The following is a 112,935-nucleotide window of genomic DNA, read 5'->3' on the forward strand; positions in this document are numbered from 1 at the left end:
CGCGCGCCGCGATCGTGCGCGCGCCGGACGGCGTCGAGCACGGCGGGGCGGCGGGGCACCTCGATGTCCGGGCGGTTGGGGACGATCAAGGTGTCCGCCTCGTCGGCCGCTTCCAGACCGGCGACTCCCGTGAGGGTGAAGAAGGCGTCGCGCATCAGGGTGCGGGGCTCGGGCGAGCAGAGCCGGAAATCGTAGAGGTCGCGGCCGATCTCCGGCCGGCGCAGGCCGAAGACCTCGGTGGCACAGCCGAGTTCGAAGGGGTTGGAGTTCTCGTCCACGACCACCACGACCCGGTGCGTACCCGCGGCCCGCCCGTGCGAGGATTCTTTCGCCATGTGCAATTCCTAGCACTCACCGCGGCCGTCCGGGGCGGCCCAGGATGGCTCCGTGAACAGCGAACCCATCCCCCTCGGCAAGGCCCTGGCCTCCTTCGACGCCCTGTGGAGCCCCCGTATCGTCACCCGCGTCAACGACTACGACGTGCGCGTCGCCAAGGTCGCGGGCGAACACGTCTGGCACGTCCACGAGGACACCGACGAGTTCTTCCTCGTCCTCGACGGAGAGCTGCGGATCTCCCTGCGCGAGCCCGAGGGCGAGCGCACCGTCCTGCTCCCGAAGGGGGCGGTCTTCACCGTCCCGCAGGGCACCGAGCACAGGCCGTACGCCCCGTCCGGCGCCGCGATCCTCATGTTCGAGCCCACCGGCACACCGACCGTGGGCGACCGGCACGAGGAGATCCCCGACCACGTCGACGCGACGACCGGGCACGCGCTCGGCACCTGACCGGCCGCGGCACGGCCGTGCCGGAGCCGGGATGTGCGCGACATCTCACCTGCCCGAAACGGAACCGCCATTCCTGATCACTTATCCTGGACACATAGCGGAATAACAGTTCCGCTTCACTGGTTGTGCGCTTCGTGACCGAGCGGCCTCGCCGTCACCGAAGCACTGTCCCGTATGTCCTTGTTAAGGAGATCCATGGCGTCCGAGACCCGGCGCACCGGCCATCAGGTGACCTTCGTGGTCCTGGCGGCGAGTGTCACCGCGTACGCGCTGCTCCAGTCCCTGGTCACGCCGGTGCTGCCGACGATCCAGCAGGCGCTGCACACCTCGCAGAACACGGTCACCTGGGTGCTGACCGCGTATCTGCTGTCGGCCTCGATATTCACCCCGATCATGGGGCGGATCGGGGACATGGTCGGCAAGCGGCCGGTCTTCGTGGCGACGCTCGCCGCCCTGGCCGCCGGCTCGCTGCTGGCCGCGCTCGCCACGAACGTGACGGTGATGATCATCGCCCGTGTCGTGCAGGGCATCGGTGGCGGCGTGCTGCCGCTGGCCTTCGGCATCGTGCGCGACGAGTTCCCGCGCGAGAAGCTCAGCGGCGCGGTCGGCGCCATCGCCTCGCTCGTGGCCGTCGGCGGCGGTCTGGGCATCGTGCTGGCGGGCCCGATCGTCAACGCCCTCGACTACCACTGGCTGTTCTGGCTGCCCATGATCGTCACGATCCTGGCGGCCGTGGCCACCTTCCTCTTCGTGCCGCAGTCGCCGGTGCGCACCCCGGGCCGGATCAGCTGGTCGCCGGCGGTGCTGCTGTCGGCGTGGCTGGTCGCGCTGCTGGTCGCGCTGAGCCAGGCCCCAGTGTGGGGCTGGGGCTCGGGCAAGGTGATCGGCCTGTTCGCCGCGGCCGTGGTTCTCGCGGTGGCCTGGGTCGAGACCGAGCGGCGCGCCGCCACCCCGCTGATCGACATGAAGATGATGGCCCGCCCGGCGGTGTGGACGAACAACACGGTCGCGCTGCTGTTCGGCGTCGGCATGTACGCCGTCTTCGCCTTCCTGCCGGAGTTCGTGCAGACCCCGAAGTCCACCGGGTACGGGTTCGGCGTGTCCGTCACGCAGTCCGGGCTCATCCTGGCGCCGATGGCCGTGATGATGTTCCTGGTCGGCATGGGTGCCAACGGGCTGGCGGCGCGGATCGGCGGCAAGATCGTGGTGCTGCTCGGCGCGCTCATCGGCGCCGCCTCCATGGCGCTGCTCGCCTTCGCGCACACCCACACCTGGGAGTTGTACATCGCCACCGCGGTGATGGGTGTCGGCTTCGGCCTGGCCTTCGCGGCCATGTCCAGCCTGATCGTGGCCGCCGTGCCGCCCGCGCAGACCGGTGTGGCCAGCGGCATGAACGCCAACATCCGCACCATCGGCGGCTCCATCGGCGCCGCGCTCATGGCGAGCGTCGTGACCGCGCATCCCGCGGCCGACGGACTGCCGCGCGAGTCCGGCTACACCGGCGGGTTCGCGATGCTGGGCGGGGCGCTGCTGGTGGCCGCGCTGGCCGCGGTGCTGATCCCGGTGAGTCGCCGCGGGAACGTGGTGTCCGTCGAGGGCGCCGAGGACGAGGCCGCCGCAGCAGAGAGCGGCGCCGGGCAGGAGCTCGCGGCCGTCCCCGCGGGTAACGTCGAAGGCGACGCGTCGCACTGACACCGCCCGCCCTCACCTTGTGCACTGCGGCCGGTTCGGAACGGGAGTCGCTCATGGCAACGCAGGAGACGCGGCAGCGGCCGATGCGCCGCGACGCGGCCCGCAACCAGCAGTTGGTGCTCGCCGCCGCCCGTGAAGTGCTCAGCGAGCACGGCACCGACGCCAGCATGGAGCAGATCGCCTCACGGGCCGGCGTCGGCGTCGGCACGCTCTACCGGCGCTTCCCCAACAAGGAGGCGCTGGTGGAGGAGATCGCCGCGCAGGTGCTCGGCGAGCTGGTGGGCGAGGCGCGGCGCGCACTGCAGGCGCCCGACGGCACCGGCCTGGAGACGTACATCCAGGTGCTGGGCCAGTGGCTGGTCGAGTACCGCGGGTACGCGGACAAGCTGGTCGGCGCCACCAAGGCGGCCTGCGTGGAGATCCTGCGCGACCTGACCGGGCAGCTGCTCCGGCAGGGCCAGCAGGCCGGCCGGATCGCCCCCGAGATCGAACTCGGCGACGTGCAGGCGCTGGTGTGGGGGCTGCGCGGGGTCGTGGAGGTCAGCGGCGAGGTGGCACCCGACGCGTGGCGCCGCTTCGCGGCGGTCCAGCTGGCCGGGATGCGCGCGCCGGGCAGCCTGGAGGGCCTGCCGCCGGTGGGCAGCAAGGAGCTGGCCGAGATCACGGCGGGCGCGCACAAGGCGCACCGGGCGGCGCAGCAGCAGCCGGGCCGGCGTGCGGGTGACTGCCGGTAGCGATCGGTGGCCGCCGCCGGATCGGCGGCGAACGGACGAAAGCGCGGGCCCTGGTGTACGGGCCCGCGCTTCGTCGTGTGGCGCGCGCTTCGTCGGTGTGCTGGAGCGTCGGTGCGACTTGGCCGTTGGTGAGTGCCGCCAGGCGCCGCTCGTCGGCAGCCCCGCTCTGTTCGCTGGTACGGCCGCCGTACGGCCCCGCTCGTGCGCCTCGCTTCGTCGCCCGCCGTCGGCCGGACGGCTCAGCGGCGGGTGCCGCAGCTCGGGCAGAAGGCGGCGCCGGCGGGGACCTGGGCGTTGCAGGAGGTGCAGGCGTCCGGCTGGGCCAGGCGGTGGCCGCAGTTGGGGCAGAAGGCCGAGCCGTGGGTCTCGCCGTGGCACTGCGGGCAGACCAACTGCCGCTGGGCGGCGATGTCGTAGCCGTCGGCGGCGTTCTGCCCCGCGGAGTAGGCGCGCTCCGAGACGCCGTCGTTCAGCCCGCGCTGACGGGCCGCGACCGCTTCGGCCGCGGTGTCGGGCGCGCAGGTCAGGCAGATGCCCTGGCCGGCGTTCCAGCAGCGGTGGCAGACGTACGAGGTGCACCGCGGGCAGCGGTTGAAGTGGCCCTGGGCGGTGGCTATCGCGCGCTGGAAGGCGGCGTCGCGGGCGCTGCCGTAGCCCGCGCCCGCCAGGCCGTCGGCCGCGGTGGACACCCCGGAGCCGGTCCGGCCGAGCAGTCCCCAGGCCGCGTTGACGCCCTTGCCGACCCAACTGGCCATCCGGCCGCCGGCGTACGCCTCGAACGGCGAACGCCAGGTGTCCTGACAGCGGTTGCAGTGGAACTCGAACTGGAATCCCGCGCCTGTGCCGTGCTCCTCGCACAGATCACGGTAGTTGTTGCTGAAGTAGATTTCCGCGGTCACCGCCACGCCTCCCCGAGCGCTCAACGGCCGGCCCCTGCCGGCCGGTGTCCCCACGGAAGGTGACGCCCCGCGTACCCCTTCCGGTTCTGCCCGCCGACAGCGCCGGCAGACCGCACTCACTGTGGCACACAGCACCCCCCGCGCGTGCCATGACCTCGCATCCCGCGCCCCCGCCGACACCGCGAGGGCTCCGTGCCCCCGCAGCACCACCGGCGATTCCGCATCCCCGCCCCGCCGGCCTCTCTGACCCCTCCGTCAAGCCGAGCAACGAGCGCCCCACTCTGCGCACGACGGCACACCGGACACTGCGACCGTCCGGCACGTTGCCTTGCGCGCCGCCGGGTTGACCAGAGGGCGGTTCAGGGCTCGCCGAAGGCGTGGACGGCGTAGTCGGGAATATCCAATACACGGCTGATCGGTCCCGTCGCGTCAGACGGCGGTGAAGCCGCCGTCTGCGGGTACCACGGCTCCGGTGATGAAGCTGGAGCGTGGTGAGGCGAGGAAGCAGAGAACCTCGGCGATCTCTTCGGGCTGTGCGACCCGGCCCAGGGGCTGGGCGTCGGCGAACGATGCGAGGTAGGCGCGGCTGTCGGGGCGGATCGTGTCGAGGAAGTCGGTCTCGATGACGCCTGCGGCGACCAGGTTGGCGCGGATGCCCCATGGTCCGCCCTCGACGGCGAGCACCTTGGTCAGTTGGGCCAGGGCGCCTTTGGACGCGCTGTAGGCGGCGCCTTCGGGCAGGGCGACCGTGCCGGCGTAGGACCCGGTGCTGACGATGCTCCCGCCGCCCCGGCTCCGCATGGCCCGGAAGGCTTCCCGGGCGCAGAGGAAGGATCCGCGAGCGTTGACGGCCATCACGGTGTCCCAGTCCTCGGCGGTGGTTTCGGTGACGGGTTTGTTCAGGGTGCGTCCGGCGTTGTTCACCAGGATGTCCAGTCCTCCGAAGGCGTCCAGCGCCGAGCGGACCGCGTGGACGGCGGTCTCCTCCCGTGCGATGTCGCCCCGCATCGCGAGTACGCCGGGGAATTCGTCCCCCAGGGTCGTGACGTCGGGACGCAGGTCGACGGCGACGACGCGGGCGCCACGGGCATGGAGCAGCGCCACGGTCTCCTTGCCCACGCCGCGCGCGGCCCCGGTGACCAGGGCGGTCTTCCCGGCGAACTCGGATACTTCGGCGGACGCGGCGGTGGGCGTCATGATGAGGTCCTCTCGTAAGGATCAGGGTCGCGCGCGGTTTCCCGCGCCGGCGGCACGGGCTGCCGTACGGTCACGCACTCACGAGGCGGACGGCACAGGGGATGAGCGCGCGTGACGTGCGTGTGCGCGCGGGAGGCGTCGTGGACGCCCGGGCGGGTCGTTCAGTGCGCGGTGAGGCCGCCGTCGACGACGAGTTCCGAGCCGGTGACGAAGGAGGAGTCGTCGCAGGCGAGGAAGAGGATCGCGGGGGCGACCTCATCGGCGCGGCCGGCTCGGCGCATGGGGGTGCGCCGGATGTCCGGTTGCTGGTCGCCCTGCTCGTCCAGGAGGTCCTGGATCATCGGTGTGGCGACCACTCCGGGATGGATCGAGTTGACCCGTACGCCCTGCCGTGCGTACTCGACCGCGGCCGTCTTGCTCAGCAGGCGCACCGCGCCCTTCGACGCCTGGTAGGCCGCGGCCGCGCCGCTGCCCACCAATCCGAGCACGGACGAGGTGTTGATCACCGACGCGTTGCCGCTCGCTCGCAGCAGCGGTATCGCCGCCCTCATACCGAGCCAGGTGCCTTTCTGGTTCACCTCGATCACGCGGTCCCACATCTCCTCCCGCGTGTCCTCGATACCCGGCCAGTCCAGGATTCCGGCGAGGTTCACCAGCACGTCCAGCACACCGAAACGACCGCGTACGAGGGCCGTCACCTCCTCCCATTCCCGGGCTGAGGAGACATCGAGGAGGGCGGTCGCCACCTCCGCGCCACTCGCCTCGATGCGCTGCGCCAGCTCCTGGAGGGGTTCGCGGGCCACATCGGTGACCACCAGCCGGGCGCCCTCCTGGGCGAAGAGTTCGGCGGTCGCCGTGCCGATCCCCCCGGTCGCGCCCGTGATCAGGGCCACCTTGCCCTCAAGACGTCCTCCGGTCATGAATACGGTCCTTCCCTTGCGTGTGATACGTCCGTCAGCGACTGCTGCCTGCCCCGGCAGTCGGTCCGCTCCACCGAGTCTGCGCAGGTCAGCGACGCCCGACCAGGACGCGTGCTGCCTGGGTGCACCACACCCAGGCAGCCCACCGGTGCGCCGCCTAGCCTGAAGACATGGACGAAAACCGCCTGGGGGACTTCCTGCGGGCACGCCGCGCCGCCCTGAGCCCGCACGAGGTCGGGATGCCGAGCCACGGGACCCGCAGAGTCGCCGGGCTGCGCCGCGAGGAGGTCGCCGTCCTGGCCGGAGTGAACGCCGACTACTACGCCCGCCTGGAACAGGGCCGCGAACGCAACCCCTCACCCCAGGTGATCGACGCCCTCGGCCACGCTCTGCACCTCGACGAGGACGCCAGGACGCACCTGTACCGGCTGGCCGGGGCCGCCCCCGCCGGCCGGCCGGCGCCTCGCCGCACCGAGGGCGTCAGCCCCGCCCTGCGACAGCTGATGGACGGCTACCCCAACACCCCGGCGTTCGTCATGAACAGGACCCTCGACCTCCTCGCGGTCAACGCGCTGGCCCAAGCCCTCTACTCGGCGTTCACCCCGGCGGACAATCTCGCCCGCATGACCTTCCTCGACCCGATCGGGCCCACCTTCTACACGGACTGGAACCGGGCGGCACAAGCCACCGTCGCCAACCTCCGCGAGGCGACCGGCTTGGAACCGGACAACCCGCGGCTGCGCGAACTCGTCGGCACCCTCACCGAGGGCAGCGCGGACTTCGCGCGCCTGTGGCAATCCCACACCGTGCGAGGCAAGACGCGGGACGCCAAACACTTCCACCACCCGGATGTCGGCCCGCTCACGCTCACCTACCAGGCGTTCGACGTACGCGAGGCACCCGGCCAGCAGCTCGTCATCTACCACGCCGAACCGGGCAGCCCAAGCGCCCACTCCCTCCACCTGCTCGGCTCCCTCCACGCCACCCGGCGCCGAGCCCACGCACAGCACACAGCTGATCAGCCCACACACCCCGGAGACCCGCACCAATAGTGCGACCCCGCCCTCGGCGCGCTTCATGGTGAGATCGGTGAAGGTCCGCAGGGTGAGGGCGGGCGCGGTCATCGGGCGCTCATCCGGGCCGTCAGCTGGCGAGGGCTTCAGTGAGGTGGGGGCGGGCGGCTTCCGGGAGGGCGTGGTGGAGGGCTTCGGCGCGGGTGCGGACGAGGCCGTTGCGGTAGGCGTGCGGGAGGTGCTGCCAGACGGCGGCGGCCTTGCCGGCTGCCGCCGAGGGGTCGCCGTCTACGTTGAGGCAGGTGGCCGCGTCCATTTCGAGGAGGGCACGGGTCATCACCGAGGGGGTGCGGGTGAGGGCGAGGGCGGCTTCCTGTTCGGCGTATGCCTCGCGGGTGCGGCCCAGCAGGGTGAACGCCTGGGAGAGGTGGACGTGGTGCTTCTGCGGTGGGTAGCCGAACCAGGTGTCGGCGGCCTGCGTGCGGTCCAGGTGCTTGGCGATGGTGCGGGCGTCGGCGACGGAGCGGAGCGCGCTGTCGTGGTCGCCGAGCGAGGCCGCGGCCCGGGCGTGGACGGCTGCGGCCAGGGCGGCGGCAGCGGAGGGCTTCGACCCGGCCTCGCCGCGGGCACGGGTGGCGAGGTCGGCCGCGGCCTTCGGGGCGCCGTAGTTGAGGGGCACCATGGCGTGCCGGGCCAGCGCCCACGCCAGCATCTCCCGGTCGCCCGACTCGCGCGCCGCCCCCTCGGCGGTGGCGAACCAGCCGTGCGCGTCGCGCTGGTCGCTGCGGTCGTGCTGGATGATCGCCACAAGTCCGGTGATCCCCGCGGCCGTACGAGCCAGGTCGGCCCGCACCCCGGCGGCATGCGGCCGAGTCAGCACGTCCCGCAGCAGATCCAGATCCCCCCGCATCTCCGCGAGCACTTCCCCCGGAGAACGCCCCCGATACCCACCGCGATGCCGCTCGAACGCTCCCTCCAGATACGCCAGATCACCCGCGTCCGAACCGGACAGCGCGGCATCGATCCCCCGCCGCACCTCCGCAATACCGGGCAGCGCAACCGCCCCGCTGGCAGCAACAGCCGCCGCCCCCAAGAACCTCCGCCGATCCACCTCCGCGCCCTCCTCCTACGGTCGACGCCAACCCTCCCGCTGCGGCAGGCGCCCCGTCCCGCCGACTGGTTGCCGCTTCAGTTCCCTTGCCGCGCCTTCGGGCCAGAGGACTTCGGGCCAGAGGACGGAGTACGGCACCTCCGTGCGCTCGGCGTACGCGACGAGCGATCACCCAGCAATTCCCCCTCCGTACGGGACCGTCGTGCTGTCGGAACAGGACGGAGCCCAACGTGCCTGGTCCCGCCGGGGACTTCGATTGCGTCGATCTGCCGATCGTCCGGCCGGGACCGCATCGCGCTGTACGACGGCCCCGGCTCGGTGATCAGCTTGTTTCGTCCAGGAAGTCGGCGACCGGTGGCAGGCGGCGGTGGCGGGTGAGGGCGGTGTGGAGGTCGGCAAGCGTGCCGGTGGTGCGGGCGGATTGGACACCGCCCATCAGGGCCACCGCTTGCCGGGCGGTCTCGACGGCGCCTTCGATGTTCCCGGCCGCCAGGTACGCCTCCGCGCGACGGGCCTCGTAGATGGCGGCACCGCGGGGTTCGGCGGTGGCGTTGTACGGGTCGGGGTGCGTGGTCGCGGTGGTGAAGAAGTCCAGCGCGCGGGTGGGTTCGCCCAGCGTCAGCGCCGCCGAGCCCGCGGCCTGGAAGATCTCGCCGGCCGTCATCCAGTACATGACCCCGTTGTCGTCCTGCGGGCGCCCGCCGCGCTCGTACGACGCCAGCGCGGCATCGACAGCCCGGTACGCCTCGGTGGGGTTGCCCGCGATCGAGTAGGCGCGGGCCCGCCGGATGTGCAGCAGCGTCACGACGCGGGGCGAGTCGATCCCGGCCCGTTGGCCGAGGGCCGTGTTCAGCATCGCCAACGCGCCGGCGGGGTCGGGCCGCGGCTTGCCGTTGTAGCGGACGATGGACCAGAAGGCCGCGGCCACCGCGCCCACCGTGGCGTCCCCGGCGCTGCCCGCGGCCCGAAGAGCCTGGGCGTAGTGGAATTCGGCGGTGTCGGTCCGGCCGCTGTCGTAGGCGCACCACCCGGCGAGCCGCGCGGCCTCGGCTGCGCTGGCGAACAGGCGCCGACCGACCTCCTCGGTGTAGGAGAACTCCGTCAGGAGCCTGCGGGCGAGGCGCATTTCGGCGACCGCCGAGTCGTAGACCACGTCGGAGCCGAGGTCGTCGTCCAGGTGCCGCAGCGCGGTCAGCCGCGCGTCGATCCGATCGGCGGCCGCGGCGTCGATCCGTCGGCCGGACGCCTGCGCGGCAGCCGGCAGGGCAGTCGCCCACTGGGCGACGACGGCTGCGACCACGCCGGTCGACGCCGTCATGAATCCGCGTCGGTCCACAGGGCCTCCCACCTCCAGTGCTTCCATCGTTCCCGCCGTCGTCCACGGCAACTCCCACACAGCATCGCCGTGTTGCAGCCCGCACAGCAGCCAGCCGGGCCAGCCCCGGGCCTGCACCTCCCGAGCGGGGATACCGAAGACGGCGGCCATGGCCATCTGAGTGGTGACGGTGGGCACTTGTGGCCGCTCGGGCTGCGTCCACCGCGAGACCTTCTCCTTGCGGGTGGCGAACTGCCCGTATCCGCGGCGGACATACTCGTCACGTACCCGGCGCAGGTACGACTCGTTGGTCCACCCCCGCCGAGTGATCAACTCGGTGAGCGGATGACGAGCCTCGGGCATCTTCGACCTCCGTAACGCCGGCACTGCCAGTGTGGGCCACCAGATGCCCGAATGGGCCCGAGAAAGCAACCGAAGCAACCAGCGGCACCCGGCAGCAACGGTCGAAGCCTTCCGCCGCCGAACGTGCTCAGGCTCTTATGAGTACGCCGTCACCCGCAAAGGAAGCAGCGCGGGAAATCCGTATCGGATGGCAGGACCGTTACGTAGTAAGGGGTGGACGCATGGCTGGGCGTGGCCCGTCGGAGGGTGGGGTTGGACTGCGGCCCAATGGGGCCGCGATGCGGGCGTTGCGGACCGCGCTGAAGGTGAGTCTGCGGGACATGCAGCAGCGCACCGGGCTCGACCCCGGCTACCTCTCACGCCTGGAGCGCGGGCTCGCCGGAGCGGGGGCCGAGACCATCCGCCGCTGCGCCGACGCACTCGACGTACCCGCCGGCGCCATCACCCACGACCGATGAACGCACGCCGGCACCAGCACAAGCCACGCCCCCAAGACCTGGACGCAGGGCCCTACTTGCAAACATTCGCGAGGAATTCACCGATGGAAGGTGCACGGCACATGGGAACGGCATGGAGCGGGCGGCTGCCCGACTGCTCCTGGCTGCGGTTCTTCGGCGAGGAGTTGCGCACCGTACGCGAACAACTCGGCCTGACCCTGAGGGAGGTCGCCGCCGGAACCACCTACAGCTTCCAGCAGATCTCCAACGTCGAGGCCGCCCGCCGAACCCCCTCCCAAGCCCTCGCCCGCGAACTCGACCGCACCCTGGGCACCGGCGACCGCTTCCAGCGCATCCTCACACGCGTCCTCGCCGACACCTTCCCCACCTGGTTCACCTCCATGGCCGACGAAGAAGCACAAGCCACCCAGATCCGCATCTGGGAACCCCGCATCATCCCCGGCCTGTTCCAAACCGAGGACTACACCCGACAACGCCTCCGCTGGGCCAACCCCCACCTGTCATCGGACGAGTTGGACGAAGCCGTCGCCGCACGCGCCGCACGCCGGCACATCCTCACCCGCGACCAACCCCCCTACATCTGGCTCATCCTCGACGAATCGGTCCTCCTGCGCCCCATCGGCGGCCCCACCGTCATGACCCGCCAACTCCACCACCTCACCCAAGCCGCAGAAACCCCCCACCTCACCCTCCAAATCGTCCCCCTCACCGCCACTCCCCACCCCGGCCTCGACGGCCCCCTCACCATCTGGACCTACCCCGACCGCCCCGACATCGCCTACATCGACCACCCCCACACCCCCCACCTCATCGAAACCCCCCACGACGTCAGCGACACCACCCTCACCCACAACCTCCTCGCCGCCACCGCCCTCGACCCCACCACCTCACTCGACCACATCCACACCCTCACCAAAACCACCTACGGTGCGTAACCGGCCCAGGACGCACCACGGCCCCGGCAGCCACCGAAGGGCTGCCGGGGCCGGTCGAATGTGCCGCTCAGGCGGCCGCGCGCGTCAGCCCTGGCGGGCCTTGCTGCGCGGGTCCTTGCGGTTGATCACGTACACCTTGCCGCGCCGGCGGACGATCTGGGCGCCCGGACGGTTCTTGAGCGAGCGAAGCGAGTTGCGTACCTTCATCGGAGCGCCTTTCTGCTCGTAACCTGTCTCATACAGCCCGCTCAACAGCGGTGGGGGCGGGTACATTCCCTCCGGCAGGCACGCGGCGGAGGGAGCGGCCATGGGCAGCGTGGGCAGCGACGGCACGGATGCGGAGCGCGAGCGGGACAAGGACGACGAGCCCGATTTCAGCAGCCCCGGATTCTCCAGCCCCGACTTCAGCTCCCCCGATTTCAGCACCCCTGACTTCACGGGCCCCGGCGACTACACCCCGCCCGAGTACGAGGTGCCGCCCTTCCGCGGCCCGGACTACGAGGCCGAGGACGCCGACGACCTGGTCCCCGAAGAGGCGGGTTTCTCCAGCCCGGGCTTCACCAGCCCCGACTTCACGAGCCCGGGCCCCATCGACGACGCGGACGACGCGGACGACGACCGCTGACCCGAACAGCCCGACCCCGGTCCTCGCTCCCCGACCCCGGGCCCCGGTCCGGGACCCGGGCGGAACGGACTCGCCTCAGATGCGGGAGTTGCGCAGCGACTGCATCACCGCGCCGGCCAGTGCCCGCGTCGCCCGCGGGACGGACAGCTCCTCGTGCTCGCGGTACAGCGACCAGTTGTACTTGACCAGGGACATCTTGTTGGAGGACAGCGATCCGGCCTGGTGGGCCCGGTACACCGCGAGCGGCTCGGCCAGCCCCCGGGCGTCGGCGCCGTCCCGCATGATCGACAGCCACAGGGCGTAGTCCTGGCGCTTGCGCATCTCCGGCATCAGCCTCGTGCCCAGGGCGTTGCGGTCGTACATGGCGGTGAGAGCGCCGATGTGGTCCTGGACCAGCATCGCGCGGTAGTCCACGTGCGGCCGCGCGCGGATGACCCGGCCGTTGGGGACCCAGTCGGTGCTCTCGCCGGCGTAGTCGGCGTCCATCTTGTAGTACGAGGTGAACGTCAAGGGCGCGTCGCCTTCCGCGGCGAAGGCGAGCTGCTTCTCCGTCTTCTCCGGCAGCCACATGTCGTCGCTGTCGAGAAAGGCGATGTAGTCCCCGCGGGCCCGCTCGATGGCGAGGTTGCGGGCCCGGCCCGCACCGCCCCGTTCCGGTGCCGACTGCGGCAGGACGCGCTCGTCCTGCGCGGCGAACTCGCGGAGCAGGTCCATGGAGCCGTCGGAGGACTGATCGTCGGTGACCAGTAGCTCCAGGTCACCGTGGGTCTGCGTGAGCACCGACCGGACGGCTGCGCCGAGGGTGGCGGCCGAGTTGTACACGGGCATCACAACGGACACCAAGGGCACGGCACTTCTCCTTGCCAGATCAGGGACGACGGCCCATTCAAGCACCGCGGTCGAGCAGGTGCCGACCCGCGGACGACCATTGCTGGTCAAGGCTACGCAGCCCCGTAGGCGCCGCCGAGCCGGGTCACCGTGTCATGAGCCGGGGCGGGGGCCCGCACCGCGTCCGGCAGTCCGGCAGTTTGCAGCCAGGGCCCCGATCATGCCGGGGCCAGGCTCGCGGACGCCGCGCGGGCGACCGCTCGGGCCACCGCTGCCAGCGCGGGCGAATCGAGTTTCCACTGCTGCCAGTGCAGCAGAACGTCCACGGGGTGGTCCGGGGCGAGTTCGACGAGGGTGCCCGCGGCGAGGTGGGGGGCCGCCTGGCTCTCCGGGATCATGCCCCAGCCGAGCCCGCTCGCGACGGCGGCGGTGAACGCCTCGGAGGAGGGGGTGTGGTGGCGGGCGCGGGTCGGGGTGCGGCCGGGGGCGAAGGCGCGCAGGAAGCCGTCCTGGAGGTCGTCCTTGCGGTCGAAGACGACCATGGGCGCGCCGGGCAGCGCGTCCCGGAGCGGGGTGCCGGCGAGCCAGCGGGCGGCGAAGCGCGGGGTGGCCGCGGCGAGGTAGCGCATCCGGCCGAGCGCCCGTACCGAGCAGCCCTGCACGGCCTGCGGGGAGGAGGTGACGGCCGCCATCACCAAGCCCTGGCGGAGCAGGGCGGCGGTGTGGTCCTCGTCCTCGCGGTGCAGCTCGAAGGTGACGTCGTGGCTGCCGGCGACCTCGACCAGCGCGGGCAGGAACCAGGTGGCCAGCGAGTCGGCGTTCACGGCGATCGGCAGGGCGGTGGGGCCGGCGCCGTCGCCGATGCCGAGGTCGGTGCGCACGTCCTGCTCCAGCCGGGCCAGCTGCCGGCCGAAGCGCACCAGGACCTCGCCGGAGGCGGTGAGCCGCACCGGCTTGGTGCGCAGCAGCAGCACCCGCCCGGTGCGCTGCTCCAGCGCCTTGATCCGCTGGCTGACGGCGGAGGGCGTGACGTGCAGGGACTCCGCGGCCGCCTCGAAGGTGCCCTCGTCCACGGCGGCGAGCAGCGTACGGACCTGGTCCAGCGGAAGGTCGAACACGCGGCGGCTCCTTCTCCGGGCAATGGCGGCCGGCTCCTGAGTGGGGATAATCATAAGCAGTGCTGATGCTGCCTAATAATCATTAGCTGGCTTGAAGCACATGGCGGCTCCTAGCCTGCGGTCATGCATGCCGCTCTTGTCGCCTCCTTGGCGGGCCTTGGTACGGGAATGTCGCTCATCGTGGCGATCGGGGCGCAGAACGCCTTCGTGCTGCGCCAGGGGCTGCGCCGCGAGCACGTCGCGGTGGTCGTCGCCATCTGCGCCGCCTCCGACCTGCTGCTGATCTCGCTGGGCATCGGTGGGGTGGGCTCGCTGATCCGGCGGTGGCCCACCGCGCTGACGGTCACCGCGTGGGCGGGCGCGGCCTTCCTGCTGACGTACGGGGTGCTGGCCGCCCGCCGCGCGCTGCGCCCCAGCGGCCTGGACGCGGGCGGCGGCACCGGCGGCTCTCTGCGTACGGCCGCGCTGACCTGCCTGGCGATGACGTGGCTCAACCCGCACGTCTACCTCGATACGGTGCTGCTCGTCGGCTCGGTCGCCAACAGCTACGGCGGCTCGCGGTGGCCGTTCGGCGTGGGCGCGGGCACGGCGAGCGTCCTGTGGTTCACCGCACTCGGCTTCGGCGCCCGCCTCCTGCGCGGCCCCTTCTCCCGCCCGGCCGCCTGGCGCGTCCTGGACGCGGTGATCGCCTGCATCATGATCACCCTGGCGGTGGCAATGGTTGCCCGCACCTGAAGGCCGGCCTGCCTGCGGCTCCGTGAGCCGGCGGGGTCAGCCGCGGTGGCGGGCGACGATCGAGGCGGTGTCGGTGCCGCGGGGGAAGACGCCGTACTGGTGGGCGCGGGTCTCGCCGAGGCGGGCGGCGACGAACGCCTCGGCCATCGGCGCCGGGGCGTGGCGCAGCATGAGCGAGGACTGCAGGGCCAGCGCCATCGCCTCCACGGTGCCGCGGGCTGCCACCTGCGCGGCCTGCGGGTCGGCCACCAGCTCGGCGAGGCCGGTACGCAGGCGGCGGACGTGCTCGTCCAGCACGGGGTGGGCGCCGGAGGTCGTGGCCAGCTCGGCCCAGAAGGCGTCCAGGGTCTGCGGGGTGCGGGCGATGCCGCGCAGCACGTCGAGCGCCACGACGTTGCCCGAGCCCTCCCACACCGCCATCACCGGCTGCTCGCGGTAGCGGCGGGCCAGCGGCCAGTCCTCGGTGTAGCCGTTGCCGCCCAGGCACTCCAGGGCTTCGTACGCGTGGTGCGGGCCGCGCTTGCAGATCCAGTACTTGGCCGCGGCCGTGGCCAGCCGCCGGAAGAGCACCTCCTGCTCGTCGCTGCCGGCCTCGTAGGCGTGCGCCAGGCGCAGCGCGGTCCAGGTCGCGGCCTCGGTCTCCAGCGCGAGGTCGGCGAGCACAGCGGTCATCGCGGGCTGGTCGACCAGCCGGGCGCCGAAGGCCGAGCGGTGGTCGGCGTGCCACAGCGCCTCGCTCAGCGACTGCCGCATGCCCGCGGCGCTGCCCAGGACACAGTCGAGACGGGTGTGGTTGACCATCTCGATGATGGTGGCCACCCCGCGGCCGGGCTCGCCGACCCGTACCGCCACGGTGCCGTCGAACTCGACCTCGCTGGAGGCGTTGGACTTGTTGCCGAGCTTGTTCTTCAGCCGCTGGATCCGCAGCACGTTGCGGGTGCCGTCGGGCAGCACGCGCGGTACGAGGAAGCAGGTCAGGCCCGCCTCGGCCTGCGCGAGCACCAGGAACGCGTCGGACTGGGGCGCCGAGAAGAACCACTTGTGGCCGGTGAGCAGGTGGGTGCGGCCGCCGTCCGCGCTCTGCGCGAGCGTGGTGTTGGCTCGCACGTCGGAGCCGCCCTGCTTCTCGGTCATCCCCATGCCGAAGGTCAGGCCCGTCTTGCGGGCGGGGGCGATCAGCCGCGGGTCGTAGGAGCGGCTGAGCAGCCCGGGCAGCCAGTCGCGGCCCACCTCCTCGTCGCGCTGGAGCACGGGGACGACCGCGTGCGACATCGAGACGGGGCAGGCGTGGCCCGGCTCGATCTGCGCGAAGAGCATGAAGACGGCCGCGCGCGCGACGGCCGCGCCCGGCTTCGGGTCGGCCCAGCCGCCGGTGTGGGCGCCGTGCCGCACGGCCGCGCCGATCACTTCGTGGTACGCGGGGTGGAAGTCGATCTCGTCGACGCGGTTGCCGTAGCGGTCGTGCGTGCGCAGGCTCGGCGGGAAGGCGTGGGCCTGCTCGGCCCACTCCTGGAACCGCGCGGAGCCGACGAGTTCGCCGACCTCGTGCAGCCCCGCCGCCCGGTCCCCGGCACCGTAATAGGCGACGGCCTCCACGAGGGGGGCGTTGGTGCCGTACTCGTCGATGTCCACCCGGGGCGGGGCCTGGTTGGCGACCTGGTGCGTGAGGTGCGGCGCGGGTGTCGTCATGAAGGGTTCGCCTCCGAGTGCGGCTTCGGCTACGCCGACTCAACCACGCAGGTCGCCTTTTGGCGAGGGCGGCAACTCGCCGACGGGGTTCCCGTCTCGTCGCCGACTGCCGCACGGATTGGGCTTGTCGCGCAGTTCCCCGCGCCCCTGAAGTGATACGCCTCGCCCTCCGCGCCAAGAGCGAGGTGTCGCGGGCTACAGCGGGCGGAAGCCTATGACGGCGGCGTCGTCGCGGCGGTCGTCCACGCTGGCGAGCAGCCGCGCGCAGAGTTCGGTGAGGCCAAGGCCCGCCGCCCTGCACTCCTCCGCGAGAGCGGCCAGCGCGGACATGCCCTCGCCGATGTCGGTGCCCGGCACCTCGATCATGCCGTCGGTGTAGAGCAGAAGGACGTCGCCGGTGCGCAGCTCGTGGTGGCGGGTGGTGCGCGGCATCGCGGGAGCGACGCACAGCGGCAGGTCGGGACCCTCCTCGTCCAGGAAGCGCGGGGCGGCACCGGGGCGCAGGAGCAGCGGCGGCGGGTGCCCGGCGTTGGACCAGGCCGCGTGCCAGCGCCCGTCAGGGCCGGGGGCGAGCCCGGCGTGCACCATCGTGACCAGCGGCGCGATGCCGAGCCCGTCGGCGACCCGGTCCAGCTGGGCCAGCGACTCGGCGGGCGACTGCGGCCGGGAGCGGTCGTAGGCGATCACCCGCAGCATGCTGCGCAGCTGGCTCATGGCGGTGGCCGCGTCCAGGTCGTGGCCGGCGATGTCGCCGATGGTGAGGGTGACGCTGCCGTCGGGCAGCAGCAGCGCGTCGTACCAGTCGCCGCCGATCTCGGCGGTGCGGCTGGCCGGCTGGTAGTGGGCGGCGAGCTCGGCGCCGGGCACCCGCGGGGTGGCGGTGAGCAGGGCCCGCTGGAGGGTGAGCGCGGTGTGCCGGGTGCGCTGCAGCTCGATCGCCTGCCGCAGCGGCTCGCGCACCTCGTGCAGGATCTCGCCGAGCAGGGCGAGGTCGGCCCTGCCGGGCGGCGGGCTGTCGGCGCAGCCGGCCGCGCAGGCGAAGGCCACCACCGAGGAGTCGATGACGATCGGCACGATGGTCAGGCTGGTGGCGCGGGCGGCCCGCAGCCAGCGCCGCGACATCTCCGACAGGGCGCCCTCGGGCGGGTCGCCGGCGGGGAAGACCACCAGTTCGGTCCGCCGGCTCTCGATGACCTGCTGGGCGATGGCGCCCACGGTGTAGGGCCGGTTGGTGATCGGCGGCATGGGCGGCAGCCCGGTACGGGCGGTGGAGGCCACCCGGACGGCGGTGAGCGGGGTGTTCCTGCCGGTCATCCCCGGCGGGGGCAGCAGGAAGACCGCGCAGGCGTCGGTGAGGTCGGGGACGACGGCGGCGGCCACGGCGGCGAAGGCGTCGGGTACGTTGTCGGCCCCGGAGACGGTCGCCACCCGGGCCAGCAGCCGCTCGCGCAGCCGGTTGCGCCACTGGTCCTCGACGTCGGCGGTGGCGCCGATCCACTCCACGACCTCGCCCTCGCGCACCACGGGCACCGCCCGTGACTGCACGTGCCGGTACTGCCCGCTGGTGGTGCGCATCCGGAAGGTGCACACGAACATCGACGGCGTGCCCTCGGCCGCCTCCTGCCAGGTCCGCACCAGCCGGGCCCGGTCGTGCGGGTGCACCCCCTCCAGCCACGCCTCGTCGATCACCGGCCGCCAGGGCCGCCCGGTGAACTCCTCGAAGCCGCCGACCAGCTCGGTGATGCGCCCGTCCGGCGTCATCAGCCAGACGATCTGCGTCACCGCCGCCATCAGCGCCTCGTAGCGCTGCAGCGCCTGCTGCCGCTGCTCCAGCAGGCGCTCGGCGGCCTCGGCGGCGTCGACCTGGGCGGTGGTGTCCACGGCGACGGCGAGCACGCCGGGCCCGTAGCGGGAGACGACCGGGGAACAGCTGTACATGAAGTGCCGGCGGCCGGGCGCGCCGGGGAAGGTGCCCTCGGTGGTGCGCGGCGTGACCACCTGGCGGGCGGTACGGTCGCGGTAGACCTGGTCGAGCATGCTGACGAAGCGGGCCGCGTTGGGTTCGGTGAAGACCTCCGCGCAGGGCGCGCCCTTGGTGCGCGGGCCGAACAGCGCCCTGAAGGCGTCGTTGTAGTAGACGAGACGGTGGTCGGAGCCCGCGGTCAGCGCGACGGCCACGATGGCGCGGTCGAACACCTCGGGTTCGAGCTCGGGCACGCCCACGTCGCTGCCGGTCCGCGTCATCCTCCGATCATCGCGCGGGCGGCGCCGCCAGTCGCGCCGAACACGTCGGCCCGCCGGCACCACGCCGGGCGGCCCTGACCGGTCCGGGCCGCACCCGGACGGCGGAGGGGGGGTGTGCGGGCGGCGGCGGCCGGGCAGGCGCCGGGGAGCCGCGAAAGCCCGCCGCCGCTACCGTGGGGGCGGGGCCACGTACACGCAAGGAAGTCAGGCATATGAGCGCAGCGCCCGTCATTCCCGACATCACCCTCAACAACGGCGTGACCATCCCGCAGCTCGGCTTCGGGGTGTTCCAGATCGAGCCGAAGGACACCAAGGCGGCCGTGCTGGCCGCGCTGGAGACCGGCTACCGGCACATCGACACCGCGGAGATGTACGGCAACGAGAAGCAGGTCGGGCAGGCGGTCGCCGAGTCCGGCCTGAAGCGCTCGGACGTCTTCGTCACCAGCAAGCTGAACAACGGCTACCACGCCCACGCCCAGGCACTCGCCGCGTTCGACCGCACCCTGGACGACCTCGGGATGGAGCAACTGGACCTGTTCCTCGTCCACTGGCCGCTGCCGGGCATCGGGGACTACACCGAGACCTGGCGGGCGATGGAGGAGATCCTCGCCTCCGGGCGGGTCCGGGCGATCGGCGTGTCGAACTTCCAGACCGCCCACCTCGACCGGCTCTTCCAGGAGACCTCGGTGGTGCCCGCGGTCAACCAGATCGAGGTGCACCCCTACCTGGTCCAGGACGAACTGCGCGAGTTCGACGCCCGGCACGGCATCGCCACCCAGGCGTGGTCGCCGATCGCGCAGGGCAAGGTGCTCGACGACCCGGTGATCACCGCCATCGCCGGGCGGCTCGGCCGCAGCCCCGCCCAGGTGGTGCTGCGCTGGCACATCCAGCGCGGCGACATCGTCTTCCCCAAGTCGGTCACACGGGCGCGGATCGAGGAGAACATCCGGATCTTCGACTTCGAGCTGACCGAGGACGATCTGGCGCGGATCACCGCGCTGGACCGCGGCGAGCGCACCGGTCCGGACCCGGACACCTTCAACTGGGTGCCGGCGTAGGACCTGTCCGACCGGCGGGACCCCGCCGCGCTCGACCTGATCGCCGCGGCCGACAGCGGCGAGAAGCGGGTGGCACGCGCCCCTGTGTCCGGCACATCCTGCCCGGCCGCCGGGCCCTCCCGGAGAGGCACGCGCACCGCGTCGCCGGTCGTCGGCGCGGGCGGTTCATCCCGCGAACGGCCGCCCAGGGCCGGGAGCACGTGGGGGCGTCCCGATCCGCTCAGCCGACGTGGGCGCCTTTGCCCAGTACGACGACCCCGGCCGCCGAGACCGCGTACAGCTCGCGGTCCCGGTCGGGGTTGACGCCGATGGTCGCGCCCGGCGGCACGTCCACGTTCTTGTCCAGCACCGCGCCCCGGACGATCGCGCCGCGGCCGACCCGTACGTTGTCGTGCAGCACCGAGCCCTGGATCACCGCGCCGGGGTCGATCACGACGCCCGGGGAGAGCACCGAGCGGGTGACCTGGCCGCGGATGACGCAGCCTGGGCTGACCACCGACTCCACGGCGATGCCGCCGGCGGCGATCTTCGCGGGCGGCAGCGAGCCGGGATTGGTGTGGATGGGCCAGGCGCGGTTGTAGAGGCTGAAGGCGGGGCGGTCGGAGATCAGGTCCATGTGGGCGTCGTAATAGGCGTCCAGGGTGCCGACGTCGCGCCAGTAGCCGTGGTCGCGGGCGGTCTCGCCGGGCACGTGGTTGGTGTCGAAGTCGTAGACCTGCGCGGCGCCCTCCGCGGTGAGCCGGGGCAGGATGCTGCCGCCCATGTCGTGCACGGACTGCGGGTCCTTGGCGTCCTCGTGCAGCGCCTCCACCAGCGCCTTGGTGGTGAAGAGGTAGTTGCCCATGGAGGCGAAGACGTGGTCGGGGTCGCCGGGCAGGCCGGGCGGGTCGGCCGGCTTCTCCAGGAACCGCTCGACCTGTGTGCCGTCGGCGCCGGGGGTGATGACGCCGAAGCCCGACGCCTCGGTCCTGGGCACCTTGATGCCTGCGACCGTCACCCCGGCGCCGCCCTCGATGTGCTGCTCCAGCATCTGCCGCGGGTCCATCCGGTAGACGTGGTCGGCGCCGAACACCGCGATGTAGTCGGGCTGTTCGTCGTGCACGAGGTTGAGCGACTGCAGGATGGCGTCCGCGCTGCCCAGGTACCAGCGCGGGCCGAGCCGCTGCTGGGCGGGCACGGGCGTGACGTAGTTGCCCAGCAGGCTGGACATCCGCCAGGTCGTGGTCACATGCCGGTCGAGGCTGTGCGACTTGTACTGGGTGAGGACGCAGATCCGCAGGATGCCGCCGTTCACCAGGTTGGACAGCACGAAGTCCACCAGCCGGTAGGTGCCGCCGAACGGCACCGCCGGTTTGGCCCGGTCCGCGGTCAGCGGCATCAGCCGCTTGCCCGCGCCGCCGGCCAGGACTATGCCCAGGACCGAAGGTCCGCCACCGCGCATCGACGCCCCCTGTTTCGTTCGAAGATGGGTGTTCCCTGTGCCCTGCACCGCCGCCGTGCCGTGGCGCGGCCGGCCCGGTTCCCGTCAGGCGGAGCCCGGTGGGAGGAGCCGTGCGTACAGCTCGGCGGTGCGGCGGGCCACGGTGTCCCAGCCGAACTCGGTCTCCGCGCGCTCGCGTCCGGCCTCGCCCATCCGCTCGGCGGCCGCCGGATCGCCGAGCACCCGGTCCAGCGCCTGCGCCAGGCCCGCCTCGAACTCCTCGGCGTGGCCCTCGCGGTGGGGCACGAGCAGCCCGGTGACGCCGTCCTCGACCACCTCGGGGATGCCGCCGACCGCCGAGGCGACCACCGCGGTGCCGCACGCCATCGCCTCCAGGTTGACGATGCCCAGCGGCTCGTAGACCGAGGGGCAGACGAACACCGAGGCGTGGCTGAGCAGTTGGACGACGGCGGGGCGCGGCAGCATCGCCGGGATCCAGTGCACGCCGTCGCGCACCGCGCTCAGTTCGTCGAACAGCGCCCGGAACTCCCGGTCCAGGGCGGGGGTGTCGGGCGCGCCCGCGCACAGCACGAGCTGGGCGGCCGGGTCGATGGAGCGGGCCGCGCGCAGCAGGTGCGGGACGCCCTTCTGGCGGGTGATGCGGCCGACGAAGAGCACGTAGGGGCGCTTGGGGTCGATGCCGATGCGCTCCAGGACGTCGGTGCCGGGGTCGGGGCGGTAGGCGGCGGTGTCGATGCCGTTGCGGATGACGTGCACGCGGGCCGGGTCCAGTGACGGGTAGCAGGCGAGGATGTCGCCGCGCATGCCGTCGGAGACGGCGACCACCGCGTCGGCGGACTCCATCGCGGTCCGCTCGGCCCAGCTGGACAGCGCGTACCCGCCGCCGAGTTGCTCGGCCTTCCAGGGGCGCAGCGGCTCCAGCGAGTGGGCGGTCAGCACGTGCGGTATGCCGTGGAGCAGTTTGCCGAGGTGGCCGGCGAGGTTGGCGTACCAGGTGTGGGAGTGCAGCAGGTCGCGGCCCTGCAGCCCGGCGGCCATCTGCAGGTCCACACCGAAGGTGCGCAGCGCGTCATTGGCGCCGTCCAGGACGGCTGGGGGCTTGTGCCGTACGACGCCGGGGTCGCCCGGGTCGCCGCCCTCGCCCCAGCAGTGCACCTCGAGGTCGAGCAGCGCCCGCAACTCGCGGGCCAGGAACTCGACGTGGACACCGGCGCCGCCGTAGACGTCCGGCGGGTACTCCCGGGTCAGCAGTCCGACCTTCACGCGGCCTCCCGCTTCTCGGCACCGATGTCGGATGACAACTGTGCTCCTTGCCTTCCCCTGATGGAGACAGGGATACACCGCCGGACCCGACCTGTTCTGCCCAGGTCCGAGTCGGCCCCGGTACGGGTGAGCGCTCTCCCGGTTGGCACGTGTTTCGGCCATGCACGCGCGGTCGCCGCCCGGCTGCCGTACGCCACCGGACGGCGGCCCGGCGCGGCCAGTGGTGCGGTGGGGGACAGCGGCGACGGCTGGGTACGGATGGACGTGGATGCAAGGGGTCCCGGCGAAGCACAATCGCAACCCGTCCGGGGCAATATGGCCGTTCCCGCCCGTGCGGGACCCTGCAGGAATGACGCTTTCCTGACGGCTGCCGCCGCCCGTTGCCGGGCACACACCAAAGGGAACGAGACCGTGACCACCACCCCCCACTCCCCCGCACCCCTGCCGCTGCGCGTCGGGGAGCGGTTGGCACTGGCGCCGGCCCGGGAGGACATGATGCAGGAGTACCACCGGTGGGAGACCGACCCGGCGACCGTCGTCGGTTTCGGTGCCCGCTGGCCGGTGTCCTGGGACGTCTTCCGGGCCCGTTTCCTCAGCAGCCACACCTCGGCCCACTACCAGCTCTTCGAAGTGGTCACCGCCGATGGGGCGGAGCCGGTCGGCACCACCGCGCTCAATGTCGACCAGGCCGTCAACACCGCGGAGTTCACCCTCGTGATCGCCCCGGAGCACCGCGGCCGGGGCTATGCCGCCGAGGCCACCGGACTCACCCTCGACTGGGCTTTCGCCATCGCCTCGCTCAGCGCGGTGTGGCTGGAGGTCCTCGCTCCGCACACCGCCGCCGTCAACGCCTACCTCAAGGCCGGATTCCGCCCGGCCGGCCGTCTGCGCAGTGCGGGACTGTGGCAGGGCCGGCGGGTGGACAAGCTGCTCCTGGACTGTGTGGCCGACGACCTGGCAGAAAAGAGGTGATCCGCGATGTCGTGCCCCAACGTGAACTGCCGCAAGGGCGGCTGCACCACCGACCCGCGCCCCGAGCGCCCCGCCCCCACCGGCAAGTAGCCCGCTGACCGCGTCCGGCGGTCCGGCCTCCTCCGCCCGCCGGACGAACGGCAAGCAGGTGTGACGGCCGCGTGCGTACGGTGCCCTGGTGGTCGCCGTACGACCCGTGCGAGCCGCTTCAGCGCGAGCCGCGCTCGACGTGCACCGCTCCGTGGAACTCCTCGGGCAGCGCCTTGTGGACGGCCAGGCGCGGGGCCGGGGCCGCGGTCGCCGCCGCCGAGTCGAAGACGCGGTCGAGGCTGTCGGCGGCCTGGCCCAGGCTCGCGCAGCACACCACCGCCAGGCACGCGATCACCGCCACCAGGTCCCGGCGGCGCCGGGCGGGCGGCCGCAGCAGGGCCGTGACGCGCTCGGGCACCGGGCCGTTCGTCGCCGCGAGTCCCCGCGTGCGCGCCTCGCGGGAGGCCAGCGCGGCGCGGGCGATGGCCCGGGCCACCGTGGCGCGGTCGCGCACCGCCGCCACCGCGTCCTCGTCGGCCCACCGCTCCAGCGCGAAACCGCCCGAGCGCATCAGCGGCCGCAGCAGCGGGTGGAGCGCGGCCGAGAGCCGGAAGACCAGCAGGAACACGTGGTGCCGGTGGGCGAGGTGCGCCCGCTCGTGCGCGAGCAGGGCGTGCCGCTCGCCCGCCGGCAGGACCCGCAGCATCCCGGAGGACACCACGATCCGCCCGGGGCTGCCCGGCAGCGCGAAGGCGGCGGGCACCGGGTCGTCCAGGACCGTCAGGCCGCCCGCGTCCGGCAGGCCGCGGCACTCGCGCCAGGCCGCCGCCAGCTCCCGCATCCCGCGCCACAGGGCGAGCAGCAGCGCCCCCGTGCACACCACGACGGCGAGCACGCAGGCCGCGGCGACGGGCCGCTCCACGGGGGTGTCGGCCGCGAGCAGGTGCGGCGACCAGCGGCCCTCGGCCGCGACCTGCGGGATCTGCGCGACCAGGGTGAAGCCGAGCATGCCCAGCACCGTGGCCCACGCGCCCGCGGCCACCACGGCGGCGGTCAGCAGCGTCCAGGCGGCCGTACGGGGCGGCAGCCGCCGGCCGGCCGGGGGCGCCAGCACCGCGAGCAGCACGCTCGCCGCCAGCGGCAGGTAGAAGCTGATCCCCACGTCAGTCCGCCGCGGACCCGCGCAGGAGCCGCTCCAGCACCCGCTCGTCCTCCTCGGACAGCTCCGAGACGAAGCGGGCGAGCACCGCCGCGCGGTCGCCGCCCTGCGCGAGCAGGTCGTGCATGCCGGCGGCCGCGTACCCGGCCGCGTCGCGCACCGGCGCGTACAGGTGGGCCCGCCCGGAGCGCTGCCGGGTGACCAGGCCCTTGTCGTGCAGGCGGGTGAGGATGGTGAGCACGGTGGTGTACGCCGGGTCGCCCGCGAGCTGGTCGCGCACCGCGCCGGCGCCGAGCGGCTCCCCGGCCGCCCACAGCGCGGCCAGGACCTCGCCCTCCAGCTTGCCCGGTGCCCTGCGGCCCTGGCGTCCTCCCTCTGCTGCCGGCTCCACTCGTCCTCCGCTCCTCGGTCCGCCCCACGGTACTACGGGGTGTAGAAGACCACCGGGCGGTGACCGCGCCAGCCGGCCGGCGGCTGCGGGGCGTGGTCGCGCAGCGGTCCGGCGGCCCAGCCGCGCTCGGCGACCGTGTCGAGGAGGCGGGGCAGGGCGCCCAGGGTGTTGCGCCAGGAGCCGGTGGCGGAGGTGCAGTCGGAGTCGTGCAGCAGGATGGTGCCGCCGCCGCGCAGGTCCCGCAGCACTGTGTCGTGGATGCTGCGGGGTGTGGCGCGGGCCCGCCAGTCCCGGCCCCAGGCGGTCCACAGCACCGGGGTCAGGCCGAGCCGGCGGCAGGCCAGGTGGGCGGCGGTGCTCATCACGCCGTAGGGCGGGCGGAACAGGCGGGGCTCGGTGCCGCTCAGCGCGCCGACCATGTCGCGGGCGCGGGCCAGGTCGTCGTACACCGCGCGGGCACCACGCAGGGCGAGCGGCCGGTGCAGCCATCCGTGCACGGCGATCTCGTGCCCGGCGTCGGCCAATTCCCGCACCAGGCCGGGCGAGCGGGCGGCCATCGAGCCGAGCAGGAAGAAGGTCGCCGTGGTGCGGCGCTGCTCCAGCAGCCGCAGGAAGTGCGGGGTGGACAGGTGGTCGGGCCCGTCGTCGAAGGTGAGCGCGACGTGGTCGGGGCGGCCCTGCCCGGACAGGTGCGGCAGCAGCCGGGTCCGTAGGGGTCCGAGCGCGCTGAGCGCGGGCGCGGCATGCGCGGCGGCGAGCAGCGGGAGGGCGGCGGCGCCGACCCGCAGCGCGGCCCGCCCGGTGGTGCGGGCGCTCACCTGCCGTCCCCGTCCAGGAGCCGGTCGAAGGCATGGAGCCCGCCGGGATCGGCGGTGGCCGCGGGCGCGGCGACACCGAGCAGAAGGGTGGCGGCGATGCCGACTCCGACGAGCAGGGCCCTGGCTCGCGACGGGCCCGGCCGGGCGGGGGCCGTACGGCGCCGGAACGAGCCCCGGGCGGGCGGGGCTTGGCCGGGCTGCCGGGCCGGTGCGAAGTGCGGTACGGCGTCAGGGCGTTCGGTGAGGCGGCCCGCGGGCGCAGGCCGAGCGGGCTGCGGCACCGGGACAGACGGTCCCGGCTCGGCGAGCGGCGCGGCCTCCGGCCGAGCGAGGACGGGCGCAAAGACCGCCGGTCTCAGGGTGGTTACGTGCTGCGGCCCGCAGGGCGCCGTGGCGAGGTCCGCGAGGAGGTGTTCCGGGGCCGGGCCCGAGGCGAACAAGCGGGCGGCGGCGGTTCGTTGGGCCCGCGCGGCGTGGCCGCCGGTGTCGAGCAGGTCGGCCAGCTCCGATCGCAGATCGGAGGGTTCGCGTATCCAGCGGGCGAGCCCTGCCTCGTCGAGGGCGGCGGCGTTGGTCCTGCCGTGGCCGGGGATGCAGCGGTAGCTGACCACGGGCAGCCCGGCGGCGAGGGCTTCCAGCGAGGTCAGGCCGCCCGCGTTCTGCACGAGGACGTCGCACGCGTGCATCAGCGCGGGCATGTCCTCGACCCAGCCGTGCACGTACCCCAGCCCGAGGGCGCGCAGCCGCTCGGCCAGGACGCGGTTGCGGCCGCAGACGACGACGGGTTCGGCGACACCGCTGCCGCGCACCTCGGCGGCGGCCCGCTCGACCTCGCCGACGCCCCAGGAACCGGCCACGAGCAGCGCGAGCCGTGCGTCCTGCGGCAGCCCGAAACGGGTACGGGCGGCCCGCCGTGCGGCGGGACCAGCCGGAGCGAAGCAGGGGCGTACGGCGGGTGGGCAGACGCGGGTGCGGCCCGCGCCGCGGGCGAGCGCCTGGGCGGCGGGGACGGAGTGGGCGGCCAGGTGCAGGTCGATGCCGGGGGCGACCCAGAGGCGGTGCACGGAGAAGTCGGTGAGGTAGGTGACCGCGGGCACCGCGAGGGCGCCGGTGCGGCGCAGGCGGCCGAGCAGTTGGCTCGCGCCGGGGTACGTGGAGACCACGAGCGCGGTGTCCGCCGGGAGCGTACGGAGGGCGCGGCCCTCGGCGGCGCGCAGCAGGCCCCGTATCGCCGGGCTCGGCCGGCCGGTCTGCTCGGTGGCCGCGTAGAGCCGGTCGTACCCGGCGGGGGCGACGGTGAGCAGGTGGTGGTACGCGGCGGCGAGGAGGCGGCCGGTGCGTACGGGCAGCAGGTCGAGGACGTCACGCCGCTCGACGCGGTGGCCGGCGGCGCGCAGCCGCTCGGCGAGTTCGTTCGCGGCACCGTCGTGCCCGGCGCCGACCGCGGCGGAAAGGATCACGATCCGCCCGGGCGGGGCGTCGGTCGTACGGGACACGGGGCCTCCTTGCTGACGAGGGCACGACTGGCTTCGAGCTCGTCAGCGGGCGGCACGGGGCGCGGTGGCGTACGAGGAAGCGGCTCCGCCTGCGGGCACGCAAGGTGCGGCGGGCGGGACGCTTCGAATCTACTACATGTTGTAGGAGATGAATAGGAGCGAGGTTCCGAGCGGCCCTGGTACAAGCTCCGACCGGCCCCGATACACGGTGCCAAGTGGTGGCGGCGGGCGCGGGCGGCATCACCCTTGCGCGGGCACCTGCCCGCACCCGCCGCGTTCGTGGTGCCTCAGCCCAGCACTTCGCGCTCCGCCCGCTGGCGCAGGGCGAGCAGGCCGACCAGTCCGGTGATCAGCAGGGCGAGGACGAGGGTGACCGGGCCCGTGCCCCAGCCGAGGCCGCCGTGCCGGACGGAGCCGCCGGCCCAGTCGGCGAAGGAGGCGCCGAGCGGGCGGGTGAGGACGTAGGCGGCCCAGAAGGCGGCGACCTCGTTGAGCCCGAGCAGCAGCCCGCCGATGGCGGGGAGGGCGATGAGGGCGGCGAAGAGGACGCCGGAGGAGAAGTACCCGAGCTTGAAGCTGCCCGCGGTGAGGTCGCCCACGGCGGTGCCGAGCGCGAAGGTGGCCAGCACCGTGCCCCAGTAGTAGCGCTCGCGGCGGCGGGTGCGGATGCTGTGGATCGACAGGGTGCCCTCACTGCGGTACCACCTGACCAGGACGACCGCGAGGACGACCGCGAACACCACGGTGGAGACGAGGTAGGGCACGCCGGCCACGACGTGGACGACGTCGGCGGCCATGGTGCCGAAGACGCTGACCATGACGATGGCGGCCCAGTACGTCCACACCCTGTACCGCGGCGCCCTGAGCTGGGCCGCGAGCAGGGCGGCGAGCCCGATCAGCCCGATCGCGCCGGCACCGACGGGCCCGAGGACGCGGGCGAGCCAGTCCGAGGCGGTCTCGCCCATGCCGGTGGTGAGCACCTTGGCCACCCAGAACAGCGCGGTCACCTCGGGCACCTTGCTCCACCCGGTGCCCCCTCCTCCCGGTCCCCCAGGCCCTCCCCTGCGATGCCGCGGTACCTCTCGCTCCCCGACCGCCGCCTCGACCCCGCCGTGCTCCACCTGACCGCCACCTTTCGCGACACGTCTCCGGCCCCCGGGCACGGCAAAAGAAGCCACCCGGAAGCCCAGTCATCCCCCACCCGACTACAAGACTGTAGACGCTCCAGGCACCCCCGACGTTCCACCCCCGGCCGTCCGAGGTCCCGCGAGGCAGACGCCGTACCGCGGAGGAGGCGGCCGGAGCGAAACCCAAAGCAGGGCGCCGCGCAGGCGGTCCGTGTCACGTTTCCGGCGCCGGCGGGGTCAGAGGGGAGGGGGCCGTGGCCGCGGCACCCGGGCGGGGTGTCGCGCGAGCGCCCCGGACCCGTGGACCCGTCTCGCGCGCTCGTGGAGGACGCACCATGAACGGACCCATCCTCGTCACCGGCGGCACCGGAACGCTCGGGCGGCTCGTCGTGCCGCGGCTGCTCGGCCCCGGGCGCGATGTACGGGTCCTGACCCGGTACGGCCGCCCGGCCCTCTCGCACAAGAGCGCGCCCGGAACCGCGCCCGCCCCCGCGCAGGACGGCGTCACCCATCTCGTCGGCGACCTGGTCAAGGACCAGGGAGTCGACGCCGCACTCGAAGGCGTGCACACCGTCCTCCACCTCGCCGGCGGCCCCAAGGGGGACGACATCGCCGCGCACACCCTCGTACGGGCGGCCGAGGCCGCCGGGGTGCGGCACCTGGTGTTCGTCTCCGTCATCGGCGCCGGGGACGTGCCGCTGGGGTACTTCCGGGCCAAGCACGCGGCCGAGCGCGCCATCGCCGAGTCCGCCGTCCCCTCGACCACCCTGCGCGCCGCGCAGTTCCACGACCTTGTCCTGATGGTGCTGGAGAAGACGGGCCGGCTGCCGCTCGTCCCGGTGCCCAGTGCCATGCGGCTGGAGCCGGTGGAGACCGCCGAGGTCGCCGACCGGCTGGTGGAGCTCGCCCTCGGCGACCCGGCCGGCCGTGTCCCCGACCTCGCCGGGCCGCACGTGCGGCCCATGGCCGACCTCACCCGCGCCTACCTGCGGGCCCGTGGCCGGAAACGGCCGCTGCTGCCCTTCCGCCTGCCGGGCGCGGCGGGCCGGGCCTACCGCACGGGGGCGAACCTCGCCGGCGAGGGCGCCGAGCGCGGCCGCCGCACGTGGGAGTCCTTCCTCGCCGACCGCGTCGGCTGAGCGGGCGCCCGGCCGACCAGCCCGTGAAACGGGGCTTCACCAGGTCCGGAGCGCCACGTAGCGTTCTCGGTGATCAGCGACCGACCCGAGGACCTTCGAGAACGAGGAACGCCCATGGCCCTGTTCGACCTGCCCCTGGACACGCTCCGCACCCGGCGCAGCGCGTCCGTCGAGCCCGCGGACTTCGACCGGTTCTGGCAGGACACCCTCGCCGAGGCGCGCGCCCACGACCTGGCGCCGCGCTTCACGCCGGTCGACAACGGCCTTGCCACGGTGGACAGTTACGACGTGGAGTTCGCCGGCTACGGCGGCCACCGGATCCGCGGCTGGTTCAACGTCCCGGCCGGCGCCACCGGGCCGCTGCCGCTGCTGGTGGAGTTCATCGGCTACGGCGGCGGCCGCGGGCTGCCGCACGAGCACCTGCTGTGGGCGTCGGCCGGCTACGCCCACTTCGTGATGGACACCCGCGGGCAGGGCAGCGGCTGGTCGAGCGGCGACACCGAGGACCCGGTCGGCTCCGGCCCGGCCGTCTCCGGCTTCCTCACCCGCGGCATCCTCGACCGCCACGACTACTACTACCGGCGGGTGTTCACCGACGCGGTCCGCGCGGTCGAGGCGGCCCGCTCGCACCCGCTCGCCGACCCGGCCCGCACCGTGGCATCCGGAATCAGCCAGGGCGGCGGCATCACCGTCGCCGTCGCCGGCCTGGTGCCGGACCTGGCCGGGGTGCTGCCCGACGTGCCGTTCCTGTGCGACTTCCCGCGGGCCGCCGAGATCACCGACGCCTTCCCCTACCGCGAGATCGGCAACTACCTGGCCGCCCACAGGCCGCAGCGCGCCGAGGTGTTCGCCACCCTCGCCTACTTCGACGGCGTGCACTTCGCCGCCCGCGCGAACGCCCCCGCGCTCTTCTCCACCGCCCTGGAGGACCAGACCTGCCCGCCCTCCACGGTCTTCGCCGCCTTCAACGCCTACGCGGGCGCCGACAAGCAGATCGAGGTCTACGACTTCAACGGCCACGAGGGCGGCGGTCCGTACCAGGAGCTGGCCCGGCTGCGCTGGCTCGCCGAGAAGGTGCCCGCGGACCGTGGGTGAGCCCCTGGCCGGACGGAGTTGGGCCCCCGACCGCCGGAACCGGGCCCCGGGCGGACGGACTCGGGGTCTCGTTTCGGCCAACCGAAAAATCAATGTGTCATAACCTGCGGAATAGCGGGCACACGCACGACGAACAGTCCGACGAGTGCGAAATTGAGTGCGAGGCGATGACGTTGACCGCGATGGTCCAGCAGTCGAAGAGCACAGGTGTGGCCGAGGCCACAGTTTGTCCGAACGAGTCGCAGGCGGACACCGGTGGTCTGCCCGTGATCGACAACGCGACCGCAGTCGCGCCCAAGGACGCACGCGCACTCTCCCGGCTCTTCTTCGACCGGCTGCAGGAGCTGGAGGAGGGCACGCCCGCGTACGCGTACGCCCGCAACACCCTGATCGAGATGAACCTGGCGCTGGTGCACTTCGTGGCCGGCCGCTACCGCAACCGCCCGGGGACCGACCTGGAGGAGGTCGTCCAGGTCGGCACGATCGGGCTGATCAAGGCGATCGACCGGTTCGACCTGTCCCGGGAGACGGAGTTCACCACCTTCGCGATCCCCTACATCACCGGCGAGGTCAAGCGCTTCTTCCGCGACACCTCGTGGGCGGTGCACGTGCCGCGGCGGCTGCAGGAGCTGCGGGTCGAGCTGAGCAAGGCCAAGGAGCACCTGTCGCTGCTGCTGGACCGGGACCCGACGGTGGCCGAACTCGCCTCCTACATGGAGCTGTCCGAGGAAGAGGTCATCGAGGGCCTGGTGGCGGCCAACGGCTACACCGCCGGATCGCTCGACGTTCCGTGGTCGGACAGCGAGAGCGGCCCCGACAGCGAGGGGCGCACGCTGGCCGACTGCATCGGCGAGGCCGATCCCACCCTGGAGCTGGTGGAGAACCTGGGCAGCCTGGCACCGCTGATCGAGAAGCTCAGCGAACGCGAGCGCACGCTGCTGCAGATGCGGTTCGGCGAGGAGCTGACCCAGGCGAGGATCGGCGAGATCATGGGCTACTCCCAGATGCACGTCTCACGCCTGCTCAACCGTACGATCGCCAAGCTGCGCGCGGGCCTGCTCGCCCAGCAGTAACCGGCATAACGGTACGAATCAGGACGAAGCGGTCCCACTCTCGGGGGGTGGGACCGCTTCTTGGTGCCAGGACTGCCTTTGGGCGCCAGGACCTCTTCATGGTGAGAGCTTCTCGGTGCCGTGACCGCTTCCTGGTGCGCCGGTGCGTGCGATGCGGACGCTGATGCGATGTGGACGACGTGCAGGGGCGGGGCCGCGGCGGCCACAGGACCGTACGGCCCCGCTCCGCTCGGTGCGGCCCCGCCCCGCGCCCCGCTCAGTGCGTGCTCGCCGCCGGCTGCGCGGCCGACAGCGGGGTGGCGATGTCCTCCAGCGAGCGCTGCTCCGCGTTGACCGCGAGGAAGGCCGCGACGATGCCGCCGGCGACCATGAGCGAGGCGCCGATGCAGAAGGCGAGCACGGTGTCGCCGGTCTTGCCCGAGGAGGTGAGATCGGAGAAGACCAGCGGCCCGGTGATGCCGCCCGCCGCGGTGCCCACCGCGTAGAAGAAGGCGATCGCCATCGCCCTGGTCTCCATGGGGAAGATCTCCGAGACCGTCAGGTACGCGCTGCTCGCACCCGCCGAGGCGAAGAACAGGGTCACGCACCAGCACGCGGTCAGCGTGGTGGCCGACAGCGAGCCGCGGCCGAAGAGCCAGGCGGTGCCGAAGAGCAGCAGGCCGGACAGGATGTACGTGGAGCTGATCATCGTCCGCCGCCCGACGGTGTCGAAGAGCCGTCCGAGCAGCAGCGGCCCGACGAGGTTGCCGGCGGCGATGACGGCGAAGTAGTAGCCGGTGTCGCCGGAGCCGACGCCGTAGAAGGTGATGAGGATGGTGCCGAAGCCGAAGGTGATGGCGTTGTAGAGGAACGCCTGGCCGATGAAGAGCGACAGGCCGAGGGTGGCGCGGCGCGGGTAGTCCAGGAAGACCGTCCTGGCGATGGTGCCGAAGCCGATGCTCTTGCGCTGGTGGATGGTGATCTCGCGGTCCGCGCGCGGCAGCGGGGCGCCCTTCTCGGCCTCGACCTGGCGTTCGACGTCCTTGACGAGCGCGGTCGCCTCGTCGCCGTGGCCGTGGATGAACTGCCAGCGCGGGCTCTCGGGCACGTGCCGGCGGACCAGCAGGATCACCAGGCCGAGCACGACGCCGAGGGCGAAGGTGAGCCGCCAGCCGACGTTCTTGGGGAAGATGCCGGTGTTCAGGGCGACGATCGACAGCAGCGAGCCGCCGACGGCGCCGAGCCAGTAGCTGCCGTTGATGATGAGGTCCACCCGGCCGCGGTACTTCGAGGGGATCAGCTCGTCGATGGCGGAGTTGATGGCCGCGTACTCCCCGCCGATGCCGAAGCCGGTGAGGAAGCGGAAGGTGAAGAACCACCAGGCCGCGAAGGACAGCGAGGTCATGGCCGTGGCGCTGAGATAGACGGCGAGGGTGACCATGAAGAGCTTCTTGCGGCCGAAGCGGTCGGTGAGCCAGCCGAAGAAGAGGGCGCCCACGCAGGCGCCGGTGACGTAGAGCGCGGCACCGAGGCCGGTGATCTGCGAGGCGGTGATGGGCAGTCCGGAGCCGGACTCCGACAGGCGCCCGGCGATGTTGCCGACGATCGTCACCTCGAGCCCGTCGAGGATCCACACCGTGCCGAGCCCGATCACGATCATCCAGTGCCATCCCGACCACGGCAGCCGGTCGAGCCGGGCGGGCACATCGGTCGTGACGGTCCCGACAGAGCCGTCGTCCACCACCGCATCATCCGAGGCGGGGTCCTGGGCGGGCGTCGCCATGGAAGATCACCTCCTTGCCGGTCAGTCTCACATCGGCCCCCGCGGCGCGCGCGGCGGTCGCCTCCCGCGGGCGAGGGGCCACCACCGTGGGTGAATCATGGGGGTGGACCGCCATGCCCGCCCCGTTCGCCTGTCCCGGACGGCGGCGGACACGCCTCGCCGGGAGGATCACCTCGTGCACTGGACGCTCCGTCAGATCCGCGCCCTGCTCGTCCCCGACCTCGCGGGGCCGCAGGGGCCGCTGCCGCCGCTGCTGCTGACGCTCACTTTGGTCACGGGGCTGGTCGACGCCTTCAGCTACCTGGCCCTGGGGCGCGTCTTCGTGGCCAATATGACCGGAAATGTCGTTTTTCTGGCTTTCTCGCTGGCCGGGGCGAGCGGCTTCTCGGTGCTGGCCTCCGTGCTGGCGCTGCTGGCGTTCGCCGCTGGCGCGGTGCTCGGCGGCCGGCTGGTGGTGCTGGTCGCCCGGCACCGGGCGCGGCTGCTGCTGGCGGCGACGGTGGCCCAGGTGGTGCTGATGGCGGCGGCGATCGCCGTCGCCGAGACGGTCGCTCTGCCCGCGACCGGCGGCGCCCGCTCGGCGCTGATCGTGCTGCTGGGCCTGGCGATGGGGCTGCAGAACGCGGTGGTGCGGGTCCTCGCGGTGCCGGACCTCACCACGACCGTGCTGACGATGACGATCACCGGTGTGGCCGCGGACTCCCGGCTGGCCGGCGGCTCGGACAGCAAGGCGGTACGCCGGCTGGTCTCGGCGGCGGCGATGTTCGCCGGTGCGCTCGCCGGAGCCGCGCTGATCGAGCACGGCCACCCGTCGGTGACGGTGCCGATCGCCGCGGGCCTGGCCGCCCTGGTGGCCCTCGCCCTGCTCCCCCACCGCCGCTCGACGGCGAAGTGGACCGGGTGAACGTCCCGCCACGGGACGGAGGCCGGCGCGCGGGCGAGGCGCGTACGACGGGCGGCCGTGCGGCGGCCGTGCGGCCGCGGGGACGCCCCGTCCGCGTCACCTGTGTCACCCGCCCGGCGCACGGCCGCTGGCGCGAACGGAGCCCTCCAGCGGCCCGTGACGCGCGGTCACAGCGCCGGGCGGGGGCTTCGGCGCCTCCTGACGAGGGTTTTTCACCGCAACAGGGGAGAACACCCGGTCCCGGTGGAAGGCGTACCGCGAGGCAGGTGCCGGCGGACGGCACCGACCGACTCCCGACGTGTGAGGTTGCGCCGTGCGAAAAACGCCAGGCCGTGTTCCGGAAGCAGCGCCGTCCGCGCGGGAGGCGCGGCCCCGGGCGATCGGACCGTACTCCGTCCGGGTGCGCCGTGCCGCGCTCGTCACCGGCGTGCTGATGGCCGCGGCGGCGTGCGGGGGCGGCGGAGGCGGCTCCTCCGCGACGCCCACGCCCACCACCCCGGCGACCACCCCTGCCACCACGCCGCCGGCCACCTCCCCCACCGCCTCGCCGACCCGCCCGGTGCCGCCGCCGTCACCGACGACCACCAGGCCCACGACCGCGCAGCCGGCCTCCTGCGTGGACCGGACGTACGCGGCGATGACGCCGGCCCAGCGGGTGGGGCAGCTGTTCATGACGGCGGTGAGCAGCACCGGGATGACGTCCGCGGAGGCGTCGGCGCTCTCCCGGGGCCGGGTCGGCTCGGTGTTCCTCAAGGGGCACACCACCGCGGGCACGGCGGCGGTGAAGGCGATCACCGACAAGGTGCGGGCGCTGGCCACCCGCGTGCCCGGCTCCTCGCTGGGGTTGCTGATCTCCACCGACCAGGAGGGCGGCCAGGTCCAGGTGCTCAACGGGCCCGGCTTCTCGTCGATCCCTGCCGCCACCACGCAGGGCACCTGGTCGACCGCGGTGCTGCAGCGCAACGCCGCCACCTGGGCGAGCCAGTTGCGCGCGGCCGGGGTGAACATGAACCTGGCGCCGGTGGCCGACACCGTGCCGCCCGACCTGGTCTCGGTCAACGCGCCCATCGGGCAGCTGGACCGCGAGTACGGCACCAGCCCGGGGCCGGTCGCGACGCACAGCACGGCCTTCCTGCGCGGGATGCGGCAGTCGGGTGTGGTGGCCACCGCCAAGCACTTCCCCGGCCTGGGCCGGGTGCGCGGCAACACCGACTTCAGCGCGGGCGTCACCGACGACACCACCACCCGCACCGACCCCTTCCTTCAGCCCTTCCGCAGCGCGGTTCAGGCCGGGGTGCCCTTCGTGATGGTCTCCTCGGCGATCTACACCCGGATCGACCCCGCCCACCAGGCGGCCTTCTCCCCCGCCGTGATCGGGCTGCTGCGCGGGTCGCTGGGCTTCAACGGCGTGGTGATCTCCGACGACCTCGGGCAGGCCGTCGCGGTCGCCGACCACACCCCGGCGCAGCGCGCGGTCGACTTCATCGCGGCGGGCGGGAATGTGGTGCTGACCGTCATCCCCTCCGACATCGCCCCCATGACCTCCGCGGTGCTCTCCCGCATGTCGGCCAGCGCGTCCTTCCGCAACGCGGTGAGCGACAGCGTGCACCGGGTGCTGACGGCCAAGAGCAACGCGGGTGTACTGACCTGCGGTTAGGACCCGTCCGCCACGTCCCACCCGGCCCGGTGGAGTGGTGGACGTCACGATCACGAACGTCGGCCGGGTCACACCAGTCGTTTTGCAGACCCGGTCGACTCCGCCGCGTCGCTGGGCGCGGCACCGGCCGGACCGCGCGGCCCGTCGCCGGTCGTGCTTCCTCCCGCGGCGCCCCCCGGCTCCACGGGATCGCTCAGCGACACCCGGAGCCGCGCTCCCTCGAATCGCACCCGCAACTGCCGGTACCGCACGACGTAGCAGGCCCCGACGCCCAGTGCGGCGACGCCCGAGGCAGCGCCGACCGCGACGGCCCAGCGCGGACCGTACGCGTCGCCGACCATGCCGATCACAGGCGCGCCGATCGGTATGCCGCCGAGGCCGACCGCGAGCATGATCGCGACCACCCGGCCGCGCATCGCCGGGTCGGTCGACAGCTGGACCAGGCTGAACGTCGAGGTCGTGAAGGTCGGCGTGGCGACACCGACGATCACGAGGGCGAGCGCGAAGAGCAGGTACGTCGGCGCCAGCGCGCCGGCGCCGAGCCCGGCCGCGAAGATTGCCGTCGCCGCGAGGACCAGCGTGATCCTCGGGTTCTCGCGGCGCGCGGCGAGCAGCGCGCCGCACACCGAACCGACCGCCATGAACGAGCTGAGCAGGCCGTACGCACCGGCGCCGCGGTGGAAGACCGAGACCGACATCGTCGGGATGAAGATCTGGAAGTTGGCCCCGAACGTCCCGACCAGGAAGAACATCAGAAGCATCGTCTTGAGGTCCGGCCGCCGCAGCACGTAGCGGAAGCCGGCCGCGAGGTCACCCGCCGTCCTCGGCCGCCGGGCGGACAGGTGCAGTTCGGCGACCCGGATGAGGAACAGCGAGCCGAGGACGGCGACGTACGACGCGGCGTTGATGACGAACACCCAGCCGGTACCGACGACGGCGATGAGGACGCCGGCGACGGCCGGCCCGATCGTCCGCGCGGCGTTGAACGACGTCGTGTTCAGCGCAAGGGCGTTGGACAGGTTCGGGCCCTCGACCAGTTCGGCGACGAACGTCTGGCGGGCGGGCGAGTCGAAGGCGGCGGCGGAGCCGAAGAGGAACGCGAAGACGTAGACCTGCCAGAGCCGTACCGCTCCGGTGACGGTGAGCAGGCCGAGCACGAGCGAGAAGGTGGCCATCGCGCTCTGGCTCGCCATGAGCAGCCGGCGCCGGTTCAGCCGGTCCGCGGCGAGGCCGGTAACCGGCAGCAGCAGCACCTGCGGCGCGAACTGGAAAGCGAGGACGATGCCGACGGCGGTGGCGTTGTGGCGGGTGAGCTGGGTCAGGACGATCCAGTCCTGCGCGGTTCGCTGCATCCACGTCCCGACGTTGGAGACGATGGCCCCGGACGCCCAGATGCGGTAGTTGCGGACCGCGAGCGAGCGGAACATTCCGCTCACGAGTCGGCCATCTCGTTGAACAGGCGCGCCGCCTCGATCAGCGACTGCCGCTCGGCATCGGTCAGTTGCTCAAGGCGCGCGTTCAGCCAAACGTGCTTCACGCGGCGGCCCTCGGCCACCAGCTCGGCGCCGCGCTCGGTGGCGGTGACCAGCACCTTGCGCCCGTCGCTGGGATCGGGACGACGGGTGACCAGGTCGATCGCCTGGAGCGCGTTGACGGTCTGGTTCATTGCCGGCGGCGTGACGCGCTCCCGGTCGCTGAGCGCCCGCAGTGTCTGCGAGCCGTGCTTCACCAGGTGCGTGAGCACGGACAGCTGGGTGCCGCCGAGCTGGCTGGCCGGCATCTCGGACCGCACCCGGCGGTAGATTCGCGCGACGGCGCGCTGCAGTTCGGTGGCGAGGTCGGTCGTGGCCTGGTCCGCCGGTGTGGACCCGGATGTGGTGTCGGGCATAGTAATTAAGTTACTTCATTAAGCCGCTTAACGACAAGCCGGCCGACAGTCGGCATTCGGCATCGCCGCTGCGGCAGCCTGACCGCACCTACTGATCGGTGACCGAGCGTCGTCCTTCCGGGAAGGATCGGCTGCGCGAACGAGCAGTTCAGCGGCTGATCCCACGCAGATCCCCCAAGGTCCCGATAGAGCTGGGGAGGTGAGTGAGATCGAGTCCTTTCCGGTGAACATTCCCGAACACGAACTGAAGGATCTGCGGGAGCGCTTGGGCCGCGTCCGGCTTCCTGAAGCGGAAACGGTCCAGGACGGTACGCAAGGCATCGGCCTGGACCGCCTGCGGAACCTGCTGGACGCTTGGAGAGCGCACGACTGGAGGTCCTTGGAAGGACGGTGGAACGCAATACCGCACTACCGCACCTGCCTGGACGGCCTGAACATCGCGTTCTGGCACGTGCGCTCACCCGAGGCGGACGCCTTCCCCTTGGTGCTGACGCACGGCTGGCCCGGCTCGGTGCTGGAGTTCGAGAGCGTCATCGGGCCGCTGACCGACCCGGTCGCGCACGGCGGCGCCGCCGCGGACGCCTTCGACGTGGTCATCCCGGCCTTGCCGGGCTTCGGCTTCAGCGAGCGCCCCCGTGAACCCGGCTGGAACCCCGGCCGCACCGCACGGGCCTGGGCAGACCTGATGACCAGGCTCGGGTACGAGCGCTTCGGGGCGCACGGCGGCGACTGGGGTGCGCCCGTCAGCATCGGCCTGGCCCGCCTGGAGCCCGAGCGGGTCGCCGCCTTGCATCTGACGATGCCGTTCGCGTCCCCCTTGCCCGAGGACCTGGCGGCGGCCAGTGACGCAGAAAAAGCCATGATCGCCAAGCGTGACGCATTCATGAGGACCGGTCCCACCCACGCGATAGTCCAGAGTGTGCTCCCGCAGACGTTGGGCTACTCCCTGCTCGACTCTCCGGCTGGGCTCGCTGCGTGGCTGGGCCAGGCGCTGGCAGATTTCTCGGACACGCGGCCCGAGGCGGGCGGCGGTGTCAGCGTGGCACAGCAGGTGGACAACATCGCCCTGTACTGGTTCACCGGGACCGGAGCCTCGGCCGCACGCTGGTACTGGGAGGCGGTGCGGGCGACGCCGCGCAGCGCACAGGCCCAGAACGAGGAGACGGTGACCGTACCCACCGCCTTCACGCTGTTTCCCGGCGAGCCGTACCCGACCGCCCGGCGCTGGGCGGAACACCGCTACCAAAACATCATCAGCTGGAACGAGATGGAGTACGGCGGGCACTACGCGGGCTGGGAAAAGCCCGGCCTGCTGGTCAGTGAGCTCAGGGACGCCTTCCGCCAGGCCCGCAAGCGTTAGTCGGTCAGGGTGCACGACGGTGGGGCACGAGGGCCTTTCGGTCGGCGCCGTCGGGCCCTGCCCCCTGATCGTGCACCACGCAGGCCTTCCGCCACGGCACCAGGGCCGCCGACACCGCCGCATCAGACCTGCAACCGGGCCAGAGCTTCAGCCATCACCTGCGCGAGGCGCTTCGACCCGTACCGCCGTCCTGGCGTGTCGGGGAAACGGCCGGCCGCGGAGCGGAGGTGCCGGCGGCCGTGGCGCTGCCGCGCCACGGTGGTCCCCGCAGACCGCGCGGTTGTGGAGGCCGGCCGGCGCGGCTCGCTCAGCGCGGTGCGTCGAGCACGTTGCGGATGCGGGTGGCGACGTGCAGGTTGAGGCGGGTCTCGACGTCGCCGAGGTCGTGACCGGTGATCTCGCGGATGCGCTGGAGGCGGTAGCGGACGGTGCTGCGGTGGATGAGGAGCATCTCCGCGGTCGCGTCGTAGCTGCCGCCGCTCTCCAGGTAGCGCGAGAGCGTGGTCACCAGCTCGGTGTGGTGGCGGGCGTCGTACTCCAGGAGCAGTCCCAGCCATTCGGCGACGAAGCGGTCGGCTTCCCGTTCGCCTTCGCCGGAGCCCATCATGCGGCACAGGCCCAGCTCCTCGAAGCTGGTGCTGCCGTTCGGCTCCTGGGAACGGCGGCGGACGGTGAGCGCGCGGACCGCTTCGTCATAGGAGTGCGGGAGGTCGGTGAAGACATCGCAGCGGCCGCCGACCCCGATCGAGCCGGCTCCGGTGCCGAGTTCGTCCGAGACGGCCCGGTACAGCTCGTCCCAGGGGTCGCCCCGGTCCTCGTCGGGCGCCAGGACGACGGTGGTCGCGCCGCGGGAGCCGACGAGCACGTCCCGGTGCAGCCGCCGGGCCGCCCGTGCCACCGCGTCGCCGAGTGCGGCCCGCTCGGGGCTTCCGGGCCACTGCAGTACGGCGGCCTTGTGCGGCCGGTGCAGGTCGTGGCCCAGGGCTGCCGCCTGGGTGAGGACGTCGTCGGTCGCCTCACCCGCGATCAGCCGGTTGACCAGGTCGCGGCGCAGATGGGGCTCCAGCTCGGCGAGTCTGCGTTCGTGGGAGAGCAGGGGGGCCAGCACCAGGGCAGCCTGTTCGAGCGCCGAGCTGTCCGCTCCCGTGGCCCGCCGGTGCGGATCGACCAGGGCGACCACGCCGAGCAGGTCTCCGGCCATCTGGACGGGGACGACCAGCCGGTCCCGGTCCCGGACGGCGCCGGGCCGGCGCCGCACGCTCCGGATCAGGGCGTCCTGGCGCTGGTTCTCCGCTTCCGGGGGCGGTCTGCCGCCGGGTCCTCCCCGTGGCGCGCTCCGGTCGGGGCCCGCCCGGGCGCGCAGGTTGCCGAACCGGTCCTCGGTACGGGCAGCGAATCCCGTGCTGTCGTGCAGGATCCGGAGGATTCCGGCCTCGCCCTCGCCTGCGGCGGCGGCCCGGGACAGCGCCTCGTGGAGAGCGAGCCGCGCGGTCAGGGCGGACACGGTCGTCGCGGGGCCGGCGGTGGGCGATCCGCTCCCGGTTCCCAGCCGCTCCTCGCCGCCGGGCGGGCTCCCCCGGCCGACGCGGGCCGACTCTCCCCGGCCCCCCGTGAGGCGCGCGAGGGCGATCCCGGTCTGCTGGGCGAGCAGATCGGTCAAGGCCGTCTCCTCGGCAGAGGGTGAGGCCGGGGACCGGACGACGAGATAGCCCAGGCAGTGGTCCCGGTACCGCAGCGCGATGGCCTGCACCCGGAGCCCGCCGACTTCGTACAGGTGCCGGCTGTGGCCGTCCAGGGCGCCGATCCGGCGGTCGAGCCGGTCAGCGGCCGCCGCTTCGGCGGGGTCCGCCTCCGACGACTCGGATGCCGTCACGCTCCCCGGCCGGACGGCGGCGGAGGCAGCCGCCCGGGACGGTGGGCATCGCCGCGCCAGACCGTCGTGCACGGCGTAGGCCGCCTCTGCGGTGAACGGGCCGGTAGCGGCGATCGCCGCCATGGCACCCCACAGCACCTCGCGCTCGTCGTCGCCGTCGAGCATGACCGCCACCAGCCGCAGCAGTGTGTGCCGGGCGGCCCCCGGCTGGGGGAAGGGAGGGTGGGACGCGGCCGTCGGCAGGGGAACAGCGTCCATCGCGGGTCCCTTCGCGGCTCGACAGCGACTCCGGCTACTCAACGCTACGCCGCTCGGCCCGGGGCTTCACCCGAGAGCCGTGCCGTGCCCCCGTCCTGGCGGACGGGAAGGGCGGTGCGGATTGGTCCCGCGGGGGCGAGTGAGCACGCGTCGTGCCGCGGGAGGCTGGCGACAGGTGCGGCGCGGCTGCCTCCGACGCCCCGGCAGCGCGCCGATCGGCCGGTCCCGCGTCCCGACGGAGGGTTTTCCCATGGCTAAGGCAGTAGGCATCGATCTCGGCACCACAAACTCGGTCATCGCCGTCTGGGAGGGCGGCGAGCCCACCGTCGTCCCGAACGCGGAGGGGTCCAGGACGACGCCGTCGGTGGTCGCGTTCTCCGACGACGGCGAGCGGCTGGTCGGGCAGCTGGCGCGCCGGCAGTCGATCCTCAACCCCAAGGGCACCATCACCTCGGCGAAGCGGTTCATCGGCCGCCGCTACGGTGAGATCTCCGACGAGGCCAAGGCGGTCTCCTTCGACGTGGTCGAGGGGCCCGGCGGGGTGGCCCGCTTCGAGGTGAAGGGCAAGCAGTACGCCCCGGAGGAGATCAGCGCGCAGGTGCTGCGCAAGCTCGCCGACGACGCAGGGAAGGCGCTCGGCGAGAAGGTCACCGAGGCCGTCATCACCGTACCGGCGTACTTCAACGACGCCCAGCGCCAGGCCACCAAGGACGCCGGGAAGATCGCCGGTCTCGAAGTCCTGCGGATCATCAACGAGCCGACCGCCGCGGCGCTGGCCTATGGGCTGGACAAGAAGGGCCACGAGACCGTCATGGTCTTCGACCTCGGCGGCGGCACCTTCGACGTCAGCCTGCTGGACGTGGGCGACGGAGTGGTGGAGGTCCGCGCCACCGCCGGCGACTCCCATCTGGGCGGCGACGACTTCGACCGCCGGCTGGTGGACCACTTGGCGGACGGTTTCCAGAAGGCCGAGGGCATCGACCTGCGCAAGGACCCGCAGGCGCTGCAGCGCTTGTTCGAAGCGGCCGAGAAGGCCAAGACCGAGCTGAGTTCGGTGAGCCAGACCCAGGTGAGCCTGCCGTTCATCACGGCGGACGCCGCCGGGCCGAAGCACCTCACCGAGACGGTCCGCCGCGCCACCTTCGAGCAGATCACCTCCGACCTGGTGGAGCGCTGCCTCGAGCCGGTCAGGACGGCGATGAGTGACGCCAAGGTCACCGACAACGACATCGACGAAGTCATCCTCGTCGGCGGCTCGACCCGTATCCCGGCCGTGCAGAACCTGGTGCGCCGGATGACCGGCGGCAAGGACCCGAACATGAGCGTCAACCCGGACGAGGTGGTGGCGCTGGGCGCCGCCGTCCAGGCAGGCGTGCTCAAGGGCGAGGTCAAGGACGTCCTGCTGCTGGACGTCACCCCGCTGTCGCTGGGCGTCGAGACGGCCGGCGGTGTGATGACCAAGATCATCGACCGGAACACCACGATCCCCGTCCGCCGGTCCGAGACCTTCTCGACGGCCGAGGACAACCAGCCGGCCGTGGACATCGTGGTGCTCCAGGGCGAACGCGAACTGGCCGCCGACAACCGGGTGCTGGGCCGCTTCCGGCTGGAGAACCTGCGGCCGGCCCGGCGCGGGGAGACGCAGATCGAGGTCACGTTCGACATCGACGCCAACGGCATCCTCAAGGTCAGCGCCAAGGACCGGGACACCGGCGCCGAGCAGTCGATCACCATCAGCGAAGGCTCCAACCTCGATCCGTCCGAGGTCGAGCGGATGATCGACGAGGCCGAGAGCAACCGGGCCGGCGACCTGGCCCTGCGCGAGGCCATCGACGCGCGAAACGAACTCGACGCCGCCGCCTACCAGGTGGAGCGGCGACTGGACGACCTCGGCGACGCGGCGCCGGAGCACGAGCGGGCCCGCGCCCGACTGCTCATCGACGAGGCGCGCACCGCCATCAAGGAGGAGGCGCCGGCGGAACGGTCCCGGAACCTGACCTCCGAACTGCAGCAGATCCACGCGGCGCTGTCCGCCCACACCGCCGGAGCCGGCGATGGCGCCGGCGGTGGCGCCCAGCCCGGCGCGGCACCCGGTCAGGGTGCCGGGGGCGAGTCGCCTGGGGATGACGACGTCATCGACGCCGATTTCGACAAGAGCTGAGGCGGCGACATGTCGGATCAGGAGCAGACGGGTCCCGCCGAGGACGGCTCCCCGCCCGAGCCCGAGCAGGCGCCCGCGCACCGTGATCCGCCGTCGGCTCCCGCGTCCGGGCAGCAGGAGCGGCCGCCGGCTCCCGCCGTTCCCGAGGTGGAGGAGCTGGAGGACCGGTGGCGGCGCGCCCTCGCCGACCTCGACAACCTCCGCAAGCGCTACGCCCGTGAGCTTCCCCGGGAACGGGAGGCCGAGCGGTCCAGGGTGGCCGCGGCGTTCCTCCCGGTCGTCGACAACCTCGAACTGGCCCTCGCGCACGCGGGCGCCGATGATCCCGGCGCGATCGTCAGCGGGGTCCGGGCGGTACGCGACCAGGCCGTCGAGGTGCTGCGCAGCCTGGGATACCCCCGTCACGAGGAGACCGGTGTGCCCTTCGACCCCGAGCGGCACGAGGTGGTGTCCGTGGTGGCGGAACCCGACACCGCTCCGGGCACCGTCGTGCGGGTGCTGCGGCCCGGCTACGGCGAACCCGGCCGCCAGTTGCGGCCGGCCGCGGTGGCGGTCAGCCGCAAGCAGGAGTGAGGCCGCCATGGCAGACGACTACTACGAGGTGCTGGGCATTCCCCGCACCGCCGACGCCGCCGAGATCCAGCAGGCGTTCCGCACGCTGGCCCGCCGCTACCACCCGGACGTCAACCGTGATCCGGCCGCCGAGGAACGCTTCAAGCAGATCAACGAGGCGTACAGCGTGCTGTCCGACCCCGGCACCCGGTCCCGCTACGACCGCTTCGGCCCGGACTTCCGGCAGATTCCGGAGGACTACGACGAGCGCGTCGCGGCCGGCCAGGGCGCCGGTGGCGGAGCCGGCACGTACCGCGGCAGTCCCTTCGGGGGCGCCCGGGGCGCCGGCCGGACCGGCGCCCCGACCTGGACGGAGACCGGCTTCGACGGCTCGGGCGTGGACTTCGAGGATCTCTTCGGAGGCATGTTCGGCGGCCGGGCGGGCGGTGCCGGGCGGGGCGGCCCGGTTCCCGGCGCGGACCAGGAGGCCGAACTCACGCTCAGTGTGGAGGAGGCGTACCGCGGCGGCCGGCGGAAGATCACCCTCGGCGGGGACGGCGCGGAGCGCAGCTACGACGTCACCATCCCGCCCGGCGTCGTCGACGGGCAGCGCATCCGGCTCGCGGGAGAGGGCGGCCGGGGCCGCGGCCCGGGTTCCGCCGGGGACCTCTATCTGGTGGTCCGCATCGCGCCCCATCCGCGCTACCGCCTCGTCGGGCGCGACATCCACGTCGATCTGCCGGTGACGGCCTGGGAGGCCGCGCTGGGGGCGACGGTTCCCGTCACGGGTCCGGGCGGAGCGGTCAAGGTGCATGTGCCGCCCGGTACCTCCACCGGCCGCCGGCTGCGACTGCGCGGTGAGGGAATGCCGCACCCGAAAGGTTCCCCCGGGCACCTCTACGCCGAAATCCAGGTGATGGTGCCGCCCTCGCCCAGTCCGCGTGAGCGCGAGCTGTTCGAGGAACTGGCGGCCGTCTCCTCCTTCGACCCGAGGAAGCAGACATGAGAGCCGAACGCCGTTCCCCCACCGAAGGCACCGGACAGGCCGCCACGAGGGCCGCCTATCCCCTGGTGCGGATCCACCGGACCGGTCCCAGCCCCTACCGGCTCCCCTTGGCCGAAGTGGCCGGCCGAAGCGGCCTGCCGCCCGAACTCGTGGGCCGCTTCGTCGCCCTCGGGCTGGTGGACGCCGAGCGGGACGCCCGGGGTCGGCTGTGGTTCCGGCCGAGCGCCCCGGCCGCCCTCGCCCGGGTACAGCGGCTGCGGGACGGACTGTGTCTCAACTACGCGGCTGTCGGCGTCGTCCTGGACCTGCTCGACCGTATCGAACGTCTGGAGACCGCACTGCGGCGCGGCGAACGAGCCGCCAAGGAGCCGACCACATGGACATGAACCGCCTCACCCAGAAGTCGCAGGAAGCGCTGCAGGAAGCCCAGAGCGTCGCGGTGCGGATGGGCCAGACCGAGGTCGACGGGGAGCATCTGCTCCTGGCGTTGCTCGACCAGCAGGACGGCCTGACGCTCCGTCTGCTCGCGGACGCCGGTGCGGACCCGGCTGCTCTGCGTACCGCCGTCGAGGCCGACCTCGCCAAGCGCCCGCGCACGACCGGTCCGGGTGCCACACCCGGCCAGGTGATGGTGACCCAGCGGCTGGCCCGGCTGCTGGAGACCGCGGAACAGGAGGCCAGGCGACTCAAGGACGAGTACGTCTCCACCGAGCACCTCGTCCTCGCCCTGGTGGACGAGGGTCCGGCCACCGCGGCCGGCCGGCGGCTCGGCGAGCAAGGCGTCAGCAAGGACTCCTTCCTCGCCGCCCTCACCACGGTTCGCGGGAACCAGCGGGTCACCTCCGCCAACCCCGAGGAGGCGTACGAGGCGCTGGACAAGTACGGGCGCGACCTCGTCGCCGAGGCCCGCACCGGCCGCCTCGACCCGGTCATCGGCCGGGACGCCGAGATCCGGCGGGTGATCCAGATCCTCAGCCGCAAGAGCAAGAACAACCCGGTGCTGATCGGCGAACCGGGCGTCGGCAAGACCGCTGTCGTCGAGGGCCTGGCCCAGCGCATCCTCCGCGGCGACGTGCCCGAAGGGCTGCGGGACAAGACGGTGTTCTCGCTCGACATGGGCTCGCTGGTTGCCGGAGCCAAGTACCGCGGCGAGTTCGAGGAGCGGCTGAAAGCCGTGCTGGCCGAGGTCAAGAGTGCCGAGGGCCGGATCCTGCTCTTCGTGGACGAACTGCACACCGTCGTCGGGGCGGGCGCCGCCGAAGGTGCCATGGACGCGGGCAACATGCTCAAGCCCATGCTGGCCCGCGGCGAGCTGCACATGATCGGCGCGACCACGCTCGACGAGTACCGCAAACACATCGAGTCCGACGCCGCCTTGGAGCGGCGCTTCCAGACCGTGCTGGTGGACGAGCCGACCGTCGAGGACGCCATCTCCATCCTGCGCGGCATCCGGGAGCGGCTGGAGATCTTCCACGGCGTCAAGATCCAGGACAACGCACTGGTCGCCGCCGCCACCCTCAGCCACCGCTACATCAGCGACCGCTTCCTCCCCGACAAGGCCATCGACCTGGTCGACGAGGCGTGCGCGCGGCTGCGGACCGAGATCGACTCCATGCCCGCCGAACTCGACGAACTCACCCGCCGGGCCACCCGGCTGGAGATCGAGGAGGCCGCGCTGGACCAGGAGACCGATCCGGCCAGCCGCGCCCGGCTGGAGGACCTGCGCCGCGAACTGGCCGACCTGCGGGGCGAGGTGGACGCCAAGCACGCGCAGTGGGAGGCCGAGCGCCAGGCCATTCGCAAGGTCCAGGGACTGCGCCAGGAGCTGGAGCGCGCCCGGCACGAGGCGGAGGAGGCCGAACGTGCCTACGACCTGAACCGGGCCGCCCAGCTGCGCTACGGCACCGTCAGCGAACTGGAGCGCCGCCTGGCCGCCGAGGAGGAGCAGCTCGCCGCCAAACAGGGCGAGAACCGGCTGCTGCGCGAGGTGGTGACCGCCGAGGAGATCGCCGGGATCGTCTCCGCGTGGACCGGCATCCCCGTCACCCGGCTCCAGGAGGGCGAGCGGCAGAAGCTGCTCAAGCTGGACGAGATCCTGCGCGAGCGCGTGGTCGGGCAGGACGAAGCCGTCCAGCTCGTCGCCGACGCGGTGATCCGGGCCCGCTCCGGGGTGCGCGACCCGCGCCGGCCGATCGGCTCCTTCATCTTCCTCGGCCCCACCGGCGTCGGGAAGACCGAGCTGGCCAAGACGCTGGCGGCCGCGCTGTTCGACAGCGAGACCAACATGATCCGCCTCGACATGAGTGAGTACCAGGAGCGGCACACCGTCAGCCGCCTGGTCGGCGCGCCCCCCGGCTACGTCGGTTACGAGGAGGGCGGCCAGCTCACCGAGGCGGTGCGCCGCAAGCCGTACTCCGTCGTGCTCTTCGACGAGATCGAGAAGGCGCACGCCGATGTGTTCAACACGCTGCTCCAGGTGCTGGACGACGGCCGGATCACCGACGCGCAGGGCCGTACCGTCGACTTCCGCAACACCGTCGTCATCATGACCTCGAATCTGGGCTCCCAATACCTGCTGCAGGACGCCACCCAGGCCGGCGAGATCAAGCCCGAGGCGCGGGCGCTGGTGATGGCCGAACTCAACGGCCATTTCCGCCCCGAGTTCCTCAACCGCGTCGACGACGTCGTCCTCTTCCACCCGCTCGGCATCGCGCAGATCGAGCGCATCGTCGATCTGCTCCTTGCCGAGTTGCGCGACCGCCTGTCCGAGCAGCGCATCGCGCTCGTCCTCACCGAGCAGGCCCGCCGGCTGATCGCGGCCGAGGGATACGACCCGGTCTACGGCGCCAGGCCGCTGCGCCGCTTCATCTCGCACGAGGTCGAGACCAGGATCGGCCGCGCGCTGCTCAGCGGCGAGGCACGCGAGGGCGTGACCATCCTGGTCGACGCCGAGGGCGGCGACTTGGCCGTGACTCTCCAGGACGAGCCCCAGGAGCCGTGATGAGCACTCCCCACGAAGGCCGCGCCGACCACGGCCACCACACCGATGGGGCCGAGGCGTCGGCACGGACGGTCACCTGCGCCACCTGCGGCCGGACCAACCGGGTACCCGCCGCCGCGCAGGGCAGCCCGCGGTGCGGGAACTGCCGGGCGCCGCTGCCCTGGATCGCCGAAGCGGGCGACGCCGACTTCGGGCAGGTCGCCGAGCAGGCGAGCGTGCCCGTGCTGGTGGACCTCTGGGCCACCTGGTGCGGTCCCTGCCGCATGGTGAGCCCCGCCCTCGAAAAGGTCGCCGCGGATCTGGCCGGCCGGATCAAGCTCGTGAAGGTCGACATCGACAAGTCGCCGGGGCTGGCGCGGCGCTTCGACGTCCAAGCCGTACCCACCCTGCTGGTTCTGGACCACGGCAGGCAGGTCGCCCGCCAGACCGGCGCCGCGCCCGCGAACGCGCTGCGCCGGTGGGTGGACGAGTCGCTGTCGGCGTCCCACGGATCAGCCGATCCCGCCTCAGGGAGGCCGTGATGACCACCTTTTCCGACCCGCACCTGTCGATGGTCCGGCCCGTGACGCCCAGAACGCCGGAGGGGTGCGAGGACTGCCTGCGCATGGGGACTCCGTGGGTGCATCTGCGCCTGTGCCTGACCTGCGGCCACGTCGGCTGCTGCGACTCCTCCCCCATGCGCCATGCCCGCGCTCACGCGGCGGCCGACGGGCACCCGGTCGTGCGGTCGTTCGAGCCCGGTGAGGACTGGCGGTGGTGCTTCGTGCACGAGGCGATGGTCTGAGCGTCTGTTTCCGAAGAGGGGAGCGAACCGTGCCGACCCTGACCCCGACGGCCGACGTCCACGCCGCTTACCCGCGGCTGACGGACGACCAGATCGCGATCCTGAGATCCTGCGGACAGCAGCGGCAGGTCGGCGAGGGGGAACAGCTGTTCCGGGCGGGCGAGCGCACGGACGAGTTCTTCGTCGTCCTCAGCGGCGAGGTGGCCGTGGTCCACGACGATCCGGAGCACGTCGTCCAGCGGCACGGTCCGCGCAGCTTCCTCGGCGAACTGGGCCTGCTGGAGGGCCAGACCGCCTTCGTCAGCGCGGTGGTGAACAAGCCCGGAGAGGTACTGGCCGTGGGATCGGCCGCCCTGCGCGACCTGCTCAGCCGCGAACCGGGGCTCGGCGATGTGATCCTGCGGGCCTACCTGCTGCGCCGTACGCTCCTGGTCGGCGTCGGCACGGGCTTCCGCATCATCGGCTCCGCCTTCTCCGCCGACACGCGGCGGCTGCTGGAGTTCGCCGCCCGCAACCGCCTTCCGCACCGCTGGGCGGACCTGGAGAAGGACGCCGAGGCCGAGGCACTGCTCAGGCGTCTCGGTGTCGCTCCCGAGGAGACCCCGATCGTCCTCTGGCACGACCACCGGGTGCTGCGCAATCCCTCCAATGCCGAACTCGCCCACGTCATCGGGCTGCGGACCGAGACCCCCGCGAAGGGCGTCTGCGACCTGGTGGTGGTCGGCGCGGGACCCGGTGGCCTGGCCGCCGCGGTGTACGGCGCCTCCGAGGGACTGTCCACCGTCGTCCTGGACGCCGTCGCGACCGGCGGCCAGGCCGGCACCTCCTCACGGATCGAGAACTACCTCGGCTTCCCCGCCGGGATCTCCGGCATGGAGCTCGCCGAACGCGCCGTCGTACAGGCCGACCGGTTCGGTGCCCGGATCGATGTCCCCGCCGAGGCCGCCGGCCTCGAACAACGCGACGGGAACAGCCTCGTGCGGCTCACCGACGGCGGCACGGTCACGGCGACCAACGTCGTGGTGGCCACCGGCGCCCGCTACCGGCGGCTGGCCGCCCCCGGCATCGAGCGGTTCGAAGGACTCGGGGTCCACTACGCCGCCACCGTCTGGGAGGCACGGACCTGCCGCCGTGACACGGTGGCCGTCGTAGGGGGCGGCAACTCCGCCGGCCAAGCAGTGCTGTTCCTGGCGCGCGAGTCGCCCGCCGTCCACCTCCTGGTCCGCGGCGGAGCCCTGGAGGAGAACATGTCCCGCTACCTCATCGACCGCATCGAGCGGCACCCCCGGATCCATGTCCGGCTGCACACCGAAGTCCGGGAGGTTTCCGGCGAGGAGCGGGTCGAATCCGTCCTCGTCGAGGACAACCGCACCGGCGAGCAGCAGGTGCTGCCCGCCCGCGCCCTGTTCGTCTTCATCGGCGCGCGTCCCGCCACCTCCTGGCTCGCCGGCGCCGTCACCCTGGACAAGCGCGGCTTCATTCCGACCGGGCAGGACGTGGCCGAGGCAGCCGCGGACGCCTGGGAGCCCCTGGGCCGCGTCCCGCTCGCGCTGGAGACCGGTCTGCCGGGGGTCTTCGCCGTCGGCGACGTCCGCAGCCGCTCGGTCAAGCGGGTGGCCTCCGCGGTCGGTGAGGGCGCCATGGCCGTCCGCCTGGCACACGAGCACCTCGGGGAGGTGGGAGCACCCGCCGTCCGATGACCTCAGCCCCTCCACCGTTGCGAGAAAGGTAAAACGTCATGCCCGTCATGGGAGTTGCCAAGTTCGAGCATTTCTTCCGCGCAGCCGCCGGCCTCGACGTCAGCAAGAACGACCTCAAGCGCTACAACGACTTCGTGGACGCCAAGCTCTACGACCTCTTCCTCGTCGGCACCGCCGACGCCAAGGCCAACGACCGGGACATCATCGAACCGCAGGATCTCCCGGTCACCAAAGGCCTCCAGGAGAGCATCCACGCCTTCAAGAAGCTGGAGGAGGGCATCGAGCTGCGTCCGCTGCTCGACCAGCTCGCCGCCCGCCCCGCCCTCGGCATGGACGCCGCCGAGGACACCGAGCAGCGGCTGCCCGACCTGGCCGGCGGCCTCAGCGTCGCCCTCGCCCGCGCCCTCAAAACCATCGCCGCCGACACCCGCCGCCCCTCCACGGACCAGTGGGACGAGGCATTCGAACTCTTCGACCTGCTGGTCTGAGCGGGGCGTCCGCCTGACCGGCCGAACCGCCGCTCTTCAAGCCGGAAAGGCCAACAACTCCTCAGCCCTGGCGGCGTCGTCGTAGCGCTCACGGTCACGCCGGATCTCGTCGAGATTCTCCTCGGTCCAAGCGACCAGCTCCGCAAGGACACGGTGAAGACTGCGACCGCGCTCGGTCAGCGCGTACTCGACGCGGGGCGGCACGGCGGGCTCGACGGCACGGCTGATCAAGCCGTCGCGCTCAAGCCTGCGCACCGTGATGCTCAGCATCCGCTGCGTGATGCCATTCACCGCACGGCGCAGCGCGTTGAACCGCAGCGGGCCGTCATCGAGCCGGCAGATGACGGTCACCGACCATGCATACCTCCAGCGATGTGACTCTGTTTCCGCACGCGCAGAGGGTGAACCAGGAACTTCGCGACGGGTTCACCACCGAGGACGTGTACGCGGGCGGGCGGTGGGGCGCGGTGCGAGCGATCAACGCCGGCATTACCACCGTCGCCGACCAGGCCCACAATCCGGGTTCCGGCACGGACATCGACGCCAGCCGGCACACCGGCCGCGGGCGGCAAGAGCACCCCGGCTCGCGCCACGGCACGACGCCGGTGAGGTCAGGGGCCGGTGGCACGGGAAGGGGGCTGGGGATCGGGCCCAGCCCTGGTCCCACACGCCGACGGGGTGCTGGGCGGGCCGGCACCGAGCCGGCCGTGCCGGGCTACCCGCGCCCTGTCACTCACGCATGGATACCGAAGGGACCGAGGACGTCGGAGTCGATGCGGAGCGACTCGACCAGCGCGGCGGCGTCGTCCACGGTGAAGACGTCGGCGGCGGCGAGCATCCCTCGATACTTGCTGGTCACCGGGATGGCGGCCTGCTCGGCGACGGCAGTCAGGTAGGTCTTGAAAATGGCCCAGAAATTGCCGGTGGGGCCGTACTTGGCGAACTACGGAGTCGGGTCGAGCCCGGTGAGGGCGGCACGCGTACTGGCCGTCAGATCGGCCATGTACTGCCTCTGGGTCTCGGGGGCCGGGCGCTGGGTGTCGGCTTCGCGCCGCAGCAGCCGGCGGCTCTCGATGTGGCCGATGCGCTCGACCTCCTTGCCCCACAGCCCTGCCGCGCCGATGTGGTCCGCGTGGGAGTGGGAGTAGACGGTCATGTGCGGTTCCTTTCGATGGGGGCGCTCGCCGCCACGGCAACGGCGAGGAGCAGCGCCAGTGCGAGCAGGAGGGCCCAGGTTGTGCCGGCGTGAAGGGTGAGCTCAGCTCCGCACAGGGCGCCACAGAACATCGCGGCCACGGATATGAGGCGGCGCGTCGTGGGAGGTCCCGGGCGGTCGGAGGCGAGCCCGGTGACGGTGAGGGTGAGCACCGTGGTGGTGATGTCGGGGACGGCCAGTCGGCGGGCGACCGCGTTCTGCAGCCCCATGCCGCAGCCGAGCAGGATGATCTGCGCCGCCGCCGCACCCGCGGTGCGGTGGCCCAGGGTGGCGGCCGACAGCGCGGCCCCCGCCACCAGGAGGGACTGCAGCCCGACGATGGCCCGGAAGCGCCGCGCGGTCTCGGTGGGGGTGCGCCCGAGGCGTGTCTCCGCCCGGGCGCCCGCCATGAACGCGGCTATGGCGAGCGCTGACGCCCAGAGGGAGAGGGCCTTGGCCCCCGCCAGGGAGAACGCGAAGAACACCACGTTGCCCGTCATGTTGGCCACGAAGACGTGGCCGAGGCTGAGGTAGCTGACGGCGTCCACGACGCCGGTCACGAAGGTGAGCACGATCAGCAGCACGGGCACCGGCCCGTAGCTCGCGGCGCTGCCCGGCAGCAGCAGGTCGGAGAGACGCAGCAGAGTGGTCCTCACCGTGCGTCCTCGGCTGCCGGAACGCGCGGGGCCCGGCGCAGGGCGAGCCGGGTGAGCAGGCCCGCTGTCAGGCCGGGCGCCGCGGCGGCCGCAGCGACCCACCCGGGCCAGGGTGTCAGCCCGTAGGCGCCGTCGACCGACCAGCGCCCGGGCCCGGTGAAGCCGAGCACCGCGGCGACCACCACGAGGATGCCGGGGTACTCGTAGCCGTCGTGCGGGGCCCACGGCCCGTTCGCCCACTTCACGGTGACGGCGACCGTCATCACGCCGACTCCCGTGGCGGCTGCCACAGGAGTGAGGACGCCGGCGAGGAACAGCGCCCCGGCGGTGAGTTGACCGCCGGCCGCATCCCAGGCTGTCAGCGCCCCGCCGCGGAAACCATCCGCACGGAACTCGGCGATGCCGCCCGCCAGTCCCTGCCCGCCGAGCCGGAAGCTCACTTTCTGCAGCCCGTGGGCGGCGAAGAGGACCCCGGCCGTGATCCGGATGATGAGCAAACCGACGTTCATCCGGAGCCTCCTCAGCCGAAGCAGGGATCGTCGAGAGCCACGAGGCCGGCGGCGAGGCCGCGATCGGCCCGCCAGGTGCGGTACTGGGCGGATTCTGCGGCGGCCTGGCCCAGCGACCTGGCCTGCTGGACTCCGGGACGCTGCGAACCGGGCTGTCCGGGAGACGCCTGGTAGCCGCCGAAGTGGGCGATCGGGCTCCACTCGGGCACCACCGCCGGCGCCGGCGCGGCGAGGCCCTCGAACTGGCCCGCCGCGTAGACGATGCGACCGCCCGCTACCGTGAGCAGCGCTTCGATGCCGGGGATCTCGCCTTCCGGGACGGTGAAGTAGTCCTCGCTCAGCACGGCAAGGTCGGCGTAGTAGCCGGGCCGCAGCATGCCCTTGATCCCCCCCTCCCCGGTGAGCGACGCACCTGCTGCGGTGTACATCCCCAGGGCCGTCTCCCGATCCACCCGGTTGGCGGGCGAGCGCAGCGGCACGCCGCTGACGTTGCGGCCGGAGACCAGCCAGTACAGGGCGACCCAGGGGTTGAACGTGGACACGCGGGTGGCGTCCGTCCCCGCTGCCACGGTCAGGCCGCGCTCCCGCATCGCACCCAGCGGCGGGGCGGCAGCCGCGGCCTCGGTGCCGTAGCGGTCGCGGAACGTCTCGCCCTGGTAGGCGAGCCGGTGCTGTACGCCGATGGCGCCGCCCAGGGCGGCGACTCTGTCGAGGCTCTCCGGCGAGATGGTCTCCGCGTGGTCGAAGAGCCAGCGGTTGCCGTTGGGGAAGAGTCCCTCGGCGGCCAGCTTCTCGAAGACGGCCAGGTCGCGGCGGATGGTCTCGTCGTAGGTGGCGTGCAGCCTGAAGCCCCAGCCGTTCTCCATGAGCAGCCGCACGGCCTTTTCGAATTCGCCCTCGTACGCAGGGAGTTCGGGACGCGGCTGGGCGAAGTTCTCGAAGTCGGCGGCGGCCCAGGTGAGGTTCTCCCCCGCGCCGTTGAAGCGCAGCCAGCCGTCGCCCTGTTCCGGCCGAACCATGCCTGTCCAGCGGCGCAGGTCCTCCACCTCGCCACCGAGGGTCTGCGGGAAGAGGTGGTAGGCGATGCGCACCGTCAGCTCGCCGGCCTCGTGCAGATCGGTCACGGCGGCATAGCCGCCCGGGTAGTCCTGGAAGCCGCCGGCCGCGTCGATCAGCGATGTCAGTCCGAAGCGGTTCAGCTCGCGGAGGAACTGCCGAGTGGACTCCCGCTGGCCGTCGGGGTCCAGCACCGGGGCCTTGGCGATCGTGGAGTAGAGCAGCAGCGCGGCGGGGGCGGCGATGAGCATGCCAGTGGGTTCGCCGTCGTGGCCGCGGACGATCTGGCCGCCGGGTGGCGCCGCGACCTTCCGGGTGATCCCGGCGGCCCGGAGCGCGGCCCGGTTGAGGATCGCCGCCTGGTAGAGGTGCGTGACGATCACCGGTGTGTCCGGGGCAGCCTCGTTCAGCTCGGCAGGAGTGGGCATGCGGTGCTCGGCGAAGGACTCCACGCTCCAGCCGCCGGCCACTCGCACCCATTGTCCGTCCGGTGTCCGGGCGGCCTGCTCGCGCAGCATCGCCAGTGCGTGACGGAGCGAGCGCACCCCGTCCCACCGCAACTCGAGGGTGTAGTGCAGGCCTCCGCGGACCACGTGGTTGTGCGAGTCGTTCAGGCCCGGCACGGCCCGGCGGCCCAGGGCGTCCACGACCACGGTCTCCGGACCGATCAGGTCCGCGACGTCGGCGTCGGCGCCGACGGCGTCGATCACCCCGGCGGTGGCCGCCAGCGCGGTGGCGAACGGCCGCAGCGCGTCGCCGGTGTAGATCCTCGCGTTCCGCACGACGAGATCGGCGGGCCGAGGGGGTGACCCGGGGGCGAGACCCACGACGGGCATTGATGCCATGATTGGCTCCGTTTCTGCTGCCGTCGAGGCAGCCGGAGCTCCCGCACCGGCCGCCACGTACGTGCGTGCAATCGAAGTGGGCGATGCCGCCGTGCTCCTGGCCGGGGCCACCGGTTTCCGGCCCGCCGCACCATGGAGTTCGCGATCCCGCCGCCCGGGCGACAACCTAGGGATGGATACCGAAAGCCCCGAGGACTCCTGCGTCGATCCGCACCGACTCGACCATCGTGGCGGCATTGTCGAGAGTGAAGACGTCCACGGCTGCGAGTTTGCCGAGGTACTTGGCGACGATGGGCGCCGCGACCTGCTGGGCCGCCGCGTCGAGGTATGCGGCGTGGATGGCCCATGAATTATGGGAGGGCCCGAACTCCTGCTCGAAAGGCGCCGGGTCCAGCGTGGCAATGGCGTCACGCGTTCCGGTTTCGAGGTCCGTGACGTACTGCTTCTGCAGTTCCGCGTCCGCCCGATGACCCAGCCGTCCGATGTGACCGCCCACAAGTGTCGTCCAGGGATACCTGAGAGCGATGTCATGTGCCGTGATCCAGCCCGGTATGTCGCTGGACACCGCGAGCCACTTGAAGGGCACCCAGCCCGGATACAGGACGTCGACGACCATGAGGGTCTCGTAGTCCGGGGCGTAGACGAAGATGTTGTCCGGGGAGTGGTTCGGGCCGTGATGGGCGAGTTCCAGAGTCTCGCCTCCGACGGACAGCCGGAACCGGTCGTCGAAGGTCACTGAGGGCGGCATGCGGTGGGGATCCCGGTCGCTGCGCAGCAGGCGACGCGTCTCCGTGTGGCCGATGCGGACGACGTCCTTGCCGAAGACGGAAGCGGCGCCGATGTGGTCGGCGTGCGAATGGGAGTAGATCAGATGAGTGACCCGGCTCGGCCGCCCGTTGGCCGTGGTGACCTCACGTATGCCGCGCAGCAGATTGTTGCCGATCGTGGGCGGCGCGTCGACCACGACGACACCCTCACGTGTGCTGAGGAACATCGCCTGGAAGTACGAGTCGGTGATCCAGTACAGATTGCCCTTGATACGGCCGACGAAGTAGCCGTCGGAGTTGAGGGCGGGCCCGAGAGCCGCGGGCGGAATCGGGGCATAGGTGGTCGAGGTCGACGGTTCAACCGCGGCAGCACTCTGTAATCCCTTTCCCAGGAAGGGGACCGCCGCCGATCCTGCCGCAGCGCCGACGGCGAGCCGGACGAATCCGCGTCGATCTGCCCGGCTTCGGTGGGGCTGAATTGCCATTGCCACTCCTTCTGCTGCATCACTGACAGGACAGATGGTGCCGAACGGAGATCGACCTCCCCGTCCGGCAGGGAAAAGGGGAGACCCTCAGGCACCGCTGCAACTCGTCATGAGCGCAAAGCGCCCTTCGGGTATCGGCAGGCCGGCCCAGCGGCTGTCGCCGGCGGGCCGGCCTGTGCGCACGGCGCACCACCCGGTTTCCGGGCCGCCGTCGGCGTGCTCAGGCGTGGTTCCCGAACGGCCCGAGCACGTCGTAGTCGATGCGCATCGAGTTGATCATGGCCGAGGCGTTCTCCAGGGTGAAGACGTCGGCGGCGGCGAGCTTCCCGAGGTACGCGCTGATGACCGGGGCTGCGGCCTGCTGCGCCGCGGCGTCCAGATACGTCTTGAAGATGGCCCACCCGTTGCCGGTGGCCCCGTACTTCTCGAAGAACGGCGTCGGGTCCATGGTGGTGAGCGTCTTGCGCACGCTGTTCTGGAGGTCGCCGACGTAGTCGCGCTGCACGTCCAGGTCCGCACGGATGCCCAGCCGTCCGAGATGCCCACCGACCAGCGTGGTCCACGGATAGGCGTGGGCGGTCTCGTGCGCCCCGATCCAGCCGGGGATGTCCTGGGACTCGGCGAGGTTCTTGAACGGCGCCCAGCCCGGGAATATGACGTCCACGAGCATGAGCGTGTTGTACGCGGGGGCGTAGATGAAGATGTTGTCGGGCGAGTGGTTGGGGCCGTGGTAGGCGAGTTCGAGACGCTCGCCGCCGACCTCGACCACGAGGTTGTTCTTGAACGTCGTGGTCGGCAGGGGCCGGTTGGGATCCGCCGCCCTGCGCAGCAGTTCGCGCGTCTGCACGTGGGCTATGCGCTCCACCCGGCCGCCGAAGAGGCCCGCTCCGCCGATGTGATCGGCGTGGTTGTGCGAGTAGATCATGTGGGTGACACGGCTCGGCCGCCCGAGGGAACGGGTCACCTCCTGGATCGCCCGCAGCAGGTTGTTGCCGATCGTGGGCGGCGCGTCGACCACGACCACGCCCTCGCGGGTCGTGAGGAACATGGCCTGGTAGTACGAATCGGTGACCCAGTACAGGTTGCCCTTGATCTGACCGACGAAGTAGCCGTCGGAGTTCACGGCAGGCCCGAACGAGGCCGCCGGCACGGGCGCGAAGTCGGGCAGCGCAGCGGTCGCGGAGGCAGTGGCCGATGCGGCCGGGGTTGCCGCTCTGGCCGGGGTGGCCAGCACCGGTCCGAGCAGGGCCGCGGCCGACGGCAGCGCGACGCCGAGCGCGGCCCCCTTGATGAGACCTCGGCGGGAGGACAACCGCGTGGTGCCGGAGTCACCAGGTTCAGCTTTCATACGAGTTCACATTCGGGAGTGGGCCGATGGGCCCCGGGAACGGGTGAGGGTTCGCCTGTGCGGGCGGCGATGAGGTGCCGGACCCCGGCGCCGTCACGGCGCCGGATCTCGCGGCCCTGCCGGGTAGCGGTCAGGACGTGGCGTTGGCCGCGTCCTCGATGACCTCGCGCACCGCGCGGGGGTGGGAGACCATCGACAGGTGGGAGGCGTGGACCGTCGTCACGGTCGACCCCGCACGCTGCGCCATGAACTCCTGTGCGGCCGGCGGCAGTGCGTGGTCGACCGTGCCGATCACGTCCCAGCTCGGGATCGAGGCCCAGGCCGGGGCTCCGGAGGGCTCCTCGAGCGCCGATGCCGCCAGCGGGCGCTGCGTGGCAGCCAGTTCGGCCGCCTGACCGGCCGGCAGGTCGTTGGCGAGAATGCCGCGGAAGTCCGCCTGCTTGATGTAGGCGTCGACGACGCCACCGGGCTCGGGAGCGAAGTTCAGCGCGTCAGGAGTGATCTGGCTCCCCGGGAACTTCGAGTTCAGCCCGTTCAGGGTGTCGCCCTGCGCGGGAATGAAGGCGTCGACATAGACCAGCGCCTTGACGTTCGTATTGCCGGTCGCGGCGTTGCTGATGACGAAGCCACCGTAGGAGTGGCCGACCAGCACGATGGGCCCGCTGATGGTCTTGAGGTAGTCGGCGATGTAAGCGGAGTCGCTGGCCACGCCCTCCAGCGGGTTGGGGGGTACGTCCACGGTGTAGCCGTCCCGCTGCAAGCCGGAGACGACGCCGGCCCAGCTGGAGCCGTCGGCCCACGCGCCATGCACCAAGACGACGGTCGGCTTGGCCGTCACCGAGCCGACGGGCTTGGCACTCGCGGAGGACGCCGTGACAGCCGTGACGCTCACACCCCCGAGGACCAGCGCGGTGCCCAGCATCGCAAAGCGGGAAGTGCGCTTGCCGTGCCTCATGGGTGAATTCATGATCTTCCTTCTCATCAACGTCGACACATGGCCGCGGCGCGGCCATGCGCCGAATGCTCAGATGCCCTGGCTCTCGAGCCAGGCGAGGGTGAACTGGCAGATCTCTTTCCAGCCGTGGTCGAACACCAGTGAGTGGCCCCGGTCAGGAAACGACTTGTAGTCGGTCGTGGCCTCGGCGTCGGCGTACAGCTTGTACGCAGCCTCCGCGACGACCTCCGGTACGGTGTGGTCCTTTCCGCCCCCCACGATCAGCAAGGGCCCCCTGTCTCCGTTCTTCGTGTCCACCGCTGCCGGTGATGCCTTGCTGAAGTTGGCGGTGCTCGCCTCGAAGAGCGGTCGGCCGGGACCAGGAATGGCCCAGCGCTCGAACAGTTCGTCCGATTCGGCTTCCGGGATGGCGTTCCCGAAGCCGTAGTGGAACTGATCCCTGGTGAGCGAGACCGCCTTCTTCTTGTTGCTCGGGTGGGCGAGCACGGGCAGGCCCGAGCGGATCTGCGCGAGCGGCACGGGCTTGACACCCTTGATCTGACCGGGATCGATGGCGATGGCGGCGCGCGCCTGCCCTTCGGCCAGCAGTTTCTGGGCGATCAGGCCACCGAAGGAGTGGCCGATGACGACCGGCGCGGAATCAAGCGAAGTGATCACTCGACGGTAGCCCTCGGTGATCTCTTCGATACCGTGATTGGCCACCGCATCCGCGTTCTCGCGTGTGGCGGCGACGGTCCCGCCGTCTCCCGGCCAGCCGGGGGCCAACGGCTGGTAGCCAGCCTGCCGATAAACCTCCATCCAGTTCTGCCACGAATCTGAATGGATCCACAGACCGTGGATCATAACGACCGGAGTCGGAAGGGACATGGCGGACCTCTCCACACAGGGAATGAGCTGATAACAACCTCGCCGCACAGCCGGCCGGCACGAAATGGGCACTGATCTTCGAGGCCCCTGCATATCCGCCACCACCGCGGCACAGGGAAGGATTTTGGTCACCAATACAGAGGCGGAGCCTCTGCCCTTGTACCGGCCGGCCGGGTTGTACATCCGTGCCGCCCACAGGGGGTCGGCCTCATTTGTCGCCAACATTCTTCCCTGGCGTTCCGGGCTCCCGCATGCGTCGAACGACCGCATTCAGGGTTCACCAGTCGCCGGGACGGGCAGCCGTTGCGGCGTCGCCGACCGTCCCGCGGCGAGGGCCGCATGGGGGCCGGCGGCCTTGGGGCATCAGCGTCCTCGCCCCTGGTCCGCGTCTCGAAGCGTCGGGGACAGCCGCGCCCTCAGTCATTCGACTGATGTGGGCGCAGACGTTCCCCGCTGATACTTGCCGGATGAACCGAGCCCGAGGGGCGTCCACGGCTGTTGTTCCTACGAGGGGCAGGCAGGGCGGCATGGCACGATCAACGCACGGCCACTTCCATGAACAGCCGGCAACCCGATGGCCGGGCCGCAGGCGCCGCAGGGAGCTGCCTGTCGTGACGCCACTCCTTCCGACAAGCGCCCGACGTGCGGGCGCCTGCGCTGTCCAGGGCTTCTCCAGCGCCGGCGGCATGCGCCGGGGAGCCTGATGCCCAAGATCGTCCTTGTCACCGAGGCTTCCAGCAACCTCGGGGCAGCGACCGCGAGGGCACTGGCCGAGACCGGAAACGTCGCTTACGCGGGAGTCGATCCCGCCGGCCGCCGTCGAAGCGCGCCGGACCAGCGGACCGCCGGCAACAGCGCACGCCTACGCCCCGTCACGCTGAACAGGGCAGACCAGCGCTCGGTGGCGAACACGGTCACTGGGATCCTGGCAGAGGCCGGGCGCATCGACGCCGTGGTCCACACCGTGGGGCCGGTGCCCCGGGGCCCCATCGAGTCATTCACCCCATACCAGTTGGCGGGGATCTACGACGAGTACGTCCTGTCCACGCAGCGGGTGAACCGTTCCGTCCTCCCCCAGATGCGGCAGCGGCAGGAGGGACTGCTGATCTGGGTGGTGCCGCTCCCCCTCGACGACGGGAACACTCCCTATCTCACCTTGCATTCGGCGGCGCTCGCCCTGACCGCACATCTTGCGGAGAGCTACGCGAGAGAACTGATCGGCTTCGGGATCGAGACCACGATCGTCGCCCCGGACTCCCCCGTCCCGGTCACCGGGCCGCTCCTGCACACGGTCCGTCCCGACGACACCGAGACCCTTCGGTCCTACGAGGACCGCTTCCCCGGACTGACCCACCGCGTGGACCTGAGTCTGGTGGAGCAGACCCGTGAGCGCACCGAAGTGGCTCGGACCGCCGAAGCCATCGCGGCGGTCGTGGACAGCCCCAAGGGAACCCGCCCGCCGCGGATCACACCTCGTCAGCCCGGAAACGGATCCGGGGGCGGCGCTTCATGACGTCACGGTAAGGGCGTCGCCGTCAGTCCAGGAACGCCCTCCGCGCCTCGGCACCAGTGGGGCGTGGGGGGTGGTCTCCACCTTCCAGATCCGCGAGCGCGTCGCGCAGAGCGGCTCTGGAGGCGATCCCGAGCTTGGGAAATATCTGGTACAGGTGTGAGCCGACGGTCCGGTGCGAGACGTACAGCCGCTCCGCGATCTGCCGGTTGCTCAGGCCGGACGCCGCCAGTTCCGCGATTTCCCACTCCTGCGGCGTCAGCACCTCGCCGCTCGGCGTGTCCTTCACCATGCCCCATCTGGTAGCTCGCAGCTCCTTGGCGGCACGCTTGACCCACGGCTCGGCGCCGAGGCGTGTGAAGGCGTCGTACGCCTGCCGCAGCGGCTCCCTGGCGTCGGCGTTCACGCGGGCGCGCCGCAGCCGTTCCCCGTAGACCAGGCGCACGCGGGCCAGATCGAACGGCCACCGCTCCGTTCCTGCTATGGCCAGCGCCTGCCTGAACAGGTGGATGGCCTCGTCGTCCTCGGTCGCGCACAGCGCCGCCGAGCCGCCTGCCAGCAGGGCGAGCCGCGGGGACAGCACTGCCATGCCGGTCTCCCGCATCGCGGACACATGAGCAACCGCCTCTCCCTGCCGGTCAGTCCGTATCGCGGCTTCGACGACATCCATCGCCACCCACAGCGCGTGCGGAACGTGGGAGGCGAAGGTCCCCGCGGCGCTGATCGCCGTCGCGTTCTGGTAGGCGCTTTCGAAGGCGCCGCCTCCGAGTGCGGCGACGGCACGTGCGTGCCGCGCGTAGTGCACCGCCGTCTCGATGCCCCTGGGGGTGGCCCAGCGGATCATCCGGTCGGTCATGCGGTCGGCGGTTTCCTCGTCACCACGGGCCGCGGCGACGATGGCCCGGCTGTACAGGAAGTACCAGGCCAAGGCGTGGTATCCGGAAGTCTCGCACAGCTGTATTCCTTCCTCGGCCATTTCTGTGCACTCGTCCCACCGGCCGGTCAGGTAGTCGTCCAGGCACAGGTGCACCAGCGCGCCGAGGTGCCGGCGCACCGGACCGCCGTCGCGCCCCTGCAGGACGACCCGCCACGAGGAATCGCGCACAGCCCCCAGGCGGTCGGCGTAGATCGAGGCGCTGCCGGCCCGGATGACTTGGGCCGGGTCGGTCTCGTCCTGGAAGCCGGCGAGGACCGAATCCAGCTGATCCAGCGCGGCAGCCCCCGAACGAGCCGGATCGGAGCCGGTCCGGGCGGCCACGGACAGCAAGGCGGGCGGCTCCGGTCTCAGACGGCCGACTGCCGCGTAGAAGGGTTTCCACAGCTCTGCGCGGCCGCTGAAGAAACACAGGATCAGGAGCAGGTGGAGCGCGTCGATGAGGGCGCTGTCACTGGCCAGGTACTGGTGGGTGCCGGACTCGATGGCGCCGACCAGCAGTCGGTAGGCGGCGTCGACGTTTCCGTCGTCGTTGAGGATCAGGAAGACGGCGGCAGCGGCGGAGCGCAGGGAACCCTTCAGGTCCGGGTCGGCCAGACGGGCGTTCTCCAGCAGTTCCGAAGCACCGCGGAGCTCCCCGGTCGCCTCGGCACCGAGGTAAGCCGCCTCTGCCAGACGACGGGCACGGTCCGAGCCGCTCGGGCTCAATTCTGCCGCCCGTACGAGCACGGCCACCGCCCCGACGCAGTCGCCGCGGCCCGTGATCCGGTGCGCCGTCTGTTCCAGCAGGGCGGCCACCTGCTCGTCCGGTTCCACGGAGGCTTCCCCGAGGTGCCAGGCGCGGCGCTCGGGCTCGTTCACCAGGACCTGGGCGAGGGCGCGGTGCGCGGCGCGGCGTTCGGCACTCGTGCTGACGTCCACCACTGCCGACCGGATCAAGGGGTGCCGGAAAACGAGCCGCCTGGTGGCCTCGTTGAAAGTCACCATGCGGTCCTGCTCAGCCGGGGCGAGGACGTCGAGCTCGGCTTCGTAGCCGGCCCGCCGCGCCGACGCCTGCAGGATTCCGAGGTCACCGGTCCCCTCCATCGTCACGAGAAGCAGCAGGCGCCGTGCGGCGAGGGGCAGGGCGGCCACCCGGGAGGCGAACATGGCCTGGAGCCGTCGGCTCAGTGGCAGTACCGAGGGAAGGTCCTCCAGGGCCGCACGCTGCTGGCCGTTCAGGGCCGTGGGCAACTCCAGAAGAGCCAGGGGGTTGCCCTCTGCCACCGACAGAAGGCGCCGGGAAACGCCGTCGGCGAGCGTCGGGAATCGTGTGGCGAGCAGAGTTCTCGACGCCTCCGCGTCCAGGGGCGGCACCTCGAACTCGGGCAGGCCGCCGCCGTTGAAGAAGGTCTCGGTCCCCGAGCGCATGGCGCCGAGGAAAGTGACGCCGGTGCCGTCGAGTCTGCGGGCGACGAAACCGAGGACGGCGGCACTGGCTCGGTCCAGCCAGGTCAGGTCGTCCACAATGAGGAGCAGGGGGCTGGATGCGGCCACGTGCCGCAGCAGCATGAGGGTCGCGCTGGACACGACGAGACGTTCCGGCGGTGACCCGCTGCCGAAGCCCAGGGCGACCCGCAGCGCATCGCCGTGACTTGTGTCGAGGTCACCGAATGCCTCGTGGAAGGGGAAGAGGACCTGGTGCAAGCCGCAGTAGCTCACGTCTGCTTCGAACTCCACGCCGGCAGCGCGCAGTACCCGTGAACCGTCGGCGACTGCGGCCTCTGCCACGGCGTTGAGCAGGGCGGTCTTGCCCACTCCCGCATCGCCCGACAGCAGGAGGGCCCCACCGCGGTCCGTTGAGCCGAGAAAGCCGCGAATGCGTTCGAGTTGCCTGGCGCGCCCCACCAGGGCCTCGGCTGCGTCATCTGTAAAGGGGCCGCTGTAGCCCACAGGTCACGCTCCCGTTGTGTCCGCGCCGAGCCTGGTCGATGGAAACGCGTTCGGCGAGATGCTCTTGATGCCACTGTGTTGTGTGTTCGCCGCGCGTCCGACGTCTGCTGCGGTGTGCCGTCTTACGCCGCATCCCGCGGACAGGAGATCACACAGCGCCGCCTCGAGACATCACCAGGACTGAGGAGGGCGACCAGCGGCGTCCCGTGTCCGACACCCCCGAGAGTCGTCGAAACAGATGAGCCGTGCTGTGTCTCCGTGGTGCCTTGCGCGCAGTCCTGGCGCGGACCATCACCCGTGTATCGGCCACCCCGGCCCGATCGAGTGGGGTGCGGCTCTTCCGGACCGCACAACCAGCGGGCCGGGGTGCAGGCGGGTTCGTCGACGGGGAGGTGCGGCAGCGTGGAGCGACGGCCGCACACCGTCGCCGAGCACTCCACCACAACGGACAGAGGCTGGCGATCGCCTGCAGTTCCGCGGGCCGTGCAGCAATGATGCCGCGCAGGTCGTCGATCCGGTCGGCACGGGTGTGGTGGACGAGGATGCAGACCCGTGGCAATTGCGGAGGTGCACAGACCACCGTCGGGCATGTGGGCCCGATTCCCCGGTCCTACAGTCCTACTGTCTCCGGAGCGGAGTCAGGCGCTGTCCGGCAACCCGTGGACGGCCGGCGAGCCCGGACATCACCCGGCCGAACGCTTTTCGTCACGAAGCTTGTTGGCGAGCTGAACGCGTGAGTTGACTTCAAGCTTCCGGAATATGGTGCGAAGGTGGGCGGCAATCGTGTTGGGGGAGAGCATGAGCTCACCGGCGGCCGACCGATTGGAGTGGCCTTCTCCCACGAGACGGGCGACACGCTGCTCCGTGTCCGTCAGCGCTTCCCAGCCGGACAAGGGCCGCTCGACGGCGCTGGTGCGGCGCCGGCGACGCAAGCCCGCGGCCTGCATGGCGTGCTGGACGCGGCGCGCGTCCCCCAGTGCCCCCAGGTTCTGGAAGGCGTCCCCCGCCGTTTCCAGCAGCTGTGTCGCCTCCGCCTTCCCGCCTCGCCGGAGCAGTGCATACCCGAGCTTCTCCCACGCCCCGGCCTCAAGGAGCCCTCGCCGGCTGTGCTTGATCCCTTCGAGCCCCCGCCGCAGGAGTGCGACGTCATCGGTTGCCAGTCCTTCTGCCTGGTCGGCCAAGCCGCTGATGAGGTGGGAGTTCGGATTGCGCTCGGCATAACAGCGAAGAAGGCGGGCCATCCGGACGGCCACATCGTGATGACCGCTCGCGGCCGCTGCGTCGGTGAATTCGACGATCCAATCGGGAATGCCGATCGGTTGCTCGGTCCACCTGAAACCGATGCGGAAGTCGTCCAGTACGCGGTGGTGCAGGAGGAGACGGACGGCTTCGTCGGGCTTGCCTTCGGCGATGAGAACGCGACCCCACATGATCACTTGGCGTGGCTCGGGCGGTTCCCCGGTGGCGTCCCAGCTCACTGCGCCGCAGAGCTCGCGACCGATCTGGAGGTCGCCGCGGTGGAGGGCGATCCGCGCCATGACGACCTTGGCCGCCTTCTGGAAAGCGTGGGGTGGACCATCTCCCAGGGCCGTCAGTGCGGCGAAGCCGGTGCTGGCCTCGTCGAGTCGGCCGTTTCGGAAGTCAAGCACTGCTTGGGCGAACAGCAGACCGGGAATCTGGTACGAGATGCCTGTGTCGTCGGCGCTGCGCCGGCTCAGCAGGATCAGGCGGCTGGCGGAGTCGTATTCGTCCACGAGCAGCAGGGTCATGATTTCACCCACATCGAGGGATCGCCCGGTGGAGCGCAGCAGCGAGAACTGCTCCAGGGCCGTGCTGACGCGTCCTTCGGTCAACGCGATGTCGGCCAGCGCGCGCAGGGCAAGGGCCTCGGCGGAACGGTCGCCGCTGCGGCCGGCCTCTTCGAGGGCTCTGGTGCTGACCTGTTCGGCCCGGATCATGTCCGTGCCGCGCGAGAGCGCGAGCGCGTGCAGGCTGAGCAGGTGCCGGCGTGTTCCGGCCGAAAGTCCGTTCAATGCGAGTGCCGACTCGAGCCTCGCGGACATCTCGTCGGGCCTGCCCAAGCCCCACAGCAGCCAGGCCAGCCTTCCCTGGATGCGTGCTGTGTCCTCGTTGCTGAAATTGTTCTCCAGGAGGTCGTCACCCAGTGCCATCGCTTCACGCGTGCGATGGGCCTCGCCGAGGATACCGATGGCCTCCTCGCCGAGGCGCAACGACAGGTTGTCCCACCGTGGCAGCAGGGCGAGGGCGGCGACGATGAGGTCGGACGCCGTTACGGGGGCGAGAGTACGCAGTGCCTTGGCCGCCCGGTGCAGGATGTCGATTGCTCTGCGGTCGTTCTTCACCGCGCTCACCAGGAGATGGGGCGCCGCTGCGACAGGGTCGTCGCCAGTCGTCAGGAGCAGCTCCGCCGCGGCCCGGTGGAGGATGGTGCGCATCGGGTGAGGCACGTCCGCGTAGACCGCCTGCCGTACCAGGTCGTGACGGAAGACGATGCGGTCCCGGTCGGTCCCGAGGACATCGGCCCGCATGGCCTGTTCCAGCAGCCGGATGACGTCCTCCGTCGAGATACCGTCCAGCAGCGCCGCGGCATCGTCGATGCGGAAGGACCGCCCCAGAACGGCACCGACGGCCAGGACGCGGCGGACCTCCTCGGGGAGCCGGTGCAGCCTGCCGCGCAGTCCTGTCACAAACGGGCCGGGAAGTTCCTCGCCGCCGGTCGCCGCGTCGTCGTCCGCGCGTCCGGCCTCCACGAGCATGGCATCAATCAGTTCGACCGCGAGGTAGGGCACACCGTTCGCCCCCTGCAGCAGACGTACCAGACGCTCGCCGGGTGGAGCACCCAACCGGTCCCGGGCGATCAGTTCGACGTCAGATGACGCCAACGGCTGGAGATCCATGACCTCGACGGGAATGTCCGTCCTCACGACGGCATGCACCTCGTCCGCCATGCCGGCAGGGTCGGGGCGGGAACTGAGCATCCACACAACGGGCACATCCGCCAGCCGTACAGGCAGGGTGCGAAGAGCGAAGACAGTGAGGCGATCGGCCCATTGGACATCGTCCACCGCGATGAGGAGCGGGGACCGCATCGCGTGCTCCTCCAGCACGCTGGCCAGCCGGTCGACCAGCCACAGCTGCTGCCGGTACAGAGGCGCAAGGTCTGCGAATGCCTCAGCCGACAGGAGCGGTCGGCTTCCGAAGCGCAGCGCCGCAAGGAGGGGAGCCATCGGAGCGATCTGGTTCTGCTCCTCCGCTTTCCCCAGGCCGACCCTGAATCCCAGGCGGGAAGCCTGTTCCGACACTGCGTCCAGCAGGGCGGTCTTGCCGATGCCGGGCTCCCCGCGGACGAACACGGCTGCGCCCTGCCCCGTCTGCTCCACTCGTCGAAGGAGGCTGAGAACCCGGCTCATCTCATCTCCACGGCCTCTGAGAACCGGTTTCACGGCCGCCGCCTTCCGACGCCGACGGCGGCCGTGGAACCGGCGAGAAGCGGGAGTACGCTCTCGTCGGCGACAATCGCGTTGCAGCCACCACATTCCAGCACGGCATCGGTCCACGCGCTGCCGCGTCCGCGGAGGCTGCCGGTGACGTGGCATATCCCGGGCATGGCCTCTCCTCTCCTTCAACGCGGGCGGCCCGGATGCACGACCGGCCCGCGCGAGGCTCCGCCTCGCTACGCCGGGTCGCCCGCGCTCTGCGCTCCGAGCCGGTTCAGTCACCGGTACACGAAGACCGCTGACACGCCCGACCTCGATTGCGGACAGTATTCTCCATGCTGCGCCGGCAGGGCGCTCCGGTGCGGCCGGGCCCCGGCCTGCCGGTGGCTGTGTCCCCCGGGGGCGGCGCGGCTAGGCTGTGCGCGGTGACGACGCCTTCCGGATTTCGCGGGTTCGACCTGGTGAAGCACGGCTACGAGCGCGGGGAGGTCGACGCGTACCTCGGCGCCCTTGCTGCCGCACCCTTCGCCGGCGACCGTCCGCAGCCGCCGCGCTTCCGTATCGTCCGGCGCGGCTACGACCCCGGGCAGGTGGACGCCCGGATCGCCGAACTCCTCGGACGGGGCGAGGAGTCGGCGGCCCCCGCGAGCGGCGGTGCGCGGCTCCCCACCCCCGAGATCCTCGGGCTGATCGCGTCGGGCCTCGGCGACTGGCGCAAGCTCGGGCAGCCGCTCGCGGCCCGCTACCGCGCCCGGGACGCCGAGGCCGCGGCCGTGTTCGCCACCGCGGTCGTCCGGGCGGCGGCCGCGGCGGGCCGCGAGGTGCCCGAGATCAGGCTCGCGCGTGGATGTGTCGACATCTCGCTCTACACCACGGCCCCGGACGGCGGCCGCGAGGTCACCGCGGCGGACGTGACCCTGGCCCGCACCCTCGGCGCGCTCGCCCGCGAGCAGGGCCTCACCGCACTGCCCGGCGAGGTGGCGCAGGTCGAACTCGCCCTGGACTCCGCCGACTTCGCGACCGCGGGCCCCTTCTGGTCGGCCCTGCTGACCGGTTCGCCCGGCCACGCCGTGCGGGACTCCGTCTTCCACCCGACCGACCTCCTGCCCAACGTCTGGTTCCAGCAGACCGACCCGCACCCGCTGCCCCGCCAGCGCTGGCACCTGGACCTGTGGCTCGCCCCCGAGGTCGCCCCGGCCCGCATCGAGGCCGCCCTCGCCGCGGGCGGCACCCTGGTCGACGACTCCCAGGCCCCCGCCTTCACCGTCCTCGCCGACCCCGAGGGCAACAAGGCGTGCGTCTGCACGGCACTCGACCGCGCGTAGGGGCGTACGGGCGGGGCGCGCCGGTGGAGCCGTACGAGGGGGGCGTGCGCGTGGGGGCGTGCGCGCCTCCCGAATGGCGGTGCGTACCCGTCCGATTGCCGTCCATCCGGGTGGACAAGCCGTTTCCCTGGGCCGGTTCGGCCGCCGTCCGTGCCATGAAGGAGGTGGAAGGCAGCACTTCACGTAAGAGCATGAAAGAAGGCGCAATGTACTCAAGCCTTGCCAGGCACCGCGTCGCCGCCGCCGTCGCCGGCCTGCTGATCGCCGGCTCCGGCGCGCTGGCCGCCACCCCCGCGCTCGCCGCGGCCCCGGGGCCGGGGGCGGGCGCCGGCAGTGCCACCGCGGCTCCGGCCGGGGGGAGCAGCACCGCCACCCCCGCGGCCGGCCAGTCCGCGCAGGCCGCCGCCGAGCCCAAGGGCAAGGTCGTCTCCCGTCTGCCGCTGTCGATCCGCGCGCAGGCGACCTCGAACTCGAAGTACCTCGGCTCCCTCCAGCCGGGCGCCGTGGTCGCCCTGCACTGCAAGGTCACGGGGCAGAACGTGGACGGCAACAACCGCTGGTACCGGCTCGGCGCCGGCCGCACCGGGTACGTGGCCGCCCGCTACGTCCAGAACCTGGCGACCGTGCCGTGGTGCTGAGGGGCGCCCGTACGGCCTGAGCACAACCCGCGTCCCCCGTACGGTCCGAGCGCGAACCGCATCAACCGTACGACCTGAGCGCGACCCTCGTTCCACGACGGGCCCGGAGGGCGGCAGAACGCCGCTCCCGGGCCCGAAAACCTGGTGAGGGTACCCTTACAGTGTCCGGCCGGTGAACTGCGGGGGAATTGTGGGTTCATGGCCTTTGGGCAGGTGGGTGGGCGTGACACGGCGTGTTTAGCATGTCGGCGTCCCACGTTCCGCTGCACCGATTCCCGGAGGTCCGGTGTGTCCGCCGAACCCGAGCCCGAGCCTGCCGCAGACCCCGCCGAGGAGGGCGGTGCGCCCCCTGAGATGCCCCCTGCCGCGCCGGGCCCCTCGGGCGGCCGCCGGCTGAACCTGCGTGACTGGCGGGTGACCGCCACCGCCGCGGCCGTCGTGGTGGCCGTCACCGCGGGCGTGGTCGCGATCACCGCCACCGGGCACCACGGCGGCGACCGGGCGGATCCGGCGGCGAGCGCCACCCCGGCGTACACCGGGCTGCCGCACACCGCGATCGACGTCTCGCCGAGCACCTGCGGCAAGGGCTGGGGCGCGAACGGCAAGCCGCACACCGGCACCCAGGTCTTCGACCTGCACAACTCCGGCGCCTCCGCCACCGAGGTGTACCTCACCGACCCGAAGACGGGGAAGTTCTACGCCGAGGTGGAGGGCCTGGCGCCCGGCACCGTCCGCGAGATGCCCGTCGAACTCGGCAGCGGCACCTACGCGTTCGAGTGCCAGCAGGAGGACACCGACTCGGTCACCGGCCCCACGGTCACCGTTCCCGGCAACGTCCCGCAGGGCCCGGCCAGCCGCCCGGTCACCGTCCACGACCTGATCCCGCCGACGCTGGACTACCAGAAGTGGATCCGCGCCCGGATGACCGAACTCTCGGCGGACACCGGCAGGTTGAAGAAGGACATCGACGGCGGCGACCTCGCCGCGGCCCGCCGGGACTGGCTCGCCGGGCACCTCGTCTACGAGCGGATGGGCGCGGCCTACGACACCTTCGGCGACGCCGACGGCGTGATCAACGGCACCGTGCAGCTGGACGTCGACCCCGCGCACGCCGCCGGCTTCACCGGCTTCCACGCCATCGAGTACGGCCTGTGGCACGGCCGTTCGGCCGCCTCGCTGCGCGGCCAGGCGGCCACCTTGGACAACGCGGCCCGCAAGCTGCAGAAGGACTGGGCCACCCAGCAGATGGACCCGGCGAACATGGGCCTGCGGGCGCACGAGATCATCGAGAACAGCGAGCAGTTCGAGCTGACCGCGCGCACCGACTACGGCAGCGGCACCAACCTCGCCACCGCCGCGGCCAACATCGACGGCTCGCGCGAGATCCTCGACGAGCTCGCCCCCCTGCTCAAGGACCGCGACCCGGGGCTGGCCCGGCTGCAGGCCACCCTCGACGACGCCCAGGCGTACCTGCGCACCTTCGACAAGGGCGGCACCTGGACCCCGGTCGGCAAGCTGACCCGCGCCCAGCGCGAGAAGGTCGACGCCTACTTCGGCGACATGCTCGAACAACTCGCCCCGGTGGCGGCGATCTGCGACGTACGGAGGACCACATGACCAGCGACACCCCCGGCCGCGAGCACCACGGCGACCTGGGCAGGCGCGGCTTCCTGCGCGGTGCCGCGGTCGGCGTCGGCGCCGTGGGGGCCGTGGCCGGCGGCGCCACCGCGCTGACGGCGGCCACCGCCTCGGCCTCCGCCCCCGCCGCCCCCAAGGCGGCCGCCGCGCCCTTCCACGGCGCCCACCAGGCGGGCATCACCCAGCCGGTGCAGTCCGCCTCGGTGACGGTCTCCTTCGACGTCACCGCGGCCGACCGGCGCGAGCTGACCGAGCTGCTGCACACCCTCACCGAGCGGGCCCGCTTTCTGACCACCGGCGGCACTCCGCCCACCGTGGGCATCACCGACTCGCCCTCCGACAGCGGCACCCTCGGCCCGCAGGTGCCCGCCGACGGCCTCACCGCGACCGTCGGCGTGGGCGCCTCGCTCTTCGACGGCCGCTACGGCCTGGCGGACCGCAAGCCGCTGCGGCTGACCACGATGCCGGAGTTCCCCGACGACGACCTGCAGCCGGCCTGGTGCCACGGCGACCTCAGCCTCCAGCTGAGCGCCCCGCACACCGACACGGTGCTGCACGCCCTGCGCGACATCGCCCGGCACACCCGCGGCGGCCTGCAGGTGCGCTGGCGGATGGACGGCTTCAGCAGCCCCTCGCGGCCCAGCGGGACCCCCCGCAACCACCTGGGCTTCAAGGACGGCACCGCCAACCCCGACGTCGCCGACCCGGCCGTCGCGAACAGGCTGCTGTGGGCCGGGGGCGGCGGCGAGCCGGCCTGGACGGCCGGCGGCTCGTACCAGGTGGTGCGGCTGATCCGGATGCTGGTGGAGTTCTGGGACCGGGTCTCGATCACCGAGCAGGAGCGGATGTTCGGCCGCAACCGCGACACGGGCGCCCCGCTGGACGGCGTGCACGAGTTCGACACCCCGAAGTTCGCCCAGGACCCGATGGGCGACGTCATCCCGCTGGACAGCCACATACGGATGGCGAACCCCCGCACGGCCGCGACGGACGACTCGCGGATCCTGCGCCGGGCGTACAACTACGACCGCGGCATGGACAGCAACGGCAACCTGGACATGGGCCTGGTCTTCGTCTGCTACCAGCAGGACGTCGAGCGGCAGTTCGCGGCCGTGCAGAAGCGGCTGGCCGGCGAGCCGCTGGTGGACTACGTCGCCCCGTTCGGCGGCGGCTACTTCTTCGCACTGCCCGGGGTGAAGGACCGCTCGGACTGGTACGGCAGCGCCCTGCTCGCCTGACCGGGCGCCGGCAGCGCGGCGAGTCCCAGCAGTCGCACCCCGCCCCACCTGCAACGGTCCCGATCCGGTTCGGGACGCCGGCGAAACCCGGCACCCCGAACCGACCCCCGCTGTTCACCTTCCGGTCACCAGCGGGCCGACACCGTGTCGCGGCTCACCAGAACGATCGCGTTCGGCATTGGACCAACGTGCGCGAAGACATCATCACGGCACGCGCTTTGCACCACACAGCGGAGGCTGAAGAAGCATGAGCACCACAGGCGGTACGGTCAGGAGAAGAGGGGTCTCGCGGTTGCGGACCGCGCGCTTGGGCGCGCTGGCCGGGGCCGCGGCGCTCGCGCTGATGGGCGGCACCGCGCCCGCGTACGCCGACTCCGCGCACCACGGCGGCGGCAGCTCCAGCACCACCACCCCGATCAAGCACCTGGTGGTCATCTACGACGAGAACGTGTCGTTCGACCACTACTTCGCGACGTACCCGCAGGCCGCGAACACCGACGGCACCAAGTTCACCGCGGCGAAGAAGACGCCGAAGGTGGACAACCTCACCAACTCGGGCCTGCTGAAGAAGAACCCGAACCAGTACCCGCCCACCCGGCTGACGCCGGCCCAGGCCGTCACCTGCGACCAGAACCACTCCTACGGCCCCGAGCAGTACGCGGCCAACGGCGGCAAGGCCGACGGCTACGTGCAGAACACCGACTCGGGCAAGTGCTCGGGCGGGCTGTTCTACCAGCCGGGCCTGGTGATGGACTACTACGACGGCAACACCGTCACGGGTCTGTGGAACTACGCCCAGCACTACACGCTCGGCGACAACTCCTACAGCTCCACCTACGGCCCCTCGACGCCGGGCGCGCTGAACCTCGTCTCCGGCCAGACCCACGGCGTCATCTCCGTGGACCCCAAGTCCGGCACGGAGAACCCGAAGCAGACCACCACCCCGGACTCGTACACCGTGGTCTCGCCGAACGCCAAGGGCGTCGGCACGGTCATCAACGACCCCGACCCGGCCTTCGACGACTGCTCCGACAACAGCCACACCAGCACCAACGCGCTGGCCGAGTTGCAGGGCAAGAACGTCGGCGACCTGCTCAACGCCAAGGGCGTCACCTGGGGCTGGTTCCAGGGCGGCTTCCGTCCCTCGACCGCGTGGGACGGCAAGCAGGGTGACTACGCGAGCTGCCTGGGCTCGACCCACACCAACGTCTCCGGTGCCTCCTCGGTGGACTACAGCCCGCACCACTCGCCGTTCGAGTACTACAAGTCCACGTCCAACCCGCACCACCTGCCGCCGAAGAACGTCGCCGAGATCGGCCACAACGGCCAGGCGAACCACAACTACGACCTGACCGACTTCGACGCGGCGCTCAAGGCGGGCAACCTGCCCTCCGTCAGCTTCCTGAAGGCGGCCGAGTACCAGGACGGCCACGCCGGCTACTCCGACCCGATCGACGAGCAGCACTTCCTCGTCAAGGAGATCAACGCCATCCAGTCCTCCCCCGACTGGAAGGACACCGCGGTCGTCATCGCCTACGACGACTCCGACGGCTGGTACGACCACGCGTTCGCCAAGCCCGCCAACGGCTCGAAGGACACCACGGTCGGCTCGAACGGCAAGACCACCGACAGCGCCGCCTGCCAGGCGGGCCCGGCCGCGGCCGGCGGCTACGCCGACCGCTGCGGCCCCGGCACCCGCCAGCCGCTGCTGGTCATCTCGCCCTACAGCAAGGTGAACGCGGTGGACCACACCCGCACCGAGCAGGCGTCGGTCACCAAGTTCATCGAGGACAACTGGAAGACCGGCCGGGTCGGTGACGCGTCCTTCGACGCCACCGCGGGCACCCTCACCAACGCCTTCGACTTCAGGCACCCGAACAACAAGCAGGTGCTGCTGAACTCCGACGGCTCGGTGAAGTCGGTCAAGAACATCAGCAGCCACGGCAACCCGCCCGGCGGTCCGGGCAAGGGCCACGGCCACGGCAGCACCGGTGCGGCCGCGGGCGGCTCGTCCGGCGGCAACGACGTCTCCACCCAGACCCTGGCCGAGACCGGCGGTTCCTCGCCGGCGCTGCCGATCGGCATCGCGGCCGGAGTCCTGGTGGTCGGCGGCGGCGCGCTGTACTACGCCCGCCGGCAGCGCGCGCACTCCACCACGGCGGCCTGACCGGTCCGCACCCGACCGGCACACGCCGTCAGCACCACCCGGCCGCGGGGCCCCGCCAGACCCCGCAGCCGGTCCTCCAGGGGCCGTCCCGGCAGCAATGCCGGGGCGGCCCTCGCGCGTCGGTCGGCACCGGACCGCCGGGCGGCAGGCGCTACGGTCCCCGGACTGTCCGGGCCTTGAAGCAACTGCCCGTCAGCGCCGAGGAGTTGTCTTCACCGTCTGAACACATACCGCCCGCAACGGCACCTGACGGCTACGCAGCGATTTCGGTGCGGGGTCCTGTGCACAACTCTTGACATGGATGAAACACAGGGAGAAACATCTCGGTAAGCATCGGAGAGCGCTCTCATTCGTCAACACGGGGGCGCTCGACGCCGGTTCGGCAACCCTTGCCCCCCACCCCTGACCCAGGAGAGTGCCCATGCTCCCGCCCCCCACCGCGTCCGGCGCGCACGCCATGGCGCCGCCGCACTCCCTGCGCAGACAGCGCAACATCGTCGCCGCCGTGGTGACGGCGCTGTTCGCGTCGCTGCTGCTGTTCGTGCCGCTGCACTCCGCGCACGCCGCCGACACCCTGCTCTCGCAGGGCAAGACGGCGACCGCGTCCTCCACCGAGAACGCCGGCACGCCGGCCTCCGCGGCCGTGGACGGCAACACTGGCACCCGCTGGTCCTCGGCGGCGGCCGACCCGCAGTGGCTGCAGGTCGACCTCGGTGCCACCGACAACCTCACCTCCGTGACCCTCAACTGGGAGACGGCGTACGCGAAGTCCTTCAAGATCCAGGTCTCCTCGGACGGATCGAACTGGACCGACCTGTACTCGACCACGACGGGGACCGGCGGCAACCAGACGGTCGCCGTAAACGGTTCCGGGCGTTATGTCCGGATGTACGGGACCGTGCGGGCCACCCAGTACGGCTACTCGCTGTGGGAGTTCCAGGTCTACGGCTCCACCGGCGGCGGCACCACCCCGCCGTCCGGCGCCACCTTGATCTCGCAGGGCCGCCCGGCCACCGCGTCCTCCACCGAGAACGCGGGCACGCCGGCCTCCGCGGCCGTGGACGGCGACACCGGCACCCGCTGGTCGTCGGCCGCCTCCGACCCGCAGTGGCTGCAGGTCGACCTCGGCGCCACCTCCACGATCAGCTCGGTGGTCCTCAACTGGGAGACGGCGTACGGCAAGTCGTTCCAGATCCAGACCTCCAACGACGGGTCGACCTGGACCTCGATCTACTCCACCACCTCGGGCACCGGCGGCAACCAGACGCTCAACGTCACCGGCTCCGGCCGCTACGTGCGGCTGTACGGCACCGCCCGCGGCACGCAGTACGGCTACTCGCTGTGGGAGTTCCAGGTCTACGGCACGGCCGGTGACGACAGCGGCGGCTCGACCGGCGGCAGCACCGGCGGCGGCACCGGCCCGATCCAGGGCGGCGGCGACCTCGGCCCGAACGTGAAGGTCTTCGACCCCTCGACGCCCAACATCCAGCAGCAGCTGGACTCGATCTTCTCCCAGCAGGAGAGCAACCAGTTCGGCGACGCCCGCTACCAGGTGTTCTTCAAGCCGGGCACGTACAACAACATCAACGACCAGATCGGCTTCTACACCTCGGTCTCCGGCCTGGGCAAGAACCCCGACGACGTCCAGATCAACGGCGACATGACCGTGGACGCCGGCTGGTTCAACGGCAACGCCACCCAGAACTTCTGGCGTTCGGTGGAGAACATGGCCATCAAGCCGGTCAGCGGCACCGACCGGTGGGCGGTGGCGCAGGCCGCGCCCTTCCGCCGCATCCACGTCGAGGGCGGCCTGAACCTGGCGCCCAACGGCTACGGCTGGGCCTCGGGCGGCTACATCGCCGACAGCAAGATCGACGGCACCGTCGGCCCCTACTCGCAGCAGCAGTGGTACACCCGCGACAGCTCCATCCAGGGCTGGACCAACGGCGTGTGGAACATGGTGTTCTCCGGCGTCCAGGGCGCTCCCGCCCAGGGCTTCCCGAACCCCGTCTACACCACGCTCGGTTCGACCCCCGAGTCGCGTGACAAGCCGTACATGTACATCGACAGCAGCGGCAACTACCAGGTGTTCGTGCCGAACCTGCGCACCAACGCCAGCGGCGTCGACTGGCCGAACACGCCGGGCACCTCGATCCCGCTCACCCAGTTCTACGTGGCCAAGCCCGGTGTGTCCGCCGAGACGATCAACGCGGCGCTCGCCCAGGGCCTGAACCTGGTGCTGACCCCCGGCATCTACCACGTGGACCAGCCGATCAACGTCACCCGCGCCAACACGGTGGTGCTGGGCCTGGGTTACGCGACGGTCATCCCGGACAACGGCGTGGACGCGGTGAAGGTCGCCGACGTCGACGGCGTGAAGCTGGCCGGCTTCCTCATCGACGCCGGCACCGGCAAGTCCCCGCAGCTGCTCCAGGTCGGCGCGCCCGGCTCCAACGCGAGCCACGCGAGCAACCCGACCACGATCCAGGACGTGTTCGCCCGGATCGGCGGCGCGGGCCCGGGCCAGGCGAGCACGGCCTTCGAGATCAACAGCAACGACGTGATCATCGACCACACGTGGCTGTGGCGGGCCGACCACGGGGCCGGCGTCGGGTGGACCACCAACCCGGCCGACGAGGGCCTGAAGGTCAACGGCAACAACGTGCTGGCGACCGGCCTGTTCGTGGAGCACTTCGAGAAGTACGACGTGGAGTGGGCCGGCCAGAACGGCAAGACGATCTTCTTCCAGAACGAGATCGCCTACGACCCGCCGAACCAGGCCGCGATCCAGAACGGCAGCACCCGCGGCTACGCGGCCTACAAGGTCGACGACAACGTCACCAGCCACGAGGGCTGGGGGCTGGGCAGCTACTGCAACTTCACCGCGGACCCGACGATCATCCAGGACCACGGGTTCGAGGCGCCGACCACGGCCGGCGTGAAGTTCCACGACCTGCTCGTGGTGTCGCTCGGCGGCATGGGCCAATACGCCCACGTCATCAACAACACCGGCCCGGGCACGTCCGGCACCTCGACCACTCCGTCGACGGTGACGTCCTACCCGTGAGCCGGCCGGCGCCTTCGGGCACCACCGGGAACACCGGCTGAACACCGGCTGAACAAGGGCTGAACAAGGGCCGCCGCTCCGTCCGTCGGAGCGGCGGCCCGCTCGCTTTCCCCGCCGCCCGTCCGGCTCCGGCGTGCCGCGGCCCACTGCCCGCCGCTCGTACGGAGTCACAGGACGGCTCGTCCGGAGTTGTACGGAACCGGCCGCGCGCGGGGCGGGTTTGCGGCTTACAGCGACGACTTGACGCAATATCCCGGCGAATTCGCGTAACAGCGTCTTGACCTCTCTGCAACTCACGGACAATTCTCAGGGTGCACACCCCCAGGGCTCCATCCCCCCAGACGGGCGGCGGCAGATGCCGCCCGCCGAACCCGAACGGAGTGGCCATGAGACGTCGCCGACCCCTGCTGCCGAGCGTGGTGGCCGTCGCGGTCGCCGCGCTGGCGGCACTGACCACGGGCGCGCTGCCGGCCCAGCACGCCGCCGCCGCGTCGAAGCCGTGGATGAACGCCGCCGACACCCCGGCCCAGCGCGCCGACGCACTGCTGGCGCAGATGACCACGGCGGAGAAGATCACCATGATGCACGGCGGCGCCCAGTGCTCCTGGGGCGCCTGCGTGGACGCCAACACCCGCCTGGGCATCCCCCAGTTGCGGCTGCAGGACGGCCCGGCCGGCGTCGCCGACGGCGCCGGCGGGGTGACCCAACCGCCGGCCCCGGTGGCCGCGGCCGCGTCCTGGGACCGCGACCTGGCCAAGAGCTACGGCCAGGTGATCGGCAACGAGGCGTGGAACAAGGGCGCGAACGTCGTCCTCGGCCCGACCGTCAACATCGTGCGCGACCCACGCTGGGGCCGCGCCTTCGAGTCGCTGAGCGAGGACCCTTACCTGGCTGGCGAGTTGGGCGCCGCCGACATCCAGGGCATCCAGAGCCAGGGCCCGATGGCCCAGGTGAAGCACTACGCGGACTACAACCAGGAGACCAACCGCAACAACCCGCAGGACAACGTCATCATGTCCGACCGGACCCAGCGGGAGATCTACCTGCCGGCCTTCGAGGCGGCCGTCCAGCAGGGCAACGCGTACTCGGTGATGTGCTCCTACGCCACCGTGGCCGGCACCTACGCCTGCGAGGACGCCCAGTTGATCCAGCAGGTCCTCGAAGGCGACCTGGGCTTCACCGGGTTCGTCACCTCCGACTGGGGCGGCACCCACTCCACCGTCGCCTCGGCGAACGCCGGTCTCGACCAGGAGATGAACGGCCAGGACTTCTACGGCCAGGCGCTGGCCGACGCGGTCAGCAACGGCCAGGTCTCGCAGGCCACACTCGACGGGCACGTGCGGCGCATCCTCACCTCGATGTTCGCCGCCGGCCTGTTCGACACCACCCAGACGGGCACCATCACCACGCCGGTGAGCACCGCCGCCCACCAGGCCACCGCCCGGCAGGTCGCCGAAGAGGGCAGCGTGCTGCTGAAGAACGCCAACAGCGCGCTGCCACTGGGCTCTTCGAACAAGAAGATCGCCGTGATCGGCGACGACGCGGGGCCCAACGCCCTCACCGCGGGCGGCGGCAGCGCGCACGTGGCCGCCGCCTCCGTCGTCACCCCGTACGCGGCGCTGTCCGCGCGGGCGGGTTCCGGCGCCACCGTCACCTACGCGCAGGGCTACGCTTCGCCCGGCGGCGAGGTCGTCGACAGCCCCTACCTGACGCCCTCGCAGGGCAGCGGGCACGGCCTGTACGGGCAGTTCTACAACGGGACGTCGCTCGGCGGCTCGCCGCTGGCCTCGGGGGTGGACCCCACGGTCAGCTTCCAGTGGGGCGGCGCCTCTCCGACGTCCGGTGTCCCGGCCACGAGTTGGTCGGCGAAGTGGACCGGCACGCTGACCCCGCCGACCACGGGCTCGTACACCTTCTCGCTGCGCAGTGACGACGGCAGCCGCCTGTTCGTCAACGGGCAGCAGGTCATCGACAACTGGGCCGACCAGCCGCCCACCACCAAGACCGGCACGGTCGCGCTCACCGCGGGCCAGCCGGTGAGCATCGAGGTGGACTACTTCCAGGACGGCGGCGGCAGCGAGCTGTCGCTCGGCTGGCAGATCCCGAACCAGGACCTGCACGGCGCGGCCGTCACCGCCGCGCGGGGCGCCGACACGGCGCTGGTCTTCGTGGACAAGTCCGAGGGTGAGGGCGCCGACCTGGACTCCATCGACCTGTCGGCCGACCAGAACCAGCTGGTCTCCGACGTGGCCGCGGTGAACCCGAACACCATCGTGGTGGTCAACAGCGGCTCGGCGATCACCATGCCGTGGGCGGGCAGCGTCCGCGGCATCGTGGAGAACTGGTACCCGGGCCAGGAGGACGGCAACGCAATCGCCGCCCTGCTCTACGGCGACGTGAACTTCTCCGGCAAGCTGCCGGTCACCTTCCCGCAGAGCCTCGCCGACGTGCCCGCGCACACCACCGCCCAGTGGCCCGGCCAGAACAACCAGGTGCAGTACAGCGAGGGCGTCGACGTCGGCTACCGCTGGTACGACAGCCAGAACAAGACCCCGCTCTACCCCTTCGGCTACGGGCTGTCCTACACCACCTTCTCCTACGGCAACCTGACGGTCGGTCAGCCGGACAGCAGCGGGTACGTCGCCGTCGGCTTCGACGTCACCAACACGGGCAGCCGGGCCGGGGCGGACGTCGCGCAGGTCTACGTCAGCGAGCCCGCCGCCACCGGCGAACCGCCCGAGAGCCTGCGGGGCTTCCAGCGCGTGCAGCTCAACCCGGGCCAGACACAGCACGTTTCGGTCACCTTGAACGCGCGCAGCTTCCAGTACTGGGACAACGGCTGGACGAACGCGGCGGGCACCAACACGGTCCGGGTGGGCGACTCCTCGCGCAGCACCCCGCTGAGCGGCACCGTCACGATCCCGGCCGGCGGGGGCGGCACCCCGCCCGCGCAGGGCACCGCGATCAGCCTGCGCGCCCACGCCAACGGCCAGTACGTCACCGCGGAGGACAACGGCGCCTCGGCGCTGATCGCCAACCGCACGGCGATCGGGCCCTGGGAGACCTTCGACGAGATCGACCTCGGCGGCGGCAAGGTCGCGCTGCGCTCGCACACCAACAGCAAGTACGTCACCTCGCCGAGCGGCGGCTCCGGCTCGCTCATCGCGAGCAGCGGCACGATCGGCGCTGCCGAGACCTTCGACCTGATCCACGACCCGGACGGCGCGATCACCCTACGCGCCCACTCCGACAACCAGTACGTGACGGCCGAGAACGCGGGAGCGGCACCGCTGATCGCGAACCGGACGGCGATCGGCCCGTGGGAGGAGTTCGATCTGATCCAGGACTGAGCAACTGCCGCTTCACCGCGGGGTGTTCCGGCGTACGGGGCGGCTCAGCGCGGGCAGGGCGGCTCCGACCGGCTGTTCGGCCCTTGCGGGGTTCGGGTACCGCGGACCGTGAGGGATTCGCACCCGACGTGCCCTCTGCGTCCGGTGGACCTGCGCCCAAAGACCGCTGCCACCCGGCCAGTCGGAGCACGGCTCTCCTCAAGCCGGTGTCCCAGGTCCGGTTTTCGCCGGGCCTCGTGGGACTCGGCAGGCCCGCATGCCCGGCTGCTTCCTCCGGGCACGCGGGGTGCCGTCGGCGGGTCGGCCTCCTTGGGTCGGCCCGCCACCGCGGTTCCACCCCCCTCCGGAGGAACCGCGGCCGCTTGAATCGGTGCTGCTCGGTACGGGGGCTGCGCCGCTCGGTGTTCCTCGCTGCCGCTCCCTACCGCTCACCTGTACTCAGTGCGCGTGGGGGCCTGTCGGTTGCGGGCGGACCCGCGGGACCAGTGCGAGCGAGACAGCCGCGGCGGCGCCGGCCGCGCAGGCGGCCACGGTGAAGGCGGTGGCGAAGCCGCCCGGGGTGCCGTGCTCGATCCCGCTCGCGGCCACCGTGGACAGCACGGCGACCCCGATCGACCCGCCGACCTCGTGGAAGGTGTTCACCACGCCCGAGGCGAGCCCCGCCTCCTCCTGCCGGGTCAGCGCGAGCGCGGTGCTGACCGCCGTGACGAAGACCGCGCCCACGCCCAGCCCGGCCACCGCGAGCGCGGGCACGACCAGCGGCCAGACGGGCGTGCCGCCGCCGAGCCCGGCCAGCGGCGCCAGGCCGAGCGCGGCCAGGGCCATGCCGCCGGCGGCGACCGGCCGCGCGCCCAGAGTGCCGAGCAGGCGGCTCGCCAGATGCGCGCCGGCCGCGGTGGTGACGGCCACCGGCAGGAAGGCGAGCCCGGTGCCGAGCGGGCCGTAGCCGCGTACGTGCTGCAGGTAGACCGAGCCGAGGAAGAAGGCGGAGACCAGCAGCGCTGTGGCGACGAGCATCAGGAATGCGCCGGCAAGGACCGGCCGCCGGGCGAGCATGCCGACGTCCATCAGGGGCGCGGAGCTGCGCCGTTCGACGGCGGCGAAGGCGGCGTACAGCACTGCGGCCGCCGCGAGCGGCAGCAACGTACGGGCGGCGCCCCAGCCCGCGTCACCCGCGCCGACCAGGCCGTACACGAGTGCTCCGGTCCCTGCGGTGGCCAGGAGGGCGCCGGGTACGTCGAGCCGGGCCGGGCGCGACGGCCGGGCGGGGACGACGGCGGGCAGGACGGCCAGCACCAGGACGCCGACGGGCACGTTGACGTAGAAGATCCAGCTCCAGCCGGGGCCGCTGGTCAGGGCGCCGCCGACGAGGACGCCGGCGGCCGAGCCCGCGCCGCCGATGCCCGCCCACACGCCCAGCGCCCTGGTCCGCTCCGGGCCGTGGAAGGTGGTGGTGACCAGGGAGAGCGCGGCCGGGGAGAGCAGGGCGGCGCCGGTGCCCTGGGCCGCGCGGGCGGCGAGCAGCGCGGTGGCGCTGCCGGCCGTACCTGCGGCGAGCGAGGCCGCGGTGAAGAGGACGAGCCCGGCGGTGAAGGTGCGGCGGGCGCCCAGGGCGTCGGCGAGCCGTCCGCCGAGAAGCATCAGCCCGGCAAAGCACAGGGTGTACGCGGTGACGACCCAGGTCAGGGCGGTGCGGTGAAGGTGCAGGTCGGCGGCGATGTCGGGCAGCGCGACGTTCACGACCGTCACGTCGAGCACGAGCATGAACTGGGCGAGGCAGATCAGGGCGAGGGCAGTCCAGCGCCGCCGGTCTGCTGTTGTGCCGGTCGTGGGTGGGGGCGCGTGGTCGGCGCCGAGAGTGGGCTGGGTCATGGCGGTTCCTCCCCCCAGGAGGCCTTATCTGTACTGTACGGCACAGTACAGGTAGACGCACATGAACTCAACAGTTCAGTTCAGGTGCGGGACTAGACTGCTGATCATGGGCACGAACGCGAGGGAGCACGGGCACCCGGCCGAGCACGTGGGCGACGCGGGGGACGCGGCGGGCGCCACTGCCAGGCGTGGGCCCGCGGGGGCGCGGGCCGAGCGCAAGCGCGAGGCGATCATCACCGCCGCGCGCGCCCTGTTCCTGCGCGACGGCTTCGATGTCAGCGTGGACCAGATCGCGGCCGAGGCGGGCGTGTCGAAGGTGACCGTCTACAACCACTTCGGCAGCAAGCAGGCGCTCTTCGTCGAGGTGGTCAAGGACGCGATGGACGCGCCGCTGGGCGACACCCTGGTCGGCGCAGTGGACGGCCTCGCCGAGGGGGACGATCTGCGGACGGCGATCACGGATGCCGCCCGGGCCTGGGTGCGGCGGATCCGCTCGGACCCCGACGTGCTCGCCCTGCGCAACCTCGTCGCCCGCGAGGCCCACCGCGTCCCCGAACTCCACGCCGTCTGGCGCGAGTCGGGGCCCCAGCTGCACCACCCCGCGGCCAGCGGCGCACTGGCCGAACTCGCCGCCACCGGACGGCTCACCATCCCCGACCCCGAGGTCGCGGTGCTGCAGCTGTACGCGCTGCTGGTCTTCCCGCACCTGGTCTTCAGCGCGTACGGCACGGAGTTGGACGACGCGCTGGCCGAACGGCTCACCACCACGGGCGTCGACATGTTCCTCGCGTACTACGCGCCGGAGCCGCCGTGATGCCGCGGCTGTAGACGGGTCGTCAACTCACCGCGGGCTTGCGGGCCCCGATCAGGTAGCGGGTGGAGTGGGCGACGAACGGGCCCTGGCGTTCGATGAGTTCGTGCAGATCGCGCAGCCGGTCGCGGTAGCGGACCACGCTGAAGTCCGGCACCATCCAGATCACCTTGCGCAGGAAGTACACCATCGCGCCCACGTCGTGGAACTCCATGCGCAGCCGCGCCGTGCGCAGGTCCACCACCTCCAGGCCCGCGTCCGCCGCGCCCTTGCGGGCGACGTCCGGGTGCCTGCCGCTGCGTTGGGCGCCGGGCTGCGGGCCGAGGAAGAACTCGACCACCTCCACCGCGCTCGCCGGGCCGACGTGCTGGGCGAGGTAGCTGCCGCCCGGCCGCAGCACCCGGGCGATCTCCTGCCACCACACGGTGACCGGGTGCCGGCTGCTGACCAGGTCGAAGGCCGCGTCCCCGAACGGGAGCGGCGGCTCGTCGGGATCGGCGACGACGACGGCGCCGCGCGGGTGCAGCAGCGCCGTCGCCTTGGCCACGTTCGGCGGCCAGGACTCGGTGGCGGCCATCAGCGCGGGGAAGGCCGGCACACCGGCCAGCACCTCGCCGCCGCCGGTCTGGACGTCCAGCGCGGCCGCGACCCCGCCGAGCCGCTCCCCCAGCAGCCGCTGGTAGCCCCACGGCGGACGCTCCTCGCTCGCCCGCCCGTCCAGCCAGGAGAAGTCCCAGCCGGCCACGGACACGGCGTCGGCCTCTGCCACCAGATCGTCGAATGATCGCCCCATCGGCCCAGCATCGCCAGTCCGCGCGGGGCCCGGCAACCGCATTTCCGCCCCCGCGGCACGCGCCTCGTACCCGGACCGGGACGCAGGCGGGATGCCCGGCCCCGGACGCACGCGAGCCCGGCGGGCGGGGACGTCCCCCGTCGGCCGGGCCGGCGCTCTCAGCGGTCCGATGGCTCGCGACGGCACGAACTCCCGTCTGCGAGGCTGCGGTTGATCAGCGGTCGGTCAACTCGTCGTGTTGGTGGTGCGCTTGCTCAACTCCGTCTTCCCCGCAGGGCGTTGCTCACCGCGCGGTGCAGGTGAGTGCGGGGGCGGAGCCGCCGGAACCCGTGCCCTGGACGCCGAAGCTCGTACTCCCGCCCGCGCCCAGCGAGCCGTTGTAGCCCGCGTCGGTCGCGGTGACGGCGGATCCGGACTGGTGCACGCCGGCATTCCAGGCGTTGGTGACCTGCTGGCCACCACCGTAGCTCCAGGTGACCGTCCAGCCGTGGATCGCCGCGCTGCCCGCGGTCACCGTGACGTCGGCGGTGAAGCCGCTCCCCCAGTCGTTGCTCACCTTGTACGCGGCGGTGCAGCCGTTCCCCGCGGGCGGGGTACCGCCGCCGGGCGGGGTGCTGCCGCCGGTGCTCGCGGCGAAGGAGAAGCTGTTCGTGGCCAGGCCCTGCCCGCCCTGCCAGATCTCGAACCCGGCCTCGGCGTCGATCAGGTAGTGCGAGGGGTTCACCGAGCCGCGGCTGACGGCGTCGTCGATCAGCGCCTTCACGTCGAGGTTCGAGAACGAGGTGCCGCCGCCCTGCAGGACGTAGGAGATGATCTTCCACGAGGTCTGCTGCCCGGTCCACACGTCCCAACTGTGCCCGGCCGCCGAGGACGTGCCCGTCTTGGCGCCGAACGGCTGTACCCCGCCGCGGCTGTTGAGCCAGATCATGATCTCGGTGCCGTCGGGCTGGCCCTTGGTGGTGGGGGTGGAGTTGATCCACAGGTCGTAGGCGACGTCGTACGCGCCGGAGGCCGGCTGGACGGTGCTCCAGGAGGAGGTGGCGCTGCCGAGCCGGCTCACCTGAATCGGCAGGCCGCTGTTCGGGGTGCAGTCGCCCCAGTGGCAGCCCTTGAAGATCGAGGGGTACGTGGCGGGGGCGCCGTTGGTGCCGAGGTTGAAGTTCGCGGTGTCCACGGACCAGGCGGTGCCGCCGGAATAGCCAATGCACTGCTGGAGGGTGGAGTTCCACTCGTTCGCCTGGATCGTGTAGTCGCCGGCCGTGATGGTGCCCTGCGGGTCGCACGTGCTGGTCGCCGCGCTTGCGGACTGCGCGGCGCCAAGCGGCAGGAGGACGGCGGCGACCGCGGCGACGGCGAGGGCGGCGAGCAGCCGCCGCAGCCGGGGGCGCGGCGCGCGCTTGGGGCGGATGAAGCGTGTCACTGCGGTGGTCCCTTCACCTGACGTGGGGGGTTGGCGGGGTGCCACTTCCCTTATGGGAGCGCTCCCATAAGGGTGTTGCCTCACATCAAGCCAGTCGGCCGCGCCGCCGTCAAGACGGGTGGCGCCGTTCAAGAGGTGAAGTCTTTTGTACGGGGCGGGTGGTGGGCCCGCCCGCGCCGGGCCGCGGGCGTAAAGCTGTCGAACGGGCCGGGCCTTCTCCAGGGACTCCCGGCCCCCTGGGCACCCACCTCATGAAGACGCGCCGCCCGCCGCAGGGGTGCCCCTTTCGAGCCGCGCGGTGCCCGAACTTCACGCCCATGGTGCCGCTCTGCGGTGGAGCTGATGGCGCTGCGGTCGCCGACGCCGGAGGGGTGAGGGATGCCGGCGAAAGCACGTGCGGCCGCGTTCCAGGTGGTGCACCTCTCTTTGGGCACTCATCAGTCAACGACGCGCCGTGTAGGGCGGAAATGCGGCTGTGTCGGTGAAGTCCAGGTCCGCGTCGGGCCAGCGACGGCGCAGCAGGTCGGCTGTGCGAAGGGTCCAGCCGGTGAGGTGGGGGAAGGCGCGATGGGCCGTGGCGGTGCGAGCCGCGGCCTCCAGCGTCTCGACGAGCTGGGCTCTGCTGTCGTCGCCGGGTTCGCGGGTGTCGAGCACGGCGAACCGTTGCAGACGAACGATCGCCCAGGAGATGCAGGCCGCCGACAGGCCGAATCCGTACCGCCGGTCGTCCTCGGCCTCGGGCACGCCGTCGGTCAGGGCGCGGCGGTAGTGGTCGGCAAGACCGGTGGCGACGGGATCGCCCACGGTCATCCATGCCGGGCCGGGGACATGCAGGCAGACGGCGTCGACAAGGGCGTGGGTGTAGCCGGCGGACTCGAAGTCGATGAGGCGGGCGTCGGCGGGACCGGACTCGTGCAGGAGGACGTTGTTGGTCTCCGCGTCACCGTTGCTGAGGGCCAGGAACGGTCCGGGATCGCTCAACTCGGCCAGAGCGGCACCGAGTTCGGCCTCGGCTTGTCCGGTGATGGGTGCGCCCAGGGCTGCGGCGTGTCCACGTGCCTCGTCCCAGTGCCGGACGAGGCGGCTCCCACGGTCGGTCGGCAGGTCGATCGGTCCGAGGGAGATCCGTCGTGCGCGGTGGATGCCGGCGTGGCCGGCGGTCGCGGCGCCGAGTCGGCCGAGGGTGTGGGCAAAGACGGCCAACCGTCCGACGTGGGTTGCGGCGCCGTCACGGCGGAGCAGGTGGTCCAGGGCAGTGCGGGGCGCAAGGTCTTCCAGGACCATGAGCCCCCCGGGGAGGTCGGCGGCGAGAACCCGGGGGGCGAGGTCCAGACCGAGGTCGTCGGAGAGGAACCGGAGTGCGGCCACCTCGGTACGCAATCGCCAGGGTTCGGCGCGGGCTCCACCCGGATGGCTCCGCACCCATTTGACGATCACGCTCCGGGGAGCGATCGCCCCGCCGAACGTCACACGCGCGACGGCCCAGGGTTCCAGGCGCGCCCAGGTGTCGATCGTGAGGGGCGAGGAATGGAGATCCGTCAGCAGTGCTTCGACGGTGGCGCGCTGGGGGCTCGCTCCGGCGGCGGACATCAGCGCAGTGTACGACCGTCGCTCGTCCCGGCGCTGCGGTGTCCGGTCATATCGCGGCCGGCACAGTCCCGTGACGCGCCCACCCCTGCAGCCTGGCGTCGGACACCTTCTGTCGTCCGGCGGTTGGCGGTCACAACCGGCCGGTGCGGGCGATCACTTGGCCGGCGAAGTCGAGCGTCTGGTCAAGGGTGGGGAACGGTGCGTAGGCGTCCACGAACGCCTCGTCCGCACCGGACTCGGCCAGGCGCCGGAGCTTGCTGGCCAGCGCGTCGGCGGTGGTGCCCGGTTCGAGGTTGATACGTATGGCCTTCTTCAGCGCGTCGGGGTCGCGGCCGGCATCCTGCGCCGCCTGGCGCGCGAGCGTCCACAGTCGGCCGGCGACCTCGTCCGGCAGAAAATCGACCCCGAGCCAGCCGGTGGCGCTGCGGCCGACCCGGCGCATCGCGGCTTCGCTGGCACCGCCGATCCAGATGGGTGGCCCGCCCGGTTGCACCGGGCGCAGGTCGGCGTGGACCGGCGGTAGTGAGAAGAACTCGCTGTCCCAGGACACCGGATTGGAGGTCCACCACTCACGCAGGAACGCCAGCAGGTCGTCGAGCATCCGCCCGCGCCGGTGCCAGTCCGCGCTGCGGGAGATGTCGTGCTCGTCCTTCATCCACCCGAGGCCCACGCCGACCTCGAGACGGCCGTCGCTGAGCACGTCGAGCGTGGTCAGCATCCGGGCCAGGTGCGGCGGTTCCCAGTAGAAGGTGCTGAGCGTGCTGGAGTTCAGCCGCACCCGGCTGGTCGCCGTCGCGGCGACGGTCCACAGCAGCACCGGGTCGAGGTAGCGCTTCATCTGCGGCGGGTACGGCTGCTCTCTGCCCGGATAGGTGCTGTGCATGTCGACCGGCTGGACCAGGCGGTCGCCGATCCACAGGGTGTCGTAGCCGAGGTCCTCGATCCCGCGGCAGAACGCGCTCAGGCCGACTGCGCTGCTGATGGCGGGCCCGATGATGGGCAGGGTGAAACCGAGCTTCATGACGTCCTCGCGGTGATCCGTCAACCGAGTGGGCCGGACAGGGAGTTCTGCGGGAACGGCGTTATGTACACCGCCCTGTGTGGTTACCGTACGGGCTGAGGACGCCGCGCGCAAACTAAGTACACCGGCCATTACCCAACCGACCGGCAACCGGACGAAGTGCCCAGCTGACCGGGGCACTTCACGAGCGGCCTGACGCGCGGCGAGCTGCCCCGTTCCGCAGCAGCCCCCGACGTGGGAGCCTGTGCACATGTATCGCCGTGGCGCGAACAAGGATCAGGTGCGGGCCCTGCTGGAACGGTCCTACGAAGACCTGAGGGCGTCGTTCCGGTCGAGCGGCCGGCCCGTCTACCGCCTGCGGAGGCCGTGGATCGAGCCCTGCATGCTGGCCGAGAGCCACACCGTGAACGGGATGCTCCAGTCGCTGACCCTCGCTCACGGTTCGTGGGTCACCGATGAGCCGCACATCAAGGTCACAACGTGGCGGGACCTCCCGGGCCAGAGCTATGTCCCGGACCATCCCGCCGACCTCGATTCCACAGCGCCCGAGGACGTCCACGTGGACATCGACGGGACCGGGATCCCGGGGTCGCTCCACCGCCACCCCTCCGGTGTGTGGCTGCTGCGCGTGGATCTCGGCTCGCTCCACCTGCTGGGCTCCGGCCGCGGCCCCCTCGGCGAGCTGTCCTTCGAGCCGCTCACCGACCTCGCCCAAGTCATCGCCGCCCGCCGCACTTACCTCGCCTCCCGCTTCCCCGAACCCTGACGCACCCCAAAGTGCCGGTGGCGGCCTGGACCGCGGGCCGGAAGCCCTCCCGGTGCAGGGGCCACGCCGCGCCCGGCCATACGTCATGGCCCTCCGCCCGGCTGCCACCGCCCACAGGACGAGCAATGCTCCCCAGCGAGCGTCATCAACGGCCGCTCCCCCGCGCTCCCCGTTCAAGGGAGCCGTTCGCACAAGGGCACTTCGCTTCGCGGCGGGGCCTCAGGGGTGGGCGCGGTGCGCGGGACGGCCGGGGGATCCTGGCCAATTCCCTCGCTCGGCCAGGTGGAGAACGAGCGCGGCGATGTTCCAGGCGTCGTCATCGCCTCGGTGGTGCCGGCCTTCCAGCGGCAGGCCGACCATGTCCAGGGCACGGGCCATACCCACCGGTCTCGGTAGGTCGAAGGCGGTGGCGAAGACCGCTTTCGCGTTGATGTGACGCGGCCCGAAGGGGTAGTCGGCGGAGGTGGCTTCGCACTGGCGCAGGAACTGCTTGCGGTCGTAGTCCCCCCAACTCGCCCAGGCACGTCTGCCCGTGGCGTGCAGCGCGGCCAGCGATCGGCATGCCTCCTCGAAGCTGATGCCGGAGTCCACTTCGGTCTGCGTGAGGCCGGTCAGCTGCGAGCAGAAGGGGCTGACCGTAGAGCGCTCCGGGCGCACGAGGATGCGGTGCCGACTGACGCGCATGCGAGCGACGATGTCGACTACCGTCACGCCGATCTCGATGATCTCGCTCGACTGTCCTGCAGGCGGGCTCCCGTCCCAGCAGGTGGCCTCGACATCGACAACGTTCAGCAAACGGCCGTCGTCACCCATGCGCCGACGCTACTGACCTCGGTGGCGGCGGGCACCTCCTTTTCATGACGACGAGGGCGCAGAACGGCTACCGACCTGATGGCAAGGGCCACCCATAGGCGCCACGCCCGGCCATAAGCTCATGGGCCCTCGCCCGGCCGTCCCCGCCCCCAGGGCGGCAATGCTCCACGGCGAGCCCCGACAGCCGCGAGCCGCACGTGACCCTTCGCGGCACGGCACCCTATTTCTAGACGCCGCGTCTCGATAATGAGCTAGGGTGGCCCCATGGCCGAAGACCCCGCACCCGCTCGTGGGCGCAAGCGCAGTGAGCAGACGCGGTTGGCGATCCTCGCCGCTGCCTATGAGCTCACGTTGGAGGTCGGGTTCGCCGGTGTGACCGTGGAGGGCGTCGCCAAGCGGGCGGGGGCCGGGAAGCAGACCGTCTACCGCTGGTGGGCCACCAAGGCGGACGTCCTGCTGGAAGCGCTGGCGCTCAAGGCCGACCTCACGGTGTCCACCGCGGACCAGGGCTCGTTCGAGGCGGAGGTGGACGCCTTCCTGCGGGACTCCGCCGCCCTGCTGGCCGTCCCGGGAGTGGTGCCCGTGCTCCGCTCACTGATGGCCGAGGCCCAGCGCGACACCGACTTCCGGCACCGTTTCCAGGACGGTTTCCTGACCAGGCGCAGGGCCGCCTTCGAGACCGTCGTCGCCCGGGCCGCCGCCCGCGGCGACAAACCCGTCCACCTGACGGCCGCCCTCGCCGCCGACCTGGTGTTCGGCCTGATCTGGTACCGCGTCCTCGCCACCGAGCGCCTGCTCGGGGAGGACGACATCACCGCCGTCCGACGACTGCTGAGCGAACAGCCCGGCGAGGAGTGACCCATGCCCGTTCCGACCATCCTCATCACCGGGGCGACCGACGGGCTCGGCCGCGCCCTCAGCAGCGCGCTGGCCCGCAGGCCGGGGACGACGCTCATCCTGCACGGCCGCAGCCAGGACCGACTCGACCGGCTGGCCGCCGAGTTGGCCGACGAGCCCGCCACGGTGCGCACCGTCCGCGCCGACTTCGCCGAACTCGCGCAGGTGCACCGACTCGCCGATGAGATCGCCGAGTCGACCGGCCACCTCTCGGTGCTGGTGAACAACGCCGGTGTGGGCGGCGGCGAACCCGACGGCGACGACCGCCGGCTCACCCCCGACGGCAACGAGTTGCGCTTCGCGGTCAACCACCTCGCCGCCTTCGCGCTGACCCGGCGGCTGCTGCCGTTGCTCGACCGCGGCGCCCCCGCCCGTATCGTCAACGTCGCCTCGCTCGGCCAGGCGCCGATCGACTTCGCCGACCCCACTCTCGAGCAAGGCTATTCGGGCATGCGTGCCTACGGACAGTCCAAGCTGGCGATGATCACCACGGGCTTCGTGCTCGCCCGGCAGCTCGACCCGCACCGGGTCACGGTCAACAGCCTGCACCCGGCGACCTTCATGCCGACCAAGATGGTGCTGGACGCGGTGGGTTACAGCATCGACTCCCTCGAGGACGGCCTGCGGTCCACCCTGCACCTCGTCCTCGCCCCCGAACTCGACGGCGTCACGGGGCAGTTCTTCGACCGCACCCGTCCCGCGAAGGCGTCCGCCGAAGCCTACGACCGCAGCGTCCAGCAGCGGCTCTGGGACCTCAGCACCGCACTCACCAAGCGCCCGAAGTAGCCGTCCACCGGGACGCAGAGTGCCCGCAGGCCCACGCGTGAGGACCTGCGGGAACCCTTCGGCTCAGCGGTTCGCCTCCTCGAAGGCCGAGGCCAGGGTCCTGCTCTCGTCCTCCGGCACCGCCCGCTCCAGCGCCGGGACCAGATCGCGCCGCTCGTGGAAGAGGTACTGGTACATCTGGGCGAGGGCACCGTCGATCGTCAGGAGCCGGGTGTCCTCGGGGTGGCGGCCGATCAGCGTGCGGTCCAGGATGCCCTGGATCAGCTCACCCTCCTGGCGGTCGCGCCGGACGAGCTCGACGGACTCACCTCGTCGCTCCAGCACCTTGCGGACCGTGGCCTCCTTGGCCGCGAGGTGGCGTGCGAAGGTGTCGGCGAGCGGGCGTACGTCCTCGGGCCCGCTGTCGCCGCGCATCCGCAGGTCCTCCACCATCGCGAGCAGCAGGCCCCCGGAGGTGACCATGCTCGCCGCGACCCCGGTGGGCACCGCGTCGCTGCCGCCGCGGTCCTTGCGGCCCCACAGGCGCCAGCCCCGCCGGGTGCGCCCCTCGCGCCGACCGGGCGCCTTCACCGCACTGCCGCTGCGGCCCTCACTCGCTCCGCTCATGCCACCGACTCCTTCTGTGCTCTTGCCTCTCGTCCTACGGTGCTACGGACCGGCTGCCCGCGCTCCTCGCGGGCAGCCGGCAAAAGCCCCTGCTCACCCCCAGCTCACCAGGTGTCCGCCAACCCGTCCCCGCCCCGGGGGTCGTCCCTGAACCTGTCCCGCATATCCGGCAGGTCCGCGTCCTGCACGACGTGCACGGCCGCCTCCTCGGCCGAGGCCGCGCCCCCGTCGATCCCCACGTCCTCGCCGCTGACGCCGTCCCTGCGGCTGTGCGCCCCCTCGTCGGGGGCGACCAGACGGCCGGAGCGCAGATCCCCCGCTTCGGGGTCGAGCAGTTCGCCGTCGGTGTCGGCGGCGTCGCCGAGCCCGTCGCCGTCCGGTGGCCGCGTATCGGGGCGCTCGCGGGCCAGCCGCGAGTCCAGCGACTCGCCGGTGTGCTGCTCGCTGTCGGTGGTGCCCACGTCCTCCACGGCGAACGGGCGCTCGGGCGGGGAGTAGCCCTCGTCGAGCACGTCCACCAGGCCCCGGTCCTCCAGGGTGTCCTCGGGTTCCAGGGGGCCGGCGTCCTCGCGGATCTCGCGGTCGTCGCCCGGGTCCGGCTGGTAGACGTCGTCCCCGCGGTCTGCGTCCTGTGTCATGGCGTGTGTTCACCTCGTTCGCTGCGGTCCGGGCCGCCTCGCCGGGGCCCCGGAGGCGGCAGTGCGACGACGCGGCCCTCGCCGCCTGTCGGCCGACGCCTACCCCTGCGCAGGCACCGGAAACGGGAGCGGCTCCCCGGCCGCGGGCGCCGGTCAGGACCGGTGCGTGCTGCGGTGCCGGGCCCACAGCGGCAGGACGAACCAGCACAGCGCGAACCACGCCACCATGCCCGCCACCAGCCACGCCGCCACCGTGTCGTGGACGGCGATGCGCAGGACGAGCAGCAGGGAGGACGCCATGGTGCACAGCAGCAGCACCAGGCCGACGACAGTCAGCCGCGACGCCCAGACGACGGTCTCCGGCTTCAGCCGCTGCCCGGTGAGCATGCGGTGCATGGCCGCCGGGCCCACCAGGGCGCCGGTCGTGGCGGCGCCCAGCATGATCGTGACGACGTAGATGTGCCGGTCGGTGTCGGACAGCTGGGCGAAGCGGGGCTGGAAGACGACGGTGAGCAGGAAACCGAAGAGGATCTGTACGCCCGTCTGGGCGACGCGCAGCTCCTGGAGCAGGTCCGCCCAGCGGCGGTCGGCCCGCTGCTCGGCCGTCTCCTGGCGGCCGGGGCCGCCTCCTTCCGTCTCGGGCCCGCTCACCGCTGGACCTCGTCGTTCTCGCCTCCGCCCAACCGGGACGGTCCGCCGAAGGAGATCAGGTCCACCAGTCCGGACACCCCGCCCTCGCCGGCTGCCTGCCGCTGCCGTTCGGCGCCGGTGCCGCCGTGCAGCATGCGGTCCACGCCGCCGGTGACGCGTTCGGTGTCGCCCGTCTCGGCGAGCGCGGGCGCCACGTGCTCCAGCAGCGCCTCGGCCACCTCGGCGGCCTTGGCGGGCTTGCCGGTGCGGGGGTCGACCAGGTCGCCGGCGACGCCGTGGCGGGCCGCGTGCCAGCTCGCTGCCTGCATGACGTCGGCGGGCGGGTTCGGCGGGCGCCGGTCGCCGTCGGCGAGCGCGGTGGCCACCAGGGCGCGGCACAGGCCCGCCAGGGTGACGGCGCTCTCGGCGTCGAGCTGCACGTCGGGGGCGCGTACCTCCAGGGTGGGGTAGCTCTCGGACAGACGGGCGTGCCAGTAGAGCTGGTGCCGGTCGGGGATGACGCCGGTGGCCAGCACGGCGTCGGCGCGCTGCTCGTAGCTGTCGGCGTCGGGCGTGTACGGCGGGGAGCCGCTGACCGGCCAGCGGCCGAAGACGACGGTGCGCCAGCTGGCGAAGCCGGTGTCGCGGCCGTCCCAGAAGGGCGAGTTGCCGCCGAGGGCGACCACGACGGGCAGCCAGGGGCGGATGGCCGCCAGCGCCGCGGCGCCGGCGTCGCGATCGGGGACGGCGATGTGGACGTGCATGCCGTTGATCAGCTGCTCGTCCACCAGCCGGGCGGCGTCCGCGCGCATCTCCAGGTAGCGCGGCTGGGGGGTGACGGGCATGGCCAGGCCGGTGGACAGCGGGGCGCCGCCGGTGGCCGCGACGCGGCAGCCGACGCGGGCGGCGGCCCGGGCGACGGCGCCGCGCAGCCGCTCCAGGTGGGCCACGGCCTCGTCGAGCCGGCCGCACACGGGGGTGGCCACCTCGACCTGCGCCTGCAGGAGTTCGGTGTCGAGTTCGTCGCCGAGCGCGGGCTCGGGGTCGGCGGCCGCCTGCACGGCGCGGGCGCGCGGTGCGGGCAGCCCGGTGTCCGCGTCGAGCAGCAGGTACTCCTCTTCGACGCCGAAAGTGGGGCCCGGGGATCTCATGAAGGTGGCCTACCCCGGATCGCGCCGGCCACCGCCGCCCGAGTGCGGCGCCCGCCCGGCCGCCGTACAGCCACCCGCCGTCCGGCCCCATGCGCGCCCCTTTCCGGGCCTTCCGCCGCGGGCCGCCATGTTCAGGCGGCCGGGACGGGGTACGTGCGACATGCGTGGCCCGGGCGAGCGCCGGGCCGGCGGACAGGACGGTGGTGCGGTGGAGCGGGCGGACGTGGCGCAGAAGCGGGCGGAGCGGGACGGGGCCAGGGGCGACCGGCGGTGGCCGGCCCTCGCGGTGTGCCTGACGGCGAGCTTCATGACGCTGCTGGACATCAGCATCGTCAATGTGGCGCTGCCTTCGATCAAGACGGGCATCGATGCCTCGCAGAGCGGTCTGCAGTGGGTGCTGTCGGGCTATGCGCTCACCTTCGGCCTGGTGCTGGTGCCGGCCGGGCGGACCGGGGACGTGCACAGCAGGCGGGCGGTGTTCCTGACCGGGCTCGCGCTCTTCACGGCGACCAGCGCGCTGGCCGGCGCGGCCCAGAACGAGGGCTGGCTGGTGGGGGCGCGGCTGCTGCAGGGCGTGGCCGGCGGGATCCTGGTGCCGCAGGTGTCGGGGTTCATCCAGCAGATGTTCCAAGGGGCCGAGCGGGGGCGGGCGTTCGGGCTGCTGGGCGCGACGATCGGGGTGTCCACCGCGGTCGGCCCGCTGCTGGGCGGGCTGCTCATCGAGGCGTTCGGCGCGCACGAAGGCTGGCGGTGGGTGTTCTACGTCAACCTGCCGATCGGCCTGGCGGTGCTGCCGCTGGCGCACCGGCTGCTGCCGGGGCCGCCGAAGAAGGAGGGCGGTGCGGAGGGCCGCGAGCGGCGCAAGGGCGACCTGGACCCGGGCGGGGTGCTGCTGCTGGGCGCGGGCACGGTGGTGCTGCTGCTGCCGTTCGTGCAGGAGGAGCAGTGGAGCAGTCCGCTCAAATGGCTGCTGGTGCCGCTCGCCCTGCTCGTGCTGGCCGTCTTCGTCGGCTGGGAGCGGCGGCACGCGCGGCGCGGCGGCGAACCGCTGGTCGACCTGGGCCTGTTCCGGCAGCGCTCCTACGGCCTGGGGGTGCTGCTGTCGCTGCTCTACTTCGCCGGCTTCACCGCGATCTTCTTCATCCTGACGCTCTACCTGCAGAACGGGCTGCACTACTCGGCGCTGGAGGCGGGCCTTTCGGTGATGCCGTTCGCCCTGGGCTCGGGGGGTGCGGCCGCCGTGGGCGGGCGGATCGTGAACCGCTTCGGGCGGCCGCTGGTCGCCTTCGGCCTGGGCATGGTGATCGTGGGGCTGCTGGGCACCGCGCTGGCGGTGCACCTGGACACCGGGAGGACGGTGGGCTGGGCGACGGCCGCGCCGCTGCTGCTGGCGGGGCTGGGCAGCGGCCTGGTGATCTCGCCGAACCAGACGCTGACCCTCAGCGAGGTGCCGGTCGCCCGCGCGGGCAGTGCCGGCGGGGTGCTGCAGACGGCGCAGCGGATCGGCTCGGCGGCGGGGATCGCCGCGGTGGGCTCGGTGTTCTTCTCCAAGGTGAACAGCCGAGGCGCCGACTGGCCCGGTGGCTTCCAGCTCGGCGTGCTCACCTCCACGGGCCTGGCCGCCCTCGCCCTGGCGGTCGCCCTGATCGACATCCTGGGCGGCCGCAACGGTGATGCGGACGCGAGCTGACCCGGGCCGCCCTTCGTAGAACCCATGAGCTGACCCGGGGCCGCCCCTCGTCGCACCCGCGTGCTGACCCGGGTCCACCCCTCGTGGCACCCGCAAGCCGACCCGAGCCGCCCCTCGCCGCGCCCGCGGGCAGCCGTCAGGCGCAGCCTGCTTCCGTGCGGCGCCCGGCGACGGAGCACAGCAGGCCGCCGGCACCGCAGCGCAGTGCGGCCGGGCGCCCGCGGAGCCGGAGGATCTAAGCTCACCCCGCGGGGGCGGTACTGGACGCTGATGCGGCCGCCCACGTCCGCCCGGGTCTTCGGGATCGCGTGGTCCCAGGTGCGCTGGCAGGAGCCGCCCATGACGATCAGGTCGCCATGGCCGAGGGGCACCCGCAGCGTCCTGCCGCCGCCCTCGCGCGGGCGCAGCAGCAGCGGGCGCGGCTCGCCCAGGGAGACGATCGCCACCATGGTGTCGCGTGCCGCGCCGCGCCCGAACCGGTCGCCGTGCCAGGCGACGCTGTCGCGCCCGTCGCGGTAGTAGCACAGGCCCGCGGTGGTGAACTCCTCGCCCAGCTCCTCGGCGTAGTGGGCGTTGAGTGCGTCGCGGGCGCGCTGGAGCAGCGGGTCCGGCAGCTGTTCGCCCGCCGCGTAGTGGCACAGGAGGCGTGGGACGGCCACCACGTTGTCGTACATACGGCGGCGCTCGGCGCGCCAGGGGACATCGGCGGCCAGGCGTTCGAACAGGTCGTCGGCACCGCCGAGCCAGCCCGGGAGGGTGTCGATCCACGCGCCGTGGGCCAGCGGGGTGCGCCGGGCCCCTGCCAGCTCGGACAGGCCGGGATCGCCGGCCGCGAAGAGAGAGCCTTGCTGGTGGTGCATGGCCCCACCCTACTCCTTTTTCGTACACCCATTCGAATGAATTCGGCTGCGGGCGCGCCCGGCGGCCCGGCGGCGGACGATGGGGGCATGCTCTTCGCCGATGTCGCCCGGGTGTCGCGGGAGGTCGCCGGGACCTCCTCGCGCTCGCGCAAGACGCAGCTGCTCGCGGACTTCTTCCGCGCCGCCGAACCCGACGACGCGCCCATCGCCATCGCGTACCTGGCCGGGCGGCTGCCGCAGGGGCGGCTCGGCGTCGGCTGGGCCGCGCTGCGGGACCGGGCGGCGCCGGCCGCGCAGCCCTCGCTGACCGTGCGCGGGGTGGACGCGGCCCTCACCGCGGTCGGCGAGGTGTCCGGGCAGGGCGCGCAGGCCGGGCGGCGGGCGCTGCTGCAGGACCTGTTCGGCGCGGCGACCGCGGCCGAGCAGGAGTACCTGCTGGGCCTGCTCACCGGCGAGGTCCGCCAGGGCGCACTCGACGCGGCCGCCGTGGAGGGCCTGGCCGCGGCCACGGGCGCCGATCCCGCGGGGGTGCGCCGGGCCGTGATGCTCTCCGGGGCCCTGGAGCCGGTGGCGCAGGCGCTGCTCGCGGACGGGCCGCGGGCTCTCGCGCAGTTCCGCCTCACCGTGGGGCGGCCGCTGTTCCCGATGCTCGCAGCCTCGGCGAAGTCGGTGACCGAGGCGCTCGCCCGGCTCGGCCCGTGCGCTGTGGAGGAGAAGCTCGACGGCATCCGGGTGCAGGTGCACCGCGAGGACGGCCGGGTCACGGTGTTCACCCGCACCCTGGACGACGTGACCGAGCGGCTGCCCGAGGTCGTGGCGGCAGCGGCCGGCCTGGACGCCGAACAGTTCGTCCTGGACGGCGAGGTGCTGGCGCTGGACGCCGAGGGGCGGCCGCGGCCCTTCCAGGAGACCGCGGGCCGGGTCGGCTCCCGGGTGGACGTGGCGACGGCGGCCGCCGCGCTGCCGGTGGCCCCGGTCTTCTTCGACGTGCTGGCGCTGGAGGGCCGCGACCTGCTCGACCTCCCCTACGCCGAGCGGCACGCGGCCCTGGAGCAGCTGGTGCCCGTCGCCCAACGGGTGCGGATGCAGCCGGTCGCCCACCCGGAGGACGCCGACGAGCTGCGCCTGGCGGAGGACTTCTTCGCCGCCACCCTCGCCCGCGGCCACGAGGGCGTCGTCGTCAAGGGCGTCGACGGCACCTACGCGGCCGGGCGGCGCGGCGCGTCCTGGATCAAGGTCAAGCCCGTGCACACCCTGGACTTGGTGGTGCTCGCCGTCGAGTGGGGCCACGGGCGGCGCACCGGCAAGCTCTCCAACCTCCACCTGGGCGCCCGGGCCGAGGACGGCTCCTTCGTGATGCTCGGCAAGACCTTCAAGGGCCTGACCGACGCGCTGCTGGACTGGCAGACCGAGCAGCTGCTCGCCCGGGCCGTGCGCGACGACGGCCACGTGGTCACCGTGCGGCCCGAACTCGTCGTGGAGGTCGCCTATGACGGCGTGCAGACCTCGCCCCGCTACCCGGCGGGCCTGACCCTGCGCTTCGCCCGCGTCCTGCGCTACCGCGACGACAAGACGCCCGCCGAGGCCGACACGGTGGAGACCGTCCGGGCCGCCCACACCGCGACCCGGTGAGCCCGCACCCCACTGGTGGGCCGTACGGGCTGCGGCAGGGACCGGCGGCGGGGCAGCCGGTTGGGGCTCCGCCGCCCGGGTAGCCGAAGGGCCGCGGCGGGCCCCGCTTCCCCGACAGCGACCATCCCGCACCCAAGGAGGCGAGACGCGATGGCCACCACCACCCGGCAGGACGTCCTCGGCACCCTGATCGACACCTGCGGCCGCACCTATGCCGACGAGGCAGGCATCCGGCTCAAGGACACCCCGCAGCCCCTCTACCAACTGCTCGTCCTGTCCCTGCTGCTCAGCGCCCGCATCCGGGCGGGCGTGGCCGTGGCGGCGGCCAAGGAGCTGAGCGAGGCCGGGATGCGCGACCCGAAGCGGATGGCGCGGGCCACCTGGCAGCAGCGGGTGGACGCCCTCGGCCGCGGCGGCTACCGGCGCTACGACGAGCGGACCGCGACCCAGCTCGGCGAGGTCGCCGAGCAGGTGGACCAGGAGTACGGCGGCGACCTGCGCCGGCTGCACGAGCGGGCCGCCGGCGACACCGGCGCCCTGAGCGAACTGCTCCAGGAGTTCCCCGGCATGGGCCCGGGCGGCGCGAGCATCTTCCTGCGCGAGGTGCAGTCCGTGTGGCCGGACGTGGCGCCCTACCTGGACGGCAAGGCCCTCCAGGGCGCCGAGCGGCTGGGCCTGCCCGACTCCCCCGGCCCGCTGCTGCGCCTGGCCGGCGACACCGACACCGCCGTCCTCGCCGCGGCCCTGGTACGTGTGGCGCTGGACAAGGGCGTGGCGGAGGACGTGCAGGAGGCCGCGGCCCATTGAGCCGCGGGGTGATCGCGAGGTGAGTGTCGGCGTCCATGGGCGCCGGCCGCGAGGTAAGGGTCGGCGCCTATGGGCGCCGGCCCTTACGTCTGCGCCGCCAGGGCGATCAGCAGCGCGGCCAGGCCGACGGTGAGCCAGGTGACGTAGTCGCCCAGCAGTCCCGAGTGCAGGCGGCGCAGCGGCAGGACGAGGCGGCGGTCGCCCCAGGCGGCCAGGGTGCGCGCGCCGCGGGCGGCAGCGAAGCGGCGGTCGGGCCGCCAGACTGCGCACGCGGCCAGCACCGCGGCCAGCGCGGTCGAGAGCACCCCGAGCAGCACCCCGGTGAGCGTCCAGTCGGTGCTCGGCAGCGCGGTGGTCAGGGCGGGCGCGGCGGTCCCCTGGACGTCGGCGAGGTAGCCGGCGTGGTCGCCGAAGGTGCGGGCGGCCGAGCCCAGCGCCCTGCCGACGCCGGGCCACACGCCCACCGCGAGCGCCCCGAGCAGCAGCAGCGCGGGCACCGCCGTCATCGTGCGCGGCACCGGGCGCTGCGGGTCACGCACCTCGGGCTCCTCGGCGTCGCCGCTGGTCTCGACATCGCTGTGGCTGGGTTCGGGTACGACGCCCGCGCCGTAGAAGACCCGCAGCGCCGCCCGCAGGACCGCGCCGCCGGTCAGCGCGGACACCAGGACGTAGAGCGCGGGCAGCCAGCCGGCCCGTTCAGCGGCCGCGTGCTCGGCGACTGCCTTGCCGAGGGCGGTGCCGAAGGGCGGCAGCCCGGCCAGGGCGAGTCCGCCGGCCACGAAGAGGGCGCCTGCCGCCCGGGAGTCGCGTCCGCGGCCGAACAGTCCGTACTCGTCCACCGAGCCGTGCCGGTCGAGCAGCACGCCGGTGAGGCCGAACAGCGCGGCCTTCACCCCGGCGTGGCCGGTGATGTAGAGGGCGGCGCCCGCGGTGTCCTGGGGGCGCAGCAGGCTCAGGCCGAGCAGCCACAGGCCGACGTGGCCGATCGTGGAGAACGCCAGCAGCCGCTTGAGGTGGCGCTGCTGCCAGCACATGACGGCGCCGGTCAGCGCGGTCAGCGCGCCCAGCACGGCGAGGGTGTGCGTGAAGGCCGCCGCGGGCACGCCGCCCGGCCCGGCGAAGACCGTCAGGTAGATCCGCAGGGTGCCGTAGACGCCGAGCTCGACCATGACGCCGGACATCAGCATGCACACCGGGGTGGGCGCGACCGCGTGGGCATCGGGCAGCCAGAAGTGGAAGGGCACGGCCGCGGACTTGACCAGCATGCTCGCCATCACCAGGACGAAGGCGGTCACGACGAGCGCGTCGGTGCGGTGCCCGGCGAGCGCGGCCCCGGTCTGCGCCATGCCGAGCTCGCCGGTGCGGGCGTAGAGCAGGCCGATGCCGAGCAGCGAGCAGTAGGCGGCCAGGGAGTTGACGACGCCGAAGGTCAGGGCGCCGTGCAGCGGCCTTGGGTCCTCGATGCGGTAGCCGGTCAGGGCGTAGGCGACCACGCCCATCAGCTCGAAGAAGACGAAGGCATCGAACAGGTCGCCGGTGAGGGCGAATCCGCACATGCCGGCCTCGAAGAGGAGCAGCAGCGCGGGGAAGGTGCCGCCGTGTCCGGCGGGCGGTTCCTCGAAGTACCGCCAGGAGTAGACCAGGACGGCCGCGACCAGCACGGAGACCAGCAGCGCGAGCCCGATGCCGAGCCGGTCGCCGACCAGGACGATGCCGACGCTGTGCCCGTCGTGGATCGTCCAGCCGCCGGCCCAGGACACCACCCGCCCGTCGCCGGCCCGCGCCCACAGCAGGCACAGCAGCGCCGTCTCCAGGGCCGCCCAGGCGGTGGCGAGGATGTCCGTCGCGGTACGCGGCAGGAGCCGCCCGGCCAGGACGAGGACGGCGGCGCCGGCCAGTGGCACGGCGACGGGCAGCGGCAGCAGGTCCGCGGTGGACGGCACGGGCGGTGGTCAGCCCCTCAGCTCGGTGAGGTCCTCGGGGTCCACCGTGCCGGTCCGCTTGCGGATCTGGATCACCAGGCTCAGCAGCAGCGCGGTCACCGTGGTGCCGACGACGATGTCGGTGAGCACCAGGGCCTGCACGACGGGGTCGACGACAGGGGTGCGGGTGGGGATGTCGGAGAAGACGGGCGCGGTGCCGCCGCGGCGGAAGCCGACACCGAGGAGCAGCACGTACGTCGAGGACTGGGCGACGGCCAGGCAGCCCACGGCGTGCACGAGGTTGCGGCTGGTCACCATGCCGTAGATGCCGGCCAGGAGGATCCAGCCGGCGGCGAGGAAGGGCAGGATGCTCATCGGCCGTCCTCCCCGGTCGAGTCGGGCGCCTTCGGGCCGCCTTCGGGGCGGTGCGGGGAGGCGATGTCCACGGCCTGGTCGAGGAACTGCGCGATGAGGACGATGACACCGGAGGCGACCTCGACGCCCACCGCGGCGTTGAGCAGCGGCACCAGGCCGCCGGAGGCGAGGTCGTTGAAGGTGCCCAGCGGCAGGACGTTCTGCAGGTAGGCCGCCGAGGCGCACAGCCCGGCCAGGCCCAGCAGGCTGTAGGCGCCGGCGCCCACCGCGTCCAGGGCGGCGAACACCGCCAGCGGCCGGACCCGGCGCAGCACCCGGTAGTCGGCGGCGACGTAGGCCAGGTGCAGGGCGGTGGCGAGCACGACGCCGCCCTGGAAGCCGCCACCGGGGCTGAGTTGGCCGTGCGCCACCACGTAGGCCCCGACGAGGACGGTGACGGGCAGCAGGCAGGCGCCGAAGAGGCGGGTGGAGGGCAGGACGCCGCCGGGCTGCGGCGCGGCGCGGTCCTCGTCGCGGGCCCGGCGCAGCAGGGCGACCGCGCCGAGGACGGCGCCGAAGAGGATGAACTCCTCACCGAGGGTGTCCAGGGCGCGCTGGTCGAAGTTGACGGCCGAGACGGCGTTGGCGGTGCGGTGCTGGAGGGAGGCGGCCACGGCCCTGGTGCCGTAGGGGTGGTCCTTGGTGCCGAAGGGCGGCAGCTGCGTGAAGGCGGCGACGAGGAAGCCGCCGGTGACCCCCGCGGCGGCCAGGAACATCGCGGTGCGGGCCCGGCGGTTCATCCCTGCTCTCCCGGTGCGCTCTTGCGGTCCTCGCGCGACGGGGTGCCCTGCTGAGCGCCGTCGCTGGGGCCGCGGCGCACCTTGCGCACGGTCAGCAGGATCAGCAGCGGGGTGACGGCGCTGCCCACGGCGAGCTGGGACAGCGCCACGTCCGGCGCCTGCACGGCGACGAAGAGCAGCGCCAGGCACACCCCGAGCACGGCGAGCACCACCGACTGCCGCACCGGGTCGCGGGTGAGCACGGCGACGGTGGCCGCGGCGGTGACCAGCACGAGCGCGGCCACGACGAGGAAGTCGACGGCTCCGGGAGAGGTGATCACGCGGGCGGCTCCTCGGGTACGTCGGCGGCGTCGCCCCCGGCTTCCTCGGCGCGCAGCATGGTGCGGCCGATCACGACGGTCAGGGCGGGGCCGCTGAGCGCGGTGAGGGCGCCGACGAACAGCAGCTTCACCGCCTGGCGGCCGGCTCCGGCGTCCAGCGCGAGGGCGAGGCAGATGAGCGGCACGCCGAGGCTGCTCGCCGGGGAGAGGGCGTGCAGCCGGGCGTAGGGGGTCGGCAGCAACAGGAGGGCCGCCGCTGCCAGTAACAAGGCCGCACAGCCCGCCGTGAGCAGGGCCAGCGCGCACACGTGCCGTGCGTCCATGTCAACGCCGTCCCGAGGGCTGGGGGCCGCTCGGCGCGCGCCGGTCGGCGGCGCCGGTGCCGGGGTGCTCGCCGCCGGCCAGGCAGCGGGCAAAGACCAGCGTGCCCGCGGGCGCGAGGACGGCCAGGACGAGGGCGACGTCGGTGTACGCGGCCGGGCGGTGCAGGCCGCGGGCGGCGACCAGCAGGACGGCGGTGGCGACCACTCCGGACAGGCCCATCCCGGCCAGCCGCTCGGCGGGCTCGCCGCGGCAGGCCCGCCACAGGCACGGCCCCATGCCGAGCGGCAGCAGCACGCACGCGGCCAGCAGCCACCCGTTCACGCCGGCCGCCGCGCGCCCAGGGCCCGCTCGACCCGCGAGGGCGGCCCGGCGAGTACGTGGACCACGAGGTCGCCGCCGCGGCCGCCCTCGGGGGTGCTTCCGGGGTCCCGCTCGGGCGGATCGTCCGCGAAGCCGCCCAGCCGCGGCACCCCGGCCACGTCCAGCACGCAAGCGCCCGGGGACGCCGACAGCAGGGCCGAGGCCAGGGCGGTGTCCACCTGGGGTTCGAGGCGTACGACGAGCCTGCGGCCGGGTGCGGCCCGGCCGCGTATCGCCTGCGCGACGGCGACCGTGAGCTGACCGGTCTCGGCCAGCAGCGTCAGGGGGAAGGCCGCGGTCGCGGCGGCCAGCCGGCGGCTGCCGTGCGCGCGGGGGTGCTCGGCGCGGCGCAGCGCCTCGGCGGCGACCGCGCCCAGCAGCGCGAAGCCCGCACCGACCGCGACCTCCAGACCGGTCACCGTGGAGATGAGGATGACGTAGAGCAGGAGCAGCAGCCCGCCCCAGGCGGCCATGGTGACCGCGGTGGCGAGTGCTTCGGAGCGGCGGCGCCCGGCGGCGGGGGCGTGCCCGCCTCTGCCGCCACCCTCGTCCTCCTGCCGGTCCTCGGTGCTCACCGGGACTCCAGGCGGAACTGCGCCTCCTGCTCTTGGTCGCCCGAGGCGGTGCCGACCACGCGGACGGCGAACGCCTCGGCGAGCCCTTCGCGGATGCGGTCCACCGCCCGGTACCCGCCCTGGACGGTGGCCGTCACCGGCTGCGACAGATGGGCGGGCCCGGGCAGGCCCAGGGTGCGCGAGACGTCGAAGGTCGCCGTCCAGACGCTGGGGCGGCCCTCCTCCACCTCTGCGGGGCGGTCGGCGGTGTCCCGGTCGGAGGGGAAGCTCGCCTGCAGCGCCTCCAGTACGGTGCGGGCGTCGTCCGTCCCGCAGCCGTCGAGAACGACCGTGACCTGCGCGGCGGGGTCCACGGGTCCGGCGGGGTGCTCTTGCGCGGTGCTCACGGTGACGTTCCTCTCGCGGTGCTGCTCGGGGGGGGCGGCCGGGTCGGCGCCGGGCGCTGCGGACCGCCCGGCTGGGCCCGGCCCGGCCGGTCCGCCGTACCGGCGGGCCATGATCAGCGCATTTCCGCTGAGCGGCGGCCAAAACCCGGCATTGCGCCGTTCGGGGGCGGGCTGTTCGGGTGGTCTGCGGGAACCCGCCACAATCGGTGCATGGCCAAACGCACGTCCCGCCCCGCCGCCCGCGCCTCCGCCGGGGTCTCCGCCCACGCAACTGTCACGACTCCCGCGCCGCTCGCACCCGGCGCCCCCTGCCCGTGCGGGCTGCCCGCCGCCTACGGCGAGTGCTGCGGCGCCCTCCACGCCGGGCGTTCGGCGGCGCCCACCGCCGAGCGGCTCATGCGGTCGCGCTACAGCGCTTTCGCCGTCCGGGACGCGGCCTACCTGCTGCGCACCTGGGCCCCCGGAACCCGCCCGCCCGCCGTCGACTTCGACCCCCGCCTGCGCTGGACCGGCCTCGACATCCTCGCCACGACGGACGGCACCGCCTTCCACACGCAGGGCACGGTCTCCTTCGCGGCGCACTACGAGATCGGCGGAGAGCGCGGTGTCCAGCGCGAGGACAGCCGCTTCGTCCGCGTGCAGGGCTCCTGGCTCTACGTGGACGCGATCTCCTGAGCGCCCCGGCGCTGCTGAAGCGGTGACGAAAGCTCAGCGCGGTGGCCGAGCGGCGGGGCTGTGGAAGACCGTGCGCCGCAGGACGGTGAAGCGGACCGCGGTGAAAAGGCACGACGCGGCTGCCTCCACCAGGGTCTCGGAGAGCCTGCCGCAGGAGGGGTTCAGGTGCCGCCACCCTTCGGTGGCGGCTTCGTTCACCAGGTAGCCGCCGAGGAAGAGCACGCCTGCCACCAGGTGCGCCCGGGCGGGGTGCGCCGGTGAGCGGCGGAAGGCCAGCCGCCGGTTGGCCTCGGTGTTGAGCAGCGTCGTCGCCAGCAGTGAGACCAGGTTCGCCGCGGCAGTGGGCCACCAGGCGCGCAGCAGCCAGTAGAGCGCCGGCTGCACGAGCAGCCCCGCCGCGCCGATCGCCAGGAACACGACCAGTTCGCGAGAAGGCCGCCGCGGCGGGCCGGTGCGCGAGGGCCGCCGCGCCGGCGGCCCGCCCCGCTGCGCCGCGGGTCCGCCGGCCGCGCCCCCTGCGGGGTGCGGCCCGCCGCCATGGTCACGAGGTGGGGTCGCAGCGCAGCAGGGTGCCCGAGCCGCCGCCGAAGCCGCCGGCCGGGGTGGCGGCGGAGGTCGGCTGCTGCGCGCCGTAGGCGCTCGCGGAGACCTTGGTGCAGTGGCCGGTCACCCAGGTGCCGATGGCCGCGGACGCGGTGCCGGTGCCCCCTCTCATGCCCACGCCCCCGCCACTGCCCTCGGTGAGGACGTAGTGCACCTTGCCCTGTCCGACCAGGGACTCGAAGGCGGCGAGCGTCGGCTGGTCGGCGCTGCCGGAGAAGCCCCCGATGGGCAGCACCTTCTCCCCGGTGGCCAGGATGTACGGCTCGGCCTGCCGCCAGCCGACGGTGGCCAGCGGGTACTCGGCGCCGTCCTGGTGGGCCTTCACGTACGCCCACAGCTTGCGCTCGTCGGAGGTCCACGTCGCCTGGGCGGTCATGCCGCCGCCTCCGGCGCCGGGTCCGCGGCCGGCCTGCGCGCCTTCGCCGCCCCCGCTGCCGCCCGGGGTCGCGCCGCCGGGGAAGCTGCCCTGGAAGCCGCCGCTTGTGGTGGCCGGCCCGGCCTGGGCATCGAAGGCGCTGCCCCCGTCCGCCGGGTCGAACACCGAGAGCGACCAGGCGGCGCTGCCGGTGAACGCTGTCGCCAGGCCCACGAGCAGCGCGGCGGTGACGGCCCTGGCACGGGCGCGCCTGGTCAGCCGCCCCGCGACCAGGACGACCACGGCTGCGGCGGCCGCCAGGAGCGACAGCAGGCGCAGCCAGGGCACGAAGGAGGGTGCCTGCCCCCACAGGTGCCAGGTCCACCAGGCCTGGACGGCGACCACCGCGGGCAGCGCCCAGGCCGCGCGCCTCCCGGCCCGGTAGGTCCGCCACAGCATCACCGCGCCCGCGCCGCTCAAGGCGGCCAGCGCGGGCGCCAGGGTGGCCATGTACGCGGTGTGCGGGATCGAGTCCATGTCGCTGAAGACGGCGCCGACGACGACCAGCCAGGCGCCGAAGGTGACGAACCCGCCGCGCAGGGCGTCCGTGCGCTCCGCGCGGCGCCGCCACCACAGGCCGAGGACGAGCACCATGAGTGCGAAGGGCAGCAGCCAGCCGATCTGGGGCGCGAAGCGGCCCTCGAAGAGCTTGGTCCACTTGCTGCTGCCGCCGGGGCCTCCCGGACCGCCGGGGAAGCCGCGGGCGCTCTGGGCGCCTGGGCCGCCCTGGCCGCCAGGGAAGCCGCCGGACCCCTGCGTGCCGGTCCCGCCGGGCGGCCCGGAGCCGCCGGATGCCTGGGAGCCGCCCGGGGCCGCACCGCTCCCACCGGGCAGGGCGCCGCTCCCGGACGGCATCCCGCCGGACGGGAAGGACGGCAGGGAGCCGGGACCGTTCGAGCCCTGGGGTCCGGATGCGCCCGAGGAGGAGCCCGGCGAACCGGCGGAGCCCGCCGCGCCGGGCGGCGCCTCGAACCGCCCTTGCCCGCCCCTCGCTCCCCCGCCGCCCCCGATGCCGGCGGCGGCGCCCTTGATGTGGATGCCGAAGCGGTCCAGGCCGTTGTAGCCGAAGACCATGGCGACGGCGCTGTTGTTGGTGGACCCGTCCACGTACGGGCGATCCTTCGCCGGGACCACCGTCATCATGACCACCCAGCTGACCGACACGGCGAAGCAGACCGCTCCGGCGACCAGGACGTGCCGAAGGCGGCGGCCGAAGCGCCCAGGGGCGACCAGCAGGTAGGCCAGGGTGAAGGCGGGCAGCACCATCCACGCCTGCATCATCTTCATCTGGAAGCCGACGCCGACCCACACCCCGGCCCAGACCAGCGGCCGCAGCCGTCCCTCCAGGACGGCGACCTGGAAGCGGTCGGCCGCCAGCACCAGGCAGCAGACCAGGGCGCCGTCCTCCATGGGGTGGCCGAACATCGAGGCGCACACCGGGGTCAGGGCGAGCGTCGCCGCGGCGATGAGCCCCGCGGCCTCCCCCACCCAGCGGCGCACGATCCGGTACATCACCAGGACGGCGACGACGCCCTCGACGCACTGCGGCAGTGCGACGGACCACTGGTGGAACCCCAGGACGCGGGCGAACAGCGCCTGGACGGCGAAGGAGCCGGGGATCTTGTCCAGCGTGATGGTGGCGCCGGGGTCCATGGCGCCGAACAGCCACGCCTTCCAGCTCACCGACATGCTCTTGACGCTGTCGCTGTAGAACATCGCGTAGCCGGCGGTGGCGATGTTCCAGGTGAAGAGGGCCGCCGCGAAGGCGGCGATGCCCAGGAGGGCGGGTCTGGCCCATCGTGGCTGGTCGTCGGGTGAGCGCCATACCTGCCACCGGCGGCCGCTGAGCCGCACGGGGCCCGGCAGGGGGCGGGGCTCCGCGGACAGCCGGGTGACAACCGGTCCGAGGGACTCGGAACTGGACGTCATGACTTCCTTCACGGCTGGGAGGGCAGGCCGGTGAATCACACGGCTCGCACGGGCCTCACCAGTGTCGACAGCGTGGCTGGGTGCACACCCGGAGCAGCCTGTGAATCACATGGGAATCCGCGCGCAGGCCCTTGCGGCCGCGCCCGTCCTGCGCCCTTCGCGCTGTGTGCCGTGTCCGGCGCCCTGCGGCGGGAAGCCGCTCGTCAGGCCACCGGGTGGCGGGCGTCGTAGCGGATGAAGCTGCGTTGCATGACGCCGATCAGGAGCACCGCGGTGATGCAGGCGATGCCGCCGCCGACGACTGCGGCGGTCGGGGTGAACAGGTCGGACGCCGAGCCGGCGAGGAAGTCGCCGAGGCGGGGGCCGCCGACCACGACGACCAGGAAGACGCCCTGGAGGCGGCCGCGCATGTCGTCGGGGGCCGCGGACTGCAGCATGGTGTTGCGGAACACCATGGAGACGGTGTCGGCGCAGCCGGCGAGCGCGAGGAAGAACAGGCCGAGCAGCAGGTTGCGGGTCAGGCCGAAGACGGCGACGGCCGCGCCCCAGGAGGCAATGGCGATCAGGACCGCAAAGCCCTGCCGGTGGACGCGGCCCAGCCAGCCGGAGAAGACGCTGCCGAGCATGGCGCCCACGGCGGGCGCCGCGGCGAGCAGGCCGACCGTGCGGGTGCCGCCGCCGAACCACAGGCCCGCGACGGCCGGGAAGAGCACGCGGGGCTGGGCGAGCACCATGGCGGCGAGGTCGGAGACGAAGGTGGTCCGCAGGTTGGGCCGCGCGCCCAAGTAGCGAAGCCCCTCCATGACCGAGGGCCGGCGCCGTACGGCCGGTGCGCCGCCGGGCCTGTCGTCGCCCGGCAGCATGGCGGGCAGCCGCCACATCGCGTACAGGGAGGCGGTGAAGGCGGCGACGTCGATGAGGTAGGCCGCCTGGTAGCCCCAGAAGCCGACGAAGACGCCGCCGAGCATGGGTCCGGCCATCTGGGAGACGCCGCCGGCCAGGGAGGCGAGGGCGTTGGCCGAGGGCAGCTGCTCGGACGGCAGCAGGCGCGGGATCATCGAGGAGCGCGCGGGCGAGTTCATCGCGAAGCACACCGCCTGCAGGGCGACGAGCACGTAGAGCGGCCACACCTGGCGGACGTGGACGATGGCGACGACGGCGAGCGCGGCCGACAGCGCGGTGGCGCCGCTCGCGCTGACCAGGCCGAGCTTGCGCCGGTCCACGGCGTCGGCGACGGCCCCGCCGTAGAGCCCGAAGACCACCAGCGGCACCAGGGAGCACAGGCCGACGAGGCCGACGTAGAAGCTGGAGCCGGTGATCGCGTAGACCTGCAGCGAGACGGCCATGGCGGTCATCTGCTGGCCGACGGCGGAGACGGTGTTGCCGAACCACAGCCGGCGGAAGTCGGCGTGGGCGCGCAGCGGGGTGATGTCGGCGAGCAGCCGGGAGCGGCGGGGGGCCGCGGCGGCGGGTGTCACGGGTGCGGCAGGTGCGGCCGAGAGGGACGGCCCGGGCTTCGCGCGGCGGTCTTCTTCGCTGTTGAGCACGTATGACGGTAGCAACCGGGCCGCACAGCGCCGCAGGGCGGCCCGGTGTGATGATCGCCACGAGCGGGACCCCGGGCGCTCCGGCGTGCTCCGGGACCGGCGTGCGCGCTGCCCCGTTCGACGGTCGCCCGCCCGGCCGCTTCGTACGTCCATATGGTGGACGCCGGATGGACACCGTCCTGCGCTGCTCTCGGCCGCCCTGGTGGGCCTGAACAGGCGTACGGGCGGGTGCCGTCGGGGCCGGCCAGGAGCCCGCGGCGCCCCCGGGCGGGGGTGAATCGGCTGGTGGCGGCGGGCGCGGCGGCTTAGGCTGTGGGGGACGAGGAGGCTCGTGGGGAAGTACCAGGCCCCGGAGCCCGTCCCGGAACCCAGTGCCCGACTCGGCCACGCTTCCGGCACCCATCAGGCGCCACCGCGTCCGCACCGCCCGAGGATCCCCGGATGACCAAGGAAGACCGACCGGGCCCGCAGGACGCGCCGCAGCGGCCGCGTCGGGGTGTTCCGGTCCACGCGACGCTAAGGAGTGCGCGGTGTCAGCAGAGCAGCTCAAGCGCAAGGAGACGGCAGGCGAGCACGGCGAGCACGCCGTGCTGCTGAAGGAGGAGCGTCCGCTGGACGCATGGGCCCGTTGCGCGCCGATCAGGCTCGCGGGCTACGAGGAGGACCCCTCCGAGACCCACATCCTGCGCAGCATCGACTGATCCCTTTCCCGTCCGGCCCCGGCCCGCGCGACCCCGCGTGCGGCTGGGGCCGGATGTGTTCCCGGCCACTCGGAGGTAACGTCGGGATGTCCGCCGGCTTGCCGCGGCGCTCGGTTTGCTGACGGCGGATCAGCTCGCGCGGCACGGGCGGCAGTCGCCTCCCGGAGCCCTCCGGCGAGCACGGACCCGCAGGTCGCGGCGGCCCCAGCAGCCCCGGGGACAAGGCGGCTACGGCAACGGCGGGCATCGATGTGACCCGTGTCATGCGCAGATCGACGTAAATTCCACGTATATCACGCATGCAGACCGTCAGGGCGGGCATACGCGGCTCGACTTCGCCGAAAACCCGAGGAGTGCGACGATGTTGATGGCCCACCCGACCGTGCTGCGGAAACTGGTGGAGCGCTACCAGGCGCTCAGCGCGCTCGCAGACGAGCCCGGTACCACCGCCGAGGGCGTCCGCCCCGAGGTCCGACAGCAGTTGCAGGACACGGTCTACACCCTGTGCGTGTCCACCGGAACGCGCGAGATCGGGGCGGCGCTGGCGGCCGCACGGGCGCACATCGACCAGGCCGCGTTCGCGCAGGACGCCGCCGCCGGCGAGAGCGCCGCCTGACCGCCGGCCTGCCGCTCGGACAACGACGTACCGGACGGCCACGGTGCGGCCCCGCGGGGCGCCCGTCGCCCGGCGCCCCGCCGGCCGCGTACCGCACCACCCACGCACCACCCGGCTCCGCCCGCCGGCACCGAAAAAACCGTAAAACCGGATGCCCGCGCAGGACGCCTGAGCCACGATGTCCCGTGTGATCCGATCATGACCACCCCCGACGGCCCGGCGCCGGACCCCTCGCGGCCGGGCAGGCCGGGAGATTTGGGCAAGCCGGGCAAGTACGCCCTCGTGGAGCGCGAGCGCCGGTTCCTGCTGGGCACCGTGCCCCGCTTCCCCGCGGACACCGCCGTCCGCGAGATCACCGACCGCTATGTGACGGGCACCCGGCTGCGCCTGCGCCGCTCGCGCCTGCCCGGCGCCGGGGCCGGTGCGCGCACGGAGCTGAAGCTCACCCAGAAGGTCCCCGCGGCCTCCGGCGGCGCCGTCCAGGGCCTCATCACCACCTTCTACCTGTCGGAGGCCGAGTACGAGGCGCTGCTGGCGCTGCCCGCGCGCGTGCTGCGCAAGACCCGGCGCAGTCTGCCGCCGCTGGGGGTCGACGTCTTCGAGGGGCCGCTGGCCGGGCTGGTGCTCGCCGAGGCGGAGTTCGAGAGCGACGAGGAGGCCGCCGCCTTCGCGGTGCCGCCGCTCGCCGTCGCCGAAGTGACCGCCGACCCGCGGTTCACCGGCGGCCGGCTGGCCCGCACCTCGCCGGAGGAACTGCGGGCGCTGCTCGCTGAGTTCGGGCTGCCGTAGGGTATCGGGCACATCCCCCGGGTCCGGCCGGCACATGGCGGGGTGTGCCGACGCGGCTGCTGCCGACGGGGGCTCAGGACGGCTGCTGCCAGGGCCGATCTCCTCGTATAGCGGGCCTGCGGCACCGCGGCCACCGGGAGATCACTCGTTGGGATGAAAAGAGCGGCGAGGATGCCCTGTTCGGGCGCGTCGCGCGTTGTTCCGGATGCGGGCACGCGGCCCGCGAGATCTCCGGAAGGCAGATGAGCGTATGAACAGGATCGCCCGAAAGGGACTGGTCACCGCGGTGGTCGCGGGCGGGGTGCTCGCTTCCGCGCAGGCCGCGCACGCGGACGCGACCGGTGGCGGGCAGGCGGCCGGCTCCCCCGGAATCCTGTCGGGGAACAGCGTGAGCGTCCCCGTGCACGTGCCGGTCAACGCCTGCGGCAACACCGTGGACGCCGCCGGGCTGCTCAACCCGGCGTTCGGCAACTCGTGCGCGAACACCAGCACTCCGCCGCCCACCACCCCCGTCGCTCCCCCGCCGCCCGCGCACAAGCCGGTCCCCGCTCCGCCGAACCAGCCCGCGCCCGTGGCCGCGCCCAGCCTGGCGCACACCGGCGCCGCGGGGGTCGGCTGGGCGGGCGGGGCCGGCGCCGCGCTGGTGCTCGGCGGCGCGGTGCTCTACCGCAAGGCCCGCCCGGCCGCCCGCCGTTGAGCCGGTGCCGCCCGCCGGGGCGGCACCGCTCCCCTCGTCGCGGAAAGAACGTCGCGCGGAGAACGCCGCAGGAAGGACGCCACA

Annotated in this window: 100 protein-coding genes and 1 pseudogene (1 of these 101 cut by a window edge); 45 read left to right on the plus strand and 56 right to left on the minus strand. The window is 72.5% G+C overall.

Annotated features, from left to right (window positions below; all coding sequences use genetic code 11):
* Positions 1 to 335 carry the start of a GlxA family transcriptional regulator gene (locus BLR33_RS01750; protein WP_093782413.1) on the minus strand. Its footprint begins 655 nt before the window's first position, so only the first 335 of its 990 coding nucleotides appear in the window; it begins with the start codon at positions 333 to 335; its stop codon lies off the left edge, out of view.
* 52 nt (positions 336 to 387) lie between these two features.
* Here BLR33_RS01750 and BLR33_RS01755 point away from each other — a divergent pair, with 52 nt between their 5' ends.
* The 3 genes from BLR33_RS01755 (at position 388) to BLR33_RS35775 (ending at position 3,209) form a co-directional block, all read left to right on the plus strand.
* Positions 388 to 783 (plus strand): cupin domain-containing protein, encoded by a 396-nt coding sequence (locus BLR33_RS01755; RefSeq protein ID WP_093782414.1) that lies wholly within the window; start codon positions 388 to 390, stop codon positions 781 to 783.
* Between the two features lie 195 nt (positions 784 to 978).
* Positions 979 to 2,475 (plus strand): MFS transporter, encoded by a 1,497-nt coding sequence (locus BLR33_RS01760; protein WP_093782415.1) that lies wholly within the window; start codon positions 979 to 981, stop codon positions 2,473 to 2,475.
* A gap of 53 nt (positions 2,476 to 2,528) precedes the next feature.
* Complete coding sequence (locus BLR33_RS35775; RefSeq protein ID WP_093782416.1) at positions 2,529 to 3,209, plus strand: TetR/AcrR family transcriptional regulator; 681 nt, start codon at positions 2,529 to 2,531, stop codon at positions 3,207 to 3,209.
* Positions 3,210 to 3,448: 239 nt separating this feature from the next.
* Here BLR33_RS35775 and BLR33_RS01770 read toward each other — a convergent pair whose 3' ends face one another.
* From BLR33_RS01770 to BLR33_RS01780, 3 genes are all read right to left on the minus strand, one after another.
* On the minus strand, positions 3,449 to 4,108 hold the full coding sequence (locus BLR33_RS01770) for a zinc ribbon domain-containing protein (RefSeq protein ID WP_093782417.1): 660 nt from the start codon (positions 4,106 to 4,108) through the stop codon (positions 3,449 to 3,451).
* A 429-nt stretch (positions 4,109 to 4,537) separates the two neighbouring features.
* Entirely contained in the window at positions 4,538 to 5,305 is a 768-nt protein-coding gene (locus BLR33_RS01775) for an SDR family NAD(P)-dependent oxidoreductase (protein WP_093782418.1), read from the minus strand.
* Positions 5,306 to 5,466: 161 nt separating this feature from the next.
* Positions 5,467 to 6,225, minus strand: a complete 759-nt coding sequence (locus BLR33_RS01780) for an SDR family NAD(P)-dependent oxidoreductase (protein WP_093782419.1) — start codon at positions 6,223 to 6,225, stop codon at positions 5,467 to 5,469.
* A 170-nt stretch (positions 6,226 to 6,395) separates the two neighbouring features.
* Between BLR33_RS01780 and BLR33_RS01785 the strand changes: the two genes are divergently transcribed.
* The gene (locus tag BLR33_RS01785; RefSeq protein ID WP_093782420.1) at positions 6,396 to 7,277 is read left to right on the plus strand and encodes a helix-turn-helix transcriptional regulator; all 882 of its coding nucleotides are present in this window, start codon (positions 6,396 to 6,398) and stop codon (positions 7,275 to 7,277) included.
* A 91-nt stretch (positions 7,278 to 7,368) separates the two neighbouring features.
* Here BLR33_RS01785 and BLR33_RS01790 read toward each other — a convergent pair whose 3' ends face one another.
* Together BLR33_RS01790 and BLR33_RS01795 are read right to left on the minus strand one after the other, a co-directional pair.
* On the minus strand, positions 7,369 to 8,148 hold the full coding sequence (locus BLR33_RS01790; RefSeq protein WP_245771079.1) for a hypothetical protein: 780 nt from the start codon (positions 8,146 to 8,148) through the stop codon (positions 7,369 to 7,371).
* Positions 8,149 to 8,671: 523 nt separating this feature from the next.
* On the minus strand, positions 8,672 to 10,027 hold the full coding sequence (locus tag BLR33_RS01795) for a tetratricopeptide repeat protein (protein WP_093782421.1): 1,356 nt from the start codon (positions 10,025 to 10,027) through the stop codon (positions 8,672 to 8,674).
* Positions 10,028 to 10,305: 278 nt separating this feature from the next.
* On the opposite strand from BLR33_RS01795, the gene BLR33_RS34950 reads away from it, so the two are divergent.
* Positions 10,306 to 10,485 (plus strand): helix-turn-helix domain-containing protein, encoded by a 180-nt coding sequence (locus BLR33_RS34950; protein ID WP_176930070.1) that lies wholly within the window; start codon positions 10,306 to 10,308, stop codon positions 10,483 to 10,485.
* Positions 10,486 to 10,586: 101 nt separating this feature from the next.
* The gene (locus tag BLR33_RS01805; RefSeq protein ID WP_176930071.1) at positions 10,587 to 11,420 is read left to right on the plus strand and encodes a helix-turn-helix domain-containing protein; all 834 of its coding nucleotides are present in this window, start codon (positions 10,587 to 10,589) and stop codon (positions 11,418 to 11,420) included.
* An 84-nt stretch (positions 11,421 to 11,504) separates the two neighbouring features.
* Here the strand turns inward: BLR33_RS01805 and ykgO are convergent, their stop codons facing one another.
* Positions 11,505 to 11,627: a type B 50S ribosomal protein L36 gene (gene ykgO / locus BLR33_RS01810; protein WP_033172643.1), complete on the minus strand. Its 123-nt coding sequence runs from the start codon at positions 11,625 to 11,627 to the stop codon at positions 11,505 to 11,507.
* Between the two features lie 100 nt (positions 11,628 to 11,727).
* Between ykgO and BLR33_RS01815 the strand changes: the two genes are divergently transcribed.
* Positions 11,728 to 12,045 (plus strand): hypothetical protein, encoded by a 318-nt coding sequence (locus tag BLR33_RS01815; RefSeq protein ID WP_093782424.1) that lies wholly within the window; start codon positions 11,728 to 11,730, stop codon positions 12,043 to 12,045.
* 75 nt (positions 12,046 to 12,120) lie between these two features.
* On the opposite strand, the gene BLR33_RS01820 is transcribed toward BLR33_RS01815, so the two are convergent.
* Together BLR33_RS01820 and BLR33_RS01825 are read right to left on the minus strand one after the other, a co-directional pair.
* Positions 12,121 to 12,894 carry a glycosyltransferase family 2 protein gene (locus BLR33_RS01820; RefSeq protein WP_093782425.1) on the minus strand — a complete coding sequence of 258 codons (774 nt, stop codon included), beginning with the start codon at positions 12,892 to 12,894 and terminating at the stop codon, positions 12,121 to 12,123.
* A gap of 197 nt (positions 12,895 to 13,091) precedes the next feature.
* Positions 13,092 to 13,991 carry a LysR family transcriptional regulator ArgP gene (locus tag BLR33_RS01825; protein WP_245771080.1) on the minus strand — a complete coding sequence of 300 codons (900 nt, stop codon included), beginning with the start codon at positions 13,989 to 13,991 and terminating at the stop codon, positions 13,092 to 13,094.
* A gap of 123 nt (positions 13,992 to 14,114) precedes the next feature.
* Between BLR33_RS01825 and BLR33_RS01830 the strand changes: the two genes are divergently transcribed.
* Positions 14,115 to 14,726, plus strand: coding sequence for a LysE/ArgO family amino acid transporter (locus BLR33_RS01830; RefSeq protein WP_093782427.1), 612 nt, complete (start codon positions 14,115 to 14,117; stop codon positions 14,724 to 14,726).
* A 36-nt stretch (positions 14,727 to 14,762) separates the two neighbouring features.
* Here the strand turns inward: BLR33_RS01830 and BLR33_RS01835 are convergent, their stop codons facing one another.
* Together BLR33_RS01835 and BLR33_RS01840 are read right to left on the minus strand one after the other, a co-directional pair.
* A complete protein-coding gene (locus BLR33_RS01835; protein ID WP_093782428.1) occupies positions 14,763 to 16,415 on the minus strand; it encodes an acyl-CoA dehydrogenase family protein in 1,653 nt (550 codons plus the stop codon).
* A gap of 195 nt (positions 16,416 to 16,610) precedes the next feature.
* The gene (locus BLR33_RS01840) at positions 16,611 to 18,659 is read right to left on the minus strand and encodes a SpoIIE family protein phosphatase (protein ID WP_093782429.1); all 2,049 of its coding nucleotides are present in this window, start codon (positions 18,657 to 18,659) and stop codon (positions 16,611 to 16,613) included.
* A 212-nt stretch (positions 18,660 to 18,871) separates the two neighbouring features.
* Between BLR33_RS01840 and BLR33_RS01845 the strand changes: the two genes are divergently transcribed.
* On the plus strand, positions 18,872 to 19,717 hold the full coding sequence (locus BLR33_RS01845; RefSeq protein ID WP_093782430.1) for an aldo/keto reductase: 846 nt from the start codon (positions 18,872 to 18,874) through the stop codon (positions 19,715 to 19,717).
* Between the two features lie 220 nt (positions 19,718 to 19,937).
* Here BLR33_RS01845 and glgC read toward each other — a convergent pair whose 3' ends face one another.
* Positions 19,938 to 21,158, minus strand: coding sequence for a glucose-1-phosphate adenylyltransferase (gene glgC, locus BLR33_RS01850; protein WP_093782431.1), 1,221 nt, complete (start codon positions 21,156 to 21,158; stop codon positions 19,938 to 19,940).
* Positions 21,159 to 21,242: 84 nt separating this feature from the next.
* A complete protein-coding gene (glgA, locus tag BLR33_RS01855; RefSeq protein ID WP_093782432.1) occupies positions 21,243 to 22,421 on the minus strand; it encodes a glycogen synthase in 1,179 nt (392 codons plus the stop codon).
* Positions 22,422 to 22,832: 411 nt separating this feature from the next.
* Here glgA and BLR33_RS01860 point away from each other — a divergent pair, with 411 nt between their 5' ends.
* Positions 22,833 to 23,393: a GNAT family N-acetyltransferase gene (locus BLR33_RS01860; RefSeq protein ID WP_245771081.1), complete on the plus strand. Its 561-nt coding sequence runs from the start codon at positions 22,833 to 22,835 to the stop codon at positions 23,391 to 23,393.
* Between the two features lie 208 nt (positions 23,394 to 23,601).
* On the opposite strand, the gene BLR33_RS01865 is transcribed toward BLR33_RS01860, so the two are convergent.
* The 5 genes from BLR33_RS01865 to BLR33_RS01885 all read right to left on the minus strand — a co-directional run bounded on the left by BLR33_RS01865 (position 23,602) and on the right by BLR33_RS01885 (position 28,294).
* Complete coding sequence (locus BLR33_RS01865) at positions 23,602 to 24,585, minus strand: M56 family metallopeptidase (RefSeq protein ID WP_093782434.1); 984 nt, start codon at positions 24,583 to 24,585, stop codon at positions 23,602 to 23,604.
* A gap of 1 nt (position 24,586) precedes the next feature.
* On the minus strand, positions 24,587 to 24,973 hold the full coding sequence (locus BLR33_RS01870; protein WP_245771082.1) for a BlaI/MecI/CopY family transcriptional regulator: 387 nt from the start codon (positions 24,971 to 24,973) through the stop codon (positions 24,587 to 24,589).
* 32 nt (positions 24,974 to 25,005) lie between these two features.
* The gene (locus BLR33_RS01875) at positions 25,006 to 25,791 is read right to left on the minus strand and encodes a polysaccharide deacetylase family protein (protein WP_176930072.1); all 786 of its coding nucleotides are present in this window, start codon (positions 25,789 to 25,791) and stop codon (positions 25,006 to 25,008) included.
* Positions 25,788 to 27,287, minus strand: coding sequence for an MGDG synthase family glycosyltransferase (locus BLR33_RS01880; RefSeq protein WP_093782435.1), 1,500 nt, complete (start codon positions 27,285 to 27,287; stop codon positions 25,788 to 25,790). The genes BLR33_RS01875 and BLR33_RS01880 overlap by 4 nt, the downstream gene beginning before the upstream one ends.
* 287 nt (positions 27,288 to 27,574) lie before the next feature.
* Positions 27,575 to 28,294: a COG4705 family protein gene (locus tag BLR33_RS01885; RefSeq protein ID WP_322987083.1), complete on the minus strand. Its 720-nt coding sequence runs from the start codon at positions 28,292 to 28,294 to the stop codon at positions 27,575 to 27,577.
* A gap of 455 nt (positions 28,295 to 28,749) precedes the next feature.
* Here BLR33_RS01885 and BLR33_RS01890 point away from each other — a divergent pair, with 455 nt between their 5' ends.
* The 3 genes from BLR33_RS01890 to BLR33_RS01900 all read left to right on the plus strand — a co-directional run bounded on the left by BLR33_RS01890 (position 28,750) and on the right by BLR33_RS01900 (position 31,721).
* Positions 28,750 to 29,553 (plus strand): SDR family oxidoreductase, encoded by an 804-nt coding sequence (locus BLR33_RS01890; RefSeq protein ID WP_093782436.1) that lies wholly within the window; start codon positions 28,750 to 28,752, stop codon positions 29,551 to 29,553.
* Between the two features lie 114 nt (positions 29,554 to 29,667).
* Positions 29,668 to 30,648 carry an acetylxylan esterase gene (locus BLR33_RS01895; protein ID WP_093782437.1) on the plus strand — a complete coding sequence of 327 codons (981 nt, stop codon included), beginning with the start codon at positions 29,668 to 29,670 and terminating at the stop codon, positions 30,646 to 30,648.
* A 173-nt stretch (positions 30,649 to 30,821) separates the two neighbouring features.
* Positions 30,822 to 31,721 carry an RNA polymerase sigma factor SigF gene (locus BLR33_RS01900; RefSeq protein WP_407639626.1) on the plus strand — a complete coding sequence of 300 codons (900 nt, stop codon included), beginning with the start codon at positions 30,822 to 30,824 and terminating at the stop codon, positions 31,719 to 31,721.
* A gap of 256 nt (positions 31,722 to 31,977) precedes the next feature.
* Here the strand turns inward: BLR33_RS01900 and BLR33_RS01905 are convergent, their stop codons facing one another.
* Positions 31,978 to 33,483 (minus strand): MFS transporter, encoded by a 1,506-nt coding sequence (locus BLR33_RS01905; protein ID WP_093782438.1) that lies wholly within the window; start codon positions 33,481 to 33,483, stop codon positions 31,978 to 31,980.
* A gap of 175 nt (positions 33,484 to 33,658) precedes the next feature.
* Here BLR33_RS01905 and BLR33_RS01910 point away from each other — a divergent pair, with 175 nt between their 5' ends.
* Positions 33,659 to 34,387, plus strand: a complete 729-nt coding sequence (locus tag BLR33_RS01910) for a DUF1275 family protein (RefSeq protein ID WP_093782439.1) — start codon at positions 33,659 to 33,661, stop codon at positions 34,385 to 34,387.
* A gap of 400 nt (positions 34,388 to 34,787) precedes the next feature.
* On the plus strand, positions 34,788 to 36,044 hold the full coding sequence (locus BLR33_RS01915) for a glycoside hydrolase family 3 N-terminal domain-containing protein (protein WP_245771084.1): 1,257 nt from the start codon (positions 34,788 to 34,790) through the stop codon (positions 36,042 to 36,044).
* A gap of 68 nt (positions 36,045 to 36,112) precedes the next feature.
* Here BLR33_RS01915 and BLR33_RS01920 read toward each other — a convergent pair whose 3' ends face one another.
* Positions 36,113 to 37,471, minus strand: coding sequence for an MFS transporter (locus tag BLR33_RS01920; RefSeq protein ID WP_093782440.1), 1,359 nt, complete (start codon positions 37,469 to 37,471; stop codon positions 36,113 to 36,115).
* Positions 37,472 to 37,476: 5 nt separating this feature from the next.
* On the minus strand, positions 37,477 to 37,932 hold the full coding sequence (locus BLR33_RS01925) for a MarR family winged helix-turn-helix transcriptional regulator (protein ID WP_093782441.1): 456 nt from the start codon (positions 37,930 to 37,932) through the stop codon (positions 37,477 to 37,479).
* Between the two features lie 199 nt (positions 37,933 to 38,131).
* On the opposite strand from BLR33_RS01925, the gene BLR33_RS01930 reads away from it, so the two are divergent.
* A complete protein-coding gene (locus BLR33_RS01930; RefSeq protein WP_093782442.1) occupies positions 38,132 to 39,292 on the plus strand; it encodes an epoxide hydrolase family protein in 1,161 nt (386 codons plus the stop codon).
* A gap of 307 nt (positions 39,293 to 39,599) precedes the next feature.
* Here BLR33_RS01930 and BLR33_RS01935 read toward each other — a convergent pair whose 3' ends face one another.
* Positions 39,600 to 41,423, minus strand: coding sequence for a helix-turn-helix domain-containing protein (locus BLR33_RS01935; protein WP_093782443.1), 1,824 nt, complete (start codon positions 41,421 to 41,423; stop codon positions 39,600 to 39,602).
* A gap of 250 nt (positions 41,424 to 41,673) precedes the next feature.
* On the opposite strand from BLR33_RS01935, the gene dnaK reads away from it, so the two are divergent.
* The 9 genes from dnaK to BLR33_RS01980 are packed head-to-tail and all read left to right on the plus strand — an operon-like array spanning position 41,674 to position 51,115.
* The gene (gene dnaK, locus BLR33_RS01940; RefSeq protein ID WP_093782444.1) at positions 41,674 to 43,584 is read left to right on the plus strand and encodes a molecular chaperone DnaK; all 1,911 of its coding nucleotides are present in this window, start codon (positions 41,674 to 41,676) and stop codon (positions 43,582 to 43,584) included.
* A 9-nt stretch (positions 43,585 to 43,593) separates the two neighbouring features.
* Positions 43,594 to 44,157 (plus strand): nucleotide exchange factor GrpE, encoded by a 564-nt coding sequence (locus BLR33_RS01945; RefSeq protein ID WP_093782445.1) that lies wholly within the window; start codon positions 43,594 to 43,596, stop codon positions 44,155 to 44,157.
* A 7-nt stretch (positions 44,158 to 44,164) separates the two neighbouring features.
* On the plus strand, positions 44,165 to 45,142 hold the full coding sequence (locus BLR33_RS01950; RefSeq protein WP_093782446.1) for a DnaJ C-terminal domain-containing protein: 978 nt from the start codon (positions 44,165 to 44,167) through the stop codon (positions 45,140 to 45,142).
* Positions 45,139 to 45,528 carry a chaperone modulator CbpM gene (locus tag BLR33_RS01955; RefSeq protein ID WP_093782447.1) on the plus strand — a complete coding sequence of 130 codons (390 nt, stop codon included), beginning with the start codon at positions 45,139 to 45,141 and terminating at the stop codon, positions 45,526 to 45,528. The genes BLR33_RS01950 and BLR33_RS01955 overlap by 4 nt, the downstream gene beginning before the upstream one ends.
* Positions 45,519 to 48,143: an ATP-dependent chaperone ClpB gene (gene clpB / locus BLR33_RS01960; protein ID WP_093782448.1), complete on the plus strand. Its 2,625-nt coding sequence runs from the start codon at positions 45,519 to 45,521 to the stop codon at positions 48,141 to 48,143. Before BLR33_RS01955 ends, clpB begins: the two co-directional genes overlap by 10 nt.
* On the plus strand, positions 48,143 to 48,664 hold the full coding sequence (gene trxA, locus BLR33_RS01965) for a thioredoxin (RefSeq protein WP_093782449.1): 522 nt from the start codon (positions 48,143 to 48,145) through the stop codon (positions 48,662 to 48,664). The genes clpB and trxA overlap by 1 nt, the downstream gene beginning before the upstream one ends.
* The gene (locus BLR33_RS01970; RefSeq protein ID WP_093782450.1) at positions 48,664 to 48,927 is read left to right on the plus strand and encodes a UBP-type zinc finger domain-containing protein; all 264 of its coding nucleotides are present in this window, start codon (positions 48,664 to 48,666) and stop codon (positions 48,925 to 48,927) included. The genes trxA and BLR33_RS01970 overlap by 1 nt, the downstream gene beginning before the upstream one ends.
* A 29-nt stretch (positions 48,928 to 48,956) precedes the next feature.
* Entirely contained in the window at positions 48,957 to 50,627 is a 1,671-nt protein-coding gene (locus BLR33_RS01975) for an FAD-dependent oxidoreductase (protein ID WP_245771085.1), read from the plus strand.
* A gap of 38 nt (positions 50,628 to 50,665) precedes the next feature.
* Positions 50,666 to 51,115, plus strand: coding sequence for a DUF1931 family protein (locus BLR33_RS01980; protein WP_093782451.1), 450 nt, complete (start codon positions 50,666 to 50,668; stop codon positions 51,113 to 51,115).
* Between the two features lie 36 nt (positions 51,116 to 51,151).
* Here the strand turns inward: BLR33_RS01980 and BLR33_RS01985 are convergent, their stop codons facing one another.
* From BLR33_RS01985 to BLR33_RS02025, 10 genes are all read right to left on the minus strand, one after another.
* A complete protein-coding gene (locus BLR33_RS01985; protein WP_093782452.1) occupies positions 51,152 to 51,466 on the minus strand; it encodes a winged helix-turn-helix transcriptional regulator in 315 nt (104 codons plus the stop codon).
* Positions 51,467 to 51,848: 382 nt separating this feature from the next.
* Positions 51,849 to 51,974: a hypothetical protein gene (locus tag BLR33_RS36640; RefSeq protein ID WP_265737011.1), complete on the minus strand. Its 126-nt coding sequence runs from the start codon at positions 51,972 to 51,974 to the stop codon at positions 51,849 to 51,851.
* 84 nt (positions 51,975 to 52,058) lie between these two features.
* The gene (locus tag BLR33_RS01990) at positions 52,059 to 52,271 is read right to left on the minus strand and encodes an MBL fold metallo-hydrolase (protein WP_093782453.1); all 213 of its coding nucleotides are present in this window, start codon (positions 52,269 to 52,271) and stop codon (positions 52,059 to 52,061) included.
* Positions 52,268 to 52,966 (minus strand): YoaK family protein, encoded by a 699-nt coding sequence (locus BLR33_RS01995; RefSeq protein ID WP_093782454.1) that lies wholly within the window; start codon positions 52,964 to 52,966, stop codon positions 52,268 to 52,270. The genes BLR33_RS01990 and BLR33_RS01995 overlap by 4 nt, the downstream gene beginning before the upstream one ends.
* On the minus strand, positions 52,963 to 53,475 hold the full coding sequence (locus BLR33_RS02000; RefSeq protein WP_093782455.1) for a DoxX family protein: 513 nt from the start codon (positions 53,473 to 53,475) through the stop codon (positions 52,963 to 52,965). Before BLR33_RS02000 ends, BLR33_RS01995 begins: the two co-directional genes overlap by 4 nt.
* Positions 53,476 to 53,486: 11 nt before the next feature.
* On the minus strand, positions 53,487 to 55,376 hold the full coding sequence (locus tag BLR33_RS02005; RefSeq protein ID WP_093782456.1) for an amidohydrolase: 1,890 nt from the start codon (positions 55,374 to 55,376) through the stop codon (positions 53,487 to 53,489).
* A gap of 166 nt (positions 55,377 to 55,542) precedes the next feature.
* Positions 55,543 to 56,628 carry an MBL fold metallo-hydrolase gene (locus tag BLR33_RS02010; RefSeq protein WP_093782457.1) on the minus strand — a complete coding sequence of 362 codons (1,086 nt, stop codon included), beginning with the start codon at positions 56,626 to 56,628 and terminating at the stop codon, positions 55,543 to 55,545.
* Positions 56,629 to 56,848: 220 nt separating this feature from the next.
* Positions 56,849 to 57,976, minus strand: coding sequence for an MBL fold metallo-hydrolase (locus tag BLR33_RS02015; RefSeq protein WP_093782458.1), 1,128 nt, complete (start codon positions 57,974 to 57,976; stop codon positions 56,849 to 56,851).
* 130 nt (positions 57,977 to 58,106) lie between these two features.
* Positions 58,107 to 58,943: an alpha/beta fold hydrolase gene (locus BLR33_RS02020; protein ID WP_245771086.1), complete on the minus strand. Its 837-nt coding sequence runs from the start codon at positions 58,941 to 58,943 to the stop codon at positions 58,107 to 58,109.
* A gap of 57 nt (positions 58,944 to 59,000) precedes the next feature.
* On the minus strand, positions 59,001 to 59,774 hold the full coding sequence (locus BLR33_RS02025; RefSeq protein ID WP_245771087.1) for an alpha/beta hydrolase: 774 nt from the start codon (positions 59,772 to 59,774) through the stop codon (positions 59,001 to 59,003).
* Positions 59,775 to 60,501: 727 nt separating this feature from the next.
* Here BLR33_RS02025 and BLR33_RS02030 point away from each other — a divergent pair.
* The gene (locus tag BLR33_RS02030) at positions 60,502 to 61,311 is read left to right on the plus strand and encodes an SDR family NAD(P)-dependent oxidoreductase (protein WP_176930075.1); all 810 of its coding nucleotides are present in this window, start codon (positions 60,502 to 60,504) and stop codon (positions 61,309 to 61,311) included.
* A gap of 22 nt (positions 61,312 to 61,333) precedes the next feature.
* On the opposite strand, the gene BLR33_RS02035 is transcribed toward BLR33_RS02030, so the two are convergent.
* Together BLR33_RS02035 and BLR33_RS02040 are read right to left on the minus strand one after the other, a co-directional pair.
* Entirely contained in the window at positions 61,334 to 64,174 is a 2,841-nt protein-coding gene (locus BLR33_RS02035) for a LuxR family transcriptional regulator (RefSeq protein ID WP_093782462.1), read from the minus strand.
* Between the two features lie 683 nt (positions 64,175 to 64,857).
* Positions 64,858 to 67,791, minus strand: coding sequence for a helix-turn-helix transcriptional regulator (locus BLR33_RS02040; RefSeq protein WP_093782463.1), 2,934 nt, complete (start codon positions 67,789 to 67,791; stop codon positions 64,858 to 64,860).
* A gap of 266 nt (positions 67,792 to 68,057) precedes the next feature.
* On the opposite strand from BLR33_RS02040, the gene BLR33_RS02045 reads away from it, so the two are divergent.
* The 7 genes from BLR33_RS02045 (at position 68,058) to BLR33_RS02075 (ending at position 81,055) form a co-directional block, all read left to right on the plus strand.
* Positions 68,058 to 68,957 carry a VOC family protein gene (locus BLR33_RS02045; RefSeq protein WP_218136588.1) on the plus strand — a complete coding sequence of 300 codons (900 nt, stop codon included), beginning with the start codon at positions 68,058 to 68,060 and terminating at the stop codon, positions 68,955 to 68,957.
* Between the two features lie 206 nt (positions 68,958 to 69,163).
* Entirely contained in the window at positions 69,164 to 69,595 is a 432-nt protein-coding gene (locus tag BLR33_RS02050) for an SH3 domain-containing protein (protein WP_093782465.1), read from the plus strand.
* Positions 69,596 to 69,883: 288 nt separating this feature from the next.
* The gene (locus BLR33_RS02055; RefSeq protein WP_245771088.1) at positions 69,884 to 71,212 is read left to right on the plus strand and encodes an EfeM/EfeO family lipoprotein; all 1,329 of its coding nucleotides are present in this window, start codon (positions 69,884 to 69,886) and stop codon (positions 71,210 to 71,212) included.
* Positions 71,209 to 72,471, plus strand: coding sequence for an iron uptake transporter deferrochelatase/peroxidase subunit (gene efeB / locus BLR33_RS02060; RefSeq protein WP_093782467.1), 1,263 nt, complete (start codon positions 71,209 to 71,211; stop codon positions 72,469 to 72,471). Before BLR33_RS02055 ends, efeB begins: the two co-directional genes overlap by 4 nt.
* Before the next feature lie 247 nt (positions 72,472 to 72,718).
* Entirely contained in the window at positions 72,719 to 74,638 is a 1,920-nt protein-coding gene (locus BLR33_RS02065; RefSeq protein ID WP_093782468.1) for an alkaline phosphatase family protein, read from the plus strand.
* A gap of 457 nt (positions 74,639 to 75,095) precedes the next feature.
* Positions 75,096 to 77,705, plus strand: coding sequence for a discoidin domain-containing protein (locus BLR33_RS02070; protein WP_093782725.1), 2,610 nt, complete (start codon positions 75,096 to 75,098; stop codon positions 77,703 to 77,705).
* A 386-nt stretch (positions 77,706 to 78,091) separates the two neighbouring features.
* Entirely contained in the window at positions 78,092 to 81,055 is a 2,964-nt protein-coding gene (locus tag BLR33_RS02075; RefSeq protein ID WP_093782469.1) for a glycoside hydrolase family 3 C-terminal domain-containing protein, read from the plus strand.
* A 438-nt stretch (positions 81,056 to 81,493) separates the two neighbouring features.
* Here the strand turns inward: BLR33_RS02075 and BLR33_RS02080 are convergent, their stop codons facing one another.
* Positions 81,494 to 82,927: an MFS transporter gene (locus tag BLR33_RS02080; RefSeq protein ID WP_093782470.1), complete on the minus strand. Its 1,434-nt coding sequence runs from the start codon at positions 82,925 to 82,927 to the stop codon at positions 81,494 to 81,496.
* Positions 82,928 to 83,033: 106 nt separating this feature from the next.
* Between BLR33_RS02080 and BLR33_RS02085 the strand changes: the two genes are divergently transcribed.
* Complete coding sequence (locus BLR33_RS02085; RefSeq protein ID WP_093782471.1) at positions 83,034 to 83,741, plus strand: TetR/AcrR family transcriptional regulator; 708 nt, start codon at positions 83,034 to 83,036, stop codon at positions 83,739 to 83,741.
* A 22-nt stretch (positions 83,742 to 83,763) separates the two neighbouring features.
* On the opposite strand, the gene BLR33_RS02090 is transcribed toward BLR33_RS02085, so the two are convergent.
* From BLR33_RS02090 to BLR33_RS02105, 4 genes are all read right to left on the minus strand, one after another.
* On the minus strand, positions 83,764 to 84,531 hold the full coding sequence (locus BLR33_RS02090; protein WP_093782472.1) for a methyltransferase domain-containing protein: 768 nt from the start codon (positions 84,529 to 84,531) through the stop codon (positions 83,764 to 83,766).
* Positions 84,532 to 84,814: 283 nt separating this feature from the next.
* Positions 84,815 to 85,951: a GH12 family glycosyl hydrolase domain-containing protein gene (locus BLR33_RS02095; RefSeq protein ID WP_322987084.1), complete on the minus strand. Its 1,137-nt coding sequence runs from the start codon at positions 85,949 to 85,951 to the stop codon at positions 84,815 to 84,817.
* 441 nt (positions 85,952 to 86,392) lie between these two features.
* Complete coding sequence (locus BLR33_RS02100; RefSeq protein ID WP_093782473.1) at positions 86,393 to 87,541, minus strand: phosphotransferase; 1,149 nt, start codon at positions 87,539 to 87,541, stop codon at positions 86,393 to 86,395.
* A gap of 130 nt (positions 87,542 to 87,671) precedes the next feature.
* Positions 87,672 to 88,562, minus strand: coding sequence for a TIGR03619 family F420-dependent LLM class oxidoreductase (locus BLR33_RS02105; protein WP_093782474.1), 891 nt, complete (start codon positions 88,560 to 88,562; stop codon positions 87,672 to 87,674).
* 250 nt (positions 88,563 to 88,812) lie between these two features.
* Here BLR33_RS02105 and BLR33_RS02110 point away from each other — a divergent pair, with 250 nt between their 5' ends.
* The gene (locus tag BLR33_RS02110; RefSeq protein ID WP_143031607.1) at positions 88,813 to 89,328 is read left to right on the plus strand and encodes a hypothetical protein; all 516 of its coding nucleotides are present in this window, start codon (positions 88,813 to 88,815) and stop codon (positions 89,326 to 89,328) included.
* A gap of 219 nt (positions 89,329 to 89,547) precedes the next feature.
* On the opposite strand, the gene BLR33_RS02115 is transcribed toward BLR33_RS02110, so the two are convergent.
* Positions 89,548 to 90,141 carry a 3'-5' exonuclease gene (locus tag BLR33_RS02115; protein ID WP_093782476.1) on the minus strand — a complete coding sequence of 198 codons (594 nt, stop codon included), beginning with the start codon at positions 90,139 to 90,141 and terminating at the stop codon, positions 89,548 to 89,550.
* Positions 90,142 to 90,405: 264 nt separating this feature from the next.
* On the opposite strand from BLR33_RS02115, the gene BLR33_RS02120 reads away from it, so the two are divergent.
* Entirely contained in the window at positions 90,406 to 90,999 is a 594-nt protein-coding gene (locus tag BLR33_RS02120) for a TetR/AcrR family transcriptional regulator (RefSeq protein ID WP_093782477.1), read from the plus strand.
* A gap of 3 nt (positions 91,000 to 91,002) precedes the next feature.
* Positions 91,003 to 91,824, plus strand: coding sequence for an SDR family NAD(P)-dependent oxidoreductase (locus tag BLR33_RS02125; protein ID WP_093782478.1), 822 nt, complete (start codon positions 91,003 to 91,005; stop codon positions 91,822 to 91,824).
* A gap of 63 nt (positions 91,825 to 91,887) precedes the next feature.
* Here BLR33_RS02125 and BLR33_RS02130 read toward each other — a convergent pair whose 3' ends face one another.
* The 4 genes from BLR33_RS02130 to BLR33_RS02145 all read right to left on the minus strand — a co-directional run bounded on the left by BLR33_RS02130 (position 91,888) and on the right by BLR33_RS02145 (position 94,849).
* Positions 91,888 to 92,430 carry a hypothetical protein gene (locus BLR33_RS02130; RefSeq protein WP_093782479.1) on the minus strand — a complete coding sequence of 181 codons (543 nt, stop codon included), beginning with the start codon at positions 92,428 to 92,430 and terminating at the stop codon, positions 91,888 to 91,890.
* Positions 92,431 to 92,534: 104 nt separating this feature from the next.
* On the minus strand, positions 92,535 to 93,068 hold the full coding sequence (locus BLR33_RS02135) for a DUF5709 domain-containing protein (protein WP_245771089.1): 534 nt from the start codon (positions 93,066 to 93,068) through the stop codon (positions 92,535 to 92,537).
* Positions 93,069 to 93,221: 153 nt separating this feature from the next.
* Positions 93,222 to 93,719, minus strand: a complete 498-nt coding sequence (locus BLR33_RS02140; protein WP_093782480.1) for a DUF6328 family protein — start codon at positions 93,717 to 93,719, stop codon at positions 93,222 to 93,224.
* Positions 93,716 to 94,849 carry a carboxylate-amine ligase gene (locus BLR33_RS02145; protein ID WP_093782481.1) on the minus strand — a complete coding sequence of 378 codons (1,134 nt, stop codon included), beginning with the start codon at positions 94,847 to 94,849 and terminating at the stop codon, positions 93,716 to 93,718. The genes BLR33_RS02140 and BLR33_RS02145 overlap by 4 nt, the downstream gene beginning before the upstream one ends.
* A 160-nt stretch (positions 94,850 to 95,009) precedes the next feature.
* Between BLR33_RS02145 and BLR33_RS02150 the strand changes: the two genes are divergently transcribed.
* Entirely contained in the window at positions 95,010 to 96,539 is a 1,530-nt protein-coding gene (locus tag BLR33_RS02150) for an MFS transporter (protein WP_407639622.1), read from the plus strand.
* 242 nt (positions 96,540 to 96,781) lie between these two features.
* Here the strand turns inward: BLR33_RS02150 and BLR33_RS02155 are convergent.
* Positions 96,782 to 97,399: pseudogene (locus BLR33_RS02155) on the minus strand (alpha-ketoglutarate-dependent dioxygenase AlkB); the annotation flags it as partial.
* 87 nt (positions 97,400 to 97,486) lie between these two features.
* On the opposite strand from BLR33_RS02155, the gene BLR33_RS02160 reads away from it, so the two are divergent.
* Together BLR33_RS02160 and BLR33_RS02165 are read left to right on the plus strand one after the other, a co-directional pair.
* A complete protein-coding gene (locus tag BLR33_RS02160) occupies positions 97,487 to 99,031 on the plus strand; it encodes an ATP-dependent DNA ligase (RefSeq protein WP_093782482.1) in 1,545 nt (514 codons plus the stop codon).
* Between the two features lie 150 nt (positions 99,032 to 99,181).
* A complete protein-coding gene (locus tag BLR33_RS02165) occupies positions 99,182 to 99,838 on the plus strand; it encodes an endonuclease (protein WP_093782483.1) in 657 nt (218 codons plus the stop codon).
* An 83-nt stretch (positions 99,839 to 99,921) separates the two neighbouring features.
* Here BLR33_RS02165 and BLR33_RS02170 read toward each other — a convergent pair whose 3' ends face one another.
* The 8 genes from BLR33_RS02170 to BLR33_RS02205 are packed head-to-tail and all read right to left on the minus strand — an operon-like array spanning position 99,922 to position 104,879.
* Positions 99,922 to 101,781: a complex I subunit 5 family protein gene (locus BLR33_RS02170; RefSeq protein ID WP_176930077.1), complete on the minus strand. Its 1,860-nt coding sequence runs from the start codon at positions 101,779 to 101,781 to the stop codon at positions 99,922 to 99,924.
* 9 nt (positions 101,782 to 101,790) lie between these two features.
* Entirely contained in the window at positions 101,791 to 102,135 is a 345-nt protein-coding gene (locus BLR33_RS02175) for a sodium:proton antiporter (RefSeq protein ID WP_093782484.1), read from the minus strand.
* Complete coding sequence (locus BLR33_RS02180) at positions 102,132 to 102,914, minus strand: MnhB domain-containing protein (protein ID WP_093782485.1); 783 nt, start codon at positions 102,912 to 102,914, stop codon at positions 102,132 to 102,134. The genes BLR33_RS02175 and BLR33_RS02180 overlap by 4 nt, the downstream gene beginning before the upstream one ends.
* The gene (locus BLR33_RS02185; RefSeq protein WP_093782729.1) at positions 102,911 to 103,231 is read right to left on the minus strand and encodes a Na(+)/H(+) antiporter subunit B; all 321 of its coding nucleotides are present in this window, start codon (positions 103,229 to 103,231) and stop codon (positions 102,911 to 102,913) included. The genes BLR33_RS02180 and BLR33_RS02185 overlap by 4 nt, the downstream gene beginning before the upstream one ends.
* Complete coding sequence (locus BLR33_RS02190) at positions 103,231 to 103,557, minus strand: cation:proton antiporter (protein WP_093782486.1); 327 nt, start codon at positions 103,555 to 103,557, stop codon at positions 103,231 to 103,233. The genes BLR33_RS02185 and BLR33_RS02190 overlap by 1 nt, the downstream gene beginning before the upstream one ends.
* A 1-nt stretch (position 103,558) precedes the next feature.
* Positions 103,559 to 103,879, minus strand: coding sequence for a monovalent cation/H+ antiporter complex subunit F (locus BLR33_RS02195; RefSeq protein ID WP_245771091.1), 321 nt, complete (start codon positions 103,877 to 103,879; stop codon positions 103,559 to 103,561).
* Positions 103,876 to 104,493 carry a hypothetical protein gene (locus tag BLR33_RS02200; RefSeq protein WP_093782487.1) on the minus strand — a complete coding sequence of 206 codons (618 nt, stop codon included), beginning with the start codon at positions 104,491 to 104,493 and terminating at the stop codon, positions 103,876 to 103,878. The genes BLR33_RS02195 and BLR33_RS02200 overlap by 4 nt, the downstream gene beginning before the upstream one ends.
* Complete coding sequence (locus tag BLR33_RS02205) at positions 104,490 to 104,879, minus strand: hypothetical protein (RefSeq protein ID WP_093782731.1); 390 nt, start codon at positions 104,877 to 104,879, stop codon at positions 104,490 to 104,492. Before BLR33_RS02205 ends, BLR33_RS02200 begins: the two co-directional genes overlap by 4 nt.
* Before the next feature lie 210 nt (positions 104,880 to 105,089).
* On the opposite strand from BLR33_RS02205, the gene BLR33_RS02210 reads away from it, so the two are divergent.
* On the plus strand, positions 105,090 to 105,554 hold the full coding sequence (locus BLR33_RS02210) for a YchJ family protein (RefSeq protein ID WP_093782488.1): 465 nt from the start codon (positions 105,090 to 105,092) through the stop codon (positions 105,552 to 105,554).
* A gap of 33 nt (positions 105,555 to 105,587) precedes the next feature.
* Here the strand turns inward: BLR33_RS02210 and BLR33_RS02215 are convergent, their stop codons facing one another.
* The 3 genes from BLR33_RS02215 to BLR33_RS02225 form a co-directional block, all read right to left on the minus strand.
* Positions 105,588 to 105,971, minus strand: coding sequence for a GtrA family protein (locus tag BLR33_RS02215; protein ID WP_245771092.1), 384 nt, complete (start codon positions 105,969 to 105,971; stop codon positions 105,588 to 105,590).
* Between the two features lie 124 nt (positions 105,972 to 106,095).
* Complete coding sequence (locus BLR33_RS36645; protein WP_093782490.1) at positions 106,096 to 108,501, minus strand: ArnT family glycosyltransferase; 2,406 nt, start codon at positions 108,499 to 108,501, stop codon at positions 106,096 to 106,098.
* Between the two features lie 203 nt (positions 108,502 to 108,704).
* A complete protein-coding gene (locus BLR33_RS02225) occupies positions 108,705 to 109,979 on the minus strand; it encodes an MFS transporter (RefSeq protein ID WP_245771093.1) in 1,275 nt (424 codons plus the stop codon).
* A gap of 599 nt (positions 109,980 to 110,578) precedes the next feature.
* Between BLR33_RS02225 and BLR33_RS34955 the strand changes: the two genes are divergently transcribed.
* From BLR33_RS34955 to BLR33_RS36875, 4 genes are all read left to right on the plus strand, one after another.
* Positions 110,579 to 110,749: a hypothetical protein gene (locus BLR33_RS34955; protein ID WP_176930047.1), complete on the plus strand. Its 171-nt coding sequence runs from the start codon at positions 110,579 to 110,581 to the stop codon at positions 110,747 to 110,749.
* Between the two features lie 361 nt (positions 110,750 to 111,110).
* Positions 111,111 to 111,365, plus strand: coding sequence for a DUF5133 domain-containing protein (locus BLR33_RS02230; protein WP_093782492.1), 255 nt, complete (start codon positions 111,111 to 111,113; stop codon positions 111,363 to 111,365).
* A 198-nt stretch (positions 111,366 to 111,563) separates the two neighbouring features.
* Complete coding sequence (locus BLR33_RS02235; protein ID WP_245771094.1) at positions 111,564 to 112,154, plus strand: CYTH domain-containing protein; 591 nt, start codon at positions 111,564 to 111,566, stop codon at positions 112,152 to 112,154.
* A 250-nt stretch (positions 112,155 to 112,404) separates the two neighbouring features.
* A complete protein-coding gene (locus tag BLR33_RS36875; RefSeq protein ID WP_093782494.1) occupies positions 112,405 to 112,851 on the plus strand; it encodes a chaplin in 447 nt (148 codons plus the stop codon).
* The last annotated feature ends 84 nt before the right edge of the window (positions 112,852 to 112,935 follow it).

Origin of the sequence: Actinacidiphila guanduensis, from assembly GCF_900103985.1 — a bacterium.
Lineage (GTDB): Bacteria > Actinomycetota > Actinomycetes > Streptomycetales > Streptomycetaceae > Actinacidiphila > Actinacidiphila guanduensis.

What these genes read in the sequence shown, in the direction of transcription:
- BLR33_RS01760 (WP_093782415.1), top strand. Translation starts at nt 979, where the DNA reads ATGGCGTCCGAGACCCGGCGCACCGGCCATCAGGTGACCTTCGTGGTC.
- BLR33_RS35775 (WP_093782416.1), top strand. Translation starts at nt 2,529, where the DNA reads ATGGCAACGCAGGAGACGCGGCAGCGGCCGATGCGCCGCGACGCGGCC.
- BLR33_RS01775 (WP_093782418.1), bottom strand. Translation starts at nt 5,305, where the DNA reads ATGACGCCCACCGCCGCGTCCGCCGAAGTATCCGAGTTCGCCGGGAAG.
- BLR33_RS01780 (WP_093782419.1), bottom strand. Translation starts at nt 6,225, where the DNA reads ATGACCGGAGGACGTCTTGAGGGCAAGGTGGCCCTGATCACGGGCGCG.
- BLR33_RS01785 (WP_093782420.1), top strand. Translation starts at nt 6,396, where the DNA reads ATGGACGAAAACCGCCTGGGGGACTTCCTGCGGGCACGCCGCGCCGCC.
- BLR33_RS01790 (WP_245771079.1), bottom strand. Translation starts at nt 8,148, where the DNA reads ATGCGGGGGGATCTGGATCTGCTGCGGGACGTGCTGACTCGGCCGCAT.
- BLR33_RS01795 (WP_093782421.1), bottom strand. Translation starts at nt 10,027, where the DNA reads ATGCCCGAGGCTCGTCATCCGCTCACCGAGTTGATCACTCGGCGGGGG.
- BLR33_RS34950 (WP_176930070.1), top strand. Translation starts at nt 10,306, where the DNA reads ATGCGGGCGTTGCGGACCGCGCTGAAGGTGAGTCTGCGGGACATGCAG.
- BLR33_RS01805 (WP_176930071.1), top strand. Translation starts at nt 10,587, where the DNA reads ATGGGAACGGCATGGAGCGGGCGGCTGCCCGACTGCTCCTGGCTGCGG.
- ykgO (WP_033172643.1), bottom strand. Translation starts at nt 11,627, where the DNA reads ATGAAGGTACGCAACTCGCTTCGCTCGCTCAAGAACCGTCCGGGCGCC.
- BLR33_RS01815 (WP_093782424.1), top strand. Translation starts at nt 11,728, where the DNA reads ATGGGCAGCGTGGGCAGCGACGGCACGGATGCGGAGCGCGAGCGGGAC.
- BLR33_RS01830 (WP_093782427.1), top strand. Translation starts at nt 14,115, where the DNA reads ATGCATGCCGCTCTTGTCGCCTCCTTGGCGGGCCTTGGTACGGGAATG.
- BLR33_RS01835 (WP_093782428.1), bottom strand. Translation starts at nt 16,415, where the DNA reads ATGACGACACCCGCGCCGCACCTCACGCACCAGGTCGCCAACCAGGCC.
- BLR33_RS01840 (WP_093782429.1), bottom strand. Translation starts at nt 18,659, where the DNA reads ATGACGCGGACCGGCAGCGACGTGGGCGTGCCCGAGCTCGAACCCGAG.
- BLR33_RS01845 (WP_093782430.1), top strand. Translation starts at nt 18,872, where the DNA reads ATGAGCGCAGCGCCCGTCATTCCCGACATCACCCTCAACAACGGCGTG.
- glgC (WP_093782431.1), bottom strand. Translation starts at nt 21,158, where the DNA reads ATGCGCGGTGGCGGACCTTCGGTCCTGGGCATAGTCCTGGCCGGCGGC.
- BLR33_RS01890 (WP_093782436.1), top strand. Translation starts at nt 28,750, where the DNA reads ATGAACGGACCCATCCTCGTCACCGGCGGCACCGGAACGCTCGGGCGG.
- BLR33_RS01895 (WP_093782437.1), top strand. Translation starts at nt 29,668, where the DNA reads ATGGCCCTGTTCGACCTGCCCCTGGACACGCTCCGCACCCGGCGCAGC.
- BLR33_RS01905 (WP_093782438.1), bottom strand. Translation starts at nt 33,483, where the DNA reads ATGGCGACGCCCGCCCAGGACCCCGCCTCGGATGATGCGGTGGTGGAC.
- BLR33_RS01920 (WP_093782440.1), bottom strand. Translation starts at nt 37,471, where the DNA reads ATGTTCCGCTCGCTCGCGGTCCGCAACTACCGCATCTGGGCGTCCGGG.
- BLR33_RS01925 (WP_093782441.1), bottom strand. Translation starts at nt 37,932, where the DNA reads ATGCCCGACACCACATCCGGGTCCACACCGGCGGACCAGGCCACGACC.
- BLR33_RS01935 (WP_093782443.1), bottom strand. Translation starts at nt 41,423, where the DNA reads ATGGACGCTGTTCCCCTGCCGACGGCCGCGTCCCACCCTCCCTTCCCC.
- dnaK (WP_093782444.1), top strand. Translation starts at nt 41,674, where the DNA reads ATGGCTAAGGCAGTAGGCATCGATCTCGGCACCACAAACTCGGTCATC.
- BLR33_RS01945 (WP_093782445.1), top strand. Translation starts at nt 43,594, where the DNA reads ATGTCGGATCAGGAGCAGACGGGTCCCGCCGAGGACGGCTCCCCGCCC.
- BLR33_RS01950 (WP_093782446.1), top strand. Translation starts at nt 44,165, where the DNA reads ATGGCAGACGACTACTACGAGGTGCTGGGCATTCCCCGCACCGCCGAC.
- BLR33_RS01955 (WP_093782447.1), top strand. Translation starts at nt 45,139, where the DNA reads ATGAGAGCCGAACGCCGTTCCCCCACCGAAGGCACCGGACAGGCCGCC.
- clpB (WP_093782448.1), top strand. Translation starts at nt 45,519, where the DNA reads ATGGACATGAACCGCCTCACCCAGAAGTCGCAGGAAGCGCTGCAGGAA.
- trxA (WP_093782449.1), top strand. Translation starts at nt 48,143, where the DNA reads ATGAGCACTCCCCACGAAGGCCGCGCCGACCACGGCCACCACACCGAT.
- BLR33_RS01970 (WP_093782450.1), top strand. Translation starts at nt 48,664, where the DNA reads ATGACCACCTTTTCCGACCCGCACCTGTCGATGGTCCGGCCCGTGACG.
- BLR33_RS01980 (WP_093782451.1), top strand. Translation starts at nt 50,666, where the DNA reads ATGCCCGTCATGGGAGTTGCCAAGTTCGAGCATTTCTTCCGCGCAGCC.
- BLR33_RS01990 (WP_093782453.1), bottom strand. Translation starts at nt 52,271, where the DNA reads ATGACCGTCTACTCCCACTCCCACGCGGACCACATCGGCGCGGCAGGG.
- BLR33_RS02000 (WP_093782455.1), bottom strand. Translation starts at nt 53,475, where the DNA reads ATGAACGTCGGTTTGCTCATCATCCGGATCACGGCCGGGGTCCTCTTC.
- BLR33_RS02005 (WP_093782456.1), bottom strand. Translation starts at nt 55,376, where the DNA reads ATGGCATCAATGCCCGTCGTGGGTCTCGCCCCCGGGTCACCCCCTCGG.
- BLR33_RS02010 (WP_093782457.1), bottom strand. Translation starts at nt 56,628, where the DNA reads ATGGCAATTCAGCCCCACCGAAGCCGGGCAGATCGACGCGGATTCGTC.
- BLR33_RS02015 (WP_093782458.1), bottom strand. Translation starts at nt 57,976, where the DNA reads ATGAAAGCTGAACCTGGTGACTCCGGCACCACGCGGTTGTCCTCCCGC.
- BLR33_RS02020 (WP_245771086.1), bottom strand. Translation starts at nt 58,943, where the DNA reads ATGAATTCACCCATGAGGCACGGCAAGCGCACTTCCCGCTTTGCGATG.
- BLR33_RS02025 (WP_245771087.1), bottom strand. Translation starts at nt 59,774, where the DNA reads ATGATCCACGGTCTGTGGATCCATTCAGATTCGTGGCAGAACTGGATG.
- BLR33_RS02030 (WP_176930075.1), top strand. Translation starts at nt 60,502, where the DNA reads ATGCCCAAGATCGTCCTTGTCACCGAGGCTTCCAGCAACCTCGGGGCA.
- BLR33_RS02040 (WP_093782463.1), bottom strand. Translation starts at nt 67,791, where the DNA reads ATGCCACGTCACCGGCAGCCTCCGCGGACGCGGCAGCGCGTGGACCGA.
- BLR33_RS02050 (WP_093782465.1), top strand. Translation starts at nt 69,164, where the DNA reads ATGTACTCAAGCCTTGCCAGGCACCGCGTCGCCGCCGCCGTCGCCGGC.
- efeB (WP_093782467.1), top strand. Translation starts at nt 71,209, where the DNA reads ATGACCAGCGACACCCCCGGCCGCGAGCACCACGGCGACCTGGGCAGG.
- BLR33_RS02065 (WP_093782468.1), top strand. Translation starts at nt 72,719, where the DNA reads ATGAGCACCACAGGCGGTACGGTCAGGAGAAGAGGGGTCTCGCGGTTG.
- BLR33_RS02070 (WP_093782725.1), top strand. Translation starts at nt 75,096, where the DNA reads ATGGCGCCGCCGCACTCCCTGCGCAGACAGCGCAACATCGTCGCCGCC.
- BLR33_RS02075 (WP_093782469.1), top strand. Translation starts at nt 78,092, where the DNA reads ATGAGACGTCGCCGACCCCTGCTGCCGAGCGTGGTGGCCGTCGCGGTC.
- BLR33_RS02080 (WP_093782470.1), bottom strand. Translation starts at nt 82,927, where the DNA reads ATGACCCAGCCCACTCTCGGCGCCGACCACGCGCCCCCACCCACGACC.
- BLR33_RS02085 (WP_093782471.1), top strand. Translation starts at nt 83,034, where the DNA reads ATGGGCACGAACGCGAGGGAGCACGGGCACCCGGCCGAGCACGTGGGC.
- BLR33_RS02090 (WP_093782472.1), bottom strand. Translation starts at nt 84,531, where the DNA reads ATGGGGCGATCATTCGACGATCTGGTGGCAGAGGCCGACGCCGTGTCC.
- BLR33_RS02100 (WP_093782473.1), bottom strand. Translation starts at nt 87,541, where the DNA reads ATGTCCGCCGCCGGAGCGAGCCCCCAGCGCGCCACCGTCGAAGCACTG.
- BLR33_RS02105 (WP_093782474.1), bottom strand. Translation starts at nt 88,562, where the DNA reads ATGAAGCTCGGTTTCACCCTGCCCATCATCGGGCCCGCCATCAGCAGC.
- BLR33_RS02110 (WP_143031607.1), top strand. Translation starts at nt 88,813, where the DNA reads ATGTATCGCCGTGGCGCGAACAAGGATCAGGTGCGGGCCCTGCTGGAA.
- BLR33_RS02115 (WP_093782476.1), bottom strand. Translation starts at nt 90,141, where the DNA reads ATGGGTGACGACGGCCGTTTGCTGAACGTTGTCGATGTCGAGGCCACC.
- BLR33_RS02120 (WP_093782477.1), top strand. Translation starts at nt 90,406, where the DNA reads ATGGCCGAAGACCCCGCACCCGCTCGTGGGCGCAAGCGCAGTGAGCAG.
- BLR33_RS02125 (WP_093782478.1), top strand. Translation starts at nt 91,003, where the DNA reads ATGCCCGTTCCGACCATCCTCATCACCGGGGCGACCGACGGGCTCGGC.
- BLR33_RS02130 (WP_093782479.1), bottom strand. Translation starts at nt 92,430, where the DNA reads ATGAGCGGAGCGAGTGAGGGCCGCAGCGGCAGTGCGGTGAAGGCGCCC.
- BLR33_RS02135 (WP_245771089.1), bottom strand. Translation starts at nt 93,068, where the DNA reads ATGACACAGGACGCAGACCGCGGGGACGACGTCTACCAGCCGGACCCG.
- BLR33_RS02145 (WP_093782481.1), bottom strand. Translation starts at nt 94,849, where the DNA reads ATGAGATCCCCGGGCCCCACTTTCGGCGTCGAAGAGGAGTACCTGCTG.
- BLR33_RS02150 (WP_407639622.1), top strand. Translation starts at nt 95,010, where the DNA reads ATGCGTGGCCCGGGCGAGCGCCGGGCCGGCGGACAGGACGGTGGTGCG.
- BLR33_RS02160 (WP_093782482.1), top strand. Translation starts at nt 97,487, where the DNA reads ATGCTCTTCGCCGATGTCGCCCGGGTGTCGCGGGAGGTCGCCGGGACC.
- BLR33_RS02165 (WP_093782483.1), top strand. Translation starts at nt 99,182, where the DNA reads ATGGCCACCACCACCCGGCAGGACGTCCTCGGCACCCTGATCGACACC.
- BLR33_RS02175 (WP_093782484.1), bottom strand. Translation starts at nt 102,135, where the DNA reads ATGAGCATCCTGCCCTTCCTCGCCGCCGGCTGGATCCTCCTGGCCGGC.
- BLR33_RS02180 (WP_093782485.1), bottom strand. Translation starts at nt 102,914, where the DNA reads ATGAACCGCCGGGCCCGCACCGCGATGTTCCTGGCCGCCGCGGGGGTC.
- BLR33_RS02190 (WP_093782486.1), bottom strand. Translation starts at nt 103,557, where the DNA reads ATGGACGCACGGCACGTGTGCGCGCTGGCCCTGCTCACGGCGGGCTGT.
- BLR33_RS02210 (WP_093782488.1), top strand. Translation starts at nt 105,090, where the DNA reads ATGGCCAAACGCACGTCCCGCCCCGCCGCCCGCGCCTCCGCCGGGGTC.
- BLR33_RS36645 (WP_093782490.1), bottom strand. Translation starts at nt 108,501, where the DNA reads ATGACGTCCAGTTCCGAGTCCCTCGGACCGGTTGTCACCCGGCTGTCC.
- BLR33_RS02230 (WP_093782492.1), top strand. Translation starts at nt 111,111, where the DNA reads ATGTTGATGGCCCACCCGACCGTGCTGCGGAAACTGGTGGAGCGCTAC.
- BLR33_RS02235 (WP_245771094.1), top strand. Translation starts at nt 111,564, where the DNA reads ATGACCACCCCCGACGGCCCGGCGCCGGACCCCTCGCGGCCGGGCAGG.
- BLR33_RS36875 (WP_093782494.1), top strand. Translation starts at nt 112,405, where the DNA reads ATGAACAGGATCGCCCGAAAGGGACTGGTCACCGCGGTGGTCGCGGGC.